Origin of the sequence: Roseobacter sp. N2S (assembly GCF_031454055.1) — a bacterium.
Classification (GTDB): domain Bacteria; phylum Pseudomonadota; class Alphaproteobacteria; order Rhodobacterales; family Rhodobacteraceae; genus Amylibacter.
Genome location: NZ_JAVDQB010000012.1, coordinates 1 through 105,554 on the forward strand (window position 1 = coordinate 1; position 105,554 = coordinate 105,554).

Below are 105,554 nucleotides of genomic sequence, written 5' to 3' on the forward strand. Positions count from 1 at the left end.
ATAATAAAGTTTATGTTAATTATGAAAGTGCTCCTTCAAAAATCCGAGAGTCCATCTTATGTTAAATCTTTAATAAAATCGGCGCTGTTTGAATAGGCAACAAATTTAGAATCAAGTATTCTTCGCACCCACGCCATGGATGATTAGTTCCAGCATTTCATCTGCAATACTCTCTGGGTTAAGCGGCCCTTTCGGATTATACCAGATCGGCATCTGGTTGAAGGCCGAAAAAAGCACATGTGCGAGGCGCTTTGAGTCGCAATCGCGGATAGAACCGTCTTTGATCCCTTCTGCGATAATACTTTCAAGAAAATTCTGACCGTGTATCAGTGTCTGACGCAAATTCTTCTGATTTTCTCCGGTCAGATTGCGCCGCGCTTCGCGCATCAAGGCAGAGCCGAATTCGCTCACAACCATGTTCGCATAGACTCTAAAGAATACGCGGATACGATCAAGCCCGTTACCCTGAACTTCCTGTGCCGATGTGAAGCATAGCTCGACCCGCTCCAGCGAGATGCGGGCGCATTGCATCAGGATATCTTCTTTGTTTTTGGCGTAATAATAAAGCGCGGGCTTGGTGACTGCGAGTGCCGCTGCGATGTCATCCATCGATGTCTGTTTGTATCCGACTGTTGAAAACGAATGCGCGGCCAGATTGAGCATGGCCCGCCGTTTCAGCTTTTGCTGGCCTTTGGCATCTTTGGTTTTTTTGTGCCAATGGATTCTAGTCAAAGCTACTCTTTCAAAACCAACGGGCGGAACCGAAGCACCGCCCGCATTTATCACTGACAGATTAGTAGTCGAGCCCGCGGGCCGCAATAGTCCATTTACCGTCTTCGACTTTTGCCAAAATCAGACTTTCGATGCCCTGATGGTCTTCCGGGCCAAAGCTGACCGACTGGCCGCCGATCGGATCAACATAGCTAGTGATCGCTTCGGTTGCGGCCAGAAATCCTTCGGTCGTCAGATCGCGACCAGCAGCTTCGAGCGCCACGGCAATCAGGTCGATGAAAACGTAACCAAGCTGCGCTTGTGGGGCCATCTTTTCACCGTAAATTTCGCTGTAACTCTCCAGGATACGTTTTGCTTCCCCTTCGGAGTCTCCTGCGTTCGCAAAAACAAAAGGCGATACCAGATATAGACCATCCATCGCGCCATCAGCGGCAGTCGCAACTGCATCCATATAGGACACCATTCCAGTCACGAAAGTCGGTTCAAAACCAAGCTTTTTAGATGTTGCAACAACTAGAATTGTATCGCGCACCCCACCCGCCAGAAACACGATATCGCAACCGGCGTTTTTCAATGTGGTTACAGACGAGAGCATATCGGATTCGGTTGCCGAATGCTCCGTTTTGGCCGCGACTTTCATGTCATACTCTGCCAATTGCTGCGTGACGCCAAGCGCCATTGATTCACCAGCTTCATTTGCGAGTTGCGCAATGCAGGGTGTTGAGAAATCACCATTTTCCTTGAAGTATGCAACGCCCGCGCGAAACTGGTCTGTATAGCTGCGAAAAAATGCGTATTTCATCGGATCCAATGGTTCATACATCTCGACCTCGGCCGACATCGGGAACATGTTGGGAATTCCCGCTTCAATTTGTTGCGGCATGATCGCTAGGTTCATCGGTGTGCCAAGCGCGCCAACCATCGCAAAAATCTGGTCGCGGCGCATCAGTTTGTTTGCAACCTGAATCGCGCGGGGCACCTGATATTGCGTGTCCTCGATTATAATCTCAAGCTGGCGACCGTGAATGCCGCCCGCCGCATTGATCTCGTCCACGCGCATGCGCAGGCCATTCGCCTCGGGCACACCCCAGACTGCCAACGGCCCGCTTAGGTCCGTATAGGTGCCAAGCGTGATCATGTCGTCGGTCACGCCCTGCAGCCCCTCGGCCATCGCGCCGGTGGCTGTCATTGCGGTAAACGCAAGTGCTGTTGCTAGTTTCTTCATTGGTCTCTCCCTTTGGTGTTTCAATACATCGTTTCGATCAGGTCTTTGTATTTGCGCTCGATCTCGTTGCGCTTAAGCTTCATCGTCGGAGTCAGCTCGTCGTCTTCGGCTGTCAAAAGTACGTCGATCAGCCGGAATTTCTTTACCTGCTCGACCGGCGCGAAACCGCTGTTCGCCTGTTCCACCTCGCCTTCGATCAAGTCCTGGATTTGGGTGTTTGCGCACAGGGATTTGTAGTTGGAAAACGGGATACGCTTTTCCTGCGCGTATTTTTCAACGTTTTCGTGGTCGATCATGATCAGCACGCTCAGGTATTTGCGCTTGTCCCCGATGATCACCGCATCAGAAATATAGGGCGAGAATTTGAGCTCGTTTTCCAACTGCGAAGGCGTAATGTTCTTGCCGCCTGCGGTGATGATGATGTCCTTCTTGCGGTCCAGAATAGTTAGGTCACCATTGGCATCCATCGTCCCAACATCACCCGTATAGACCCAGCCATCGACCACGGTTTCCGCCGTCTTTTCAGGCTGGTTCAGATAACCCGAAAAATTGCTGGATGAGCGAATGAGGATTTCACCGTCATCGGCCAGTTTCGCTTCGACATTGCGCATTGCCCGGCCGATGGAACCGATCGGTGATCTGCCCGGTATGGTTGCAGTCACAATGCCGGTTTCGGTCTGGCCATATGCCTCTTGTACTGTCACCCCAAGGGCATTGAACCAGCTGAGCAGTCGGGCTGAAATCGGTGCCGCACCCGATACGATCGTATGCGCGCGCGCCAGTCCCAGTTCGACCCTGATATTTCGAAGCACCAGAAAGTCCAGCACCTTATGCCTAAGCCTAAGCATCGTCGGCACAGATTTTCCCGCAGCAATCAATGCCTCCCTGCGTCCAGCCGTTTTCAGGGCTTGGTCATAGGCAAACCGGCCAAATGCGGTGGCATCATTCATCACAAAATTGATACGGGAATAGAATTTTTCCCACACGCGCGGCACCGCAAAGATGAATGTTGGCGCGACTTCCTGAATGTCAGCGGCAAATGTATCGCCGCTTTCCGCGATGTTGATGGTTATGCCGTGACGGATCGGCACGCAGACAGACAGGATCCGTTCGGCCGCGTGACACAGCGGCAGGAACGTCAAAACTTCATCGCCCGGTCCGAGCGGCAATTCGGGGTAATTATCCGATTGCGCTAGAAAGAAGCGGTGCGACATCGCGGCACCTTTGGGAGCACCGGTTGTGCCGGACGTATAGATCAGCGTTGCGATATCTTCGGGATCGCCCGCATCAACGCGGCGCTCAAATTCAACGCTCAGTTCTTCGATTTTAGCGTCCGACAGTGCGAGAAATTCTTCCCAGCCTATGACTTTGTCATGCTGGAAACTGCGCAACCCTTCCATATCAAATACGATAACTTTTTCGAGATGATCAAGCTGGTCCTCCACACCCAGATACTTATCTAGCTGCTCTTCATCCTCAACGAATAGCACCTTCGCTCCGCTATCGTTCAACTGATAGGCAACTTGCTTTTCCTGCAAAGTAGGATATAGCCCGTGAGTCGTGGCCCCGATGCACTGGATGCCAAGGTCGGCAAACACCCACTCCTTGTTGTCTTCACTAATGATCGCGGCCACGTCACCTTCACGGTAGCCCAACGCCATAAGTGAACACCCGACCCTGCGCGCGGATGCGTAATAGTCCAGCCAGCTGAATTCTTTCCAGATGCCGAAATCCTTTTCGCGGATTGCGATTTTGTTGCCGAACTTCTTGCAGTTCTGCCGGAACAGTTTGGAGAACGTGTCACAGCCGTCAATCTGGACCGGCGGCGGCGTCCATCCTGCGGTGGATTGGTCTTGCATTGTGTTCATCGCCACGTCTTTCTTGCTTTCCAGCGGCGGTCGCCGCGCGCACTTTCTGCTTTGATGCCAAGGTAGAATTCGCGAATGTCAGCACTTTTCATGAGAACGTCGCGTTCACCTTCCATAACGATCCGGCCGGTTTCAAGGACGTACCCGAAATCGGCGGCCGGCAGCGCAACACTGGCGTTCTGTTCAACCAGCAACATGGTCACGCCTTCTTCGACGTTGATCCGTTTGATGATCTGGAAAATCTCGGAAATCAGGAGCGGTGACAGGCCCAGCGACGGCTCGTCCAGCAACATCACGCGCGGACGCTGCATAAACGCGCGACCCAAAGCCAACATCTGTTGTTGCCCGCCAGATAGATAGATCGCCTGCTTTTCCAGAAAGGTGCGCAGCACGGGAAACCAGCCCAGCACCTTTTCCAAGTCACGCGCCACTTCATCGCGATCCTTGCGGCAATAGGCACCCATCATCAGGTTGTCCTTGACCGACAAGAGGGAAAACACTTCGCGCCCTTCGGGTGAATGGGCGATGCCGGCGCGCGCGATGACATCTGGGTCAAGCGCGGTGATATCGCGCCCTTCAAATTCCACCTGCCCCTTGAACGGATCAAGCGCGCCGGAGATGGTTTTCAAAATCGTCGTTTTGCCCGCCCCATTGGAGCCCATGACCGTAACGACCGACCCTTCCTTGACCGTCAGGCTGATGCCGCGAATGGCCATCACCCTGCCATACATCGTTTCGACGTTGCTGGCGCGCAGTACCTCGGTCATGCTGCCTGCCCTCCCAGATATGCCGCCTGAACATCGGGATCGCTTTGAACTTCGGATGCGCTGCCGCTTGCAAGAAACCGGCCTTCGTTGATGGCCAGCACCATGTCCGAAACTTTGTTCACCAGTTTCATGTCGTGTTCGATCATAACAACGGTGACACCCAGGACCTCGCGGATATCTTCAATCACAAAAGCAGTATCGTCGGTTTCCTCGCTGGTCAGTCCGCTTGACGGTTCGTCCAGCAACAGGATCTTTGGCTCCGACACCAACGCGCGGGCCATTTCGGTCTTTTTGCGCACGCCATACGGCAAATCCGCAACCCGTGCATGACGGTAGCCTTCGAGATCAAGAAACTCGATTATTTCTTCGGCTTTGCGGCGGTGGGCCAGTTCCTGACGCATCTGCGAACGGGTAAAAAACAGCTCACTCAGAGGCCCGAATTTGCCGTGACGGATGCGCCCGATCAGCAAGTTATCAAGCAATGACGCATGTTCGAACAGTTCGATATTCTGGAACGTCCGCGCAATGCCGTGGTTGATTACCTCATGGGATTTCGCTTTTCGCAGGCTTTTGCCGTTGAACCGGATGTCGCCTTGCGACGGATCGTAAATCCGGCAGATGAGGTTGAACACCGTGCTTTTGCCCGCGCCATTGGGGCCAATGATGGTGAACACCGACCCCGGTTCAACTGAAAAGCTCAAGCCATCCACCGCTTTCAAACCACCAAAGGAAAGCGATACGTTATCTATCTCCAACCCGTTCATCTTAAACGCTCCGTTTTGAGGAATGTCTTCTGACGCTGGAAACTGCGCTTCTTGTACATCGGGAACACGTTGAAATAGTGATGGATCTTGGTCCAGCGTCCATAAAGTCCGTCAGGTTCGAACAGGATGAACCCCAGCAGGATCAGACCGAATGCAAGACTATCGAAACCGCCGGACGTGGCGACTGCACTGGGCAGCACGATCTTGACCCAGCTCAACACGGTTGGCAGCAGCACGATAAAGAACGCCCCAAAAACCGCGCCGTGGATGGTTCCGATCCCGCCGACGACGATCATCAACAGCAGACGGATGGATTCCCCCATTCCGAAGGTTTCCGGCGTGATGTAGAAGAAGGCGTGCGCCAGCAGCCCGCCCGCGAGGCCCGCAAAAACTGCCGAGATGAAGAACGCATATGCCTTGAAGAAGGCCACATTGGTTCCCAACGCCCGCGCCGACACTTCGGAGTCGCGGATCGCAATCATGGCGCGACCCGACCTTGTGCGTGTCAGGTTGCGAACGATCAGGATACAACCCACGAAGATGACAAAATTCAGCAGATAAACTTTCCAGCTTTCGTCGATGGCCAGCCCGAGAATATTGATTTCCGGCACCGAAAGGCCACGATGACCGCCTGTGAAATCGCCCGCACCACCGATGAGCCGTTCGGTCACAATCGCAATCGAAAGCGTGGCAATCGCCAGATACAGCCCGTGCATCTTTCCGCAGATCCGTCCGACGGCCAACCCGACCAGCCCAGCCACCAACGCCGCTATCGGCAGCGACAAAAGCCACGGCACGCTGTAACGGGTCAGCAGGATCGTGTGAGTGTAGGCACCGATTGCGACAAACGCCGCCTGTCCGAAACTCACCTGCCCGGAAAATCCGGTCAGCACCATTAGCCCGAGACCCGCGATAGCATAGATGAATACGAATGAGAGTTCATCCAGAAAATAGCCGTCCAGAAACAGCGGCGCGGCCAGTGCGATCGCGGCAAACAGCAGATACCAGAATGCCTGTCCACGGTCGCGGAAAAGCTGGATGTCCTGAACATAGGATTTGCGAAAAATTACGCGCATGGCTTAGACCTTCTTTGCATAAATTTGGGCCAGCAGGCCTTGCGGACGGATCAACAGCACAAGGAACATGATCAAGTAGGCACCAATTCCTTTGAGGGTCGGGAACATGATATCGAAAAACGGTTCCGTCACACCGATCAGCAAGCAACCGATCACCGCACCGGGGATGGAGCCGAAACCACCGACAATTGCCCCTGCAAATGCCTTGAACCCGATAAAACCCATCTGCGTCGAAACCAACGTCATTGGCCCCAGGAGCAGTCCGGCAATCCCGCCAAAGATCGCGGACATTGCCCAGATCGAGGATGTCAGCCGTTTCACAGGAATACCCATGTAGAACGCTGCTAACTGGTTCAGGGACAACGCCTGCATGGCGACACCCTGCCGAGCGTAACGGAAAAACAGGTACAGCGCGCTGGCGACAACCGCGGTGACAACAATCGACAACACGCTGGTCCAAGAAATGATCACTGGGCCCAGTGTAAGATTGCCATCAACCGGAGCAGGCAACGAATAGTTGCCAAACCCCCAAATTATCCCTGCAACCGCCCTGAGCGCGATACCCAATGCCAGCGTCAGGATAAAGACAGTGAACACCGGCTGGCCCGTCAGGCGCCGCACCACAAGCGCTTCGACGCCGTAGCCGAATGCGCCCATGAAGACCAATGTCAACATCGCACCCAGCCAGTAGGGCATCCCCATCAGCACGATGAACTGATACCCGACAAATGCCCCCAGCATCATGAATTCGCCTTGGGCAAAATTCACCTGCTCAGTCGCCTTATACACAAGCACCAGACCAATCGCGATCAGGCTATAAAGGCACCCTTGTGACAGGCCGACCACAAAAAGCTGCATCGCATCGGCAAAAGACAAGGCAGTCATGCGTTGTTCCCCCAGTGTTCAAGGATTTCATCAAGGCTGATTTCTCCCGCATCTCCGGTCGTCGGTGTGTCGGGTTGTGTTCGCGAGAATCGCGGTGCGGGCGTCGGCATCTCGATGCCACCTACTGTGACAAAGCTGCCCCGGGCGCGATTATGCGCATGATCCGATGCGTCAGCCAGAGAAACCACAGGTGCGAAACACGCGTCGCTGCCTTCCAGAATATCGCACCATTCCTGTTGGGTCGCAGTCAGGAAAATCTCCGTAAGCGCGTCCATCATACTGGCCTGCGCGGTGGGTGCGTATTGATCGGCAAAGCGCGGATCGTCTGTGAGGCCCAGAAGTGCCAGAAGTTCGGCAAAAAATTGCGGTTCGAGACATCCAACGGACACATATTTGCCATCGCCCGTTTCGTAACAACGATACCACGCAACGCCGCCGTTGATAAAATCGCCAGACCGTTTATCAGACCAAGCGCCACATGCGACCAACCCGTGCTGCATGGTCATCAGCAGGTTAACCCCGTCCGTCATGGCCGTATCGACCACCTGCCCCTGCCCCGTGGCGCGCGCATGAGTCAGGGCTGCAAGGATACCAACGTTCAGCATCATCGCGCCGCCGCCCTGATCCGCGATCAGGTTCATCGGTGCAGGTGGCGGGCGGTCCGCATCGCCCAAACCCCAAACCGCACCGGTTATGGCGGCATAATTCATGTCGTGGCCCGCTGCATGTGCCAGCGGCCCTTCCTGTCCCCATCCGGTCAATCGGCCATAGACCAAGGCCGGATTGCGCGCCTGCACCTGTTCCGGACCAAATCCCAGCTTTTCCATTTTGCCCGGCCTGAACCCTTCGATCAGCACCTCGGCACGTTCGATCAACTGCCAGAGCCGGTCGACATCTCTGGCCTTTGTCAGGTCAAGTGTCAGGCTGCGGCGCGAGCGGTTGAACAGATTGTATTTCGCATCAATCGGCAACGGAAATTTCTGACCGGGCCGCGCGATGCGCACCACTTCAGCGCCCAGATCAGCCAGATGCATCGCAGCAAACGGCGCAGGGCCAAGACCTGCCATTTCAACAATGCGTACACCTTTGAGGGGACCTGAGCGTTGCAGCATCGCCCTATCTCGCCTGCAGGCGCGTGGCAGCATCAAGCCGCACGGTTTCGCCGTTCATATATGAATTCTCGATCAGAAAGGCACAGCAATGAGCGAATTCTTCCATCCGGCCGACACGCTTGGGCGCTTCGACAGAGGCTTCGAGGTTTGCGATCACGTTGTCGGGCAGCGACATGACCATCGGCGTGCCGAACAGGCCGGGTGCAATCGCGTTGACGCGAATGCCCTTGGCACCCAGTTCGCGCGCGGCAGGCAGGTTAAGGCCCATCACCCCCGCCTTTGACGACGAATAAGCCGGCTGGCCGATTTGCCCTTCCATCGCAGCACCAGAGGAGACGTTGACAACAACACCGCGCTCTTCGCCGTTTTCGGGTTCATTCAACAACATCCGCTGAACAGCTTTGCTCATTACGTTGAATGTGCCGACAAGATTGATATCAACCGTGCGGCGGAATGTGTCGAGCGACGCGGCCTTGCCGTCACGGTCGATCACTTTCATCGGGCTGACGACCCCGGCGCAGTTGATGCACCCATGCAGCGCACCGAATTTTGAAACCACGGCGTCAACTGCCGCGTCCACGCCTTCATCGTCGGTCACATCGACGTTGCAGAACATTGCGTTTGAAGCACCCAGTTCCTTGACCAGCGCATCGCCAGCGCCCTGCGACATATCGAAAATACCAATCTTGGCACCGCGTGCTCGCAGATATTTCGCCGTCGCCGCGCCAAGACCCGATGCCCCGCCGGTGACGATGATTGTCTTGCCTTCGATTTCCATGACCGCTCCTATTTGAATGCCTGCACGCCGGTAAGCGTCCGTGCGATCAGCAATTTTTGTATTTCTGTAGTCCCGTCCGGGATCGGCCCGATAATGGCCTCGCGCGCCAGCCGTTCGACGATAAAATCGGTGGTGACACCATTGCCACCGTGGATCTGCACTGCTTGGCGCGTTGCGTTCACTGCGATTTCCGTGCCGTACCATTTGGCCATGGCACATTCCTTGTCGCAGCGTTCGCCGCGGTCGATCATGCCAGCGGCACGGAGGGTCAAAAGCCGCGCAGCATCAATCTCTGTGGCCATTACGGCGATCTTGTCTGCGATGAGCTGGTGACCCGCTATCTGCTTGCCGTGCTGGTTGCGTTCCTGCGCATATCTGATCGACTCTTCCAACGCGCGCCGTGCCAGGGAGATTCCCCACATGGCCATGTGAACGCGCGCCCGTTCAAACACCACAAGCGTTTGCTGCAAGCCGCGGCCGACCTCGCCTATCGTGTTTGCAATCGGCACACGCACGTCATCAAGAAAGATCTGTGCCGTGGATTGTGCGTTCAGACCCATTTTTTTGATGTCGCGGGTTTCATAGCCATGCTCTTTGCGATCCACTAGAATATGGGTCAGGCCCTCATCGGTGGCGCAGGTGCATATCAGGAAATCCGAAAAGCGACCATTGGTGATCCAGGTCTTTTCGCCATTGATCACCCAGTCATCGCCGTCCCGCCGCGCTCGGGTTTTGACAGCGGCCACATCGGACCCGACATTTGGTTCCGATATGCCCATCGACGCGGTAATTTCACCGGCAAGCAACGGACCGATATATTTTTTGCGAATCTCATCAGACCCGAGCTTCAGCAGAATCTCACCTGCCACCACGTTGATCAGAATGGGCAGCGCGATATCTATTGCCGTAACACCAACCTCTTCGAACAGCATCAGGTGGGTGGTCCAATCCAGCCCCATACCGCCCGCTTCTTCGGGATGCGGGGCCGATGTCAGACCGAACTCGGCAAGTCGCGTCATGAAACCCTGAATGACTTCTTTTTCGAACGGCGCATCCTTAACCTTCAGGTATTCCGGTTCGATCTGGTCATCCAGAAACCGGCGCAAGGAATCGCAAGCCATTATCTGCTCTTCGGTTTTGAACATCTTTCGCTCCTAGCGCCCGAGAATAAGGATGGAGGCCACGGCCTCTTCGATACCGATCAAACCGCCGCCATTTTCCGCGATGGCGATCCGCGCACCTTCGACCTGTCTAGGTCCACATTCACCGCGCAGTTGCGATACCAGTTCGTAAACCTGGCCCAACCCAGTCGCGCCAATCGGGTGGCCTTTGCATTCCAGCCCGCCCGACGGGTTCACCGGCACCCGCCCGCCGATGGAGGTGTCACCGCGCTCGGATGCAGCACCCCCTTCGCCAAATGGGAACAGCCCAAGGTTTTCGATCTGGATCAACTCACCCACCGCTGTTGCGTCATGCACTTCGGCAACTGATACGTCTTGGGGACCGATACCGGCGATTTCATATGCCCGCCGTGCCGCAATCGCGGTCAGGTGGTTCTCATAATCCTCCGGCGCGCGGTTTGATCCGGTCTGGATCACGCTGGCGCGCACTTCGATGGCACGATCCCGGCTGATCCCGAACTTTTTCAATCCGGCCTCGGTCATCAGAACCGCAGCGGCACCGCCATCGCTCATCGGGGCGCACATTGGCAGGGTCAAAGGATAAGTGATCGGTGGTGCGCTTAATATTTCGTCAACGGTATAAGGCGCGCGGAATTGCGCCTTTTCATTTTCAACCGAATGCATGTGGTTCTTTGCTGCAATCGCAGCAATCTGTTTTTGGGTCGTGCCGAACGTGCGCATATGCGCCAGCCCGAACGCTCCGTAAATCGCCATAAAGACTGAAAACGGCTTGTCCGAAGTGGTGTCATTCGGCACGTCGATGCCTTTGCCCAGCGCCATCAGTTTTTCGGTATTTTCCTCAACGGTGGACACATCCCACGCGCCATCGAAAAAGCTGAACATCTTAGCTTTGTCACCTGTCCACATTTTTTCGGCCCCAACGGCCAAAGCCACGTCACCCTCGCCTGCTTTGAGAAATTGAGCCGCAAGGTTCAACGCGGTTGACCCGCTGGCACATGCATTTTCGACGTTTACCATCGGGATGCCCTCAAATCCCATCTCGCGCAGGGTGATCTGGCCCGGGATCATCAACTGCGCCTCAAGATGTCGCTGTGTTGTGTTCGCGTAGTAGGCAGCCTGAATGTCATCCTTGCCAATGCCGGCGTCCGCCATCGCGCCATCGACAGCCTCGCAGGTCAGCGACTTTACCGTTGCCCCGTCGAGGCGTCCCATTTTGGTCATCGCGACCCCGGCAATGTAAATTTTTGTCATTTCAATCTCCGCTCATGTGCCGGTGAAAACCGGCTTTCGTTTTTCACCGAATGCGGCAAGTCCTTCGGCCGCATCGTTGGATTTCAGATGTTCGCGCAGCACGGCAAGTTCCTGTTTCAGCGCCTCCACCTGCGTCATTTCGATGGATGCATTGGCTACCCGCTTCATCTGCGACAGGACCAGCGGGCTTTTGGTCGCCAGCAACTGGCTGAACTCGTGCAGCCGCGCTTCAAGCGCGTCATCACCAACCACTTCCTGCACCAGCCCCATGCGCATCAATTCGCGCGCTGGTAGACTTTGGCCCGAAAACAAGAGGTATTTCGCGTTTGCGAGTCCGATCCGGCACGGCAAGACAGCAGCGCCGCCTGCGCCAGGGAACACACCAAAATTCGAATGAGCATCGCCAATTCTGGCGCTCTCGCCCGCAATCAGCACATCGCAACACATCGCGAGTTCCAGCCCGCCCGCAACGGTAATGCCATTCAGCCCGCCGATCACCGGTTTCGGCAAATCACGCAGCGCTTGAAACGTCGCGCCGATAGCGTCAAGAAAATCACCCTTTTGCGTATCGGCATCATCCAGACCAGCGAGGACTTCCTTCAGATTGGCACCGGCGCAAAACGCACGCCCCGCAGCCGTCAGCACAATTGCGCGCACCTGTTTTGCCACAGCGATCTCTCTTATCGCGGCGCGCAGTTCCCCAATGAGGTCGACAGAAAGTGCATTAAGACTGTTGGCCCTGTTCAACGTCAGCCACGCAACCGGACCACGGTATTCGACCAGTACATTCGCTTGAGTCATGCGTGCGTCTTTCTATTTACTTACCAATAAGTAATCAAAAATATATAATCAAATCAAGAACTAATTTACGTTAGGTTACATAGGCTTGTAGGTTGTCGGTTTCTCCCGTCCGATTTGATCGGAGAATCAGCAATCCGGCGACATCAAGATAGTGCGTTCCCCGATGATGCGCGCGACATGAAAAAATGCCTCGCCGCGCGACACCTTGTGTTCAGGACGAACTTTTTGTGCCCAGATCCAGCGAGCCAGTCTGCATCATGCCGCCACAGACATATCCACCATCAACGACCAGTGTTTCACCGTTCACATATCGCGCATCAGGCGAGCCCAGATAGGCAACTGCCGCCGCGATATCCGCAGGGTCGGCCATGTAACCCGCCGGAATCATCGGCAACAGGCGCGCAACCGTTTCTTCGGTATAGGTGCTTTCGGTGAGCGGAGTTGTAATGGCGCCCGGTGCAATCGCGTTTGCCGTGACGCCATGCGCCGCAACTTCAAGCGCAATCTGGCGTGTCAGCCCCACCAAGGCCGCCTTGGACGTGCCGTAAGCCGTGCGCCCGACCCCTGCGCGGATGCCGCTGACCGACGTGATATTGATGATCCTGCCATATCGCTGACGAACCATTTCACGCGCAGCAAGTTGCGCGCACAACATGCTGCCTGTCAGGTTGATAGCCATAACGCGGTTCCAGTCTTCCAAAGGAAAATCGAGGAACGGATTAATCCCGACGATACCCGCATTGTTCACCAGCACATCCACGCATTTGTCCCAGCGTTCCGTCTCGTCAAATGCCGCATTCACCGATGCCGGATCCGACACATCAAGCTTTTGCCCAAGCGCTGTACCACCTGCCGCTTCGATCTGCTTGACCGTATCGGCTATGCCTGTTTCGGCAATATCAGTGACAACAACCCTCGCGCCCAACTCCGCCAGCCGCAAAGCAATCCCCTGTCCGATGCCAGAACCTGCACCGGTGACAAGTGCCACGCCGAAATCGTCACGATCTCTCATTGGTGGTTTTGTCATGCTGTAATCCTTTCATAAAGTGTAACAACCGCCGCACCGCCCAGCCCAACGTTATGCTGGAGGGCAAGCCGCGCATTATCGACCTGCCGGTTCTCTGCCTTTCCACGCAGTTGGTTGGTCAACTCAAAACACTGTGCCAGCCCCGTAGCACCCAGTGGATGCCCCTTTGACAGCAGACCACCAGACGGGTTCGTGACGTATTTCCCGCCAAAGGTGTTGTCGCCATCATCGACCAACTTTTCGCCATCACCTTCGGCACATAGCCCCAGGGCCTCGTAGGAAATCAATTCGTTCTGCGCGAAACAGTCATGCAATTCGATCACGTCGATATCGTCAGGACCCACGCCCGCCTTTTCATAGACCATGCGCGCGGCATCACGGCTCAGCCTGGCGCCAACCACTTCGATCATGTCGCCGGTTTCAGGGTCCAGCAGTTTATCCGTTGTCATTGCCTGCGCGCGGATTTGTACAGTTGTATCAAGGCCCATTTTTTCAGCGAACCCTTTGGACACCACAAGCGCCGCCGCAGCGCCGCAGGTGGGCGGACAAGCCATTGGCCGTGTCATTACACCGGGCCAGATCACCTGCGCACCCATTACATCCTGCGTGGTCATCTCCTTGCGGAAAACCGAGAGTGGGTTGTTCGCGGCATGGCGGCTAGCCTTGGCCCGAATTTTGGCGAATGTCTCCATCTTCGTACCAAATCGTTCCATATGCGCCTTGCCCGCACCGCCGAAATACCGAAGCGTCATCGGCAGATCGACGTCCCCTATCAGCCGGTCCGTGGCGGCATCAAATTCCGCCAGCGGTGACGGGCGATCGGGAAAGACAACACCCAACGCACCGGGGGCCATCTGTTCAAAACCCACCGCCAGCACACATTCTGCCACACCGCTTTCGACAGCCTGCCGTGCGAGGAAAAGCGCTGTTGAACCGCTCGAACAATTGTTGTTCACGTTGATAATCGGGATGCCCGTCATGCCCACGCGGTAAATCACACGCTGCCCGCTTGTGCTGTCGCCGTAAACATAGCTGGCATAGGCCTGTTGCACGTCTTCGAACGCGATACCGGCGTCATCCAGTGCAAGACGGATCGCCACCTCGCCCATCTCGTCGTAAGGTGCCGATGCGCCCGGTTTTGCAAAAGGGATCATGCCGACACCGGCAATAATGGCAGTCATTTTGGGTCTCCTTTTTTATGGTTTTTCGAATTGTGTATCGGGGTCGGTCAGCATCTGGCGCAACTCTGTCTTAAGTATTTTGCCGTAGCTGCTTTTGGGCAGTTCGAGAACAAAGCAATAGGCCTTGGGTCGCTTGAACCGCGCTATGTTATCCAGACAAAAACGGTCCAGCGCCTGTGCGGTCACGCCCGGCTCTGCCACGACAAACGCGATGACTTCCTCGCCCCATTCGGCCTCCTCGCGGCCAACAACATTAGTTTCGACCACGCCGGAATGACGCAGCAGCACCTCTTCGACCTCGCGCGGATAAATATTTGACCCGCCAGAAATGATCACGTCCTTGGACCGGTCCTTGAGCGTCAGGAAACCGTGGGCGTCCACGCTGCCAATGTCGCCGGTATGGAGCCAGCCGTCCCGCAAGGCTGACGCCGTTGCCGTTTCATTGCCCCAGTATCCCGCCATCACCACATCGCCACTGACGATCACTTCGCCCGCGACATCTGGGGGGCATTGTGTGCCTGTTTCATCCACCACACAGACCGTGACGCCGGTGCGTGGAATGCCGACGGATCCCAGCCAACTATCCGGAATTTCCCAGCTCAATATATGCGGTGGTAGATAAGTGATCGTACATGGTGCCTCGCCTTGTCCGTATCCGATCCAGATGCGGTTGCCCAACAGCGCCATCGCCCGGCGCAGGTCTGCGACATAAATCGGCGCACCGCCGCAGAACAACAGATCAAGGTTTTCGATGGCCGCCGTGTCAAGCGCAGGACAGGCCGTCAGACGCGTCAGCATCGTGGGTGCGACAAAAAAAGATGAATGGGGATATTCATGCAGCAACGTCACGATTTCATGCGGATCGAATCCACCGCTTTGCGGCACAACATTCGCCGCGCCCCGCTGCGCAAACGGTAGCATAAACAGCCCTGCCGCATGAGACAGCGGTGCCGGATGCAGCGCCGCCGACATTTCCGTAACCGGACACATATCGGCCAGAAAACTCGTGGTCATGGTCCAGAGGTTGCGGTGGGTCAGTATCGCCCCTTTCGGGCGGCCCGTCGTGCCGCTGGTATAAAAAATCCATGCCGGATCGGTTTGCGCAGCGTGTGCAGGCTGCAAATCCGCTGACGCTTGTAACGCCGCATTATATTCCGGTCCACCGACCGCAATGACTGCTGAAAACCCTTCGACGTCTTCCGGCCGGTCGGTAAAGGCAAGTGCGGCATCACAGTTAGCATGGATATAGGTCACTTCGTTAGGGTGCAGTTTGGCATTCAACGGAACGGCAACACATCCGGCAGTCCAGATGGCAAACAGGATCTCGATATATTCGGGCCGGTTGCCCATGAAGATCAGAACACGGTCACCTTTTACCAGATTGCGCTGTTTCAGCGCAGCGGCCAAGGCCGCGCTGCGGTCCTGTAATTGGGTGTAGGTGCTGAACGTCGACAACCCCAAGCAGACGGCAGGTCGATCGCAATAGGCGCGCGCGGACTGTGTCAAAATGTACGCGATGTTCATAATTCTGCTCCCTAAATTCTGCGCGCTTGCCCCTGCCAGAACGTATCCCTGATGTCCTTTTTGCGCACTTTCCCAACGGGGCTGCGCGGCAGTTCATCCCAGAAGTCAACCGTTTTGGGGGCCTTTACGCTGCCAAGGTTTTCCTTGCACAATGCAATGATTGCTTCGGGTTCCACCGTTGCATCGGGTTTGAGTTCGATCACCGCCTTGATCGCTTCACCCCATTTTTCGTCAGGCACACCGATCACCGCGCAATCCTGCACGGCAGGATGCGACCAGATCACCTGCTCGACTTCCGAGGGATAAACGTTGAAGCCGCCCGAAATGATCATGTCTTTCTTGCGGTCCACGATATAAAGGTAACCCTCGTCATCCAGATACCCGATGTCGCCGGTATGGTGCCAACCGAACTGGGAAACCTCTGCGGTTGCTTCGGGGTTTTTGTAATACCCCTTCATCACCAGATTTCCGCGCACAACAATTTCACCATGCTCACCACGCGGCATAATGTTACCGTCATCATCCATGATCGCCATCGGTGTCAAAAGTGCGGGCCTGCCGCAACTTGCAAGCCGGTGTTCGCGGGCCGGATCTCCGATAACATTGTGATCCTCTGCCGTCAGCAGCGCGCAGAACATCGGCGATTCTGCTTGTCCGAAACACTGCGCCATGACCGGCCCAAAAATCTTCAGGCATTGGCGCAGCTTGTCAATGGCCATAGGTGCGGCGGCATAAAGAAAGAACCGCAATGACGGAAAGCTACGTTGCGCAACTTCCGGTTGCGACAACAGCATGTAAACGGCGGTCGGCGGCAGGAACAGATGGGTCACTCCCTCGCTTTCAATTGTGTCTAGAACGTTGGCGGCATCAAATCCCGGCAGGATGACGCTGCGCGCACCAGCGGCCATCAACGCAATGGCAAGCACCCCTGACGCGTGGGTCATAGGCGTGATCAGCAAATGCACAGGGTCAGGTCCGGCATCAAAACTGGCATAATAGTTCGCGATTAGCGTGGTCCAGTTCAACTGCGTCAGCATGATCCCCTTGGGCCGCCCCGTTGTCCCACCAGAGGATAAAATTCCGACAAGATCATCAGGGCCAAGCGGCACATCGGGATCGGTTGAAGGGGCCGCGGCCATCCAGTCTTCCAGCCATGGTGCCGCGCCGTCTTGTTTATCCAGACAGATGAATTTTTGTATCTTTGGGCAAAGTTCACGCAATTGTTCCAGCGCCGGTGCAAGATCGCTGTGATAAAACAGAATCTCCACATCATTATGATCCAGGATATACGCGTTTTCTTCTACGCCGTTCTTGGCATTGACGGGAACCCAGATCGTGCCGGCACGAAACAAGCCCAGCATAACTTCAAGGCCGCTCACGCAGTTGGGGCTGTAAACGCCGGCCATCTTGTCGCGTCCGTACCCTTCGGCAGTGATGGCATTGGCGAAACGATATGTGCGTTCCTGAACTTCGCCGTAACTCCGGCCGATTTTAGCATCTTCCAAAGCGATCACGTTAGGGTTGATTGCGACACCCCTGTCGAAGAAATCGATCACACGCATAACGGTTTCCTATCTTGGTTTCCGGGATTTTCCCGCCTTGCCAGTCTGAACTCATACACTGATGAGCTTTTCGATCTCTTCGCGGTTGGCCAGCAAATCTGCTGTCGTGCCGCTCCACTGGACGGTCCCGTTGTCGACAACGTACTGTCGATGGGCCAATTTCATCGGCACGCGCAGGTTCTGTTCAACCAGCAAAAGCGTCATACCTTCTTCGTTGATCCGCCGCATCGAATCGACCAATTCATCAACGATCAGCGGGGCAAGGCCTTCAGTCGGTTCGTCCAGCAGCAACAGTTCCGGATTAGTCAAAAGCGCGCGCGAAATCGCCAGCATTTGCTGTTCGCCGCCCGAAAGCGTGTTTCCCGCCTGTGACGCGCGATCAAGCAGCACCGGAAACATTTCAAAAATCCGGGTTTCGGTCCATGCGCCAGTGCGTCCCATGACGGTTGCGATGCGCAGGTTTTCATGCACTGTCAGATTGTCAAAAATGCGCCTGTCTTCGGGGACATACCCAATGCCCAGACGGCCCAGTTGGTTCGGGAGTCGCGCGGTAACGTCGTCCCCTTTCCAGACTCTGCGCCCTGAAACCGGTTGCTTTAAACCGATGATCGTCTTGAGAATGGTGCTTTTGCCTGCGCCATTGCGCCCGATCAGCGAAACAACTTCGCCCTGTGCGACTTCGATCGACACGCTATGCAACGCCTGCGCCTTGCCATAAGTGACATTGCAGCTTTCCAACGCAAGCAGCTTCATTCCTCTTCTCCCAGATAAGCCGCTCGCACCTCGGCGTTTGCGCGGATTTCTTCAGGGCTGCCAGACGCCAGAATTTGCCCTTGAACCATCACGACCAAAGCACTGGAGACCCGCATTACAACGTCCATGTTGTGTTCGATCAGCAGCACGGTGCGGCCCTTGACGATCCGTTTTATCAGCTCCATCGCAGGCCCGATCTGGTCATGTCCAACACCGGCCAATGGTTCATCGAGCAACAGGACCGATGGGTTGCTCAGCAATGCCAGCCCGACTTCCAATGCGCGTTGATCGCCGTGAGACAAGGTTTCGGCGGGGCGGTGCGCCATCACCGTCAGGCCGATCTCTTCGAGAACGCTTTCGGCCCGTTCCCTGACTGCAGGAAAGCGGCCCGCCGGAAGCCAGAAGGGCTGCAACCTGTACAGATGCGCAAAAGCAGCAAGTTGAAGGTTCTCAAGCACCGACATGCCGGCGAAGATCTTGGTGATCTGGAAACTGCGGCCCAGACCGATGCGGGTCCGTTTATGCACCGACAGGCCCGTTACATCGCGCCCGTCCAGCATCACTTGACCACCGCTTAGCTTGGCATGACCCGAAAGCGCATTCATCAACGTGGTCTTGCCCGCACCGTTAGGTCCGATAATCCCGTAAAGCTGACCCGGCTGGAAGTCGAACGTCACACCGTTGACAGCTTTCAACCCGCTGAAGGAGACCTGAATATCGTTGCAACTCAATGATCCGGCAGTCATTGCATGTCTCCTTCGTCCTGATCACCTTGGAACATTCCGGCAATACCGTTGCGTAGGAAGATGGTGGCAAAAATGAACACCAGACCAAGGATGCCGTACCAATATTGGGTGATTTGGCTCAGTTCTTCTTTCAGTAATTCAAACAAGGCCACGCCAAGAATCGGACCTAGCAATGTGCCTTTGCCGCCCAGCACGGTCATGATCAAAACGTCGCCCGATGTGGACCAATGCAGCATTTGCGGAGAGATGTAGAAGATCAACGATGCCAGCAGGGCTCCTGCAACACCTGCATACGCACCCGAAACGATAAACGCCGATTGGCGCAAGCTATGGACGTTGTATCCGAGTTGCGCGGCGCGCACGTCGTTCGCCTGTACCGCGCGCAATGCCCGCCCGAATGGCGACCCACGCAGCAATGCCATCAGCGCCAGTCCGATCAGGAAAACCGCCACGATAAACCCATAATAGTTGTGGTTGTCGTAGAAATTGATCCCGAACAAGTCAGGCCGCGGCACGCCTGGAATACCGTCCAATCCGCCGGTGATTGCGCGCAGCTTGTTGGACGCAAGGATGTACATCATCTGCGCCAGGGCCAGTGTCAGCAGTGCAAAAAAAAGCCCCGAAACCCGAAGCGCAAAAAGCCCCATCAGGTAAGCCAGCACCGCTCCGACAATCGCCGCTGCAAAAAGGCCCGGTATAAAACCGACGCCATAGCTGAGGGTGAGGATTGTGAGCGCATAACCCCCTGCCCCGAACAACGCCGCATGGCCGAATGACAGCATACCTGTCACCCCGAAGACCAGATCAAAGCCGATTGCGAACAAGGCCCAGATCAGGATCAGGCTGACAAGGTTCACCCATTGCTCATCCTGCACAAAAAACGGAACGATAATCATAACTGCGATAATAATGCCCATCAGGGCCTGACCGATAATCCTGCGTGTCATGCCGAACGCCCCTTTGTGCTAAACAAGCCCGCAGGCCGGAACATCAGCGTTCCGATCAACAGGGCAAAGGTAAGTAGTTCGACCCATTCAGTTGCGTAGGTATATCCGGCCGCCCGCGTCATGCCCAACAGCAACGACGCAAGGATTGCGCCGCGAATGTTCCCAAGCCCGCCGATGATCACCACGACAAAACAGTCGATGATAACGCTGAATCCCATGCCCAGTTCGATCGGCACCAACGGTGCGCTAACCACGCCACCAAGAGCCGCAAGGTACGCACCAAGCGCAAAGACGCCGGTGCGAACCTGGTTTACATTTACACCGAGTGTCTGAGCCATTTCCGGATCGGAACTGGCGGCGCGAATAATCATGCCCCATTTGCTACGGTCCAGCAGCAAGAACAGTGCCAGAGAAACCGCTGCACCAAAACCGATTACAAAAAGCCGGTATGACGGTATTTGACTGCCAAACATGGAAATCGGTGCCATGAAGATTTCTGGTGTCGGCACTTGCTTATAGTCAAATCCCCAGATCATCTTTGTCGCGTCGTCGATGACCAGAATGAATCCGAAAGTGAGTAAAAGCTGAAAAATGTGGTCGCGGTCATAGACCTGTTTCAGCGCCAAAATTTCGATCAGCGCACCAACACAGGCGACGATCAGCGGCGCAAACAGCAGTCCCAACCAGAACGATCCGGTCATATGAACAATTTGATACCCGACAAACGCGCCAAGCATATAAAGCGCGCCATGGGCAAAGTTGATCACCCCCAACATGCCAAAAATAAGGGTCAAGCCCGCTGCCAGCAGAAACAGCAGAAAGCTGAGACTCAGCCCGATCACGATAATGGACATATTCAGGGTTCCTCAGTTTCACCCCAAAAAAGCGGGCGACGCATGTCGCGAGGGAACAGCGCCGCCCAGTTCAGGGAGGATCGATTAACAGTCGCTAAACAGGCTATTTGCCGAAAACTCTTCGGTGATTTTCATGGTGAGGTCCGGCAATGGTGCCTCGCCCTTCACAACTTCACCCCAAAGACCGACCTGTTTGGCCTGATGGTCACAAGCGCGCATTTCCTTGCGCCCTTCGACCGAATTTTCATAGACCGATGTTTCAAATGCATCGACCCAGGTTTCCACATCCCAGCTGTCAGTCGCTTCGATGACATCCATCCACCAGCGAAGACCGTCAAATGCCTCGCCCGCGAAGGCCGAAGGGTAGTCACCGTTTGCGTCACGGTAGGCCGTCACGAATTCGGCGTTTGCCGGATTGTCGAGCGAGAAGTGATAACGCACGCCGGAGTTCACGCCCAATGCGGCCTCGCCTGTCGCGGCTGCAAAGATTTCATCCTGAAGCACGGGGCCGAACAGCACTTTGTTCTGACCCATCCCAACCTGACCTGCCTGCTTGCAGAAGGTGACGCCGTCATTGCCCGTTGCCACAACCAGAATACCATCGGCGTCCGAACGCGCCATCTTGTCGATGATGACCGAAAAGTCGCGGTTGCCAAGCGGGGCAAAGTCATTCCCGACGATCTCGACACCGGCGGCTTTTGCTTTTGCGGCAAAGTCGTCAAAGGCGCTGCGCGTGGCCTGATAATCAGCCGTGACCGCGTATACTCTCTTGATCCCGCGTTTCTTTACGAATTCAACACACATGTTCATTTCCATGGCCAACGTGTTGGACGTACGGAATGAGTAACGCGCACCGTCCATCTTGGTAATGCTGTCGTCTGCGGAAATCGTGACCAGATGCGGCACCTTGCGCTGTGTGGACAGGCTTTGCAGTGCCAGAGTCGACGCTGAGCTGACCGCGCCAAACATCAATTGCGTGCCTTCCGCCAACAGCCGGCTTGCTTTTTGTACGGCGGGCTGGGGTTTGGTTTCATCGTCTTCCCAGCTGAAGCGGACTTTTTTGCCCAACAATTCGCCACCCCGCATGGCCACGGCAAGTTCCGCGCCTTTGCGCATGTCATTGCCGATCAAGCCGTATGCGCCCGAGAAAGACAGAATGCCCGCAATGTGATAATCTTCGGGCGTTGCGGCCCGCAGAACCATTGGCGCAGGCAAGGTACTGGCCAAAGTTAGCGCCCCGGCGCTGCGTAGAAAATTCCGACGTTTCATAGTTTTCCTCCCGGTTTCACGCCCCAAGAAGTTTCTCCTGCAAGGCGAATGATGCGCTGCCCGGGATAAATCGTTCCCGGAAAAGCAGAATACTATCAGCAAGTTTGGCGGGTTTTATCATACGTCGGATCAGCAATCGGGCGGTAACAAATCATGGATTTGCAAATGGCGCAAAAGTGCATCTGATCGCGACCGTGTCCCTAACCCTCCCCCATCTCTTGCATCAAGCATCGCAGGGTTAGGACTGGCAGGGAATGTCCGAAAACGCCACAAATTTGACATTTTCTGCCAAATCGATATTATTTACCCATCAGTAGAATTTTGAGGTCATCGTCATGAAGGTGGGCTTGCTCCAAAACCTGCGTCTTCCCAAACATAGCATCCAGTTCATGTGTGACGTGCTGATCGAACACGGCATTGATCCTGACCCATTGCTCAAAGAAGCAGGTTTGCAGCTCAGCCTTCTCTCGGATCCATGGGGCACGCTGGACGGTATTCAGGAACTCACATTCCTGCGTGCCTTTTGCCGGAGTACAGCGCATATTGAAGGTGTCGCTTTTGTCACCGGTCTGCGTTACAGCCTGATCTCGTATGGCCCTATCGGGCTTGCCACGCTAGTTTCAGAGAATGTGACAGCGGGGCTGAGGGTTTTCACGCAAATGCAGGGGCTGGGATACGCACTGCTGGCATATGACATCACAGAGGACGATGAAGGTTTTGCAACAGGGTTTGTTGCCGACGACCAGTATGTACCGCCCGATCTTCTGGATTTTGTTCATGAACGGCTGCTTGGGTCCGGCCCGACCTTCTTCCGGGACCTGCGTCAAGAAAACCTGCCCATCCGTCTGATCGAATGCCCGTTGGACCGCCCGAAAGGCTGGATGAACCTAGAAGCGCGCTGGCAAACCGAAATCGTGTATCGCGCACCGCGCAGTTGCATTCACTTTCATCCTGGAACAGGCGCGCTGAAACTGCCGCTGGCGAATGCCCTTCTTGCGGTAAACTATCGTGTTTTGTGCGAGAATATGCTTGAAACCGGCCCCAAGCATACCGGAACAGCAAATTCGGTTTATCAGGTGTTGATGCAGGTGCGCGGCGTTTTTCCCAATGCGCCGGAAGTGGCCGAAACGCTTCATTTGTCAGAACGCTCTTTACATCGAAAACTTGCCAGTCAGTCGATGAGCTATCGCCAGATTATCGATAGCGTGCGCTTGCGCCGCGCACGGGAGCTTCTTGATACATCCGAGTTACCGCTGGCTGAAGTTGCAGATCGCCTCGGTTTTTCGGAAACTGCCAGCCTGTCGCGATTTTTCCGGCGGGTTTCAGGGGATTCGCCGTCCGCATATCGAAAAACCAGCAAAGGGTTATTCGCCAGTTCACGTTAGGATTAGACGACGAGACGCTAACACGACCATATATCAGAACGGAGTGACGCCATGAACAAGTCCGATGACGAAACGCTCACCTTCAAAGAGATGGTCGGGAAATTCGACGTCACCCCCCGAACCCTGCGGTATTACGAATATCTCGAACTTCTCAAACCCACGCTACAAGGGCGTGAACGAAGTTATGATCGCAAACAGATCGCGCGGTTCAAGCTGATCTTGCGAGGTCGTCGGTTCGGAATGAAGCTTGAAGATATAAGAGTTTGGTTAGAAATATATAAAAACAGGGGCTCAAGAGCGCAGCTGTCGCGTTGCCCTTTAATCGGTTCTGCCTCACTTTGTGTGGCGCAACTATCCTGAAACTGGAAAATTCAGGAGGTATAGTTGTGAGTTCGAAGAAGCACTGGTCGCCCGGGAGCGATGTTGCCGTTCAAAGCGTTGAGCGAAGTGAAAGAGGCGGGTGGATTGTATCTGGCGTCTTGGCTCCCAACGGCATTTGCCCAGACTGTGGATTGCATTCACGCCGACGTCACGGCTGGCGGCGTCGGCGGCTGCAGGATTATCCCGCGCATGGAGACGAGGTAACGGTTGATCTCGCAATTTGCCGTTGGCGATGTCAGGCACCCGCTTGCCCACGCCGGACATTCTCAGACCAAATCGCCTCGATTGCGCGTCCATTTGCACGTCGTACTTCGCGTGTCGGGGAGATTGTCACCCATCTTGGGCATGCGAGCGGCGGACGGCCAGCCGAGCGGTTGTTGCATCGTTTGGGCCTTGGAGTCAGCGATGACACGGTGCTTAGGCAGCTGAAGAACCGTGCCCAAGACAGTGGCGAGTCGCCGACAGTCATCGGGATCGACGACTGGAGTTGGCGGAAATCGCAAACCTACGGCACGATCATTGTGGATCTGGAGCGTCGCGTGGTGATCGACATTCTTGAGGATCGAGATGTCGTCAGCTGCACCAACTGGCTGAAGCGACACCCCGAGGTGGAAGTGATCAGCAGAGATCGCTGCGGTCTCTACGCCCAGGCAGCACGGCAAGGGGCACCGCAGGCGAAGCAGGTCGCTGACCGGTTCCATATCGTACAAAACCTGCGGCAGGCCATCGAGGAGCAAATGAACCTTCACGGCCGTGCGACCGGCAGGGCGCTGCTGTCCGACGCCGACAACATCACCGCAGCCGGCAGCCTTCTGAAGTCACGCCTGGCGCATAGGACGTCTCGGGAAGAGATTTTCGCCACCATTCATGCGCTCCGAAATCAGGGGCTTTCATGCAGCGAGATCGGGCGGCGAACAGGGTTCCCGCGTCGCAGCATCGCGAAATGGCTGCAGTTCGAGACACCACCGGACCGCAGGCGGGCCGCTTTGAAGCCGACATCGCCGTGGTACTTTGAAGAGTTCCTGAGCCAAAGCTGGAAGGAGGGCATTCGAACTGGCAGCGCCCTGTTCCGTCTGATCCGAGAGCGCGGTTACGAGGGGAGTCAGTCGCATTTGCAGCGTCTGTTGGCGGGCTGGCGAAAAGCAGAACAGCAAGGGAGCGACTCCAAGGTAGAGCACGAAATCCTTAAGCCAGTCCGGGACCCGGAAACGGGGCACGCGATTTCCCCGGTCATCGCAGCCGCGCTGTGCATCAAACCCCGCGGAAAGCTCACCCCGGATCAAGCGCGGAAAGTCGACGCGCTCAAGGCCGGTTCTCCCGCCTTCGCAACGATGCGAAGTCTCGCCATGCGGTTCAACGGTATCCTGCGCAGCCGCCAAGCAGACCCGCTCCCAGCATGGATCGACAACGCGATCGAAACCGATCTGGCGCCCATCGTGCGCTTTGCCCGCACATTGAACCGGGACTTCGATGCAGTCAAAAACGCCATCGAGATGCCATGGAGCAACGGCCAAGCAGAAGGTCAGATCAATCGCCTGAAGACGCTCAAACGCGCCATGTACGGTCGAGCCGGTCCAGAATTGTTGCGGGCGAGAATGCTACCGTTCCGCCACACAGATTGAGGCAGAGCCTATTTAAGGGCAAAGGGTGGCCGTTGATTTCGTTGGATTTCTCATCTCACAATTAAGGGCTACGCGACACGAGGCGATGAGCCCGAACGTCGATCCCACGATTAGCCACAGGGTCGCCATGCCCAGCATGAACAGGATCACCCTGCGAGAATCGGCCGGGTGATATGCATTTCCTGCGGCGTCGGTGGGCTGCGTCGCATCGCCCACATTAACGCTTGGATCGTCCAGCCCTTCCTCGCGCTGTTCGACGCGAAAAATCGTGCACGCATCCTCCTGCGTGAAGCGCATCTGACTTTTCGAGATCGCCCAGATCAGTACGACAAGTGCGGCAAGAGAAACCGCAAAGCTGATAATAACAAGCGTGCCGATGGTGAAGGTCATTATCCGAGCCTTAGTCTGGTTTGACTGACGCCGTCAGTCAAATTTTCGTTGCCATCCGTGCGTGGCAAAGATTTCGATACCCTTGTCACTCTTCAAAAAATCTATGAACTGCGCAATCTCACTACTGTCTTTGCCTTTTTCAGTCCGCGCGATCGAGGTGTCACGATAAATGGTAAGCTCCGGCTCGGTCGCGACGAGGTCGGCGATGTCGGGATTGTCGATCTGCCAGTGATTCCAGATCAGCCAGGCATCGACACTGTCATCGCTGTTCCACTTGTTGCGTGCCGCACCGCTGTTGGGTGCCAGAATGTCGATATTAGCGCGAAAGCTTTTCATGGCGGCGACGTCTCGCAACCGGCCTACCACGTCTTCCCACATGCCGACCTGACCGGCACCATCGACGACCATCAGCCCCAAATCACGGTTCACTAAGTCGGCAATGCCTTTGATCTCTTTCGGGTTGCCCTTGCGGACCAGAATGGCAGAGGGACGCAGGAACAGCGGCTCTACTGTGTCGTCAATAATTGCGCCATGGCTCGCGATAAAATCATCCATCATATTCTGCGAGCCACTATAAATCGCGTCGGCGTCAGTCTTGGCAGCATCCATCCATGCCGATGCTGGCCCACCTGTCACGGTGACAGCAATCCCAGTCTGTCCTTCAAATGCGGTTGCAGCTTCTTTCATTGCGGGTGTCGGGCCACCCGGCCCGAAAAGAGCGATATCGGCGCTTGCGGCTGTCACAGCCATGATCGTAGCAGCCGCTGCACATGTAATGAGGGAACTTCTGGCCATATTCTATCCTAACAGTTTATGAATCTGAGAAATATTCATATTACGGAAGATGTTCCGAACCGGTGGGAACACTTATTGGGCTGGGAACACTTATGAGTATATCAAGACGATGTATTGGTGGTAAGAGTATCGCGGATGGAGCAGCGCACCGTATTTAGTTTTGGATGCGCTGCACGTCTTTAAGGTTGCCGACTTAGTTCAGTCAGCTTTCGGCTTATGTAGTTGAATCATAATTTCAGATCTGCTGAGCAAGACCGGAAAGATCCAGATTTGGAGCGAGGAAGTGGAAGGTGCCTGCGCCCCAAAACCACCATTTCCATTCAAATCAGTCTGACTTGTGTACCAACTGGGCAAAGCTGGAAAAGCTCTTCGATCTTTTCATTATAGAGACCGATGCACCCGTCGGAGGATCGCCGACCAATCTTGCGGGTATCGTGCGTACCGTGGATCAGGTAGGCGGGCCAATCGAGATACATCGCATGGGTCCCGAGTGGGTTGTCCGGACCGGGCGGCATATAGCGATACTCGGGAAACCGTTCCATCATGGAGGCTGTCGGCGTCCAGTCTGGCCCGACCTTTTTGCGGACGATCCTGGTATAGCCACGCTTGGTCAGTTCGTCGGTCCTCGGAACCGAAGTGGGGTAGAGACGGTAATCCGACCCATCAGCGTTCCAGTAGTGCAGTGCGCGCGAGCTTGTATCCGCAACAATCGTGGCAACGCCCAGCTCGTCAAAGTGATCTCGCCAGTCTTGCGTGATGAAACTTGAAACGTTGCGTCGTGTTGCCTCCTGGGCACGCAAGGTGACAGGCATCGCGAGGCTGCTTGCTGCGGCAAGACCGGAAACCAGCGCTCTGCGGCGTGATAGGGAGATGGCCATCGATATTTCCTTTAATTTACTGCCTTTTGAGTGAGCGAACATGCCGAAGCTTAAGCGAACCTTAAATGCCCTACCTCGACGGCATTTTTCCGAGACCTGGACTGCTCGCTTTCCGGATCATGCGGCCTCGCGATCCGTTTTGATCGGCTTGGCCGAAGGCAACACGATCACAGAAGACCCATGCACTGCACGCTTGTGCAGGTCGATAACATCATGGTTGAGCATCCGGATGCAGCCGGACGAAACTGCCTTGCCCAACTCCTGCGGGGATGCGCTGCCGTGGACACGATACAGCGTGTCCTTGCCGTTCTGAAACAGATATAGCGCCCGCGCGCCCATCGGGTTGTCCGGTCCAGGATCCATGCCACCGTTGGCTACGGAATAGGGCTCAAGCTTCGGTTGCCGCGCGATCATCGTCGCGGGCACTTTCCATCGTGGCCATTCCCGGCAGAATTGCAGGCGCGCCGCGCCCTCCCACGCAAAACCCGCCGCCCCCACGCTGACGCCGTAGCGCATTGCGGTATCCGGCCCCTGTACGAAATGCAAAAGCGCCGCGTCGGGATCGATCACGATAGTGCCCCGAGCGCGCTCGGGGAAAGGATTGATCACCTCCTGCCGCCAAAGGCGGGGCGCGATAATACCATCGGGCAAGCCAGGTATCGGCCAAGGCTCCGTCGTGATCGGGCCGTAAAAGGCGGGCAGCGGCGGATATACCGGCGCAGGGGGCGGCGCAGCCCGTGTCGGAGGTGCAGACGGTTTGCGAGCGCAGGCCGCAAGACCGCCCGCTCCGGCGAGCGCGATGAACGAGCGTCGGGTCAAAAGAGATACTGTCGTCTTAGGGATGGGCGGGGTAGTGATATTCATGTGCGGCTTGCCTCAATAGCCTCGCGCAGGGCCTCACGGTCCATCGAACCCGGATAGATCGAGGCACCGATGATAAACGCCGGCGTACCGCGCAGGCCCAGCTGCGTGGCCTGAAAGCTGTTGCGTGAGAGTAGCCCATCCCATTTACCCCGATTGGCACGATAGGCCGCATCCAGTTCAGTCGGATCGAGGCCCGCCTCCTCAAGCGCCTCCTCTATGGCCGCGTCCGAAAGCCGCCCTTCCGTTGCCATTAGGGTTTCCAAGGCCAGCTCATACCCGCCCACGTCCACGGCGCCCAAAGCGAGCTGGGTTGCACGGACGGAGGGTGCGCCAAAAATCGGCCAGTCCTTGAGCACAAGGCGCACATCGCCGTCTTCTTCCACAACCTCGGTCAACACGGGATGGTTTGCCTTGCAATAGGGGCATTGGTAATCGAAGAATTCCACGATGGTGACGCTGCCCTGTGGATTTCCGAGCACTGGATTATCGGGGTCGAACAGAACATCCTCGACCGTGAGCTCCTGCGCCTCGAGCTGCCGCGCGGGAGGTATCAACGTCATACCCAGCAGCGCCGCCGTTCCGCCGACACCGCCCGCAAGCAGCATGTTTCTACGGTTCAAATAAGTCATCTTGGTTCTCCTTTCTGATGATTCGATTTCATTGCGAGGCCTTCCGGCGCAGGTCGTCGATGGCCGCTAGCAAGGCCGCGCGCGAAATTTCTCCGGTGTGGACGGCCTGGAGGCTGCCGTCAGCCGCAAAAAACAGGGTACTGGGCAGCCCGAGCATGCCGAACTTTTGCATGAGGGCGGAGTCCGGGTCGCGGATCATTCCGTCGGCAGGCAGATCGTTCAGGACGAGATACTCGCCGATGACGCTATCCCGCTCGCCCTGATTGGCGAAAATGATATCGACGTCGCCCTGGGATTGCGCCACATCAGTCATCATCGGCATCTCGCGGCGGCACGGCGGGCACCACGTCGCCCAAAGGTTCAGAACAACAGGCACGTCGCGGTTTGCCAGCGAGATCGGCGCACCGGATAGATCCTCGAATGCAGTGATGGGAAGCCGTCCCCGCGTCTCATCCGGTAACAACAAAGTCGCGACGGTAAAGACAAGAAACGCCATGCCGACACTGCCGAGGACGGGACCACCGGCGCGGGATTGACTGAGGAAGGCCGCGAACAGCGTTGCACCGAGGCCGAACGTTCCAGCCCGGATGTCGAAGCCACCTTGCCAGATCGCAAAGACGCTTAGCGGCGCGGACGCAAAAACGTCCCAATGTGCGACCACGTAGCCAAGTCGCGCGGTGATGACCCAGATTACGAAAACGGCACCGGTCCAACGGTGGATCGCATCGCGGCGGCCACGGTTCCGCCATGCGAGGAGCTCGGCGACGCCAAGAAACGCAATGACCGTCAAAACCGCGATAAAACGGTCATTGGAAAATACGAACGGACCGATGGAGATCGCGTTCATCGGACTGCCTCCACCGCGGCCTGCACGGCGCGAGGACCGGTATCGCCAACGATGCGTGTGCCCGAGCGCTCAACCCTGTTACGGTCCAGAAAGACCATGGTCGGTGGTCCGACCGCTGCCAACCGATCCAGCATACGCTGCCCGTCCTCACCGAAATCCGTCACGTCCACCGCGATCAGGTTCACATCAGCCAGTGCCGCCTGCACGCTCGCATCTGACCAGACGTCGCGTTCGATGACCCGGCAAGTTACGCACCAGTCCGCAGTGACATAGACCAATGCGGGCGCATCGGGTTCGCCGGCAAGTGCCGCGTCCAGTGCATCGGGCGTCGTCACCGTATGGAAGGCAATCTGTTCGTTGGTTGGCCCTGCAATGCCGTTCTGCAACACTGCCAACGGGCGCAGCGGATCGTTGCCTCCCAAGGCCGCGCCGACGGCCATGATCGCACCGGTAAGCATCGACAGGACTGCGAGAGTTTTTACACCCCGGCGTCCCATGTCGGCCTCTTTGGGCAGCAGGTCCATTGCACCTGCGAACACCCCTGCCCCAATCAGCAATGTCGCCCAAAGTGCGAGGATCACCGGCCCTGGCATAAGTCGTCCGATCAGCCAGATCGCCATGCCGAGAAAGATGAGACCGAACAGACGCTTCACCCCGTCCATCCATCCGCCCGCCCGCGGCAGCACCTGTGTGCCAAGCGTACCGGCAATCATCAGCGGGATGCCTTGCCCCAGCCCCAGTGCGAACAGCGCACCGGCCCCAAGGGTGACATCTCCCGTGCCGGCGATGTACAAGAGCGCGCCCGCCAACGGTGCGGTCACGCAAGGCCCCACGATCAGCGCCGAGGTAAAGCCGAGCGTCGCCGCCCCACCAAAAGTCCCACCCCGGCTCGCTCCGGCAGAGGACAGGCGCCGTGTCCATGCGGCGGGCAGTTGCACTTCGAACAGTCCGAACATCGACAAGGCCAGAACCACAAAAATCGCGGCAACACCGTAGACGGCCGCAGGCGATTGCAGCACGATCTGCAGGTTCTGTCCCGACCAGGCTGCCGCAACGCCGAGCAGACCGAAGGCGGACGCCATGGCCAGAACATAAACCCCGGAAAGGGCGGCACCGCGCCGGACTGTCAGGTCACGGCCCTGTCCCGTCAATATCCCCGCGAGGATCGGGAACATGGGGAACACGCATGGTGTGAACGCCAGCAGCAGCCCGAACCCCAAGAACCCGGCTAATACCATCAAGGTGCCGCCGCGTGCATGCAGTCCCTCGATCATACCGTTGTCTTGCGCCAGTGCCACGCCGTCGCTCACAGGGGCCGTTGAGGTGCCTTCGACAGCGGCCAAGGTTTCAGAAACCGGAGGATAGCAGATGCCGCCGTTCTGACAGCCCTGCCATGTCACGGTCACGGGGCCATCCACCGGTCCCATGACCGCTTGTGCGCTACTCGAGTAAATCTCGACCGACCCGAATGTCGGATCGTCCATCGAGGCTCCCGCTGGCGTCTGCAGTGGAATCGGCGTTCCACTCTCACTTTGTGCGCCTAGTTTATCGCGGTAGAGGTAGTATCCCTCGGCAATTTCCCAAGACAGAATGCGCGTTCCGTCGGGTTGCTCGGAAACGCTGAGTGCAAATGCTTCTTGCGCAGGGAGCGGTCGATCAGACGAGAAGATTGAAGATTGAGCCGCCATCGGCGATGCGGACATGAGGGCAATCACCACTGCAAGCAGGGCGATCAGCGCGCTCTGGGTGGCGCGGAACAGTATCAGGGTCATTTTCATGTCGCTCAAATTGCCCTCCAGCCTTAAGCAGGGCTTAAGGCTGACAGTACATTTGCCTAATTCGCCGGAAAGGAGATCAGAACGTGCGGATACTGATTGTCGAAGACGACGCGACGCTGGCCAATGGCCTGACGGTTGGCCTGCGCCTGTCGGGCTTCACGCCGGAACTGGTCGAAACCTGCGCAGATGCAAAGGCAGCACTTTCGCAGGGCGGGTTTGCCGCCGTGGTCCTCGATATTTTGCTCCCGGATGGCTCCGGCCTCGATATCCTCTCCGGCATGCGCGAAGAGCACGACGCCACTCCTACTTTGTTGTTGACAGCCCTGGATCAAATTCGGGACCGGATTGCGGGCCTCGATCTTGGTGCGGACGACTATCTCGGCAAACCCTTCGATCTGGACGAGGTGGCTGCGCGCCTGCGCTCCATAGTGCGACGGTCGGAAGGACGTGCGCAGGCAAGGCTTGAATGGAACGGTCTGAGCGTCGATCCCGCGAGGATGTCCGGCAGCCTCGGTGGTCAAGACATCAGTTTTTCCCCGCGCGAGTTTGTGATCTTGCGCGCCTTGCTCGAACGGCCGGGTGCGATCCTGTCGAAATCCACCCTCGAAGAGCGCCTCTACGGCTGGCAGGAGGGTGTAGAGAGCAACGCGGTCGAAGTGCATGTCCACAATCTGCGCGCTAAATTGGGCGCGTCCTTTATCGAGACCGTACGTGGTGCCGGATACAAGGTGCGAAAGGAGGTCGTATGAATTCGATCCGCGTCCGGCTCTTTGCAATTTTGATGATGGCAACGGGGGCAATCTGGTGTTCGGCGTTCTTCTGGATCCAGCAATCCACCCGCGCGGACGTGGGACGTGTTCTTGACGCGCGGCTGGCCGAAGCGGGACAGATGGTTTCTTCCCTTATCTCGGACCAGCGCATTGACGTCGCACGTGCGGCCACCATCGTGACGGACATTCCCGCCGCGGACGACCGCCTCGGCGCTGAATATTCTCACAGGCTGTCCTGTCAGATCTGGTCACTGGACGGTACACTCGTGGGCCGTTCCGGCAGCGCTCCCGAGGGGCAGCTTTCCTCTTTGGATACTGGCTTTGCCGACAATACAGTCGATGGCGAGAAGTGGCGCGTCTATTCGGTGGTTAACGAGGTCCTCGGTGTGCGCGTCATGGTTGGCGATAGCCACACCGTGCGCGACCGGTTGGTGCGTGACGTGACGAGAGGGCTCATTCTGCCGGCGTTAGTAATCCTGCCGTTGCTTGCAGGCCTGATCTGGCTCAGTGTGCAGCGGGGACTCCTGCCGCTTGAGCGATTGGCCACTGGTCTTTCGCAACGCACAGCAGACAATCTTTCGCCTGTCGCCGCAGAAACCCTGCCGCGGGAAATCCGGCCAGTCGGCGCGGCATTAAACGGTCTCTTCGGCCGCGTCAGCGCCGCGCGAGACAGAGAGAAGGCGTTCACCGCTTTCGCCGCTCATGAGCTGAAGACGCCCCTCGCTGGGATCAAGACACAGGCACAGGTCGCGCTGAAGGCTCCCGATCAGGAAACGCGCACCGGTGCGCTTGAGCGCATCCAGTATGGCGTCGATCGGACTGATCGAATGGTGCGTCAACTCCTTGCGCTGGCACTCGTAGACAGTACGGACGTTAGCAAACTTGAGCCCGTCGATGTGTCGGCGGTTCTGCACGATGTCGTGGATGATCTGTCCCGCCGCGCCGCGAAAAAACGCGTCGCAGTAAGTTTGCCTGATGCGCGCCCCGTGATAAAAGAAAGTGATCCCATCCTTTTGACAGCGGCGCTTCGCAACGTGATCGAGAATGCCATTGCCGTAGCACCTGCGGATAGTACTGTCGAGATAACGATGGAGGCTCTGAATGAGTACCTCCGCATTGTCGTGATGGACCGGGGTCCCGGCATTGCGAACGATGATCGGGAGAAAATAACTGACAGGTTCTTCCGTGGGGTAGGTGCGACCGAAAACGGTAGCGGACTGGGCCTTGCAATCGTGGAGACCGCCGTGAAGCGCCTCGGCGGCCGACTGACGTTCGCGGCGCGCGAAGGGGGCGGCGAAACGGTCAGCCTGCATTTCGACCGACGGTAATGATCATTCCGCTTCCGCCGACGGGCTGCCAGAAGACCGGGAGAGTGATGGAAACACGAGCTATTTTCATCTTTGTCAGGCAAACGGAGAGTTAAATGTACAGACGCACTTTCGTCTCAGGCGTTTCAGCCGGTGTGCTGGCAATGCCCGCCCTGGGCCAAACGGCCTTGCCGTTACCGATCGGCATTCCCGACCCCAAAGGCGAAAGCACTTTGCTCCCCGCCGTTGGCTCCGGTCCCCGGCCGCTGATTTATCTGTCTCATAGGTTGGGTGGCGTCCCCGAAATGGGACGGCAGAACGACGCGCCATGGATCATGTTCGGTGCTATGCAGCGAGCGGGCTGGACGATCCTGCGCAGTGCGGATGCCGGGCCCGAGACCTACGGCAACGATCAGGCGCTTGCCTATTGCGCCCGCATGTGCGGCAAGGCAATCGAACGCATGGACTGGGACGGGCGGCTATTCTCGCTGGGAATTTCGATGGGCGCGATTCCCGCTTTGCTGATGACATGGCGGGGTCTCTTCCCGCATCCGGTGCGTGCAGTTGCCACGGTCGCCGGCGTAATGAACCTTACTAAAATCCATGCAAGTCCGTCTGACCGCCGCGCCCGGATCGACGCGGCTTACAACGTCACACAGCACTTCCCGTTCGAGCAGGCGAGCAAGGGTCACGATCCGCTGAACGACTTCCACAGCTTTTCCGAAAACCGCATTCCGCTTCTGGCTGTCGCTAGTTCGGACGACGCGTTACTGCCGATAGACGTCCATGCCGGTCCAATGATCGAGACTAGTCGCGCGATCGGAAGCCCGTCCGAGTTGATGCAGATTTCGGGATCCCATATCGGAGACGAGCATTTTACCGAGCAGATGGCGGGGCGAGTACTCGATTTCTTCACGGTGCATGGTCGTTGACATTGAGCAGCCCGTATGCCTCTTCCAATCGGGATTTCAAGCAAGTCGTATAGGGCTACCGACAGCATTTGCGTTTAACTGGCTCAAGTCATTCAGGACTCGACATCGTCTAATAAAGTCCAGCCAACTCTGCTGGCTTCATCGAATGCAGGACGATCACAGAAGTGCTGTGGATGGCGCGATCATGGAGGTCGATGGCATCCTGATTGAACCTACGAATGCAGCCCGACGAGGCAGCCTTTCCAAGCTCCCGCCCCGAGGCACATCCGTGGATACGGTAAAGCGGATCGACGTCGTTCTCGAAAAGATGAAGCGCCCGCGCGTCTAACGGATATCCGGGCACCGGATCCATACCTCCGTTTGCTACCGAGCAAGGCGCAAGCTCCGGTGACCATTTAATCCTCGCCACTCTGGCGCATACGCCGTGGCCACCTCCTGTTGCCAGAGGTCGAGTGACAAAAATGCCGTCTGGAGCGGCGGGAAATCGGATAGGGTCCGTCAGTGGTCGCTCCGTAAAAGCCGGGGAGTGGTGGAATGTGCAACAGTGTAATTGCGCGGCTGGCCGGTTCGATCGGTGGGGGACTGGCACAATCGGCAAATCCGGCCATCGCGCCAAGGGTCATGAGACTTTCCTTTTTCATTCTGAATGGGGCGGCATCCTGTAGACTCACACCGCCTCGAATACCGAGTACTGAAAGCTTTGGGTTACGCCTCCGGGTGTCCGGTGGCCCACCTTTCGCGTTTCCAGCGGTTGAAACGATGGCCCAACGCGCGCAGAAAGGGCCTCGGAGGAATAACGCTGCACCGGCAGACCGCTGCACCGCTCGGGGCCGTCTTCGGCGAATGTGGCCATGATCACAATCGAGCCAGGCGTGGTTGCCAATTTCAGAGCCGATAAATAGGCATCCTGAGATGCGCGGTTGGTCAAGAAATGAAACGCCGCCCGGTCATGCCAGACGCCTGATGTACGCGCGGGCCGCCAGTCCGTGACGTCCTGCACAACAAAGGTCGGCTGCACGTCCCGCCCGATCAGACGATCCCGGACCACATCGAAACTTCTGTCCGACAGGTCCAGCAACGTCACATCTTCGACGCCGTTGTCCAGCAACCGGTCCACCAGCCGCGACGCCCCTGCGCCGATATCGACAATACCCCGCGCCGCAGCATCCCGATGGGTCAGGATCAGATCGAGGCTCGGCTGAGCGTCATTCTGAAACCACGACACCGTCTCCTCGGACTTTGTGGCGTAGACGCTGTTCCAATGATCGCGCTTTTCCATTGCTTCGACCCTTCCTATCCGACCGTGAACTGTCCCATCATGCCCGCATCCTCATGTTCGAGAATGTGGCAGTGGTACATGAATGGGGTTTCTTTCTCGGCCCGTTTGTCGAAGCGGACGAGGATTTCGGTGGGGCCGTCGACCAACACCACGTCCTTCATGCCGATCCGCGCCGGATCGACCGCCCGACCGCCCATCGTCACGACCTGAAACGACGTGCCGTGCACGTGGAACGGATGCACCATCATATCAGCGTTTATGCGCCACAACTCGGTCTCGCCCATGGGAACGGCCAGGTCGATGCTCCCCATGTCGTAGGACTCCCCGTTGATGCCCATGATCTGACCGTCGCGGCCGATCAGATTGTTGAACATGCCGCCCATCATCGACCCTGTATGGACGTTCAGTGTGAAATCGCGGGTGCGGACCGGAGCGCCGAGATCGGGCAAATCAGACGGCAAAGACGCAGGTAGTGTCGCGGGCCCGGTCTCTGCGGCATCGCCCACGTCAAACGACATGATCTCAAACGGGGCGTCATCGCTTCCGCTGCCCATCATGCCGCCGCCATTCATCATGCCACCGCCGCCCATCATGCCGCCGCTGCTGACATTGCGTGAAACCAACCGGACAGCTGACCGGTCCGTGAAATTAACGACGATCTCGGCCCGCTCCGCCGGGGCCAGGCGCAGGCCATTCATGGCGATCGGCGCGGGCAGGAGCCCGCCATCGCTGGCGACCTGGTGGAACTGACGCCCGTCGTTGAAGCTGAAATCATACATCCGGGCGTTCGAGGCATTGAGCAGACGCAGGCGCACCAGCCCGGCGGGCACCGTCAGTGTAGGTCGGATCGCGCCGTTGACCAGCATCTCAGTGCCGCGGAACCCCTGCATCCTGTCCATCATGCCAGGATCGTAAGACATGCGGCCGGACCGGTCGAAATTGCGGTCTTGCACGATCAGCGGGAAATCGTTCGTGCCGTAATCGCGGGGCAGCGGATCGACCGCATCGGGATCGTCGATGATGATCATGCCTGCAAGGCCGCGATAGACCTGATCGGCGGTGCGCCCGTGGACATGGCTGTGATACCAGAGCGTCGCGGCGGGATGATCCACCGGCAACTCGGGCGACCAGGTCCTGCCCGGATCAAAGGCCAGTTGCGGCCCGCCGTCGAGATGTCCGGGCACGTGCATGCCATGCCAGTGCGCGGTGATGGGATCATCGGTGCGATTGACCACGTCGATATTTGCCGTGCGTCCACGCTGAAACCTCAGCAGCGGACCCAGATAATCCTGCTCATAGCCTAGCGTATCGGATGCGGCGCCCGACATGAATTCGCGCGTGCCTTTCATCGCGGTCAGGGTATTGCCCGCGCCGGGCCCGACCTCCATCACTTGGGGGATCGGCAAAGGCGCACCGGGTTCTGCGGCGACCGCGCGGCGGGTCAGCAAGGCTGGCGTGGCGAGAGTGGCAGCGGTGAGGGTGAGGAACCGGCGGCGTTTCATAGGGACACTCCATCATTGGATGGTGAGAATTGATTGGTGGAACCATTGCACAGGGCCTGCACCGCGCGGTGCTGCGTCAGGAAAACCCGGCCCGTGAGATCGGACAGAAAGTGGGTTTTCTTCAGGCCGTCCATCACTGGCCCCTTCACTTCGCTGAGGTGGAACTTAATATCTCGCGTGCCCAGCCGTGTGTTGATCGCCTCAAGGCTTTCGAGTGCACTCATGTCGATCTCGTTCACCGCGGAGCACATCAGGATCACGTGGTGCAGGTCGTCGCGGTCGGCGATCATGTCATAGATGCGGTCTTCGAGGTTGCGGGCATTGGCAAAATACAGGCTTTCGTCCACGCGCACCGACAGGATGCCGTCATGCAGCGTCACGTTATGTCGGTCGACGTTGCGATAGTGTTCAGTGCCTGGCACCTGACCCACCACCGCCATATGCGGACGCGAGGATTTGTAGAGGTGGATGAGGATCGAGATCAGCACCCCCGCCGACACGCCGACTTCAACCCCGAGGGTGAGCGTCAACAGGATCGTCGCCGACACGGCGGCGAAATCGGCCTTGGAATAGACCCAGCTGCGTTTCAGGATCGAGAAATCGACAAGGCTGAGGACCGCGACGATGATCGTCGCCGCCAGCGTCGCCTTGGGCAGGAAATAGATCAGCGGTGTCAGCATCAGCGCGGCAATGGCCAATCCTACGGCAGTGTAGGCCCCCGCAGCGGGTGTGCGTGCCCCTGCGTCGAAGTTCACCACGGACCGCGAGAACCCGCCGGTGACCGGAAAGCCGCCCGTGAACGCTGCACCAAGGTTGGCCGCGCCCAGACCAATCAGCTCCTGGTCCGGATCGATGCGCTGACGACGCTTGGCGGCAAGCGTCTGCGCGACCGAGATCGATTCAACGAAGCCGATGATCGAGATCAGGATGGCGGGCCCGATCATCGCGACCAGAACGTCCGGCTGGAATGACGGCAGCGTCAGGGGCGGCAGCGCCTGGGGTACTGCACCGACGATGTCGACGCCGCGGTCCGCAAGGCCAAAGGCCCAGACCGCCAGCGTCGTGGCCAGAACGGCAAAGACCGGCCCGGCCTTGGCCCCCATTTCAGCCAACGTCTTGCTAAGACCGATCCGCTGCAGCAGCGGCTTGAGGCCTTTGCGCACCCAGAACAGGAATGCCGTCGCGGTTACGCCCAGCAGAACCGTGATCCAGTTGATCGTGCCGAGAACCGACCATAACCCGTGCAGCATCTCGATCAGCGTGTCGCCGGAGGCTTTGACGCCGAGGATGTGCTTCAGCTGGCTGGTGGCAATCAGGATACCGCTGGCGGTGATGAACCCGGCGATCACCGGATGCGACAGGAAGTTTGCCAGAAACCCCAGCCGGAACAGTCCGAGGATCAGCAGGAAGGCACCGGACAGAAACGCCAGTGTCAGGGCTGCGGTGACATAGTCGATGCCCTGATCGCTGAGCTTGCCGATGGCCGCGGCCGTCATCAAAGACACCACGGCCACCGGCCCGACTGCCAGCGTGCGCGAGGTGCCGAAGATGGCATAAAGCACGATGGGCAGGATCGAGGCATAGATCCCCGCCTCAGGGGGCAGTCCCGCCAGCAATGCATAAGCCAGCGATTGCGGAATCAGCATGATCGTGACGATCACCGCCGCGACCAGATCGCCGCTCAGCTTGTCACGGTCGTAGCTGCGGCCCCAGTCCAGCACCGGCAGGTATCGGGTCAGGTTGGGCACGTTTCTCAAGACTTGATGGGCAGCCCGGCCTCTTTCCAGCCGCCCAGACCGCCGTCGATGACCTTGGCACTATAGCCCATTGTCGTGAGCGTATCGGCCGCCAGCGCGGCGCGGGCACCCGACGCACACAGGACATGCACGCATCCTTCCGAATGGCGCAACGCCACCAGAGCGTCATGCCCCTTGCCGGTGTCCGGATCGGCCTGGGACTCCAGAAGCCCACGGGGGATGTGGATCGCTCCGTCAACCGCGCCATCGCTGTCCAGCTCGGACGGTTCGCGGACGTCGAGGATCAGATCGCCGCGCGCCTGTGCGGCTTGCGCATCGCCGGGGCGGATGGTTTCGACACGGGTCTTGGCGTCCGCCACCAGGTCTTTCATGGATTTGGTCATGGATATCTCCTTTAGAATTTATCGACGGGCAATTTCAGATAATGCGCCCCGTCGCTTTCGGCGTCCGGCAGCCGCCCGCCGCGCAGGTTGATCTGCAAAACGGCCAGCATCCGGTCAGGCAGGGCTAGGGTCGCGTCGCGGCTGTCGCGCGTTTCGACATACGTCGCCTTGTCGGTATCACCGCCCACGTGGATGTTATGCGCCTTGTGATCGTCGACACGCGCTTCCCATTCCGGCTCATCCCGGCCTTCGGCACCGTAGTCATGGCCGATGAACAGGCGCGTGTTGCCGGGCAACGCCAAGATGGCCTGCAATGAGTCCCACAATTCTTCGCTGCTTCCACCGGGAAAATCGGCGCGAGAGGTGCCGCTGTCGGGCTGCATGAACGTATCGTGCACGAAAGCCGCATTGCCGCAGATATAGGTGATCGACCCCAGCGTATGGCCCGGCGACAACATCACGCGAACCTCCAGATCGCCGATCTTGAACGTATCGCCGTCTGCAAACAGTCGGTCGAAATCGCGGGTGGGATCGAATGCGTCCGGCGCGTTGTATATGCCGCGCCATAGGTCGGCGATTTCTTTTACTTTCTGGCCGATGGCATTGGGCGCGCCGGTACGGTCTTTCAGCCGCGCCGATGCCATCGCGTGATCGGCATGGGGATGCGTATCCAGCACCCACTCCACCGTCAGACCATGCTCATCAATCAGAGAAAGGACCTGATCCATGCTACGGGTATCGGTGGCGAAGCTGGCCGGATCGAAGTTCAGCACGACGTCGATCAACGCGGCCTTCTTCGTTGCGGGGTCCGCACAGATATACTGGATTGAACCGGTATCGGGTTCATAGATGCCCCAGACATCGGGGTTGCCCGCACCGGTCGAGGGCGAATGACGCACGATCGGTTGGTCAAGTTTTGAGGTGTCTGTCATGGTCAGGCTCCTTTGACTTTGAAGATGGAAAGTGATTTCGCGGCTCCACCCAGCACGATGCCGATCAGCATGGCAGGCAGGAACATGAGGATTCCGGCCGATCCCATCGCCAAAGCGGTCCAGGCCGGACCGGGACAGAAGCCGCCAAGCCCCCAGCCGATGCCGAATATGGCGGCCCCGGTCAGCAGGGGGGTGTCGATTTCGGCGTCTTTTGGAAGGTCGAATCGAGTTCCGACAATGGGGGTCTTCTGTCGCCAGACCAAACGGTATCCGACAAAGGCGGTTATCGATGCACCGCCCATGACGAAGGCGAGACTGGGATCCCAGACCCCAAAGATGTCGAGAAAGTTCAGAACTTTCGCAGGATCGGCCATGCCTGACAGGATCAGCCCGAGGCCGAAGGTCAAACCGGCGATCAAACCCAGTATGGGACGCATGACAGGCTCCTTAAAATACGTGACGGATCAGGGTGGTCGTCACGATGGCGGCGGCGACAAACACGCTCACCGCGACCAGCGACCGGGGTGACAATCTTGCAATGCCGCACACACCGTGCCCCGACGTGCAGCCCGATCCCAACGCTGTGCCAACCCCGACCAGCAGTCCGGCGATGGCCATACCGGGCAGGTTCTCGGGCACGGTCTGCTGCGGGAACGATCCGGTCGCCAGCAGCACGACAACAGGGGACGCGATCAGACCCAGCAGGAACGACAGCCGCCAGCCCCGGTCGTCGGGTCCACCGGCACCGGGCAACAATCCGGTCAACCCCTTGGTGATCCCTGTGATGCCCGCGATCTTGCCGAACAAGCCCATGACCATCACGGCGCTGAGCCCGATCAGCGCGCCGCCGAACAGCGACAGCCACGGCGTGAATTCGGTTGTGACGACGGGTCCCATACGGGCCTCCTTTCGTCTATTTCTATTGTTGTTCACTGTATCGTCTGCTATATGTAAGACATGACTAAATTAGTCAACACTAATATAAATGAAAACCGGCCGTCGCTGCCGGTTCTGCAGGCGCGTGCGGCAGAAGTCGCCGTGCACCTCGGACTGTTGTCGAATTCCAACAGACTGATGGTGCTCTGCCACCTACTGGAAGGCGAGCAATCGGTCGGAGCCTTGCAGGCGCAGCTGGAACTGAGTCAATCGGCGCTTAGCCAGCATCTCGCCCGATTGCGCGAGGCCGGGATGGTGTCCACGCGCCGCGATCGGCAGACGATCTTCTATCGTATCGCCGATCCGCGGGTGCATCAGATGATCGAGGCGCTGTATCTAATCTATTGTGACCCGGACTGAGAAACCGTTGGCGATTGTATCTTCGCGGAGGCAGCCCGTAACCTGGCCCGATTTCCACGCAAATGGGAAATCGAACCCGGCACTGTGCCAAGATGAGTGGTTTCTGCCCCGGCCACAAACCTGTGGCAAAACAGGGCGTTCGGTTTTCCCAAGAAGTATCCTGTAACACTGGCGTTACATTGCTCCTCGGGTGCTCACTGATCGGCCAACGGATGCCGGAGGTTAGTTTCAGAGGAAAATTCGAGTCGAGATTTACATACTCATCCAAGGCCTGCTTCGGAGCCAGGCAGCCACCCGTATCCTTTCATGCCGATGGCTGCCCTTGTGTCAACTTGCGTCTTTGAATTCGGTGTATTCGCCGCGGACCTGGACAGTCACGGTTGCGGGCTGGCTGTCGCGATTTCGCCAGAACCAGCCGTGCTCGCCGTCGAATGCCGCAATGATCTCGCCCTCATCGCCCGTCGAGCCGCGGCCCTTTTCATAGGTCACCGAATTGCCGCCGCCGTGGCCGTGCAAGTCGAAATTCACCCGACCGCCTTCGACGAGCATCCGGTATTCCACCGTCTGGCCCTCTTCCATGACCAGCTTCCACTCGGCACTGTCACCGGGTGCCAGCGTAAAGGTGGTTTCGTCGCGCCAGACTTCGGCCTCCTGCGCGTGGGCGGCACCGACAAAAAGTCCGAAGATATCGTTGATAAGGCTCGATTGCTCTTGCCCTTCAAGCTGCATCACCTTGTCGGCCTCGGCCTCCTCCGCGAGCTGGGTCTTGATCTCGCCCATCTCGCTCAGCCCGAGAACGCCGCCGATCCCTGTCGGATCGATGTTATATTCGGCGGGAAGCACCACGGTCACAAGGATCGCAACGGCGCTGGCTGCAGCGATGGCGGTGGAACGGATAAGTTGCGCGGAAGTCGGCAGCTCATCGAGGCTTGGTTTTTCTGCGTTGAACATTTGGATCTCCTAAACTCTCAGGTGGCTACGAAGTAGCCGGTGATTTGCAGGCCCATGAGGATGAACCCCATGGACATCATGATTACGTTGGCGGTGTAGGCCTGGCGGAAGAAGTTCGGGGATTTCCTCCAGTAGCCCATGACGATGAGGATCACGGCAAGCGCCAGAAGCTGGCCCAGTTCGACGCCCACGTTGAACGCCAGAAGGTTGGCCAGCAGCCCGTCCGAGGCGATCTCGTAGTCGAGGATCTTGGTGGCCAGGCCCGTGCCGTGGAAGAAGCCGAAGATCAGCGTTGCGGCCTTGGTGTTGGGCTGGACGCCAAACCAGCGTTGGTAGGCTCCCAGATTGTCGAGCGCCTTGTAGACCACCGAGAGGCCGATGATCGCATCGATGATGTAGGCGTTGATGCCCCATCCGAACCAGACGCCCGCGAGCATCGTGGTCGAGTGCCCGATGGCGAAAAGGCTGACATAGATGCCGACATCTTTCATCTTGTAGAGGAAGAAGACGACGCCGAGCAGGAACAGGATGTGGTCGTAGCCGGTCACCATGTGCTTGGCGCCGAGATACATGAAGGGGATGATGTTTACCCCCCAGATTTCCTGGATATAGCCCGCGTCGCCTTCGGTGACGTTATGGGCAAGCGCGTGACCGGCACTCAGAACGAGTGCCGACAGCGCAATGAAGGACAGGATCACGATCCGGCGCATGCCGGAATCGGTCCAGCCCCGATGGACTGTATTCATGGATTGAACTCCGCGTAGTTGTTTGATGATTGCTTGCAACGCGCCAATGGCGCGCGGTCGATCAGACGCGCGGAGGTCGTTCGATCAGGTCTATCCGTAACGTGTTCGCCGTGGCCGCACCCAGCCGCCACGCAGCCCTGTAGATTTCCATGGGATGCGCCGACAGATCGGGGCCAGGGACGACCGCCTGGCTATGATCGTGATCGACGCTGTCGTGGCTGTGTCCATGCGAGGCCCAAGCCAGGTCTTCTTCCAGACCGTGCGAATGCCCGTGCTCGGCAATTATTTCCGCGTGCTCCTGAAGCACGTCGAGGATCGCAGGCGTATGCGAGGTTGCGGGCATCACCGACCAGACAAGCACGGCCGCGCAGAGAAGCGTCGCGAACGCGGCCTTTCCGATTGTCCGTAAGGTTGTCATCAGCTTTGCCTGCCCGCTCGTCGCTCGCGTGGTGCGTCGTGGCACCATCTTGTTGTATCCCCCAGGGGAGGATAAGCCTTATCTATGACAAATCCCCCGGTCCATGCAACCCATCCCGCCCTGATTGCCCGGCTGAAACGTGCTGACGGCCACCTGCGCGCCGTGATCGAGATGATCGAGGCGGGCAAGCCATGCCTTGAGATCGCCCAGCAGATGCAGGCGGTCGAAAAGGCCGTCACGAACGCCAAGCGGGCGCTGATCCATGACCACATGGACCATTGGTCTGGACGCCGAAGGCTCCGAAACCGATCGCGCCGAGCTGCGGACGATCGCCCGATATCTCTGAGGTCCGCCATGTTCGACATCCTCTCCGACCGCACCTACCGCCATCTGTTTCTGGCGCAGGTCGTGGCGCTTCTGGGAACCGGACTCGCGACGGTGGCGCTCGGGCTTCTTGCTTTCGATCTTGCAGGGGACGGCGCGGCGCTGGTGCTCGGCACGGTTTTCACCATCAAGATGGTGGCCTATGTCGGTATCGCCCCCATTGCCGGGGCCTTCGCGGACCGGGTGCCGCGCCGCGCGTTATTGGTGACGCTCGATCTGGTGCGGGCGGGTGTGGCGCTGGCCCTGCCTTTCGTGACCGAGGTGTGGCAGGTCTATGTGCTGATCTTCCTGCTGCAATCGGCCTCCGCCGCCTTCACGCCGACCTTCCAAGCGACGATCCCCGACGTTCTGCCCGAGGAGGCGCGCTATACCCGCGCACTGTCACTGTCGCGGCTGGCCTACGATCTGGAAAACATCGTCAGCCCGACGCTGGCGGCCCTTCTGCTCGCGGTGATGTCCTACAATTCGCTTTTCCTCGGCACGGTCCTCAGTTTCGCCGCATCGGCCCTTATGGTTGTTTCGGTCGTGCTGCCCAGTCCCCGCCCATCCGAGCCGCGCGGTGTCTATGACCGCACTACGCGCGGCATCCGCATCTATCTGGCCACGCCCCGCTTGCGCGGGCTCTTGGCATTGAACCTCGCGGCGGCGGCGGCAGGTGCGATGGTGCTGGTCAACACCGTCGTTCTTGTGCGCGGCTCGCTCGGCCTTTCGGAAAGTGCTCTGGCCTGGACGATGTTCGCCTTCGGCGCAGGGTCGATGATCGCAGCGCTGGTCCTGCCGCGTGTTCTCGATGCGTTGCCGGACCGGCCCGTGATGTTCGGCGGAGCCGCGCTGATGGTGGCTACTCTGGTCGGTCTGGCGTTGACGGTCCTTGGAGCAGGCCTTGGCTGGTCCATCCTTCTAACAGCCTGGTTGCTGGTGGGGCTCGGATATTCCGCTGTCCTCACCCCTTCTGGCCGACTGCTGCGCCGTTCCGCACACGCCGGGGACCGCCCGGCACTCTTCGCGGCGCAATTCGCGCTGTCCCACGCCTGCTGGCTTGTGACCTATCCGCTGTCGGGATGGCTGCTGACGGTCTATGGTGTCGTTCCCGCACTGATCGGACTGGCCCTCATCGCCACCTTCGGAATGCTCGCAGCGCTGAAACTCTGGCCGTCCGGCGATCCCGTTGAGCTTGAGCACACCCACGATAATTTGCCACTCGACCATCCCCACCTAAGGGGACATCGCAGGCACAGCCATGCCTTGATCATTGACGAGAGCCATCCTCGCTGGGCCACGCATTTATAAGCCGCAGCAAGAGACGAAGACTGGACACGGGCGGTTCGTTTTCATCCATGCGGACATTCGTGCTTCGAGCAAAATTCATCAAAGTGGGCTCGATGCGCGAATTCTCTGCAAGTTTGGCGGACAGAAGCGTTGACTCTAACATAAACTGTCGGCCCCCCGACAAAGAGCACGGCTTAAGTTGCGACCCTCCACATCCGATACCGCCCCTGCCCCGTCATCTCGTGGATCAGACCACGCGCTTCCATCCAAGCAAGGTTGCGCTGGACGGCAGCCCGGCTGGCGCCGATCAGGGCCTCGGCCATCGGAGCGGACACGAGCGGCCATTCGGTAAGTACCGCGCACAAGGCCGGGGGCGTGCGGCCGGAAAGCGGGCTCATCTCGGCTTCCGCCCTCGCCGACCATGCCTCGATATCATCGAGGTGACGCATTGCGGTCAGGCATGCGGTCTCCATCCCGTCAAGCCAACGAGACAGACGGTCAGCGGGTGGGCCACCGGAGCGCAATCCTCCTGCCCCGCCCATGGCCAAAGGCGCGAAAAGCGCCCCCTTGCCCTCACTGGCCACGATCCGTGCGGCTGTGACCGCCGCTTCCATCCGGTCGCCGTGCTGCCCGAGGCCCGCGAGACTCCAGAGATGGAAGCCCATGCAAGCGCGCGTGATTGGGTGAAGATCGGCGGCTTGCGCCATGAGATCGAGCCAACCGCCCGCGCGATCCGCGAACGGTTCGGCTTCAACGCCGAGGTTCTCGGGGTCGCGGCGGTCGAGGAAGGCGGACAGGTCCACTTCCGGTCCAGGGCCGCCTGTAAGACGCCGCACTGCCCATCCGACACGCGCGAGCGCCGCGGTGTCGTCCTGCACGCCGGACAAGCGCATGGATTTCCAGAGCGCCAGCCGATCCGGGCCAATTCGGTCGCCTACAAACCAGCTGAGGTCTGCCGCCTCCATCAGCGCGAGCCTGTGCCGCCAACCTTTCGGGCCACGGCGCAGCCGGTCGTCCAGCGCGCCGATCCGGCCAGCCACACGGGCGAGACGCGCGGCATTGCCCGCTTCTGCCTTCCGCCAATCGTCGAGGACTGCGGTTTCACGAAGCTCTGCCCTAGGTCCGGGCGGCAGATAATCCGGCTCCTCTTCCATCGGACCGGGCAGGAACCACAGGTCGTCCTCAGACGTCTCTTCAAGCCCCTCCGCATCCACAAGAGGATCGTAAAAAATATCATACTGCATAGATACTTGAGTCTTCATGTATGCAAAATACGGCACTTTTGCATTTTACCAAAGTGTTTTGTCAGAGTCCGCCTGCACACCTTATATAGCACGGGCGCGCGATGGTCTGCGAGAGCTCGCTGATCGCGCTCAGCGTATGGAAACCAAGGGTTCTCTGCTGAGCAGCGCCACAGTGCACGCCCTTGCATTCGCTTTTAAACGGTCGTTTATTAGCCGTATCCCAAACTGCAAAAGGCAGGATTTGATGCCGTTGATAGGCTATGCGCGAGTATCGACCGAGGATCAGACCCCCCTGCCCCAGTCGCAGGCGCTGAAATCAGCGGGCTGTGTCGAAATCCATGAGGAACAGGCTTCTGGCGGTGATCGTGCGCGGCCTGTGCTGGCGCGGGTGCTGGAACGGATCGGCAAGGGCGATACGCTGGTGGTGGTGCGCATCGACCGGCTGGCGCGGTCGCTGTCGCATTTGCTGGAGGTGATCGAACGGCTGGAAGCAAAGGGCGCCTTCTTCCGCTCGATTCAGGATCCGATCGACACCGGATCCCCGCAGGGCAAGTTCACGCTGCAGGTACTGGGTGCAGCAGCCGAGTTCGAGCGCGCCCTGATCCGTGAACGGACCAAGGCTGGGCTTGCCAGCGCACGAACAAAGGGGCGGGTCGGCGGAAACCCTGGCCTGCGCGCCCGGGATCCGGCTGCGCTACGCAAGGTCCGACTGGCGCGACAGGACGGATATATGGAACGCCTGAATGAAACTGCGCAGGACTGGGTGCCCCATGTGCGTCGGCTGCGCCCCGATCTGGCTTGGGAAGATGTGGTGCGCATCATCAACGGCCCCCTACCCGAGGCCCGGCGCTGGACGCAAAGCCGTCTGCTGCGCGCTGTGAACGCCTACGTCCGCGATGGGTTCCTCCCCGCGACCGTGCTTGATCGCGCGGGCCCGCGTGCGCGAGATGATCGCCTGCCCGCCATCGTCGCGGGTATCAAGGGCGCCGATCCCGACATTACGCTTCAGGCCATCTGCGCCCGCTTGGAGAACATGCGTGAGCGCACACCCCGCGGCCGGACAAGCTGGCAGCCATCATCAGTGAAGATGTTGCTGGAGCGGGCGAAGCGGCTTGGGATACTATGAGTGAGTTTTGACGCTAAGCCTGTTCGTCACATCAGGCGACATCTCCAATTGAGTGGCAACTTTACCCGCTAAGCAGTTTATCCTTGCAAATCTTCCATCGTGTGGAGTAATTGCAAGGTATGTATAAGCGCCAAACTCATCACTTTGTGCAATCCGCGCTCGAGAGCCAAGCTGCTGTTGTCCTCCTCGGCCCCCGGCAGGTTGGGAAAACCACGCTCGCTCTAGACATCGCTTCGGAGCAACCATCGGTATACCTTGATCTAGAACGAGATGCGGACAGGCAGATCCTGACCGAACCGGATCTATATCTGGATGAACAGGCGGGAAAACTCGTCATCCTCGATGAGGTGCAGCAGATGCCTGGCCTGTTCAAGAGCCTGCGTGGACAGATCGACCAGCGCAGGCGGGCCGGTTTTCGAGCGGGCCAGTTTCTGCTCTTGGGATCAGCCTCCAACGTCCTACTCCAACAGTCGGCAGAATCCCTTGCTGGACGTGTCAGGTATATCGAAATGCCCCCTCTACAGCTTACCGAGGTGGGGGCTGATCAGTTGAATGCGCTCTGGCTGCGTGGTGGCTTTCCTGACAGCTTCATGGCTTCAAGCGATCAAGCCAGCATGGATTGGCGTCTGGATTTTCTGCGTACATATCTGGAACGTGACATCCCTGCCCTCGGACCGCGTATTCCAGCCGCAACCTTGCGGCGCTTCTGGACAATGCTTGCGCATGTGCAAGGTGGTCTATTGAACGCTGCAGCCCTCGCCGAGGGGCTGGGCGTCTCCGGCCAAACGATTGGACGCTACCTCGATCTGCTCGTTGATCTCATGCTGGTGCGGCGACTGCAGCCCTGGCATGAGAATGTCGGCAAGCGTTTGGTGAAATCGCCAAAGGTTTATGTCCGCGACAGCGGGGTCGTGCATGCCCTGTTAAGCATTGGGACAATCGAGGGCTTGCTCGGGCACCCCGTCGTTGGCGGCAGTTGGGAGGGGTTCTGTATCGAGGCCCTTCTTGCCGCTGCACCAACCGGCACCGAACCCTTCTTCTATCGCACTTCTGCCGGAGCTGAACTTGACTTGGTCCTTCGCCTGCCTGGGGGCGACATCTGGGCCGTTGAGATCAAGCGCACGACTGCGCCAAAGGTCTCGCGCGGGTTCTATGTGGGCGCGGAAGACATCAAGGCCAGCCGGAAGCTGTTGATCTACGCCGGAGAGCATGACGTCCCCGTGGCCGAAGGCGTTCGTGCAATGCCTCTTGAGCAAGGGATCGGGCTGTTGAGAGCACTATAGCGCAACGCTTGTTGCGCGCGTGCACGAGAGTAAGGGGTCTACTTGTTTTGTTCAGTTTTAAGTACGCCGCGCATTTCCCTGTGGCATTTTTTCCGGTCCCCGCAGGTCTCCCGGTGCGTACCGGTTGCATGGAATGCACATCGCAGCGGCCGCCCCGTCTACAACGGCTGTGGCCCATCTTCCTCCCCTACCCTTCTATGCGGCGCTTCGCATCCAGCGTGGTCAGGCCTTGGTCAACCGCGCAGCTACCCTTCGGGCTGCATCAGTTTCACAAGCGCCGACAATGAAACCGCCAAAAGCTTCGGCTCAATCTCCATCTTGACCTCCGACCTGGAAATTACCATCGAACCCGTCGCGAGGTCGAACAGGACGGCCTTCGCGCAACGCGTCGCCGGACGCTCCCCGTGAGGCAAGCTGACCGAGTGCGGCGGCATCTAGAAGATTCAGAAAGGGGAGACCGGCGCTGGCTACTTCACGGTGAGCATCTGTGATCACGGCTTCAACGCAAACATGGGCAAAGCCACCAACTAGGACGGTCATCTCCTGGGGTCCGAAAGACGCGGCGTGAAACATGCATGGTTGATCGGCTTCGCTCTCGTCAGCCGACTTAAACTCCAATCTTGAACGCGTTCAAGATTGGAGTTTCTGGAGCCACTGAGCCTCAAAATAAGCGCCTGAAACCTATAGGCGCGTGGTATCTTTATCTTTTACTCAGAACCGTGCTACCATTGAAGCAGAATCGAGTCGAACTCGGACCCAACCGAAGTCAGGGCTTATAAATGAGCGGTAGTTTAGAACAGTTTTTGACGGATCTGTCACGTGGGCTTGAGCGCACGATGGTGGCAGTGAACAAGGAACTCACCTTGCGTCAGCGCATCAAGCGAACCTGGTCCATGCGCCAGTGCGCTAGGTTTCTCAATGTGAGTATTCAGTATCTGACCAAGTTCGCCAATTCGAGCGATGACTTTCCCGCAGGAGAATATGTTGGAAGAGAGCGTGTTTTCACGCTTTCAGAATTGATGCACATGCGGGCCCTTCTGGCAGCCTCGGCAAAGCGGCCGTACGACTACCTGGCCTGGCGGAAGCCTGACGCACCTTTGCCCGTCATCTCGTTTGCAAGCCAGAAAGGCGGGACCGCCAAAAGTCTGAGCGCCGCGCATTTTGCCCAGTATCTCAGCTTGCACTACGGCATGCGTGTCGGTGTTATGGATGCTGACCCGCAAAGTACAATAACGCTCTACTTCGTCGGGGGAGAGGGCCTTCCCCAAATGCCCGACGAAAACACCGCCTCCATGGTGGACTTTGCTGGACTCTTTCAGTCGGAAGACGCGCCATATACCGACCACGATGCGCAAACGCTCGATAGCTTCCTTCTCAAGACCTCCTGGCCAGGCCTGCGTCTGCTTCCAGCTCACGGCGAAACATCCGAGGGCGAGATCCAGATTGCGCGGCTTGTCCGCGAAGCCCCCGCCGGAAAGAGCTTTTACCGCTACCTACGCGATGCCATCGACCGCTGGAAAGCGGGCCACCCACCGAAAACGCTACCCAACGAATTGGTAGTCGACGGCAAGGTCGACCAGGAGCGGCTCGACACCGCACTAGCGGAGACGCTGGATGTCATCATCATCGACTATCAACCCGCGCTCACACTGTTCCAGTTGAATAACGTGATTGCGTCTACTTCGCTGGTCATACCGCAAACCATGAAGGGGTTCGACATTGCGACGTTGTCGACCTTTGTGACTGGCCTGCTTGGGATGCTTCAGCACATCCTGGCCCATGAAAGGATCGAGATCGGAACCGGTGCGAACATGCTGTTGCCAACGATCGTTCAACGGTCCAATGCGCAGGATCTTAACCACATCGGAAACCTGCTAGAACATTGCCCCACGGAGATTCTGCCCGTGTTTTATTTGCGTTCCGACGCGATCTCGAACGCTTCGGACGTCTATCAGTCCGTATACGAATACGAGCCAGACACGCCGGGAAAGCGCAAGGGGATCAACCGGTTCATCACGAATGCCGACGCCGTGAACGACGCCATAATATCGCGACTCTGGCCAGGACTCGAACGTGGCTACGCCAATACTTGGATGGACGAATTCTATGAAGATGACGGCGAGGGTGAAGCATGAAACGCAGTATTCCAAGGTCGCTGGTCAGCAAGGCTACCAATCTCGATACAAACAAGGAACGTGCGAGCGGCTCCGAAGGCAGGACAGAATCGAGTGATGCTGTTTCGACTCCTTTCAAGGGGGCCGGCAGTGCCTGGAAATCAGGAGCGCTTGCGCAGTCGCAAGCTGCAGTAGAGCGAAGCAGAGCCGAGCTTTGTTTGGATATCCTCAACGGTCGCCATGAGATAAGCCTGTCGCCAGATCAAATCTCCGATCCAATGGGAACCGACCGCCGACAAGACTGGATGTCCCAGGAAGCCTTCAGGTCTTTGGTAAACAGCATCGCTTCGAACGGGCAGGACACGCCCATTCTAGTGTGGCCGGAGGATCCGGATTGGCAGCCGGATCCGTTGGACCCGTCGAATATCGCGGGGGTTCCATTCGTGATGCTGACAGGACGCCGCCGACTGGCTGCCGCGTCAGAGCTCGGTGTACCCCTTCGTGCAATACTTGCTCCGCCTGACGCGCGAAACGCTGAGAACAGCAAGTTTGAAATGTTGTTTCTGCGGTTTCGCGAGAATGAGGAGCGCGAGAATCTCAGCCCTTTTGAGCGATTGGTTTCGATTGGTGAAATGTATGAGACGCTGGCTTCTGGCGAAGAGAAACTGACAGCTGTGGCCTTCGCCAAGAAAATTTGTGTGCATGAGAGCCTAGTCTCGCGAGCACGGTCCGTTTTCGCTGCGCAGGATCAAATCTTGAACACGTTCAAGAACGTCTACGACATGAGCTTTCGCGATTTACAGGGTGCCTTAGCGAGCTTGGAGAGAACGAACAAAGCCAAGCCAAAACCAAAGACAAAGCCCCAAAAACTCACCGTAAAGCGCAAGGTGGGCAACCGAAATCTTTCGGTCACTTCCGTCGATGGAAACCTATCAATCAAGGTTGCAGGAGTGCCGATTGACCAAGAGCGTCTCGAAAAGCTTGGAGACTTAGTCGCAAGCTATTTGAACGTCGAAGACGCGGAGAAGGATACCGACTGAAGACAGCGTTGGTGAGATGTTCTTCGGAACGATGAGGCAAGGAGCAAAAAAGGAACGACAAGTGAATTAACGGCAAAAGAAAAGCCCCCAAGCGGTGTGGCCTGAGAGCTGATCTTAATGGTTTGGTCACCTTCAAGATAAGTCTCACAGGATTCACTGTCAACGACGAACGCTTCTGAGCGAACGGCTTTCTTTTGCCTCCACACAACCGGAGGTGAGATACAGGCATGAAACATACAGGTTGGCGCAAGCCGACACCGGGTCTTGGGGTTGCTGAGCAGCTTGCCCAAGCCGGTGAACGGGTAGCAGTACCCAAGACGCGGGCATTTGTCGCGCTCAAGCGCGTTGGAGCGCATATCGGTCTGAAGGCCGGCGACATGATGCTCCTCGATACACTGGGGGCCTTCACGCAGGCCCAGGACTGGGAGGAGGGGCAGCGCCCGATCGTCTGGGCCTCTAACGCCTATCTGATGGAACAGACCGGCTTCTCTCTGTCGGCACTGAAGCGTCATGCGCGGCGTCTGGCAGAGAACGGTGTGATCTCTTTCCAGGATAGCCCGAATGGCAAACGGTGGGGCCGCAGAGACGCTGAGGGGCGTATCGTCGAGGCCTACGGCTTCGATCTGTCGCCGCTTTCGGCTCGAGTCGAGGAGTTTGAAGAGCTGCAGGCCGAGTTGCAGGCCGAGCGCGAGCTCTGCCAGCGCTTGAAGCGTCAGATCACGGTTGCGCGCCGGATGATCCGCGCGCGGATCGAGGCGGCGGTAAGCGGCGCGTTGCGCGGGCCCTGGACGCAATTCACGGGTCTCTTCGAGGAGCTTCTGGACCGACTTCCGCGCCGCCATCAAGCCTCTGAACAACTGGAGCGACTACTGGCGTGGTTCAAGGAACTTCAGGAACGAGTCGAGGCGGCCTATCTCAAGGCGACTGGTGCGATAAACCCTGTGGAAAACACCGACAAAAATGACGCCCAAGTTATGAAGAAGACTCAAGAAATGAACCCCAGGGAAGTCATTTCTGAACCTCATATACTAATTACAAATCAACTTATTCCTGTAATAAGTAATTCCTCTGAAAAAGAGGAAGCGGCGGATGTCGTGCCCAATGCACGACCCGAGGAGCGGGTTGATGGGGAACTGGAAGACTGGGTTGCAGAGGTGCGCAAGAAGCGAACCGCGCTTGACCTGCCAACAATCATGCAGGCCTGTCCAGAGTTCGCGTCCTGGGCGCGTAATATGGGCGGATTCCTGAAGGATTGGGGCGATCTGCATCGGGTTGCCGGGCAACTCAGGCCGATGATCGGGATTTCGGAACATGCTTGGAACGTGGCTCAGGACCGAATGGGCACTCAGGTGGCCACGGCTGCGTTTGCACTTGTGTTCGAGAAGCACAGCGCGGGCGAGGTTGCCTCACCAGGCGGATATCTGCGCGGCATGGTCGAGAAAGCCGGGGCAGGGGAGCTGCATCTTGAGCGTAGCTTTTATGGCAGGCTCAGCGGGCAAGCGGCGTAAGAGGGTAAGATTAAAAGATGTTACGCATCCGCAGATGTAGGCAGGGCTGTAGAAAAATATCTTGCCGATCTGATGAATCTGCTAACTATCTGCCAAATAACGATAATTTAGCAACTTGTGCAAGATTTTGCCAATTCCCGTTGCCGATTTTGCGTCCCCAAATGCCTCTGCTGTTCCAAATCAATGGCTTCGACAAAAACGCAGGCATGGCGCGGTGTGGTGAGGATCCGCTGAAATTGGCCAGGACAGGGTCAATGCCCGAAAAAAGTGAAAGTGTCCTTCGGGTTTTGTGACTGACGGATGAGGGCCTTTGGGGTCCCCCAGATGGGTCCGGGCCGGATTCCGGTCTGTCTTTCCTGATGAAGGGCATTCCCATGCAAACAGGTGTCTTGCGCGTGTTGCGCGCGACCGCTGCCTCGTGGTGGCGACACAAGGAACTACGCTGAACTGGCCAGACGGGGCAGGCACAACGGCGCGAGCGCGAGACCGTCCTGCGTGATCTCGGCTATCTCAGGCAAGCCGCAGCTTTGCCACACGCGCATGTGATTTGCGGAGAGGGCGGGACATTCATCCATCTCGGTTGGACCACCGTTTCGACCTTCGTGCCGATCGAGCGCTTTCCCTTGGCCACTCTTGCGGTCGCACGAGGGACCCCGTTCATCGATATCCGACCCGTCACCGATGTCATCGCCTTCGCGAATCTGCCGCGGGTGGCGCGGGACGGATCGGACGACTCTGAACACTGGGGCCCTGGCAGGTCCGTCTCGCTGACCGACTACATCGACATGGTCGAAGGGCTCGGCGCGAGGATCATCAACGATCCGCGGCCCCGTCAGTCAGCCTGATCACCACTTACTCTCACCAAAACTCGAAAGGAGGCCAGCCATGGCCCGATCCCGCACGCCCAAATTTGATGCCTCCGAGGCCATCACAAACGAAATCATCCGTATCATCGAGCGCGGCGTCCTGCCGTGGCGCAAGCCCTGGACCGCAGGTGGCAGTTCTCGCCCCCTGCGCGTGGGCGGCGAACCCTACCAGGGAGTGAACAACTTTCTGCTGACGATGCGGACCGTGATGGCGGGCCACAGCTCTCCCTTCTGGATGACGTTGCCGCAAGCCAATGCGTTGGATGCAAAGGTCCGCAAGGGCGAGAAGTCCTCTGTCGTTGTTTATTACGGTCAAAGCCGGAAGGACGCGGGCGGCGAGGACGACCGCAGCGATGGCGATGATCGCTCCGAGGAAGCCCGCATCTTCCGCTTTCAGAAATCCTATCGCGTGTTCAACGCCTGCCAGATCGAGGGCTTGCCCGACAGTTATTGCCCTGACCCGGAGCCCGTGCCCGAGCATCCGCCGTCCGAGCCCATCCCGCACATGCAGGCGTTTTTCGATGCCATCGACATCACAACCGTCTTCACGGGCACGGAGGCGTACTATTTGCCCCCCGTGGACAAGGTTTACATGCCATCCATCACGCGGTTCCAGGACCCGCGCAATTTCTACGGGGTCTGGGCCCATGAGCTGGCCCATGCCACGAAAGCCCCGCATCGACTGAACCGTGATTTCGGGTTCTCAAAGTTTGGCAACACGTCCTATGCGCGCGAGGAGATCGTCGCAGAATTGACCTCGGTGTTCCTGGGTCAGACGCTCGGGTTCACGGCGCATACGCTCGAGATGAATGCCGCCTACCTCCACAACTGGTTGCGGGTCCTTCGGTCGGACAAGGGTGCGATCTTCCGGCACGCCGCGGACGCGCAGCGCGCCTGTGACTACCTGATCGCCAGATCGGAGGCGTGCAGGGCAGGGCGCAGCGCCAAGGCGGCCTGACCACACGGAGAACGGAGACTCCCATGTCACGTAAGGAACCCAAAACGCTGCGGGTGGCCTGCTTCAACGACGGCCGCCGCAAGATCATCACCTTCAAGCGCGGTGCCTATTGGTGGAGCCAGTCCGAGGGCGCTTATCCGTTCTCGGCAGCGCTCGAGAGCATCAAAGAACAAGGCGGCTGGATCGAAACCATCCCCAACCCATATTGCAGACCCAAGGGGCTGTTCGGGTAGGGCACCTTCTGCTTCGGTCATTCCACCAATCGGAAAAGAAAAAGCGGGCTTTGGGAAGGGTGTTTCAACTTCTCAAAGGAAATCCCCATGTCCATGACCGTTCAACCCAAGCAAGACCGGCCGGATCCGAGTGTGATCGCGGCGCAGAACGACGCGTTTCGCAAGCTCGCGTGCCTCGGGGTGCCGCCCGCGCAGCCCATCCAGGGCCGCATGCATGTCACCCGCTCGCTTATGGAGGCCAGCGACGGCTTCATGGCCGAGGCGGTGAAGGCCACCGGTGAGTTTGCCACATTCGAGCCTGAAAATGATCCCGAGGGATGGCACGATTTCGGGGCAGTCGAGATCCGAGGCGAAACCGTGTTCTGGAAAATCGATCTCTATGAAGCGGATTCCGATTTCCGCTACGGGGCCGAAGCCCCGGACAATCCTGCCACGACCATGCGTGTGCTGACCATCATGCTTGCGCGCGACTGGTAGAAGGGAAGGGGACTCCTCCCCCTGACATCTCAGACGATGAAGGCCCGCTGCCCCCAAAAAGGCAAAGCGGGCCTTCTGTCGTTGTGATCCCTGAAGCCGGGGATTGGTCACGCGCGTGAAGGTGCGGGCCACACCTCACCCACCTGGAAGGATATCCCATGACCACAAGCTTTGCCCCTCTCACCGTCGCCATCGGCGATCTGGTCCCGCATCCCGCCAATGTGCGCAGCAACGCGCCGGAAACCTATGACCCCGAGAACATCGCCCATCTAAAGGCCAGCATCGCGGTTCTGGGCCTCCTGCAGCCGCTCCTCGTCCAGAAAACGGGCGGCAAATACGCTGTCCTCGCCGGTGGCCGACGCCATGCTGCGCTGAAGGAGCTGGTCGCCAACAAGGCCAGCAAGGGGTTCACGGCGAAAACCAAGGTCGACTGTCGCCTTGTGCCGGAGGAGTGCGACGTCACCACGGCGCTGTCGCTCGCCGAGAACATCACTCAGGCACCGATGAATGCCATCGACGAGTTCGAGGCCTTCGCCCGGATGATGGAGGTCGACGGCCAGACGCCCGAGACGATCGCAAAGACCTTCGGCACCACAGTGGCGGCCGTGAAAGGCCGGTTGCGCTACGGGCTGATCCACCCCGATATCCGCGCCGCAGCCCGGGAGAAGACGATCACGCTCGACACGATGAAGGCCTTTGCCGAGCACCCGAGCCAGGAGGCGCAGCGCGAGGTCTTCGAGGCGCTCACGAAGGACGGCGGCTATCTGCAGGCCTATACCGTCCGTCAGGCCCTCAAATCCCGCGGCGTGCAGGTCAGCGACGACATCGGGGCTTTCGTGCGCGCGGACTACGAGGCCCGCGGCGGCGCTGTCGCGGCCGATCTGCTGGAGGAACATTCGGTGCTCGAGAATGCGGCGCTGGTCGAGACCATCCTGCTCGAGAAGCTCGGTGCCGCTGCCGAAGAGGCCCGTATGAGGTTGGGCTTTGCCTGGGCCGATGCGATGGTGCGCTATGATTACGCGACCATGGCCGACTACGGCCGTGTCTATCCCGGCCCAATCGAGCCCGATGAGGCCGCCCAGACGCGCGTGGATGAGATCACCGCCGAGCTTGAGCAACTACAGCTCGAGATGGAGGATGAGGGGCTCGAAGACGATGCCTACAATGCGCTTTACGACCGCGTGGACACTCTGGAAGAGGAAGCCCGCGATCTGCAGGAGGCCTACAGCGCTGAGGACCTCGCGCGGTCCGGGGTGATCGCGTCATGGCAGGGTGGGCAGATCACGCTCCATGTTGGCCTCGTCCGCCCGGAAGACACCGTCAAAGAGGAGGGCGCGCGCGGCTCCTCGGCCAACCCGACCGGGGAGGAGGCCCCGGACGCCGGCGAAATCACCTATCCAGCCTCACTTGCTGAGGACCTTAAGACCGAGCGGGCCATGGCGCTTGGGGCCGCGATGGCGCTGCATCCTGAGGCCACGCTCGATTTGACGCTCTTCAAGCTGGTGAGCGACGTTCTGGCCAGCGGCATTGCCGTGACTCAGGCGATCAAGGTCGATGCCCGCAAGGAATACCGCAGCCACGCTAAGATGGACGAGATCGACGAGACCTCGCTCGAGCAAGTGGCGGCGGCGCATGATGCGCTTGATCTGTCCTGGCTCGATGACAGCCGCGCGCCCGCCGATCAGTTTGCGGCGTTTCGCGCGTTGAAGGCCGGCGAGAAGGCCAAGCTCGTCGCCTATGCCACCGCCAGCACCACGCAGTCCTGCTTCGCGCGGGACCGATCGCGCGACAGCCTGATGCATGCGTTCGAGAGCGAGATCATGCCCGATATCCGCGCCCACTGGACGCCGAACGCGGCGCTCTTCAATCGCTTTAAAAAGGCCTGGCTCCTGAAGATCCTCGGTGAGGATCTGGGTCTCGCCCAGGAGGCGGTGACGCTGGCCTCGTCGAGCAAGAAGGAGATTGTCGCCTTCTGCGACAAGCTCTTCGCCGAGCCTTTCGCCACGCTCACGGACGCGCAGCGCGCTGCCGTGGCCGCCTGGTGCCCGTCAATGATGCAGACCGCCGGTGTCGCCTGTGATGAGGCGGAGCCCACTGCGGACACCACGGAGCCTGACAGCGAGGTCGCGCAAGCGGCCTGACGCATCAAGTGACCCGCGCGGAGCATCCCGAGCGCGCGGGTCGACCCTTCCAAACCGAACAGAAAGACATCCCCATGGCTATTCTCAAGTTCTCTGCCTCCGCAGTTGCGGCGCAGATCGCCCATGCGCGCGCCTGCAAAACCTTCCTGCCCAACTGGAACGGGCCCGTGGACAGGCCCGCCCTGATCCTCATCGTCGGCAATGGTGTGCATCTGCGCTCGAACGGCATCGATGGCACGACCACCCGCATCGTCTCCACCGAACAGGCCGATCCCTCCTTCGCCTTCGCCGACGGCATGAACCCGTTTCGGGACACCGACTGGATGGCGCAGCGCCGCATGGCGTTTCGCGATCTGATCGGCCAGTTCTATACCGACATCCTGGATGACGTGCAGGTGCTCATCGACCGGGGGCAGGGGACGATCCGGCTCGCCACCGATGGCCACAGCATCCGCGTCTTCGTGCGCCGGGCCTCGGATTATCTCATAGGCGGGACCTACGACGTGCCCTCGGGCCTCGGCGGCATCTTCCGGGTCATCCTCAAGGATGCCTGCGACACCTTCGCGATCGTGCAGAACTGCGGCAATTCGGCGTTTTGGGAATTCGAAGAGGATGAAGCAGCACCAATGTCCCGAGAGCGCGAAGCGCGGCAGGGTATTGGTGCATCAGCTTATTCCCATAAACGTTGCGAGGATTTCGACGCCATGCAGCCCTACCGCGTGCCGCTCGATGCGCTGATGGAAATCGATGACCGGAGGGCGGCGTAACGCGCCCTTTCTCAAACAAGCATCGCCAATACCCTGCCGGGCCTGCGGCCCTCTCGGGACATTGGCGACAACAATTTCCCCAATGAGAGAAAGGACTCTGAGATGGGATGGCTCTTCTACACCGACGGCCACGTCCAGACCTACGCGGATGAGAAAGCGGAAATCGCCCGGCTCTGCACCTCTCATGGCGACACGCGCAAGACGGAACTGGTCAAGGCCTGCAAGGTCGGCTCAACCTGGTATGCGGCGGCAAAGGTCACCAATCTCGACGGCACCCCTGTCGAAGACACGACCTATGTCACCGATGCGGATGGCTCCATCACTTTCAGGGCTGTCTTCCTCACCCGATACGATGACGGGTGCTGGGGCTACAAGGACATGGAGGAAAGTGCTGGCCCGAACGAGTCGCGTGCTCCCCTTGGGCTGATCGAGCTCCTCTCCGACCTGAAAGACCCGGACAGCTACGCCCAGGACTGGCGACAGCGCTGCCGGGATTGGGCTGCGATCCCGGACTACGAGGAAGGCGACAAGATCAGGCTCGCAACGCCCGTGACGCTCACCGATGGCAGTACATGCCAGATCGTCACCGCGACGCACTACAGGCGGGGCCGGCAGAAACGCCGCTGCTACCGCATCGAGGAAACCGGCGGCCTCGTGCGCCTGTCGAAAGCGACGCTCGCGGGCTCGGAGCTGCTCAGCTCCGCGAAAGGCGCGGCCAGTCCCGTGCTGGCGGAGTTCCTAGCGAGGCGAAATTAGGTGCTGCGCCGGACGGTTCATCGGCCTGCCCGGCGACAGCAGATCCTGCGGCTTGTCTTGACAAGGCAATGCAAATGCATTACCTATCGCAGGCAGAAAAGACCCCCCATTCTTTCAGGAGACTGCCATGACAGCGCTCGCACAAGATGTCTCGAAACTCACGGATCGGTATCAGACGACCGTGCCGGCGGGTGTGCGCAAGCAGCTCAAGCTAGGCAAGGGCGACCAGATTCGCTACTGTACCGAGCCGAGTGGCAGGGTCTATATCGAGCCCGTGCGCAGCGACGAGGAAGATCCCGTGGTCGGAGCCTTTCTCGATTTTGTCGAGGCCGATATCAAGGCGCATCCGGACCGCATTCGGGCGTTCGATGGGGCTTTGCATGACCGTCTTGCAGCACTGGTCGGAGACGTTGACGTCGATCTCGATGCGCCGCTATCGCTCGAGGATGAATGAGCGGCGATAGCGTGCCCGCCCAAGCGCCCCTTGTCGTAAACGGATGGTCGATTTATGCGCATCCGCTCTTTCTGGACCAGCTCGAAGGGCTGACCCTGGAGGTCGAGGCGCGTAAGGCACGCGATCCCAAGACCTGGCGCAAGAAAAATTCCACGAAACGGCTGGCCGCCATCTTCAAGCTGGTGACCGAGGCCATACCGGCAGATCCGGGTGCCGCAGCCTTCCGGCAAGGCGGCACACTCGGCGACCACCGCAAGCACTGGTTCCGGGCGAAATTCTTCCAGCAGTATCGGTTGTTCTACCGCTTCAACAGCGATGCGAAGGTCATCGTGGTGGCATGGGTGAATGACGACAAGACCCTGCGCGCCTACGGCAGCAAGACGGATGCCTATGCGACGTTCAAAGGGATGCTGGAAGATGGCAATCCACCTGACAATTTCGACGCGCTCTTGAAAGAAGCAGTGGCGGCGGACAAGCGGTTCGAGACGTCCCTTGAAGCGGCGCCTGATCGGTAAGTGGGGTCGAATTCCGGAGGGGGCAGAATCCCCCGCTAAGGCTGCCAGTAAGGGGCTCGTTCTGCGATATTATCTCCCGTCACCCTTGAGCCGAGTGAAAGAGGCGACATTGGTGTGTCATATGGCTGGTACGATGAAATTCTCAGAAGTCCCTCCCTATCCGTACACCTGCCGTTCGCTGCATCGTGTACGAACTGGTAAGATGCGGACTTTCCAGCCATTCGACCTCGAATTTCGAATTTCGAATGTCCGCTTGTCTCGGTGGGTTATAGGCCAGCGTGACGTTTCACGTCGTCACAGTCCGTTCGTGCTGCCGCCACACCTCAGGAGCGCGATCAGATCGCTTTTTGGTTCACCCGCTTCGACACCTCCGCCGCGCTTTCCCGGCGCTCGCTGTAACGGTCGAGCAGGTAATCCTTGTTGTCGCGGGTAAGCAGCGTGAACTTCATCAGCTCTTCCATCACATCGACCATCCGGTCGTAGAACGGCGAGGGCTTCATGCGGCCCGCATCATCGAACTCAAGGAAGGCTTTCGGGGTGGAGGATTGGTTCGGGATGGTCAGCAGGCGCATCCAGCGGCCGAGGATGCGGAGCTGGTTCACGGCGTTGAAGCTCTGCGAGCCGCCGTTGACCTGCATGACCGCGAGCGTTTTGCCCTGCGTCGGGCGCACGCCGCCGAGCGACAGCGGGATCCAGTCGATCTGTGTCTTCATGATGCCGGTCATGGCACCATGCCGTTCGGGCGAGCACCAGACCATGCCCTCGGACCAGGTGACGAGATCGCGCAATTCCTGCACCTTTGGGTGATCGGCCTCCGCGTCGTCCGGCAGGGGCAGGCCGGACGGGCAATAGGACCGTGTTTCAGCCCCCAGGCGCGTCAGGACACGGGCCGCTTCCTCCGTCATCAGGCGGCTGAACGAGCGGTCCCGGAGCGAGCCGTAGAGCAGCGCGATGCGCGGGGCGTGCGTCGCCCGCGCGGGCGCGAGCAGGCGATCCGCGTCTATGGCGTGGAAATGTGCCTCTTCGAGGTTCGGAGTATCAGCCAACGCGGTTTCCTTCTGTGTCGATCAACGGCGTGCCGTCCTCTTTCACCATGGGGCCAGAGGGCAGGCGGTCGAGAAGATCCAGAACGGTCTCGCTCGGGCGGCAAAGCCGGACCCCCTTTGGCGAGCAGACAATGGGGCGATTGACCAAAACAGGGTGTTCCAGCATCGCCGTGAGCATCGTTTCGTCGTCCACGGAAGGATCGAGCAGCCCCAGCTCCTCCGCCGGGGATTTCGTCGTTCGCAGGGCGGTGCGGGGCGTCAGGTTGGCTGCGGCGAACAGCGCCAGAAGCTGCGGGCGGGTCCAGCCGGTCTTGAGGTAGTCGATGACGACTGGCACGTCGCCCGACGCCTCGATGATCGCCAGCACGTTGCGCGAGGTGCCGCAGTCGGGATTGTGGTGAACGACGACGGTCACGACGCATCCCCTTCCGCCGGAAACCAGTGCTGCGTCCTGTTGGCGAAGGCGACGAGCGAGAGCATCACCGGCACTTCCACGAGGACACCGACGACCGTTGCAAGGGCAGCTCCCGACCCCAGCCCGAACAGGCTGATCGCGACGGCGACGGCCAGTTCGAAGAAGTTGGACGTGCCGATCATGGCGCAGGGTGCCGCCACGTTGAACGGGATACCCCAGGCGCGCGCCGCGCCATAGGCCACGAAGAAGATGCCGTAGGACTGGATCAGCAGCGGCACGGCGATAAGCACGATGACGAGCGGCCGGTCGAGGATAACCTCGCCCTGAAACCCGAACAGCAGCACCACCGTCACCAGCAGCCCGATGATCGAGAACGGCTGCACGCGGGACTTGAACGCATCGACCGACCGTTCGCCGCCTTTCGCGACAAGGTTCCGGCGCGTCAGATACCCTGCCAGCAGAGGCAGAAGAACGTAGAGGCCGACCGACAGCAGCAGCGTATCCCACGGCACGACGATGTCCGTCACGCCCAGCAGGAAGGCCACGATGGGTGCGAAGGCGAAGACCATGATCACGTCGTTTACACTGACCTGCACCAGCGTGTAGGTCGCATCGCCGCGCGTGAGGTTTGACCAGACGAACACCATCGCGGTGCAGGGCGCGGCCCCCAGCAGGATCACGCCCGCGAGATAGGCCTGCGCGTCGTCGGGCGGGATCAGACCCGCGAAGACATACTCGAAGAACAGCACGCCGAGCGCGGCCATGGTGAAGGGTTTGATCAGCCAGTTCACCACCAGCGTCACGACCAGCCCTTTCGGCTTGTCGCCGACCTGCCGCAACGCGCCGAAATCCACGCCAACCATCATCGGATAGACCATCGCCCAGATAAGGACAGCGACGGGCAGGTTGACCGAGGCCACCTCCAGCGAGGCCAGAAAGGAAAAATGACCCGGAAAGAGATTGCCCAGCAGCAGCCCCGCGCCGATGGCGAGCGCCACCCAGACGGAAAGCCAGCGTTCAAAGGTTCCCAGACCCGCCGCAGCGGGAAGCGATGTATCGGTCATGTCGGACTTTCGGTCTTTGGAGATCAGTCGGCCTTGGCGGGGGTCTTGCCGATGTCATCAAGGTTGCGTTGCAGTGCCATCCGGTCGAGCGAGCCGATCGGCAGACTGACGAAAATCGAGATACGGCTGCGTAGCATCCGGTAGGTGTCCGAGAAGGCGAACCGCCGGGCGGCCTCTGGGCCTTCGGCTTTTACCGGATCGGGAACGCCCCAATGTGCCGTCATTGGCTGGCCCGGCCAAAACGGACATTCTTCGGCGGCGGCGTTGTCGCAGACGGTGAACACGAAATCCATCTTCGGCGCGTCGGGACCGGCAAATTCGTCCCAGCTCTTGGACCGCGCAAAGCCCGTGTCGTGGTTCAGGCCCCGGAGCAGGTCGAGCGTGTAGGGATGGGGTGCTGCCCCCGGCTTCGATCCGGCGGAGAAGGCCTTGAACTTGCCCGCCCCTTCCCGGTTCATGATCGCTTCCGCGATGATCGACCGGGCGGAATTGCCGGTGCAGAGGAACAGGACGTTGTAAGGTTCGGTGGTCATGACGGCTTCCTCAGCAGGCACAGGCGAGTTCATTGATGACGGGCTGGCACAGCTCGGGACGACCGCCGCAGCAGTCTTCCATCAGGAACGCCAGCAGGCCTCGCATCCCGTCCATGTCGGCGAAGTAGCGGATGCTGCGGCCTTCCCGCTCATTGCGGATCAGACCGGAGCGGGCCAGAACGCCCAGGTTGGCCGACATCGTGTTCTGGCGAACCCCGAGGGTGTCGCCGATGTCGCCCGCCGACATGCCCGCATCCCCGGCCTTGATGAGCAGGCGGAATACATCGAGCCGGGTGGACTGGCTGAGGGCGGCGAAGGCGTCGAGAGCGTGATTCTTATCCATATATCGTGAAGTATTGATATAATGAGCGTTGGTCAAGCAACTTCTGAGGTGGAAGATCAATCAACCGTTGGCCGCATGACGCTGTCAGGGAATCAACACCAATGCGCTATCGGTGGCATCCCCTACCTTTTTGGCGACCGAGCCCATGACCAGTGACCGCACCGCCCCATGAGAGCTGCGTCCGAGGACGATGCAGTCGGCTTCGTGCGTGCGCGAGACGAGAGCGATCGTCTGCGCCACATCCCCGGTCTGAATGAGGCGTTCCGGACACGTCAGTCCCAACTCACGCGCAGATATCACCGCCGCAGCGAGACAGAATTCGGCTTCCTTTCGTAGCAGCGGCAGGCTTGGCGTGTCGATGCCCTCCAGCTTTGCGTAGTCCTCGATCTCCTTGGAGGCCCGGACCTCGCGCGCGACGGCAAGAAAGGTCAGCTTCGCATTGAGCGTCAGTGCCAGGCGCGCAGCTGCAACCGCCGCCCGGCAGGCCGGGCCGGACCCATCGACGCCGACGAGGATGTGCCGGAACGATCCGGTGGGCGACACGGCAACCATCACGTGAGCCAGAGCTGGAACAGCAGCCCCGCCGCCATGGACCCGGTGAGCGCGAAGGTGATGTAGAGCGCAAAGACTGCGCGGCGGGCCAGCGCCCATACGGCGATGGCCGCCGGAAGCGATGTCACCCCGCCCGCGACGAGGAACGCGAGTCCCGCACCGGGAGCCATACCCTGATCGACCAGGCCGGAGACGAGCGGCAATGCAGCGTAGCCGTTGAGATAGGCCGGAACGCCGACCAGCGTGGCGATCAGGATCGAGACGAAGCCCTCGCCGCCAACGGCCTGCGCCACCCATTCGGCGGGGACAAAGGCGATCATCAGGCTTTCGAGAACGAAGGCGAGGGAGAGCCACTTGAACAGGAACAGCGAGGTTTTCAACGCTTCGCGTCCGAACTTTGTGCGCCGGGCCTCATCCCGCCAGAACGCCCAGACAGGCGGTTTGGGATTGCGGATACCCGACGCGTCGCAGCCGCCGTTACCCACGCCCTCGCGCAGCGGATTGGCGAAAGCCCCCGACCGGGTGAGGATGAGCGTCACGTAGCCACCAAACAGGCCCAGCCCGATAGCCGCAAGCGTTTTGGCGATGGCAAACTCCAGGCCGAGAACCCCTGCGGTCAGCGCAAACATCGACGGGTCGATGACCGGCGAGGCCAGCCAGAATGCCATGACAGCGGAGAGCGGCACACCCATAGCGAGAAGCGCGGCGATCAGCGGAATCACCCCGCAGGAGCAGAAAGGCGAGAGCCCGCCGAAGGCCGCGGCGACGAGGATCATGACGACTGGAGCACCGGTGAAGGCGCGGGCGATGAGATTGTCGGCACCCGTCGCCCCTGCGTAGGCGGCGAGGCCAATGGAGAGCAACAGGTAGGGGGCCGTCTGAAGCAGGTTCGAAGCGACAAAGGACAGGCTTTCCTGGCCCTGGGAGGGGTCGAGGCCCCAGACGAGGACCAGGATCGCGGCGGTGGCGAGCCAGCCACGCTGACCCGACCAAAGACGACGGGCGATAACGGTGCCTTGTTCGGTAAGTCGTATAGTGGCATCTGTCATGTTATATATCCGGTTATATAGTTATTTATAGGCAAAAGAATGTTTGTCGCACGTCAGGCGGCGTCCTCCCGCACAAGAGCCACGCCTTGGCAGCACTCGTCGGTCAGGAAGGCGAGCGCCGCGTTCATGACAGCAAAGTCAGCCCGGTTGACGACCTCGCGTCCGCGCCGCTCCTGCACGACGAGGCGCGCCCCGACGAGGGTGCGCAAGTGATGGGCGAGCGTCGAGAGCGGCAACTTCGTATAGCTCGCGATGTCCCCGACGACCAGACCTTCCTTGCCCGAACGGACGAGCAGGCGATAGACGTCGAGCCGGGCTTCATGGCCAAGGGCGGCGAGGGCGCGGGCCGTGGTGGCGGATTGAGATGCAACAGTCATACATGGCTTATAAAACTACAAAACTAGTTTTGTCAATATGGGATCAGCAATGGCGAAAAATTTACTAGAGTGCACCATCGTGACACGTCGCCGCGGAACACATGGCCCGTTCCAACAGGGTTGTTCCTGCGTTTTGGAACGGAACCGATGGCGGGCCTAGACCCATATTGAACGCTTGAAGCGGTCGTTCATGCGCCTCGCAGCATTGGTGATTATGGGCTCCTAGCGGCCGGTCGCCGCGCGCCGCCTCAATGTCGGCTTTATTGATCAACAAGTTCGGCGGTTTTGCTGCGTGGCTTTCTCTTTGTTGCTGAGGAGGGCGGATTGCGTTGACGGCCCGCCCTTCTTAATAGCTTTTGGGCCGGATCCCCTGAAAAGCGAAAGCGGGCTTTTTGTCCTTTGGAACTCAGACCCTGATCCAAAGGAAAATCCCCATGTCCAAACCCAGAACGGCCAACCCGGCTCTCGCAATCTCCGAAGCCGATCTCGCCTCTGCGCTAGCGCTTATCGGCACGGAGATCGACCACCAAGCCCTGCGCAGCTCAGCGCTCGCACGCATCATGCGCGAGACGTTTCATGGCAGTGATACCGGGGGCGCCTGGGACTGGCGGAAGGCCTATGACCTGATGCAGGCGGCGGCTGTGCAGGCGCTGCTACGTGGCGACAACAGTGAGGATGATTACTCTGCCGCAAAACTCCTTGCGTCACGTCTCCTGACGGAAACGCGCCGGTCGGAGCAGCAAATCCGGCTGCAGCAGTTTTCCACGCCGCTGACTTTCGCGGTGTTGGTCGTGCGGGCGGCGGCGATCCGCAAGGGCGAGACTGTTCTGGAGCCCTCGGCTGGCACTGGTGCCCTTGCTGCTTTCGCTGGCCGGGCCGGTGCCACGCTTTTGCTCAATGAAATCGACCCCTTTCGCCAGAGCCTCTTGCGCTCGGTCTTTGGCGGCGAGGTGACGGGCCATGACGGCGAGCATATCGACGATCTGCTTCAGTCGCCGGTTCTACCCGACGTCGTGGTGATGAACCCGCCCTTCGCCTCCTCGGTCGACCGCTCCCGGGACAAACACATCGCCGCCAAACATCTCATTGCGGCTGCAAAGCGCCTGGCACCCGGCGGGCGGCTGGTGGCGATCATGCCGCCGGGATTCGCGCCCGAACGCGATGCCGCGCATTGGTCACGCGCCTGCGGTCTCCTGACGCCGCGCTTGGCGTTGACGATGCCGGGGCAGGTCTACCGCAAGCTTGGCACCTCTGTCGAAACACAGCTCATGGTCTTCGACAAGGTGCAGGAGGACGGCGAGATGATCCGCGCCATTGTGTGCGATCTGGACGAAGCCCTTCCTTTTGTCGACGCCGTGGCCGCAACCCGGCCCGAGATGCGCCCAGTCCAACGGGCGGCAGCGATCCCTCATACTCGGTCGAGCGTTCCATCATCTGCCCCGCGCAAGACCGCCGCTGCGCCTGTCGCCCCCTCCAAACCCCGGGCCAAGGCCGTTGTCCCGCTTACTTTCAAGAGCCTTGAGACCCCGCGCGACAACACGCCCATCTCGGACATCTATGCGCGCTACCGTCCGCAGCGGATCGAGATCGCGGGTGCGCAAGAACATCCCACGCCGCTCGTCGAGAGCATCGCCATGGCCTCGGTTGCCCCGCCCATGCCCTCAAACACGGGCAGTGATGACTTGCGCTTGCCCGCCCGGTTGATCGAGGAGGGACATCTCTCCGAGGCGCAGCTCGAGACCATCATCATGGCGCATGATGCCCATGGGCGCGACCTGCCCGGTAGGTTCACCATTGATGACGACCAGACCAAGCTGACGCGCGCCGATGATAACGCGGACGCACGTGCCTATCGTCTCGGGTATTTCCTCGGCGACGGCACCGGTTGCGGCAAGGGGCGCGAATGCGCGGGGTTGATCCTCGTGAACTGGCTTGCCGGGCGCAGAAAGGCGATTTGGGTCTCCAAATCCGCCACGCTTATCGAGGACGCGATCCGCGACTGGACTGATCTTGGTGGCTCGCCCGCCGACATCCAGCCGCTCTCCAAATGGAAACCGGACCAGCCCATCCCGATGGGCGACGGTATCCTTTTTGTCACCTACGCCACGCTGCGGTCCGCGGGCAAATGCGGCACCACGCGGCTGAGCCAGATCCTCGCCTGGATGGGTGAAGACTTTGACGGGGTTCTTGCCTTCGATGAGGCCCATGCCATGCAGAACGCGGCAGGGTCTGAGCAGGGCAGGGGGGTCAAACCCTCCCAGCAGGGCCTTGCTGGCCTGCGGCTGCAGCTGGCCGCGCCGCGCGGCCGCGTCTTCTACATCTCGGCCACGGGCGCGACGAGTGTGCATAATCTGGCCTATGCCGCGCGTCTCGGTCTCTGGGGGCAGGGTCCCGAATACCCCTTCCCGAGCCGCGAGAGCTTCGTTTCTGCGATGGAGGCGGGCGGTGTTGCCGCCATGGAGGTGGTCGCCCGTGATCTCAAGACGCTCGGGCTCTACACGGCCCGCGCCCTTAGCTTTGATGGCGTGGAATATGACGTGCTCGAACACGCGCTCACCCCGGCCCAGATCGAGATCTACGACGCCTATGCGGGTGCGTTTCGGACGATCCACCACAATCTCGAGGCGGCACTGACCGCGACCGGCGTCAACGACGCCTCGGGCGATACCAATGCCTCGGCCGCACGCGCCTCGGCCAAGTCCCGCTTCGAGAGCACGAAGCAGCGCTTCTTCAACCATCTCCTGATGGGCATGAAAGCCCCGACCATCATCCGCGCAATCGAGGATGATCTGGCGGCGGGCTATGCTTGCGTCATTCAGGTGGTCTCGACGGGTGAGAGCCTGCTGAAACGCCGGCTTGAGACGATGGACCCGGAGGACGAGCTGGTCGAAGGCGCGCTGACGCCGCGCGACTACGTCTTGGGATACCTCGAACAGGCCTTCCCGATTCATGCGCAAAAGCTGGTCGAGATCGACGGCAATATGGTGGCCGAGCCGCTCCGCGATGAAACTGGCGCGCTGGTCGTCTCGCGCGAGGCGCTCGCTCTGCGTGACGCGGCCATGATGGAGTTGATGACGCTGGCTCCGATCCCCTCGGCGCTCGATCAGATCCTTTGGGCTTTTGGCGACGAGGCCGTCGCAGAGGTCACGGGGCGGTCCATCCGGCCCCTCAAGGCCGAGGATGGTCATCTCTTCATCGAAAAGCGCGCCGCCAGCAGCAATTCGTCGGAGACCCAAGCCTTTATGGACGGCGAAAAGGATATCCTGATCTTTTCCGATGCGGGCGGGACGGGCCGGTCCTATCATGCGGCCCAAACGGCGAAGAACCAGAAGCGGCGGCGGCACTACCTGCTGGAGCCCGGCTGGCGCGCCGATGCGGCCATCCAGGGACTCGGCCGCACGCATCGCTCTGCCCAGGTCAGCGCGCCCTTCTTCCGGGTCTGCACCTCCGATGTGCATGGCGAGAAGCGCTTCACTTCGACGATTGCCAAACGCCTCGACCAGCTTGGGGCCCTGACCAAGGGCCAGCGCGAGACCGGCTCGCAGGGCATGTTCCGCGAGGAGGACAATCTCGAAAGCCCGATCGCGCGAGCGGCGCTGCGCGGGTATTTCGCCGATCTTGCCGCCGGGCGCGCCGAGGCGATGAGCTACCAGAGCTTCACCGACTGGACTGCGCTGCGGCTGATCGACAAGGACGGGGTGCTCCTTGAGGAGCTTCCCCCGATCCAGCGGTTTCTCAACCGGGTGCTTGCCCTTCCCATCCACATGCAGAACGCGCTCTTTGCCGAGTTCATGCGCCGGATTGCCGATCAGACTGAACGGGCGCGCGCGGCGGGCACGCTCGATCTCGGCGTGGAAACCCTGCGTGGCGAAAAGATCGAACAGGTCTCCACAGAGGATCTCTGGACCTGCCCGAAATCTGGCGCCGTGACGCGGATCATCGGGCTCGAGGTGACGGACCCGGTCCATGTCCTGGACGCCGAAGAGGCCATGTCGCGCAATCCCGACAAGCTACCCATGGTAAATCGCGCCTCCAGCCGCGCGGCGCTCATCTCGGCGCGCCCCATGCAGATGTATGACGAGGACATTGTCACGCTGATGCGCAAGGTGGTGAGGCCAAACGGGTCCAGCTATCTGGAGGAGGCGCGGTTCGAGTCCTCGGCCTGGGAAGACATCGGAAGGCCTGAGTTCGCAAGGCTTTGGGATACCGAGGCTGCGTCCCTGCCAAAAACCACCACGACCAAGCTCTACCTGCTGACCGGGCTGCTGCTGCCGATCTGGAAGGACATTCCGACCACCAATGAGCGCATCTACCGCGTCACGCCCGACGGGGCGACCGCCATGATCGGGCGCACGCTGAGCGAGGAAGGGGCGGCTGCGTTGCGCGCCCGCTTCCTCGTCTCCAACCCGCAAACGCCGCAAGAGATGTTGACCGCCGCCCTCGGCACCACCGCACCTGTCGATCTGGGCCGGGGTCTGACCCTGACCCGTCGCCGGGTCGCAGGCGAGATGCGCCTCGAGCTCTCTGGTGCGGATCGGGGAATGATCGACGGCCTCAAGGCCGCCGGTTGTTTCACTGAGATCATCGCATTTCAGTTGCGGGTGTTTCTGCCGCACGGGGACGGGATCGACACGGGAAGCATTCTGGCCCGGATCGTGGGGCAGCGAGCCGCTAGAGCTGCAGAACAAGCCGCCTGAAAAGTCAAAGCGGGCTTTGGGCCGGGCGTCGCGGATCGGGGTTTGCCCGGGCTGCGCTTTCTGGGCACGCGCTGACCAATGCCACACCCGGCCCCCCAAATTCAGACAAGAGGACAGACCCATGACCAATCCCCAGATCGACTACGCCGCAATGGCGGCTCAGTGGCGTGCAGAGCGCGAAACCACCTTGAAGGCGACCCGAGCGGAGCTGCTCGCGCAACTACGTGCGCTTGGCATCAGCGAGGTCACTGCCGAATACGAAGGCTATGGCGACTCCGGCAATGTCGAGGATGTGACGGTGCAGCCTGCAGAGGTCCAGCTGCCGGAGGCGCTTGCCGCAGAGGTTGGCGACTTCGCCTGGTCGCTCGCCTATCACCATCACCCGGGGTTCGAAAACAACGAGGGCGGCTACGGCACGCTGACCTGGGACATCACCGCCGACAGTGTCACCTTGGATCATGCCGACCGCTATGTCGAATGCTCGCACAGCTATGACGAGGGGCTGTGAGATGGCACATCCGCTTCATCATGCCGAAAGCTCTGCCCGGAAATTTGGCGGGGTGCCGTCTGACTATCAGGCTGTGCACGACTGGTTCGATGCCTCGAAAGAGCACCTCGCGTTCTTTACGCACCGAGCCATGCGCCACCACGCTCAAGGCCTGTTCGAGGCGGAACGGGTTTTCGGCCTGACCCTGACCAATAGCGCGGGTCGGGACATACCCGTGCGCTGGATCGGCGAGCAGCATGTGCGTGAAGACTGCCAGGGCCGCATCCCGAGCATGGCGGACTGGCTGCGACGGATACAGCCCGAGCCATGGATGGCCAATGGCCACATCGACCGGCATGCCGGCGATGAGCCCTGCGGCGACCCAAGGGTTGTCTGGGCCTCCGAGGTCGCCGCCGGAAGAACGGTTCTTGGCCTGAAGGATTGGATGGCGGCGCGCGCGACGCAAGCCACGCAAAGCGCCTGACAGCTCTCGGCCGTTTGCCAAACGAATACTGCATGAAAGCCCGGTTGGAAGATCGGGCTTCTTGCGTCGTTTCCCCACCATTCTTCGTAAGGAGGATCGCATGACACTCGATGAAATCAAGGCGGCCGTCGATGCCGGGCAGACCGTGCATTGGGCCAATACCGGCTACGTTGTGCATAAAGACCGGCTCGGTCAGTACCTCATCACCTATCTGCCGAATGGTAGCTGCATCGGTCTGACCGACTGGGAAGGGCACCGGTTGAACGGAAAAGAGGCGGAGTTCTTCATCGCGTGATCGAAGGACGGCGCAGAAAATCCGGGCAGCCAATCAAGACCAGACGGGCAGGGGAGGGGCGTGGCACCCGGAGGCGCGGGGGCATTCCCACTCGGACGGCAGCTCTGACCCTTGGGCGGGGCTGAAAGGAAAGCAGGCTTTCTGATTTGTGATCCCTCAAGGGGTCGAGAAAGCAATCCCGGATGCGCTGGCAAGAACGTCAGGCACCGGCCAATCCAAAAGGAACCATCCCATGTTCGCAGGAACCCTCACCCGCAATGTCGAGACCGCAGCCGCTCAGTACACCGGCATGATCCACGGGACGCGCTTTGACATCGCCATCCAGCTTGAAACCCGCCCGAAAATGTCCGCGCGCAGCCCGGATTTTGACGTGACGGCAGTCAATAAATCAGGTCGCAAGGTGCGCATCGGCACGGCCTGGAACGAAACCGGCAATACCAGCGGAAACCCCTACATCTCGATGCAGATCGATGTCGGCCTCGGCCCGTTCCGGGTCAACGCGGTGCAGACGAAAGAGGCGCGCGCGGCCCAGAGCGGCGCGTTCGAGATCATCCCACTGGTCTCGAACGGCCTGATGAAATCCGGCTCGATCTCGGGCGAGCTCACCGCCATGGACGCCGACAACGCCTTCACCGGCTACATCGCCAACATGATGTTCGATCTGGAGTTCATGCTTATTGAGAACAGCTACAAGACAGAGGAGACCCATCCCGATTACCGCATCGAGGTCAGCTCGCCCCGGGGCACGCCGATCCGCGTCGGCTCGGCCTGGATGGCGAAAAGCAACCGCACGGGCAACGACTACCTGTCGCTGCTGATCAACACGCCTGATGGCGACCTGCGCGTCAACGCAGTGCAGAACGAAGAACAGCGCAGCGGGCAGACCTTCTCGATCATCCCGTTCATCGACAGCGGTGAGCAGCCGCAGGATGCAGGCGCGGGGCTCTCCTTGGTCGCCTAATCGGCGCGCGAGGGGGAGATGATCTGAACCCAAAGGGGAGCCGTGGGAACACGGTTCCCCTTTTGCCGTGTTTGTTTGGGTCTAAGATCGCTCTACTCTATGAGCAGGGTCTTTCGACGTTGGACGGCATAGCAATACGAAAACGAACTTTGCGGCTACTATTTGGTCAGCCAATCTCCGTAAGCGTCAATATCAATCATTGGTACCGTGCCGCTGAACTGGAGGCGTGAGATCAGCGCAAACAAGAAGGCCGTTGCCGGTTTCGATCCCTCAACAAGGTCATACCCGCCTTCCTCGTCGAACAGAAAATGCCCATGAGAAGCGACACAGCCGATGTCCAGCCTTCTATCATTTTCACCTTCGTCGAGGACCTTTTCGAACGATGCCCCCAAGGGAGGTTTCCACTCGCTCTCGAAAGTCAAAAGCCCGCCGATGATGGGAATGAGTTGTTTTGGTGGGTAGACGCCGCCAGCATGCGGGATTGGTAGGCTGGTCCGATGCAGTCTTCGCACTGATGCGACCTTGTCTTGTGCGTATTTGACAAGATTGGCGTCTGCCGTCTGCTTCGCCTCGAAGACAGCATAAACGCTCTCAGCCGGGACAATGAGTTGGTTTTCGTACGTGAAAATGAAAGGCGAGTATTGGCGGTCAAAAACGACAGCATCAATCTGATCGCTGAAATTCCCTGTACTATCGACCACGTGCGCGCTTGCAACCTGGTATCTCTCAGGAAGATACTGGGCGAACATATCGATCCAAATGGCTTCGCTCGCATCGCCTTTTGTCCCTGGATGCTTGAAAGACTTCCTCGCAGTTGACAACCGGTGCTGAATATCCTCATGCAACGACGATAAAAGTTGTGATAGCGACCATTCAGCCAATGATTTTTTCCTTCTAAGACAGCGGGAATTTTGGTCCGAAGAAAGCGCGCCACGCTTTCAGGGCGTCTCCGTTCTTGCCCTGGCGCGCCAAGTGGATTGCGGCAGCGATTTCGCGGTTTGCCTGATCCAGAATTGTCTGGGCGCGTTTTACCATCGCCGCGTCCATTCGATCGCTAACAGGAGATCCGAGCCCGGCTGGATCTGGCCAATCCTCATGAATTCGGTCGCGCAGCGTAGCGAAGAACGCTTGGATTTCGCGATCGTGTGAGCCGCCCCATCCACCATGTAGACACTCCATCGCCATGACCTCGATCAGAAAGGAGGGCTTGATTGGTTTTTCTCCATGGCGGCTGTTTTGGTTCCAGTACTTCACCATGCGCACTAGGCCCTTCCACTCATTGCCATAGGCTTGATGGGCCGCAACAGCCTTCTGTGCATGGATTTCGGGATTTGTTCCCATCCACTTCCCGGTTGTGTTGTTTGGGATCTCGTAATCGTCTCCCTTTGCGAATGCGGGCACGGCATCCACGCTTACAACCCGGTAATCTGTGTTGTCGTCTGAATCGACGACGACACCAAAGTCCACGCCCACGGAGCGTGCCTGTTTTTTGACGGCGCTGCTTCCATAGACGTCAACCAACGTGTCGTAGAACGCGGTCAGTATCTTGTCAGGGTGTTTGTCTCGATAGTGGTCCTCGTCCTTTCCAAGAACGAAAAAGATATCGACATCCTTGAGTGGTTTCGACTTAGTCCAGCGGGCGTAGCTTCCTGTCAAAAAGCTACGGTCGATCTGAAGGGCTTTGTCCAAGTGCTCGCGAACTTCCTTCTGCCGCTTGGATGCGTTCTGCCGCTCACTTTCGTTCAACTCCATTCGGCTTTTGAACTTCTTGAATGCGTCCGGGAGTGAAATCATGATGCCTGCCTCCAATACGATGCCGTCGCTCCCAGACCATTGTGTTCGATGGTGGAGCCAAGGCTTTGGCGAACCATGCCGTCTGTAGAACGGGCGGTCGTCCGGTACCAACCCGGGACATCAGGTCGTCCAGACTTTGTACGTAGAAGGAGGTCATACTTGGCGCTTGATGGTGCAACGCCAGCTTTGCGAATTGCCCAACGAAGTTGATCGGTGTCCGTCCAGAAGTTTCCATCTCCAGCAGACCAACTGTAGTTCACGTCGATGTCCCAACGCAGGATCAGTTCGTTGGTTGCCGGATCGTATATCTCGAGCGTAATCTTCTCGAGGTCTTCGCTCTCCAACCATGCCTTGATTCCGCGCATGTTGATTTCCGTGTTGTTCACGAAATTCGTCGGGTCCATGCCACTCAGACGAATAATGTCTTTGAGGCTCTTGAGGATGTTATCAGCCACATAGGTGACAGACTGGGTGCGGGAATATGTGATGACCGTTGTCATGGTTTCAACAACCCCTCGAGATCAATTTCGAGCGTAGCACCTTGCGAATTGTTCGCGGTATCTTGCTTCTTGGCTTCGGTTTTGTCGCGGGCCGTGATGCGGTTGCTTTTTTGTTGCAGGGCAGATTGGACCCAACCGAGATCATCGGGTTCACACGGCAGTGAAATCGACCAATCACCTTTCAGCGGGTCAAACGCGAGCACGTCTTCGTTAGCGTCCGACCCATCGATCGCATCGTCATCGTATAAACAGTAGATGCGCGTTTGCGGTCCCGCACAGCTGACAATGATTGGTGAGTTTTCGCAGGCTTTGTCCGCGATTATGCTGCTTGCAATGCCGGCGACACTGCCGAGTTCTTGTTGCGCACCGGTATTTGTCCGGGTGAGCAAGTCGCTGATGGCGGCCCATGTAGCTAAGGCGTCGCGATGCGGAGAGCTTCGGAATGTTCTGCGGGTTACAGTTGCCATCACTTCCCCCGATTTGCTTTTTTGTTGGTTTGGGCGGATTTCGCGGCTGCTGCCAACTGGGACAGTGTTACCGAGCCGGGGTTCAGTGCCACCTGAGTGTTTGAGGCGAGCGCGTTTGCAACGGTTTTTCGGATAGTCCTTCCGTCAAGACCGACGAATTCGCCAGCACAGGTATCGAAGCCACGGTCCCTAGTCAGCCCTTCAATCTCAGGATAGGTGCTGCTTAGCCCCAACAGGCACTCCCGCAATATGGTCTTGCAGGCTTCCTTTCCGGGAAGGGGTACTTCAAGCACCAGATCGCATCGGGAAACGAAGGCATCGTCCACCGCTTCTGGGTAGTTACTGGTCGCCACAAACAGCAGGTTCTTGTGAGATTCTGCCAGCAGGTCGAGCTGAACCAGAACAGCGTCCGTGGCTCGATGAATGTCGACAGGGTTGGCATCGAGGCTGAGTCTGGATCGGTCGACCGCAAGTGTTTCCACTTCATCTAGCAGCACAATCGTCGGGCCTGCATTGGCAAGTTCTGAAAGTGTCTGCGCGAAGAGGTCAGTAACCGCCCGCTGCGTTTTCCCCATGGCGGAACTCGTCAAGCTATGCGCTTCAACCTCGACCAGTTGGAAGTTTCCCCCCTTGAAAGCCGCCGCTGTTCGGTTGGCCAACCCTCGCGCGAGCGACGTTTTGCCCGTCCCGGGTGCGCCAACCAACAGGAGGACGCCATGGAGCGGCAACACGGTTCGGCTCATCTTTGGTCGCATTGTGAAATTCAGCACCGCCTGAGAAAGCAGGCGCTCCTTCATCTCGGCTTCGACGATGATTGAGTCCCAGAGTTCTGCCAGACTCGGGTCCGGCAGTGCCGTGATCTTCTGAATTCCTTTTGGCAGGTCGCCAGCAAACGTTGCGTTCATGGCTGCTTCCTCGGTTCTTTGCCTGTTCAGCGCGTCTTCAGGCGGCTTGGCGGTTTACAAATTTGCCTTCGCTTTGGCTTCGTGTTACAGTTTAGGGACAATCTGCCGCGCTTTCAAGCGTTGAAGTTTACAAAATATTAATAATATGGGTGAAATGTAAACCACCCACTGGGAGGACGTTATGATTGGCAAGCGACTCAAAGGAGCCCGGGCGGCATCTGGCCTCTCGCTTCGTGCACTTTCCGATGCCATGGAGAACAAGGTGTCCGCTCAAGCCGTAGGCAAGTACGAGCGCAATGAAGACATGCCCGGATCGGGCGTGCTGCTAAGTCTTGCCCGAGCACTCGACGTCTCTGTGGATTTCTTGCTCAGCGATGACGAGCTTGAGTTGGAGGGCGTGGAGTTTCGCAAGTCAGCCAGCTCGTCAGCCAAGGAGATCGCGACGATCGAAGCCAAAACGCTCAATATGGTTGAAAAGTACCTAGCTATCGAAAGCTTGCTGAATCTTTCGAGCCAGGAATGGGATGCCCCGCACGAAGCGCCCTACTGGGTGGCCGATGTTCGTGATGCCGAGGACGCGGCTCGCAACATGCGTGCTTCCTGGCAGCTGGGTCACGACCCGATTCCAATGCTTGCCGAACTCTTAGAGGAGCACGGTATCAAGGTGTTGTCTTTGGACGTTGATCGAGTTGATGGGCTTGCGGCGAAAGTCCGTCGAAAAGAGCATCACTCCGCGCGGGTGATCATGATCAAGAAGAAGACCTGGTCTGAGCGGAAGCGCTTCAGTTTAGCTCACGAATTGGGCCACATGGTTCTCAAAGTGGCCGAAAGATGCGATTCAGAACGCGCCGCAAATCGATTTGCTGGTGCGTTCCTCGTTCCGGCAGAAGTGCTACGGCAGGAGATTGGTGCCCGCAGAACGGACATAAGCATTGGTGAGCTCATTAGTCTGAAGGATCGGTTTGGCGTTAGCATTCAAGCGCTGACGTATCGATGCAAGGATTTGGAGATTATCAACCAGGCAACCTTTGCGCGCCTGTTCAAGGTCTATAAGCAACGTGGTTGGAGGGATGAGCCGTTCGAGGAGCCAAATTCCATTCCGTGGGAACGAGAAGAACCTGACCGCTTTCAGAGGTTGTGTTTTCGTGCCCTGTCCGAGGGGTTGATTGGGTTGTCTCGCGCAGCTGAGCTTCTCGAAATACGAGTAAAAGAACTGGAAGAACGGTTGGACCACATGGCATAGTGCCTATGTGCAAGTTCTTGTTTCTGATACCTCCGTCCTGATCGACATTGAAAGAGCCTCGTTGACGGCGAGGCTCTTTGATCTCCCCTATGATTTTGTTGTCCCAGATATTCTTTATGAAGCGGAACTCCTCGACTGGATGGGTCCTGATCTGATCGATCTGGGACTGAGAGTAGAAGAGCTCACGCCAGAAGAAACAGCACGCGCGACAGAGCTGAAGCGGGCGAAAGCTATGTTATCGACGCCAGATGTCTTTGCATTTTGCCTGGCGGCTGGAAGAGATTGGGTTCTCCTTACCGGAGACGGTGCGCTCAGGGCTGAGGCAGAGCGCCAAGAAATCGCGATGCACGGCGTCTTGTGGGTGTTCGATGAGATGGAACGTCACGAGGTTTGTTCGACCGCCCTCCTCAAGTCAGGTCTCGAGGCGGTTCGTGATCATCCGAGATGCAGACTTCCCATTAGGGAAATCAATAGGCGCCTTGCGAGATACTAATTTGTTTATTCGATTCGATGGAAGAAAATTGCTGCGAAGTTCTTCTTCGCTTTAGCCTTCCAGCCTGCTCGGCTTCGCGTGTCGCAGGGGAGAACGGCCCTTTGGTCCGTCGCGCATTCGGCCATGCGGCCTCACCGCGGCGTCGCACCCAGGCCCCCGGTTTGCCCGCCTCGCGAGCACGACCCTCCCCGGCCGCTCCGCCGGATTGCGCTCTGGTCTGTTTTGCGTGGCAAAACGATCCCGGCGCTCCATCCGTCTCCCGCGTCCGGTCGGGCCGTTTGCCTGCTCAGGTCGGGCAAACCTACCGTCAAAACACACACACATGAGCGCGGAAGCATATCCTCCGGATGGCCCCCAAATCAGCCCGCGTCAAGGATCGCAAAACTTTTCGGCGAGGGCGGGGCCTGTGGCGGGTGGCGGTCCTGTGGGTGAGACCGCGCATGTGTCGGGTGCAGCGCTCGGAAAACTTTTGCGCCCGGCAAGCCGGCGGCTGCGCCGTCCCTGACCCGGGCAGATTCGGAAACCAGGCATTCGGCCATGCCCCCACACTCACGTGGTGGCCTTGCAACCGAACACTGGAGACCAGACATGGCTTACGACACCGCAAACACCTACGAGACCATCGAGCTTTTCGGACTGACCGAGAAGGACGCGCAGCTGCCGATCCCGGAAGATCACATCCTGAGCGACCACATCATCCGCGAAAGCTTCGAGTCATTGCTCGGGCAGCTGCGCGGGACCGGGCTTGAAGCCGAAATCGAACCGCTGGCCCATGGGCTCGCGACGATCCTGCAGCGCCGCAAGGTGGCGCTTGGCAAGGAGGTCGACCGCACCGCTGACAAGATCGGCGCGCTGGCAAAATCCCACGACGGATCGGAGATCGCCGAGACCGCGCTCGAAGAGGCGCAGGCGCGCTTTCTGCAGCTGCGCGAGATCGTCAGCGCCATCGAGGTGATGAGCGAGGCGGCGGCGGAATGCTACGAGATCGAGACGGGCCACGCCTTCATCCCGGCAGCCGGGTCGCGCGCAAGCGTCCGGGCGCAAGAGACCGGGGCGGTCTTCGAGGCGCGGCAGCTCCTCGAGCAGCACGACCGTGAAACCGCCGAGAAGTCGAAAGTCGAGGGGGTGCCCCTGATCGTCTCAGGCGCCACCGACTGGACCGATGTCGATGTGATCTTCAACACGCTCGATAAGGTTCGCGAACGGATCAAGCAGAACCGCAATCAGGAGATCTTCCTCTGCCATAAGGGTGGCAAGCACGGGGCGGAGATGATTGCGGCTCGGTGGGCCCGGGCACGCGGGGTCGCGCAGGCGCGCTTCGATCCGCGCTGGTCCGCGCACGGGCGGGCGGCACCGTTCAAGTGCAACGACGAGATGCTGGACGACAAGTTCGCGGCGACGGGGGTTGTGCTCTTCGGCGGCAACGGGGTCGCGCTGAACCTCGGGCAGAAGGCGGAAGCGAAAGGCCTGACGGTCATGCGGGTTGCGGACCCGGCGAAGAAGGCGTCGCAGGAGTGAAGAGAGGGGGTCGCGCTTGGCGCGGCCCTTTCGTCATGTCTCATGGCGCGTGCGGCCGGTTACGCAAGATCGACAGGCTGCGCCGTCCAGTACCGTCATCCCTCTACCCGGTCCGTCAGAGTACGGCCCATCCGCATCGGTACGGGCTGGGGATGGTGCGCACCTCACGCGCGTCGCCAGCAGCGCAAGACGCGAGGGCTGAAGACGTTTCGCTTGAGGCTGAAGACCTGCACGTCCCTTGGGTGGTGTTGCGGAACATCGCACCCACGCTTGCGGGCTCCGTCAGCACCCCGGCCAGGCTTGGCGGGACGAGGACGCGGATGGTGGCGGCTGCGTGATGGCAAGGGTCATCCGGATCACTCCTTTTTGCTCATAGATGTGGATCGCACGGGGTCGGCCCGTCCGTGCCCTCAGCTCACGCTTCGGCAAGCACAAATACGGCTTCCACGGCTGGCCGCGGACCCTCCGCATTTGCGCATGCGGCCGGGCCTCTTGCCCCCGTGCCGGGTGATCCCCATCGCAACAAGGAGTAACCCAAATGACCAACCACTACGTCGCCACCGTCCCCGTCAAGTTCACCGATACCGATGGCCAGGAGCGCACCCGTTTTCAACGCGTGGGTGCGATGTTCCGCAACACCCGCAACGGGGATGGCTCGGAGTTCTTCAGCCTCAAGCTCGACTTTCCCGTCGCGGTCTCGGAGCTGGTGATGTTCCCACCGAGCGCGAAGGATCCCCAGGACTGAATCCTCTGACGAGGATGGGCCGCCCCAGGACGATCCGGGGGCGGCCCGATCCCTGTTCCAGGGATGCCAGTTCCGGCGCGGGTGATCGCCGGTAGCGACCTCTCCTTGGTGCCGGTCGCTGCGCGATCAAGGGACCGACTCCCCCCGGAATGATCAGGCCGCGACAGACCGGCCAGTCAGCCTCAAGGGGGCCATCCACAAAAACCTATCGGCCAGGGCCTCCCGGTTTTTGCGGCAGAGATTTGGGCCCCCAAATCTGGCCCTCCTTGACCCTGCCTGTCCGCCCTGTCGGAAGAGTTTGCGCCCGCCCGCGTTTCCGTCCGAACACATGCGTGTTCGGTCAGACCCTCGGGCGGTGTTGGGGAAGGGGACCCCTAGGACAGGTGTCGCCCGGTGGTGAGGGCGGCAGAGCCGCGCCCCTGCGGGTCGCGGGGGAAGCGGACACCAAGGCTGCCTGAGACTGAATGCGACGTAAGTATATAATTGACAGCGTGGTATATTATCGTAAGGTAGGGGCAGCCTTGGTGGAAGGTGGCAGGAAATAGGGGGTCTTTCTTCCGCATGTCCCGAACAAAACGCCTGACAGAGATCGAGAAGATGCAGATCGTCCGCGAGGCCGCGGAGGGTGTGTCGACGTCCGAGCTGGCCGAGCGTTTCGAGGTCACATCGCGGGCCGTGCGCTACGTCTTGAAAGCCGATGCCGAGCGCCAGACGGATGCTGCAATTCCGGTCTCAGCGGTCAGTGTGAAGGTCACGGCTGCGGAGCTTGCGGCGCTCGACGCGGTGTTGGCGAAGGCGGGGATCGAGAGCCGGGCCGAGGGGCTGCGGCGGCTGATCCAGGCGGCGGGTGGGGTGTTCGTTCCGGACGCGCAGATGGCAGCAGAGATGGCGCGCTACCGCGCCTCTCTGCACGAGGTTGGCAATGGGGTCGCGCAGATCGCCAAGCAGATGACGCGGGCCAATCGGATGGGGCAGGGGGCTGATGGTGGCACGAGTGCAGAGTTCACCGAATTGCGCCTTGCGCAGATGCGCGGGCTGGCGCGGTTCATCCTGGATTCCGCTGACGAGATCGACCTGCTCCTGCGCCGCCGTCGGGACGCAATGCAGCTGCAGGCCACGGCGGCGCTGAGGGAGTTTGCGCATGCGGCTGAATGATGCCGTCCATGCCGTCACGGGCGAGGTCTTCCGGGATGGCTGGAGCCGCGTCCGGGGCTCGATGCAGGGGCTGCACGTGGCCAAGCAGACCCAGCTTACGCGCGCGGCAGCAGGGCATCGGCCGGCGGTCTTCAAGGCAATCCGGGGCGGGGGTACGCATACTAAATCGCAGTTCGCAAACCAGCTCGATTACCTCACCACCAAGTCCACCCATATCGTCGACAGTAGCGGGTTTCTGGATGGCAAGGCGAAGCTCGAGGGCAAGGACATCAAGGATCTGACCGAGCGCTTTGCGAAGCGGTGGGATGCGGGCTTCAAGCCCAAGCTGGGCCAGACGACCCATATGCTCATGTCCTTCCCCATCGGCACGCGCGGCGAGGATGTGCGCGACATCGCGACGGATGTGGCCGAGCGGTTCTTCCAGACCGACGCGGGGCATTTCGACTACATCATCGCGGTGCATGAGGACCGCGATCACCCGCATGCGCATCTGGTGCTGAACCGCCGCTCGCAAGAAGGCGAGTTCTTCTTCCTCGGCCGCAATCACCGCTTCAACTATGACGACTTCCGCCTGGCCATGGTCGAGGAGGCGGAGAAGTATGGCGTGCGGCTGGAGGCCACGCGCCGCGTTGATCGCGGTGTCGTGCATTACCCGGCCCGCACCAGCGAGGTCTATGCCGCGAAAGACGAGGGCCGCGCGCCCCGCGAGCGGGAACGCGTTGGGACCGACCTAACCCGGACGCTGGCCGAGATCGCCAACACCAGAACAATCTACCATTCGCTTGCCGCAGAGGCCTCCCGGGAGGCCCGGGAAGACATCGCCGCAGCACTCTTCCGCGCGGGCGAGGTGCTCGCGCATGGCGGACAGGTGGACCGAACAGGAGATGTGTATATGGCCGAGGATCAAAGCTTCGAGGATCTCAGAAGCCTCTATGCGGAAAAGCTCGCGCGAGTGCAGGGCATGATCGCCGAGAAGTCTGACGCGGAACGTCCCGTGCTGGAAAGACGCCTCATCGAGATCCAGACGCAGGTCCAGCACATGCAGCCTCTCGGTTTGCGATCATCCACGCTGTCAGAGACCCCCTCGGAGGGCGGGATCTATTCCGAGGCCAATATTGACGCCAGCCAGCGCGAGCGACTGGCCGAGCCCGACTTGAGATCGCGCATTGACGTAGCACTACGGGGCACGGGCATCAGCACATCGGAAGTGGTGGCCCGGATCGAGACGGGCGCCTCAAATGCAGCGCTCGAGCATCAATGGATCGCCAATGATCTCTCCAAAGTGGCTGAGGCGCGGGATCTGAACCTCGAACGCCGCGCCGATCTGGAACAGGCGCGAGACATTCTCAACGATGTGCATGTCGCGCTTGGCACGCTCTTGGAACGGGAGAACGTGCTGCGCCGGGATGGTGTCGTGGAAGCGGAACCGATCAGCGAGCGGTTCCATTATCACCGGGACGCGGTCCGGGCGATGGAAGGGACAATCCGTCAGGAGATGCGCGCAGACGGCCTGACCCCGCAGCAGATCGAGGATCGGGATTGGGAGGTTGTCTCGCGGGCGGAGCGCCGGATCGAGACCGAGCAGCGCGCGTATCTCGCAGCACACCCGGATCTGCTCGCACGACCAGGCGATGTGATCGACCGGTCTGAACCCTACAAGGAGACCATCACCAATGCTGCCCGCGCCAGCGAGATCACCAGCGAGGTCGACCGGATCATGGAGGCGCGCGACCTCCGCACGCCCGTTGCAGATGCTGTCACGAATGAATTCAGGGAGCGCTATCCGGACATGCCGTCCCACCTCGCCCGCGGGCTTGGCGCGACCTATGCGGCCGTCGTCGAGATCCGTGACACGGAGGCCATCAATCAGGTCCGCCGCGAAAACGAGATGCGCGAGGGGCTTGGGTCTGGCACGCGCGACGCACTCCTCGCAGCCCGCGGTGAAACTGCTTCGCAGTCTGGCCGTACCGACCGCCTCGCAGACGAGTTTGCGCGTGTCCTGGACCATGAGCGGGCGGGGGAGTTGTCCGCGCCCTTCGAGACCGAAGCGGAGCGGGACGCCTTCCGTGGCGAGATCGCGCGGGTGCTGGACGTTCGCCAACGCGATCGGCTCACATCCGGCGATGCCGATGCGCTGGAAAAGGTTCTCGAGGACCGTCTCGACCGGCTCTATGTCGCCAAGGTCTATCTGCAATCTGATGCCGCGACGGCCAACACGGAGGCCTTGCGCCAGGTGGTCGATGATCTTGCAGACACCGAATACGAAAAACACCGCGCGACAGACGTGGATGGCGAGACCGAGCGGGGTCAGGTCCATTGAGCGCCTCCATGGGAAAAGCGCGGATCGCCACGGGCGTCCTGCTGGTGACGCTTGTGACCGGGGCCATGGGCTATACCATCGCCTCGGCGGTGCTGACCTACCAGGATCTCGGCTTCGGGGCCGAGATCGACTTTGCCTATATCGCGCAGAACTATCTGGCGATCCTGGACCGCCGCCCGGAGGACGCCCAACTTATTCACTTGATCGTCGGCAGCTTCGCCGCCGCCGGCCTGATGCTGAGCCTCGCCCTGTCGGGGTCCGCCCTGACACGCTTTGGCCAGACCCATTGGCAAACCGCGCGCGAGATGAAGGCCAACGAATTCTTCGGGGCGCCCGGGACCGGGTTCATCCTCGGCAAGCTGGGGCCGCCGGGCTCCCGGGCCAACTACATCTGCTCGAAGGTCTTCCCCCACGCGCTGATCGTGGCCCCCACGGGCCGCGGCAAGACCACGGGCTTCGTCATTCCGAACCTGTTGACCTGGCAAGGCTCCGCCGTGACGCTCGATGTGAAGGGCGAGTGTTTCGAGGCAACGGCCCGGCACCGCGCAGCCCAGGGCGACAAGGTGTATCGCTTTGCCCCCACCGATTGGGAGGGCAAGCGCACGCATCGCTACAACCCGCTCTTGCGCATCTATCAACTGAAAGATTCCGCGCGCCAGCAGATGGAACTGCAGCTCCTGGCGACGCTGTTCCTGCAGAGCGACAATGACCGGGTGCAGGGCCTCCTCAAGGGCGGGATCGATCTCTTCGTGGCGGCAGGCTTGTTGGCCTTCCAGCGCAAGCGCCCCACCTTGGGCGAGATCTACCGCATCGCGGCCTCGGGTGGGAACAAGCAGAAGGAATACTTCGCGCGGGGGCACGAGGTCGACAACAGGGCAGCCAAACTGATCTTCACGCGGCTCGCTTCGACCAATAACGATACGCTGACCTCTTACGTCTCGCTCCTGATGACATCGGGGCTCGATCAATGGCAGAACCCGGCCATCGATGAGGCGACGGCGGTGTCGGACTTTGACTTCCGGACGATCCGCAAGAAGCCCTTTTCGGTCTATCTCGTCGTACAGCCGCTGATGGTGAAGCCGCTGGCGCCACTGATCCGCCTCTTCTTCTCTGATCTCCTCTCCGCCATGCAGGAAAAGGATCCCGGGCCTGACGAGCCTTGGCCCGTGATGATCATGCTCGACGAGTTCAATCGCCTCGGCAAAATGCCCATCGTGGTCGAGAGCATCGAGACCCTGCGTACCTATCGCGGTCACCTGGCCGTTGTCACGCAAACGATCCCCGCCCTCGATGAAATCTATGGCGAGAACACCCGCCGTGCGCTGCAGGGCAACGCGGGCGTGAAGCTCTACCTGACGCCTTCGGATGAAAAAACCGTCGAAGAGCTGAGCAAGGCGGTTGGCAAGACCACGAAGACCGTCATCACGCGCTCCCAGTCCATCGGCAAGAACCCCTTTGAAGGGCGCAGCCAATCCACACGGACTGAAGAAAGCTCGCTGTTGCCCGAAGATGAGGCCCGCCGCCTGCCGCTCGACGAGATCGTCATGGTGATCGATGCCCAGATGCCGGTCCGGGCGAAGCGGATCCAGTATTTTGATGATCGGCTGTTCAAGGCGATCCATGCGGCGCAGACGGGGGAGTTGCCGTTTCCGAAGCCGGGGGGAGGGGGATCGCAAGGCACGCTGCCGCTGAGTGTGCGCGCGATGCCGATGACACCGCCGTCGAACGGGTCAGGTGGGTCTGACGCCGTTGTGGAGACCACAGGCCAAGAAGCGGGCAGTCAAACGTCAGGGCAAACTGACGCCTCCCCAAAAAAAACCGCGCCTGTCGTTCAAGCCGTTATCGCCGAAGAACAGCGACAGATGGAGATGGATTTTGAGGGTCAGGTCGCCGATGCGGAGGCCGAGAGCGTCATTAATGAGGCGCAGATGCGCTCCGCCGTCGATGGATTGGATGAAATGGAAGCGATGCTGCGAGAGGACGGTGGTGAAAAGTTGATAGCTCGATAGGGTGGCGGGCATGGCGACCTGCGCGTAGCTTCCGTAACGCTGAATGTCACAAACGATGGATATCGGTGAAAAACTCCGCCTATTGCTTTGGGGTCTACGAAAACGGAAACATCGTTCCCGCATCGCTTCGCAATCGTCTGATTTTCGGAGTTTTTTCGGCTGAGCTGGAACAGTTTCCTACGAAGTTGCTTCCAAGGATAGGCGGGTCGAGTTTTTCACCGATATCGATGCTTTTTGACGCCGAAAAAAGGGGCTGGTTTGCATGACCGTTCGATCTTTCGCTCGGAACGTCGTGGGCAGGGTCCAGCCATCTCCACCTTGTTCAGATTATGCCCCGAGACGGCGCAGCCGCTTGTCGATCTCGGCGGGGGGTAGGAAGACCGCCTCATCCGCCCGCCAGATTTGCAGGGCGGAGACAAGAAGCCCGACATCGCAGGCTTCGGCGGCGTGCAGCTCGTCGATGATCCAGAGGACGCCATGAACGCGCACCGCGCGAGCGGTGGCGACCTTGCGTAGAAGGTTGTCGCCGGTCAGGAGGATGCCGTTTTCCTGGCAGGTTGTCGTCACGAGGGCGAAGCAATCATTGGCCGACAGGCGGCTATGTTCCCGCTTTAGAGCGAAAACCCGCGCGACTTCTTCCCCCGGCAGATCGTAGGTGGCGAGGCCACCGTCTTCGAGCATCCGCCATTCCTGCGCCGTGAAATCGAGCAGCTCCTCCTCACGGATGGGCAGGGGCACGATGAAGCGATAGGGCAGCCGCAGCAGGACGTGCAGCAACTCTCCCTTCTTCAAGTCGATCAGACAGGACGCATCATTGACGACAACACAGGTCACTGGTCACGAGGCCCCCTGATGTCGCGTTCGACAACGCTCAAGGGGAGCCCGAGCATCTGCGCCGCCCGCACGGGGGAAATCATCTCCTCGCCGAGCGCGCGCCAGACGAGGCGCTCGAAGCGCTGCGGCTTCTCGAAGGCCGCAAAGCCCTCGCCTGGACCGATAGGCTCCGGCTCCTCGCGCCGCCAGCTTCGCGCATAGGTCTTGAACGCATATTCCACAGCGCTCTTCGACAGGATGCCCACCTGGCCGAGCCGCACGAGCATCGCGGCGGCGGAGACGCCATAGGTGCGCTTGAGCCGCATGATCTCTATCCAGGTCATGCCGTGACGGTTTCGGCCAGCTTCCTCTTCCAGATGCTCACGCGGAATGAGGAACGCCCCCGCGAAGCGGTGCATCGAGGGCTCCTTTTTCAGTGCGGCATTGCCGGTTTCGGTGATGATCCGGTGCGCGAGTTCGTGGGCGAGGTTGAAGCGCTTGCGTTCGACATTGGTGTGCCGCGAGACGACGATCACCTCAGTCGGTGCGCCCTCCGCCCGTTCGACATGACAGGCCAGCCCGTTGATGCGTTCCGGGAGATCGGCCTCGATGACCTTGAGTCCCTTGTCTTCGAGCAGGGCGGTCATACTCGGGATCGGGTCGATCCCAAGCTGCCACTCGCGCCGCACGTCCCGCGCCTTGGCGTCGATGGCTTCTTCATCGGCCACCATGTCCACGCGCAGCGCGGCGAAGGGGTCTTCAGCGGGGTGCATATCGAGGATGTCCTCGATGGCGAGATAGTCTTCGAGCTTCTCGATGACGATGGATTCCGCCATCGCGCGATCCTGCGCCGAGGCGGTCGAGTTCTTTCGCCACTCGACGCTTTCCAGAGCTTCGACCTGACCGCCGAGCAGGAAGTCCAGTGACACGCCGAGCGCCTTGCCGAGGCCGACCAGCACAGACGAGGACGGCATCATCTTGTCCGCCTCGTATTTGCTGATGGCCTGCGCTGACACGCTTGGGGTTACGCGCTCCGCGAGCGCTTGCATGGATAGACCCGCCCGCTTGCGGGCAAGCCTGAGTCTTTGTCCGAACATGATCCTCTCCCGGCGGTTATTGTTGTGGTTGATAAACGCCATTTCTTCCTGTATATTTAAACACAAGGTTGTCGCATCGTCAACCGAAATCGACACGTGAGGCTTGAAATGTCTAAGAAAAATCAGCATGTTGTGCCGCATGAAAGCGGTTGGGCAGTGAAGGGGGCGGGTAACTCCCGCGCGTCTTCCGTCCACGGCACGCAGCGCGAGGCCATCACGGCCGCGCGGGAATCCGCCATTCGTCAGGGCAGCGAGATGCTGATCCACGGCGAGAACGGTCGCATCCGCGAGCGCAACACCTATGGCAAGGACCCGTATCCGCCGAAAGGCTGAAGGGCATAAGCGGAATGGATGTCAGGATGAGCAACGGTGGGAACAACAGGCAGATACGTCGCATCCTCTCCATCGACGGGGGCGGGATTAAGGGCACGATGCCCGCTGCATTCCTCGCGGGGCTCGAGGAAGATCTGGGCCAGCCCATTGGGCGCTATTTCGATCTCATCGCGGGCACATCGACGGGTGGCATCATCGCACTCGCCCTTGGCCTCGGCCGCACGGCAAAGGAACTGCTCGAGCTTTACGAGCGTCGCGGGCCTGTCATCTTCGGTCAGGACAATGCGGATGATGAACCGCTGGGGAGGATACGGCAGGCATGGCGCACCCTCACCGCCACAGGTCGGCACGTAGTCGGTCCAAAGCACGATGCGGCAATTCTTGCCCGTGAACTCAAGGCCGTTCTCAACAACGATCTGATCGGGCAATCACAGACCCGGTTGGTGATCCCGGCGTGGGATGCCGATCTCCGCAGCCCTTATATCTACAAGACCGCGCATCACACACGCCTGCAAACCGATTATCGCAAGACTGCGCTTGATGCCGCCCTGGCTACGGCAGCGGCACCTACGTATTTCAAGCGACATCGCACTGCTGATGATATTGGCCTGACCGATGGCGGGACATGGGCCAACAATCCCACAGCCATTGCTGTCGTCGAAGCCATCACTCTTCTGGGGTGGCATCCGTCAGACCTGCGCATTCTGAGCCTGGGGTGTCTGGACGAAGTCTACATGCTGCCCGAAAGTCCAGGGTTTGCCGGACTCGGCCTCAAAGTCCTCAACCTTTACGCGGATGGGCAATCACATGGCGCCCTCGGCATGGCAAAACTTCTGACGGGACACCCTTACGATGGGGATCGCATCTACCGCATTTCGCCGTCTGTCCCGAGCGGGTTTTTTACCTTGGATGACACCACGAAGATCGGCCGCCTCAAGGGCCTCGGTATGTCAGAAGCCCGAAAAGCAAAGCCCCACCTGACCCCGATCTTTTTCACCCAGCCTGCCGATACCTTCGTGCCGGTCTATCAACTCAAGGAGAAAGCGGCATGAATCAGATGTTGCGACAGCCGCTGACCGACAGTGATATTCGGCGGCGCACGCAGATATTCACCATCCTGGACGAGATAGGCGAGGATCTGGACCTCACCGAAACCCAGTTTGATCGTGCGCGCCAGAGCTATGGTGCCGTCGGAGACTGGCTGTCCGGTTCAACTGATCCCCTACTCGTCAGTGTTCTGGTCTATCTCCAAGGGTCCAGTGCGCTTGGAACGGCCGTGAAGCCAATCGGGCGGCGGGAATTCGATGTCGATCTGATCTGCTTTTGTGCAGGTATCGCGTCCGGCATCTCACCAGCGACCCTGAAGGCGGCGGTTGGAAACCGGCTCAAGGAACACGCCACCTATGTGCGCCTTCTCGAAGAAAAAAAGCGTTGTTGGCGTCTGAACTATGCGGGGGACTTCCACCTCGACCTATCCCCGACGATAGCAAACCCGGTCTGCGGCAACCGGGGCGAATTGGTGCCCGACCGGGCTCTGAAGGAATGGCATCCGACAAACCCGCGGGCCTACAAGACCCTGTTCGATGAGCGCGCCGCACTCCGGCCTACCTTTGTGGGCAAGTTTATCGCCATGCAGCGGGACGAGGCGACGGTGGAGCCGTTCCCCGTCCGAGAAGCAGTGAAAGGCATCCTGCGCCGCATCGTGCAATTGCTCAAACGGCACCGCGACGTTTTTTATCAGAACAACACGCAAGACGTGGCCCCGATTTCCGTTATCATTACCACCCTTGCGATGCAGTCCTATGCCTATTGCGTGCGCAACCACGTCTTCCATGACGAAATGGATCTGTTGGTCGAAACGATCCGGATGATGCCGCACTTCATCGACCGCCCCATTCTGGACGGACGGCGGGGCTATGCCATCCTGAACGAGACAACCAACGGGGAAAACTTCGCCGACAATTGGAACAAGGATGAACGCCGGGCACCAGCATTCTATGCGTGGCACGCACAAGCTCTGTCCGACTTTGAAGTCCTTCGCGATGCTGTTGGTCAGGACCGTGTGTCATTGAACATGGAGCGTTCGTTCGGTTCCGGTGTCACCGGACGGGTTCTCGGCAACCGCGTCAATGCGGTGTCGGATGGTCGCAAATCGGGTCTGCTTTCTGTCGCACCTGTGGTCGGGCTGACGACATCGAAGGTCGCAGCATCAACGACCGTGCCCACAAATACGTTCTTCGGTGATTGATGATAGGACGAGGCGGGCAATACGACCTGACCCTGTCGCAGCAGCTGCTGTTCCTGAAGGCAAGCCCGGCTATCAGTGGTGTGGGGCAGGTCCGCGCAAACAAATTGACATGGCAAGAGCCTATACAACCGACCGCCTTGGCGCGCTCCTACCTTGCCACTATCACGCTTCAGCCGGGTCAAACGCCCGGTGTTCAGATAGACGACCCGGATCTGGAGTTGCTGGCGGCAGGGCGTCCTTTGCCTCACGTCTACAGAGATCCGCTGCGCCTTTGTCTTTATCTTCCAGGTGCCAGGGAATGGGACGCGCGGAAGCGGATCGACCAAACCATCATTCCGTGGACTTACCTTTGGCTCTATTATTTCGAAGATTGGCTTTGGTCAGACGACTGGAAAGGTGAAGGGCAACACCCCGGCGAAGAGCCTGAGCCAGTTGGCAATCGGGCGATGCGCAGGGCCGTGGCACGGTGCTAAAATTGTCGATTCCGCCTGTGGCAGAAACGGTCGTGTTTGGCCACGTGCCTTGTGTCGCGAGGGATCAACCGTTTAGCAATGACAAAAACCCGCGGCGAAACCTTTGCAGTTTTGGCAAGTTTTTGGCACCTGGCTGTCACCGCCTGCCCAACCTACCAAGTCTCGAAAGCTGTGCCAGCATTCGGGCGCCTGTTCCGGTTGCGTCACCCGGACGAGCCGCAGTTGGCCCTCCAGCAGTATTTGGCCGGCTCGGCAAGGCTTGCACGCCGAAGAATTGTCGCGCTCGAAGGGCTGCGTATTCAGCCCCAGTTGCGCCACCGATGGCATAGCGATTGTAAACTTGTTGGCTACCTGCAAGCCCTCTGGCGAAGGCATAGCTTCCCCCGAACCCGGCTGAGAGTGCTGGCATCATGATGTTTCCGGAAATCGCCCGAACCAAGAAAGGCGTTGCTATGATGAAACCCTTTGCCATCAGCACCATCATGAAAAATGGGATAAGGGCCCCTATGTTCGAGGCTCCCTCCGGGTCGCCAAGCTCGGCAAGAAGCGCCCGAGAGACCCCCGTGATCGTCGCGAACACTCCGGCGACGACGATCGGATACATCGCGAATGAAATGAGCGCGGATAGCCAGCGCGCGAAATAATCCTTGGTCACCTCGAACAGGGTCAAGAAGATCATCACTGGCGCAATGCCAATTAGCAGAGCGATCATGAGCCGGGACGCCACAACAATGAACGCCGCCAACCCGCCAAGAATCGAGAGCAGCAGAACCCCAAGTGTATCAAGCAAGGCACCCGCCATCCAGTTCAGCTCAGATCCCGCAGCATTCAGATAGTCCCCGAGCGCTGCAATCAGTTCGTCAAATTCCTCTGCAAAGGTACCGGACGGACCAGGTGATCCGCCGCCGACAGAAGCCACAAGGGCCCCGGCAATGCTGTCGATTCCGTTAAGTATTGCTGAGGCAAGCGCATTGAACTGGACCCAGTTGGACGCGAAGATCCCTATCAGTCCGACCTTCACGGCCAGCCAAAAGGCAGTTCGGCCGTCCATGGCGCGATACTGGTAGATCATGTTGATGAAGACCAAAATGACAACCAGTGTCGTTCCCAGAACCAGTAGCGTGCCAACCGTTGCAGCGACCGCGCCAAACTGGGTCTCGGCAGCGGTTTCCAGATAGCCTTCAGCCGTTTCCACGAAGTAGGTGACGACGCTCATGGATTGCTACCAGTTGCCAGCTGCTTCGCAGATAGGCATTGCGGCGCTGCGCAGTTCATTTGCCTGCCGCCGGTATTTGGACGTCGCTTCGACAACGTCCCAGTATTCAGATGAGGCGTAGCGCTCGGTGTAGACGCGTACGGTGGCCTCCCAAGTCGGATACCGTATGGGACAGTCACAGCTTTGCGCGTCAACGATGCGTTTCATGCTTTCAGCTCGGTAGATCTGTTGGATCAAGAGGCGCTTGTAGGACTCGCGTACATCAATGTTCTGGATCCACGCCGGCTCGGGTGGCTGGTCTGGGCAAACATCTGGGTGGTTGTCAAGCGTCGGGATCAGGTTCCGCTCTGCTACGCCAGCAGTTGTGCCAAAGATCAGGAGCAGGCCAGCGACTGCAATAGTCCGAGTCATTCCGATGCCGCCTTCATTGTACCAGTCTCACGCTTCAAGAAAGTGGTGTAGCCGTAGTCGCCGGCTTCGGCGGTGATGACCTCCCACCCTTCCGCGCCGCGCTCATTCAAGGCACGTCGCATCTCGGCGTAGTCCTTTTGCTTCTTCACCGGAAAGGACAAGATATCGTATTCAAAGGTCTTCATTGGGAAGTTCCAATCTCAGTTGCGCCGGGGAGGTAGAATTCGGTGATGCCGCGTTTGCCGTCATGCCGACCGGCCTGGATGATCACATCGATGGAGTTCTCGATGTACTGGATCATGTCGGCATAAGTCATCGGGATCTCGGTCTTCAGTGCTGCGATCGCAAGCCGCTGCACGGCCAATTGCGGGGTTTCGGCATGCAGTGTGGTCATTGACCCGCCATGGCCAGTGTTGATGGCTTCCAGAAAGGTCATGGCCTCCTTGCCGCGCACCTCGCCGAGAATGATCCGGTCGGGCCGCATGCGGAGCGTCGCAGTGAGAAGCACATCGGCGGTTTGGAACTCTGCGTCGCGATTGGCGATGAGGGTCACGGCATTTGGCTGGGTCGGCAGAAGCTCGGCCGCTTCTTCGATGGTCACGATGCGTTCCTCGGCCGGTACGTGAGAGAGGATCTTGCGCGCGGCCACGGTCTTGCCGGTGGAGGTGCCACCTGAGACGATCATGTTGAGTTTGTTCTCGACGCAGAAGGTAAGCGCATCATCGATCAAACCCGCGGCCACCACGGCGCGTAAGGCGCGCTTCTTTTCCACGCGCAGGTCTTCGAGCTTGCGTTCTTTGCCATAGAGAAAATCGAGCGCAATGCCTTCAAGTGGCAGGCTTGAGAAGAACCGCAGGCTGATCGACATGGCCGAGAGCACGGCGGGCGGGGTGATGACCTGTGCGCGGATCGGGCGACCCTTATAGGTGATCGAGACCGAGACGATGGGGCGGTCCTTGCTCATCGTGGTATTGGCTGAGGAGGCGATCTGGTTGCCGAGGTCCCTGACCTGAACGCCCGTCAGCCTTTGATCCAGCGCGCGCATGAAATGATCGCCCTGGAATTCTCCCCAGCAGGTCCCGTCGGGGTTGATGCAGATCTCGATCACATCGTCGCGGGCGGCGGCGTCGATCCGGTCGAGCGAGGTTTCGAGATAGCTCAGCGACATGGGCTCAGAATATCTCCAGATCGCGGTCGACCATGACCGTGACGCGTGCGCCTTGGTCGACATAGATGACGGGGCCGATGGAGAGGTAATCGCCAATGACGCTGTCCGTGGCATCTGCCAGATCATCGCCAACGTCTTCGAGAACGTCGGCGGCAGTCTCATCCTGGACCTCGGAGGCGGCGGCACTTGGCGCGGAGGAAATCAGCGAGATCAGGGCGGCCGACCCGAAACGCTCGGCAAAGCGCGTGTCCACAAAACCGGTAACACCGGAGCGACCCAGTTCATCGCCCCCGAAAGAGCTGATCTGGACGGTTTGGCCCGCGGGCAGGATGATCCGGTCCCAAGCGATCGTCACGCGGCGCTGCGCGATATCCACGCCGGCGCGGTAGCGCCCGATGAGGCGGGAGCCGCGTGGGATCAAAAGGCGCGTGCCGTCGACGCTGTAGACATCCTCGGAGACCACGGCACGGGTCTGGCCGGGCAGGGAGCTGTCGAGGGCGGTTTCCATGACGGCCTGGATCATGGTGCCCTGGATGATGGTGTTGGAGGGATTGGCGATCACCTCGGCCTGCGTCACCGTCGAGGGCAGCGCCCCGTTCAGCACGAAATCCGTCACCTCGCCGAAGGTGCGTTCGGTCAGAGCTGTTTCATTCGCTCCGGAGGCACCGCCAAAAGCGATGGTGGGCGAGGCGATGCGCCGCTCCTGGAAGGCGCGTTCCTCCGCGGCGCGGCGCTCCAGCTCGGCCATGCGCCGGGCTTCTTCCTCCCGGCGCAGTCGCTCTTGCTCGCGTGCGCGCAGCTCATCTTCCGTGGGGCCCGCTGGGGCGGGTTGGGGTCGGCTGGCCTCGAGTTGGGCCAGTTCCAGATCCATGCGGAGTTGCTCAAGGCTGCGATCCCGCGCCGTCAGTTCGTCCTGGAACCGTTGCTGTGCGGCTTCCGAGGCGGCTTGCAGCGCAGCGATCTGAGCGGTCAGCGCGTCAATTGCCTCTGCGGCGGCGGTGTCTTCCTCGACGACTGGTTCAGGGGCGTTGCGCAACTCCTCGATCTGGGCCTGCAGGGCGGTGATCTGCGCCAGAAGCTCGGCATTGGGCTCAACGGGGTCTGGTCCGACGAACACAACCTCGGGCTCGGGCGGGGGCAAGGTCTCGATGGCGCCAAAGCCGTCCCCCTCGTTTTGGAAGACGTCCGGGGTGGCCGTCGGCAAGGCTTCCTCTGCGTCGGGCTGTGAGAGGAGATAAAGCAGGGCACCACCCGCGCCGATGACGAGGATCACGATCAGCGCGAGAAGGGGCGACCGGCGCTGCGCCGCTATGGGGGCGCGGGCACTGCCTTTCTCAAGGGCGGCGAGGCGTTTTTCCAGCTCGGTGTTCCCGGTATCGCTCATGAGGTGGCCTCCGCGGGCGGTGTTGCCTCGATGCAGACCACCTCTTCGCCAAGTCGCAGGACCCATTGGCGGTTCACGCCGCTGACACGGATCACGCCGTCTTCAGCAGTTTGCGTGTTGACCGTGCGCTCGCGGCCGCCCGCGTAGCGGAAGATCGCGGGCACAGGGGCGTTTCTTGGAAAGGCGAAATACGTGAACGTCCCGTCATCCCAAATGCGGGTTGGTGTGAACTCGGTCCGCGCGCTGGCGCCGTAGTTGTAGTTCGGCGCTTGGGCGGCGATGGCCCGGGTCGGGCGCGCATCGTCCTCCGGATAGCGGAACTGCACCACGTAGAAGGTTGGGCTGCGGACCTCCTGGACGTTGAAGTAGTAGCTCCGGCGGTTCGTATAGACTGTCACATTGGTATGCACCCCGCGCGCCACAGGCTTGATCGCGAAGGCCTGACCGCCCGGGACGCCGTCGATCTCGAAGCCCTCGGTGTCGCCCGCGATTATCGAGCGGATGCTTTCGCCCTCGCCGAACTCGATGGTGGTCACATGGGTGAGCGACACGCTGAGACGGTAGACCTGACCCTCCTGGTAGGTGGCCAAGCGCACTCGGCTGTCGTTGGGACCGCCACGCGGGATGGCTTCGGCAGAGGCGAGGCCGGGCAACAGGGCAATGACAAAAATAAGCGATCTTATAAACAACAACGTCAGTTCTCCAATCTGTCGGAGCGGATGGAATATTCGAGGACGGTGAAGCCGAATGGATTGGTCCAGACCTCATCGATGGAGCGGCGGGTCTCCGGGCGGAACTCGAAGAGAAGCGTCGCGGTGAAGAGCCCGGTTTGGGTGCCGTTGATGGAGGTCAGACGCTTGCGCAGGCGCACCGTGGCGCGGTTGGTGCCGATCCGGTTGATGCTGAGGATTTCCACGTCGAGCCGTGCATTGGGGCCATAAACCGTCGGCGGGTAGTTCTCGTTGGCGCTGTTCCAAATCTGTCGCAACCCGCCCTCGGCGGCCCCATCCGAGCGGCGCAGGACGCTGCGGATGCGCAGATCGTTATCGAGCTGATTGTAGACCTCGCGATCGGTCACATAGCGGAAGACCTCCGCCTCGATGATCGCTTGGTTGGCGGTGACGGATGTGGCCCCAACGGACGCCTCGGGCAGGGCAAAACCAGTGGCGGGATCATAGGGGACAACGACGGGGGGTGGGTCGACATCGAGGATCGAGACTGCCGCTGCGCTCAGACAGCCGATGATGCCGAAGACAAGACCTGTCAGACCAAGACGCTGCCAAAGCCGTTCGCGGCGCAAGGCACCGTAGACCAGTTCTTCCTCGATGATTTCTTGTTCAGTCGCCACCCGTCATGCCCCCGCGATCACTCGGCCCGGAGGTCCGGCAAGGTGAAATCCATGAAGCGCTGCTCTTCGGCGATGGTGGCGGCATCGATCACGCCGCCGGTGCCATCGGCGACGGTTTGCACCGCTTCGAGCTGCCACATGGCGACAAGCGCGATGGCAAGTTCGGCCGTCACGCGCGTGTTGAGATCGACGCTTTCCTTCAGCTCATCCATGTCGTCGATGAGCCCGACCAGTCGGTCGACGCGTTCAAGGGATTGCCCGGCATCCTCATAGCTGTTCTGCGCCGCTGCCGAGACGAGCGCGCCGGTTGTCGCTTGCGTGGCAACACGGTTCGCGCCGGGATTGCCGCTGGTCGCCATTTCCGAGAGCGTGTCTTCATCGAAGCCGAGATCGGCCAGAACGCGGTCCATCTGGGTTTCGATTTCGCCTGCGCCAGAGCCCGCGAGGCCCGAGAAATCCCCAGTCTTGATCGCCTCAATCGTGGCGAGGATGTCGCCGAATTCCTGGTCAAGGAGGCCATTCAACTCGTCCTCCATTTCCGTTCGAATGATTTCCGGAAGCTCGGCGAGGCGGGTGAGCGCTTCATAGGTTCTTTGCAGCTCCGCGAGTTGATCCGTGAGCGTGGCAAGCTGTTCGCGGAGCTGCGTCAGCTGCTCGTTTTGCAGGATCTCGTCTTCGATCATCTGCCGCAGCTGCTGGATGTTTTGCGCGATGTTCTGGGTGTCGACGACCGGTACACCTTGTGCTGCGGCAGGGGGTAGGGCGCTGAACTGCAAGCCAACGCCAAGTGTTGTGGCCAAAGCTGTCCTCAAGAGCAGATGTCCCATCATTCAATCTCCCTGATCGTAAAAGTAAAATCCATGAACGCGCTTTCGGCCATGCGGGCGCTGGCCTGGGCCAGCTCTTCGGCGGAGAGCACGCGGGTGCGGGCGGCCTGAAGCCGGATGCGGGCAGCCACGAGACGCACGAGTTCGGCGCGGGCATAGGTGTTGAGCGCGACGCTCTCCTGCACGTCCTCGGTTTCGGAAATCCGCGTGACGATGTCGGAGATGCGCAGGGCGGCTTGGCGGATCGCGGCGGGGGAATTGGAGCCGTAGAACGCTGCCCCATGACCCGTAATCGAGAGGTTGGCATTGGCGAGAAGCGCCGGATCGATCGTGCCAAGCGCTTCGATCCCGCCGATACGGCTCAGATAGAGATTGTAGCGTTCAGGGATGACCGACACGTAGTGCTGGGTCTCGCGGAAGGGTGGCACACCGCCATACTCGAAAACCCGGCCGGGTCCGGCGTTATAGGCCGCGAGGGCGTTGATGATGTTGCCATCGAATGTGTTGAGCTGGGTCGCGAGATAGCGCGCGCCGCCATGCACCTGAAGATAGGGGCTGTCGTAATATTCCGGGTTTATGCCCAGATCGCTGGCGGTGCCAGGCATGATCTGGGTGAGGCCATAGGCGCCGACGGGAGAGCGTGCACCGATGGTGAAACGGCTTTCCTGCCAGATGAGCGCTTGCAGCAACGCGCGCCACTGGACGGGTGAGAGCCCTGCGCGGCCTACACCCGCAAAGCCGCTGGTTTCCTGGGCGACGCGGATGATGAGCTGCTCGATGTTCTCGGCGGCGTCGCCGAACATCTGCGCACCGCCGGGGTTGGGGTCGATCTCGCCCGTGCCATAGACGGCTTCTACGGCGCGTTCGGGATCGCCACTGACGCCCTCAAGCCCCGAGACCATGGCCGGCAGGCCCTGACCGCCGAAGCTGGTCTGGGCATCGAGGATGCGTCGCAGGGTTTCCAGCTGCTCCCGTTCGATCTCGGCGATGAGTTCACGCACTGCAAGCTTGTCGGCCTGGATCGCCAGATCGGCCTCGCGATCGCCAGTTTCGACGATGTCGCGCGCGGTCAACCCACTGTCATTGGTGGGTACGCCTTGTGCGGCGACCAGACTGGGCAGCAGGCAAAACGCCAGGATATGAGGCAGGCTAGACTTCAATGTCGCCCTCCGGCGCATCTAGAGGCGTGAAGGTGCAATCAGGCGCGACAGGGGCTGTCGAGGCCAGGAAGGTGAAGCAGTTTGCCTGCGGTTCGCGATACTGCGCACAGGAAGCGAGCAGGCCGAGTGCTGTCAGGGACAAGAGAATACGGATCATGAAAACCTCCAGAAGTCAGCGCGGTCGCGGTAATCGGGGCCGACGAGCGCCTCGCCTTTCTCCATGCCGCCGAGGATGGTGAGATTGGGCCCAAGGGCGCTCAGATCGGCATCGACGACGATCGAGCCCTGATCGTCACGGATGAGCGCCAAGCGGCTGTTGCTGCCGGTGTTGAGAAGGACGTCGAGCTCCTTCTCCGAGAGGTTCAGCATGGCGTAATCCGCTGCATTGGCGCGGATATTGGGCAGCAGGATCTGCGTTGGAACGGCCTCGACGATGGTCTTGCCGGTCCGGGTGCGTTCGAGCTGGCTTGCGTATTGCGTCATCATCACGGCAACCGTGTTTTGCTTGCGCGCCGTCACCAGCCAGTTCGACAGCCGCTCGGCGAAATACGCGTTGTCGAGCGCCTTCCAGGCCTCGTCGATCACGATGATGGTGGGGCGGCGGTCCTCGATCTCGCGCTCGACCCTGCGGAAAAGATAGGAGAGGACCGCCATCCGCTCCTTGTCGGCCTCGCTGTCGAGAATGCCGGTCAGATCAAAGCCCACCACATCGCCTTTGAGCGAGAACGTGTCCTCAAGGCTCTGCCCGAAGATCCAGCCATAGCGGCCCTCTTCGGTCCATTCGAGCAAGCGCTGGTGCAGATCGCCGCCATCATCGGTGGACACGAAGAGCGATGCGAAATCCCGCCAGTTCCGCAGGGCCGGATTGGTGGCCTGGGCGTTCTGGCGCACCACTTCTTGGATGCGATTGGTCTGTGCCGGTGTGAGCGGCTTGTCGGCGCGGTAAAGAAGCGTGGCAAGCCAGTCCGAGAGCCACGCGGTGCCCCGCGCATCGGTCTCGGTCCAAAGCGGATTGAGACCCGTGGGCTGACCGGCGTTCAGGGACGCGTAGCGTCCGCCATTGGCGCGGACCGCCATCTCCATACCGAGACGGTAGTCGAAGACGAAGACCCGCGCCCCTGCGCGACGGGCTTGCGTCATCAGAAAGGCCGAAAGCACCGATTTGCCCGACCCGGGCCGTCCCATGATCAGGGTATGGCCGCTTGTCGGTTCTTTGTCCGGGCTGCCCTGCTCGTGATAGGAGAAGCGGTAGGCGCTCTGCTCCGGTGTGGGCAGATAGGTGATGACCCGGCCCCAGGGGGTTTTCGCAGGCGGCTTGCCGAGCTGCGTCCGGTGAAAGGCCGCGAAATCCGCGAAGTTGCGATTGGTGACGGCGCTGGCCCGCACGCGCTTGGGCTGGTTGCCGGGATGCTGGCTGAGGTAATGCGCCTTGGCCGCGACCCGCTCGCCAATCATCTTCACGCCCTCGGTCGCGGCGGCGTTCACGATCTCGGCGCTGAGGGTTTGCAGTTCTTCGAGCGTGTCGCAGAAGAGCGTAACGACCATATGGTGCTCGCCGAAGCTCTGGCGCTTGGCCTCGAGATCATCGGCGGCGATGTCGAGCGCTTCCAGGAGGGAGAGGGCCGCATCCTGGCTGGCCTGCATCTGGCGCTTTTGCCGCTTGATGCGGCCCGCCATGAGGTTCGAATTGATCGGCGTGAAGGAATGGGTGACGATCATGTCGACCGGCAGGTTCAGCATGTCGAACATGGTGCAGGAGGTGTCTTCCGAGTATTCTCCGATGGTGAAGCTCTTGCCGTAGCGGTGGCCCACGACGCCCTCGGAAAGCTCGAAATGGTCGCCGTGAAACGTAACGCGGGTATTGGCGACGTTGAAGGACAGAAAGCCGTAGGTGTTGGCCGGGTAGAGCGGCAGCTCGGTGCCCGTGTTGAGCGCGCCCAAAAATCCCACCAACTCTCCCGATCCGGCTGACAGCAGGCGCGGCTTGAGCTCGGTAAGCCCCGAGAGGAAGACGTTCACGGCCTCACCGAGGCGCTGCAGGCGTTTGCGGGTCTCCTCCTTCAGTCGGTCCGGCGCGCTGCGGCCGAGGTGCGGCAGGAGGCTTTTCGGAGGCGGGCGGTGAATGACGGTGAGCGTCAGTGTTTTGTCGCGGAGCCCGCTGGTCTCAAGTTTCGCGCGCCAGCGCCGGTCCACCTCGCCCGCGAAGCTGTCCTCAAGGGTGGGGTCGAGATCAGGTTTGATGGCCTTGGAGACCTTGTGGACGTAATAGCTGAATTCCGGCCCGAGTTGCGCGACGATGCGGGCAAAAAGCGCCGTAACCTTGTCGAGATAGGCATCGTCCGTCGTGTAGCTGTTGATCCCCTCGAGCCGGATGCAGCGGAAGAGTTCGTTCACCCGGGTCCGCACGGTCTGGTCGTCAACGAGGCTCACATAGGGCAGCATATGCGCGAGGCGGGTCTCGCGCGCATACCAGTCCGGCGTCATTGTGCGTGGGTCGAGCGCAGCATCACGGGCGTCATCACGGGGCATAGCTGTCCCCGCCATGGATGCTGCGGTTTCGCGTGGGCGGCGTCTCCTGCAGCGCTGTCATCATCACGTCGATGAAACGCGGGTCCCAATCGGCCGCTTTCCAAAGGGCGGGATAGAGCACAATCGCAACCCCAAGGATCACGATGTGCTGGACCCATACGAACAGCAGCACCGAGCCAAAGAGCCAGACCATCGCATACATGATGGGCAGGCCTAGAAGCTTGGGCGGGCGCACGAGGCCGAGAAAGAGGGGCGAGCGCTCAGCCACCGGCAAAGACCGCGGCAACGATCGTCGGGGCGGCCGCGACACCGGCGATGCCGACGAGGACCCAGAGCGCCTGGCGCAGATCGATGATGTTGAAGAACCAGCTGAGAAAGACCCCGAGAACGGCAAGCGTCGCGATGACAACGCCAAGTGGGCCGGTCAGCGCATCGACGATGCCCTGCAACAGGCTCTGGATCGGGGAGAGATCAATGCTCTGGGCGAGGGCGGGTTCGGCAATCAGCAGGAATAGCGCCAGCGAGGCGACAAAGAGGTGTGAAATCTGTTTCATGAATTTGATCCTTCCAATCGGGCCACGACAGCCATGACGCGGGCCACGTGGTTCTGGGTTTCTCGGTAGGGGGGAACGCTGCCATACTGGCGGACCGCATCGGGTCCGGCGTTGTAGGCAGCCAGCGCCAGGTGCGGATCGCCGAACGTCTCCAGCATCATCGCGAGGTAGCGGGCGGAGCCGTCAAGGTTCTGCAGCGGATCACGCGGGTCGACGCCCAGATCACGCGCCGTCGCTGGCATCAATTGACCAAGGCCAATGGCACCTGCACTTGAAATCGCATCCTGCCGGTAGGCGCTCTCAACCTCGATATTGGCTCGATAGAGGGTCAGCCAATCCGTGACGGACAGACCCGCGCGGCGAAGACCGGGATGGCCGGCATAGCGCAGGGCGGTGGTCTGAATCCCGGAGAGGACATCGGCGCGGGGCAGGGGAGTCGGGCGGGCAAGGGCCGCGACTTGGACGCCCTCTTGCTCGGCCTCTACCTCGCCGAAGATCGCGATCCCATCGGAGGCCGAACCCTGACCAATCCCGTCATTGTAGTTTCGGGCAAAGCTGCTTTGGGAGCGGGACGGCGTCAGGGAGCCGTCGCTCTCCATGACCAGCACCATTTGCGCTGAGGCTGGCGCGGCGACCAGCCAGAGGCAGACGAGGTTACTTGCCAGCGCCCTTGTCTGATGGGGCTTTGTCTGGCGGGGCGAGTTTATGCGTACGGCTTGTACCCGCCTCAAGCGGCAGGTCGACATGCGCAAAGCCAAGGCCAATGAAGAAAGACACCACGCCGGAGATCGTCTTGAACTCGCGGATCTTGATGTCGCTATAGGTCGTGCGGGTACGGGCAGTGACCAGCAGCTTTTCCACCCCGTCATCAGAGACAACGCGCATGATCCAGACCCCGTAATAGCTGGGGCCTTTCTTATGTGCCGACTCCTGGCACAGGATTTCTGCGCTATGGCCGCTTTCCACGAGCTCGCGGAACCTGGCTTCCGTAACCACATTTGGTGCTTCGATGTCCCAGTTCATGGCCCGGCTCACGCTTTCTCCAATGGCGCGACCCTGGGCATTCCTACTTGAAGCCCAGAGTTACGATAGTATACTATCAACCGCAAGATGTAATATCGTGCTTTAGCTGTAGTTTGGTTACGCGAACACTAGTCACGGCCAGTGTCCGCGATCAAGGAGATAACAGGTTTGAGAAACCCAAGGTTGACATGCCTGCTCCCATTGCAAGCTGTGGTCCTTCTGATCTGCGTTCCCGGGCCGGTTTTGGCGGAATCCTGCTTCGCCCCGGCCCGTCCTTTCCTACCAAGCGATTCGCAGGCAGCGCGGGACTATGCGGACATCATCCGTGGCGATTTCGAAGATTACATCCAGGATATCCAGAGCTACTTCCGTTGCCTCGACGGCGAACGCGCCCGCGCCTTCGAGGAAGCGCGCGAAGTCAGTGAGGACTATGGCCGATTTCTGCAATTGGTAGGGGATTGATGGGCAACCTCGGGAGCATCAGACTTGCAGCCCATGGAAACCAGACGCCGATAACACCCTCAAATATCTACTTTTTAGATAACAGATTTCATCCGCTAGCGACGTCACAAAAGGTATGTGACGCGTGGCAAAGACAATCAGAAGCACGGGACAGGTGGCACTCTGCCAAGCATTGGTCGACGCCCGTGTCAAAGCGGGCCTTGGTCAGAAAGACTTGGCGGACAGGCTCAGATGCCACCAATCCCTTATTGCCCGTCTTGAAAGCGGCCAGCGCCGGGTTGACGTCGTCGAACTGGTCGTTTTGGCCCGCGCCATCGGCTTTGACCCGTTCGAAGTTCTGGCGATCGTTGAAGCCGCCACGGAGCCCGACCACAGGATTTGAAGCCAATGAATTGTTGAGAACACGGGAACCCATTTTCCCGGTCTGATGAGCACTCCCTCATCTAGAACCAGTTAGCCAAAATCAACGAAGTCCGGCGCGCGGTCGTAGTGAACGCTCTGCAACCCCACGCCGCAATTCGCAGCGCCACAGTGCAGGAAGTCAGTAAACAGTGAACGATGATAAGGGTGAGGGCGTCGCGATCGCCAATCTGATCGGGACCGATGGGTGCAGTGTTGTTGGTTGGGTTTATCGCTGGAGTACAGGCTCACATGCGGTGATGTGGGACGTCCAAGGGCCCCAGCCGGTATCGGAAACCCGGCCGGATATAAGTGACGAACAGAAGCAAGAAATCGACTTCGATGCGCTGACGAGGATCGGAAGAAGCGACGACAGGTGAACAGAGCGAACCCGCAGTGTTTGCCGAAACGCCAAACAGCATGTGGACCGCGACGCGTATGCGGTGCGGTCGTACACGTCAAAGAAGCCGTCTTCCGAGACAAATCTACGTGGCGGCAGGTCAGTAGTTCACCTGCTCGAACCCGTAGTTGCCCTCATAGTCACGCCAATCGACGAAAACGGATCGGTGATAAATGCCAGGGCAATGCTCGCCCCAGTGTTCAAGACCTACGTGAGCCGAAGGAAGGGCAGTGACGGAAGACCTTTGCCAGGCGAAGTCACCTTGGGTCCCATATGTGCCGAGGACCACGGTCGCACTTCGGTTGCAATCCCCATCGCGCCCGGACTCGTGTTGTCGTGCATACCTTACATCGAAGACGCGGATGGACCGTACGAAATTGAATTCAGGTCCGCTGATATCGATGTCCGCGCGGTCCTGAATGAGCCGGAGGGTCCAGTCGGAGGGAACAAGGTACTCACGGGCATCTGAAGCGCGCCAATCAACCTCAATTGGGTCAACGGCATCGCGCTCTGGAAAGGACTGTCGCGGTCCAGCGCTGTTATTTTGGAAGAACGCATCAAAGATGCGGTTTGTACTGTTTGATGATGGAGCGGCCTCAAAGGACGCGCCCATGGGACAGCGCCAGATTTGCAGCGGCGGTTCCACCGGCCAAGGGGTAATCCGCCGGATGAATTCGGCGCGAGCCCGAGCGCAAGGGACGGAAGCGGGCCAGCCGCCAGACAAGCAGAGTAGGATCGCGCAATCGATAGGGTATGTCTGCGCGCGGGCGGGTATCGGTAGCGAAGAACCTGTCACGGTCAAAGCGACTGCGAGCGAGGGGAGGATCTTCGTGAGTATATGGCGCATGCTGAGGAGCCTCCGTGACAGGAGTTCAGCATACATACGATAATATACTATCGCAACGCTAAATATTAAAACGCATAATAAAGTTTATGTTAATTATGAAAGTGCTCCTTCAAAAATCCGAGAGTCCATCTTATGTTAAATCTTTAATAAAATCGGCGCTGTTTGAATA

Annotated in this window: 110 protein-coding genes and 2 pseudogenes; 41 read left to right on the forward strand and 71 right to left on the reverse strand. The window is 59.5% G+C overall.

The genetic code is table 11. The features are described 5' to 3' along the window. Window positions 1-111: 111 nt before the first annotated feature. The 21 genes from GGE09_RS19860 to GGE09_RS19960 all read right to left on the reverse strand — a co-directional run bounded on the left by GGE09_RS19860 (window position 112) and on the right by GGE09_RS19960 (window position 22,264). Entirely contained in the window at window positions 112-786 is a 675-nt protein-coding gene (locus GGE09_RS19860; RefSeq protein WP_309747939.1) for a TetR/AcrR family transcriptional regulator, read from the reverse strand. A gap of 7 nt (window positions 787-793) precedes the next feature. Beyond that, window positions 794-1,957 (reverse strand): ABC transporter substrate-binding protein, encoded by a 1,164-nt coding sequence (locus GGE09_RS19865; RefSeq protein WP_309747940.1) that lies wholly within the window; start codon window positions 1,955-1,957, stop codon window positions 794-796. A gap of 20 nt (window positions 1,958-1,977) precedes the next feature. Next, the gene (locus GGE09_RS19870) at window positions 1,978-3,825 is read right to left on the reverse strand and encodes a long-chain fatty acid--CoA ligase (RefSeq protein ID WP_009808039.1); all 1,848 of its coding nucleotides are present in this window, start codon (window positions 3,823-3,825) and stop codon (window positions 1,978-1,980) included. Beyond that, window positions 3,822-4,592, reverse strand: a complete 771-nt coding sequence (locus GGE09_RS19875) for an ABC transporter ATP-binding protein (protein ID WP_064223630.1) — start codon at window positions 4,590-4,592, stop codon at window positions 3,822-3,824. The genes GGE09_RS19870 and GGE09_RS19875 overlap by 4 nt, the downstream gene beginning before the upstream one ends. Next, on the reverse strand, window positions 4,589-5,356 hold the full coding sequence (locus GGE09_RS19880; RefSeq protein WP_009808037.1) for an ABC transporter ATP-binding protein: 768 nt from the start codon (window positions 5,354-5,356) through the stop codon (window positions 4,589-4,591). Before GGE09_RS19880 ends, GGE09_RS19875 begins: the two co-directional genes overlap by 4 nt. Beyond that, window positions 5,353-6,432, reverse strand: coding sequence for a branched-chain amino acid ABC transporter permease (locus GGE09_RS19885; RefSeq protein ID WP_009808036.1), 1,080 nt, complete (start codon window positions 6,430-6,432; stop codon window positions 5,353-5,355). Before GGE09_RS19885 ends, GGE09_RS19880 begins: the two co-directional genes overlap by 4 nt. Before the next feature lie 3 nt (window positions 6,433-6,435). Then, window positions 6,436-7,317 carry a branched-chain amino acid ABC transporter permease gene (locus GGE09_RS19890; RefSeq protein ID WP_120352508.1) on the reverse strand — a complete coding sequence of 294 codons (882 nt, stop codon included), beginning with the start codon at window positions 7,315-7,317 and terminating at the stop codon, window positions 6,436-6,438. Further along, entirely contained in the window at window positions 7,314-8,429 is a 1,116-nt protein-coding gene (locus tag GGE09_RS19895; protein WP_009808034.1) for a CaiB/BaiF CoA-transferase family protein, read from the reverse strand. The genes GGE09_RS19890 and GGE09_RS19895 overlap by 4 nt, the downstream gene beginning before the upstream one ends. 4 nt (window positions 8,430-8,433) lie before the next feature. Further along, window positions 8,434-9,207 (reverse strand): SDR family NAD(P)-dependent oxidoreductase, encoded by a 774-nt coding sequence (locus GGE09_RS19900; protein WP_009808033.1) that lies wholly within the window; start codon window positions 9,205-9,207, stop codon window positions 8,434-8,436. A gap of 8 nt (window positions 9,208-9,215) precedes the next feature. Then, on the reverse strand, window positions 9,216-10,352 hold the full coding sequence (locus tag GGE09_RS19905; RefSeq protein WP_009808032.1) for an acyl-CoA dehydrogenase family protein: 1,137 nt from the start codon (window positions 10,350-10,352) through the stop codon (window positions 9,216-9,218). A gap of 9 nt (window positions 10,353-10,361) precedes the next feature. Next, a complete protein-coding gene (locus GGE09_RS19910; protein WP_009808031.1) occupies window positions 10,362-11,600 on the reverse strand; it encodes a thiolase family protein in 1,239 nt (412 codons plus the stop codon). A 12-nt stretch (window positions 11,601-11,612) separates the two neighbouring features. After that, window positions 11,613-12,401 carry an enoyl-CoA hydratase/isomerase family protein gene (locus GGE09_RS19915; RefSeq protein ID WP_009808030.1) on the reverse strand — a complete coding sequence of 263 codons (789 nt, stop codon included), beginning with the start codon at window positions 12,399-12,401 and terminating at the stop codon, window positions 11,613-11,615. 211 nt (window positions 12,402-12,612) lie between these two features. Next, window positions 12,613-13,428: an SDR family NAD(P)-dependent oxidoreductase gene (locus GGE09_RS19920; RefSeq protein ID WP_229678646.1), complete on the reverse strand. Its 816-nt coding sequence runs from the start codon at window positions 13,426-13,428 to the stop codon at window positions 12,613-12,615. Next, a complete protein-coding gene (locus GGE09_RS19925; RefSeq protein WP_009808028.1) occupies window positions 13,425-14,609 on the reverse strand; it encodes a lipid-transfer protein in 1,185 nt (394 codons plus the stop codon). Before GGE09_RS19925 ends, GGE09_RS19920 begins: the two co-directional genes overlap by 4 nt. 15 nt (window positions 14,610-14,624) lie before the next feature. Next, the gene (locus GGE09_RS19930; RefSeq protein ID WP_074647007.1) at window positions 14,625-16,133 is read right to left on the reverse strand and encodes a class I adenylate-forming enzyme family protein; all 1,509 of its coding nucleotides are present in this window, start codon (window positions 16,131-16,133) and stop codon (window positions 14,625-14,627) included. Between the two features lie 11 nt (window positions 16,134-16,144). Then, entirely contained in the window at window positions 16,145-17,695 is a 1,551-nt protein-coding gene (locus GGE09_RS19935; protein ID WP_067296559.1) for an AMP-binding protein, read from the reverse strand. Between the two features lie 51 nt (window positions 17,696-17,746). Further along, entirely contained in the window at window positions 17,747-18,448 is a 702-nt protein-coding gene (locus GGE09_RS19940; RefSeq protein ID WP_176832926.1) for an ABC transporter ATP-binding protein, read from the reverse strand. Continuing rightward, window positions 18,445-19,194, reverse strand: coding sequence for an ABC transporter ATP-binding protein (locus GGE09_RS19945; protein WP_064223626.1), 750 nt, complete (start codon window positions 19,192-19,194; stop codon window positions 18,445-18,447). The genes GGE09_RS19940 and GGE09_RS19945 overlap by 4 nt, the downstream gene beginning before the upstream one ends. Further along, on the reverse strand, window positions 19,191-20,141 hold the full coding sequence (locus GGE09_RS19950; RefSeq protein ID WP_082894733.1) for a branched-chain amino acid ABC transporter permease: 951 nt from the start codon (window positions 20,139-20,141) through the stop codon (window positions 19,191-19,193). The genes GGE09_RS19945 and GGE09_RS19950 overlap by 4 nt, the downstream gene beginning before the upstream one ends. Continuing rightward, complete coding sequence (locus GGE09_RS19955) at window positions 20,138-20,995, reverse strand: branched-chain amino acid ABC transporter permease (protein WP_120352510.1); 858 nt, start codon at window positions 20,993-20,995, stop codon at window positions 20,138-20,140. The genes GGE09_RS19950 and GGE09_RS19955 overlap by 4 nt, the downstream gene beginning before the upstream one ends. Window positions 20,996-21,079: 84 nt before the next feature. Beyond that, the gene (locus GGE09_RS19960; protein WP_067296557.1) at window positions 21,080-22,264 is read right to left on the reverse strand and encodes an ABC transporter substrate-binding protein; all 1,185 of its coding nucleotides are present in this window, start codon (window positions 22,262-22,264) and stop codon (window positions 21,080-21,082) included. A gap of 335 nt (window positions 22,265-22,599) precedes the next feature. On the opposite strand from GGE09_RS19960, the gene GGE09_RS19965 reads away from it, so the two are divergent. From GGE09_RS19965 to GGE09_RS19975, 3 genes are all read left to right on the forward strand, one after another. Continuing rightward, window positions 22,600-23,649: an AraC family transcriptional regulator gene (locus GGE09_RS19965; protein ID WP_064223623.1), complete on the forward strand. Its 1,050-nt coding sequence runs from the start codon at window positions 22,600-22,602 to the stop codon at window positions 23,647-23,649. Between the two features lie 51 nt (window positions 23,650-23,700). Further along, window positions 23,701-24,009 carry a MerR family transcriptional regulator gene (locus GGE09_RS19970; protein ID WP_120352511.1) on the forward strand — a complete coding sequence of 103 codons (309 nt, stop codon included), beginning with the start codon at window positions 23,701-23,703 and terminating at the stop codon, window positions 24,007-24,009. Window positions 24,010-24,113: 104 nt separating this feature from the next. Further along, window positions 24,114-25,652, forward strand: a complete 1,539-nt coding sequence (locus GGE09_RS19975) for an ISL3 family transposase (RefSeq protein WP_132446062.1) — start codon at window positions 24,114-24,116, stop codon at window positions 25,650-25,652. Between the two features lie 12 nt (window positions 25,653-25,664). Here GGE09_RS19975 and GGE09_RS19980 read toward each other — a convergent pair whose 3' ends face one another. The 7 genes from GGE09_RS19980 to dsbD all read right to left on the reverse strand — a co-directional run bounded on the left by GGE09_RS19980 (window position 25,665) and on the right by dsbD (window position 31,833). After that, window positions 25,665-26,042, reverse strand: a complete 378-nt coding sequence (locus tag GGE09_RS19980) for a hypothetical protein (protein ID WP_309747941.1) — start codon at window positions 26,040-26,042, stop codon at window positions 25,665-25,667. A gap of 33 nt (window positions 26,043-26,075) precedes the next feature. Next, on the reverse strand, window positions 26,076-26,792 hold the full coding sequence (locus GGE09_RS19985) for a substrate-binding domain-containing protein (protein WP_309747942.1): 717 nt from the start codon (window positions 26,790-26,792) through the stop codon (window positions 26,076-26,078). Between the two features lie 365 nt (window positions 26,793-27,157). Beyond that, a complete protein-coding gene (locus tag GGE09_RS19990) occupies window positions 27,158-27,715 on the reverse strand; it encodes a L,D-transpeptidase (protein ID WP_309747943.1) in 558 nt (185 codons plus the stop codon). Window positions 27,716-27,832: 117 nt separating this feature from the next. After that, on the reverse strand, window positions 27,833-28,285 hold the full coding sequence (locus GGE09_RS19995) for a L,D-transpeptidase (protein ID WP_229944745.1): 453 nt from the start codon (window positions 28,283-28,285) through the stop codon (window positions 27,833-27,835). A 290-nt stretch (window positions 28,286-28,575) separates the two neighbouring features. Next, complete coding sequence (locus GGE09_RS20000) at window positions 28,576-29,208, reverse strand: DsbA family protein (protein WP_037931861.1); 633 nt, start codon at window positions 29,206-29,208, stop codon at window positions 28,576-28,578. Window positions 29,209-29,236: 28 nt separating this feature from the next. Then, on the reverse strand, window positions 29,237-30,055 hold the full coding sequence (locus GGE09_RS20005; protein ID WP_037931858.1) for a TlpA disulfide reductase family protein: 819 nt from the start codon (window positions 30,053-30,055) through the stop codon (window positions 29,237-29,239). Continuing rightward, window positions 30,052-31,833 carry a protein-disulfide reductase DsbD gene (gene dsbD, locus GGE09_RS20010; RefSeq protein WP_037931855.1) on the reverse strand — a complete coding sequence of 594 codons (1,782 nt, stop codon included), beginning with the start codon at window positions 31,831-31,833 and terminating at the stop codon, window positions 30,052-30,054. The genes GGE09_RS20005 and dsbD overlap by 4 nt, the downstream gene beginning before the upstream one ends. An 83-nt stretch (window positions 31,834-31,916) precedes the next feature. Between dsbD and GGE09_RS20015 the strand changes: the two genes are divergently transcribed. From GGE09_RS20015 to GGE09_RS20025, 3 genes are all read left to right on the forward strand, one after another. Beyond that, window positions 31,917-32,582 (forward strand): response regulator transcription factor, encoded by a 666-nt coding sequence (locus GGE09_RS20015; RefSeq protein WP_037239933.1) that lies wholly within the window; start codon window positions 31,917-31,919, stop codon window positions 32,580-32,582. After that, on the forward strand, window positions 32,579-33,931 hold the full coding sequence (locus GGE09_RS20020; protein WP_037931853.1) for an ATP-binding protein: 1,353 nt from the start codon (window positions 32,579-32,581) through the stop codon (window positions 33,929-33,931). The genes GGE09_RS20015 and GGE09_RS20020 overlap by 4 nt, the downstream gene beginning before the upstream one ends. A gap of 95 nt (window positions 33,932-34,026) precedes the next feature. Continuing rightward, a complete protein-coding gene (locus tag GGE09_RS20025; RefSeq protein ID WP_037931851.1) occupies window positions 34,027-34,842 on the forward strand; it encodes a hypothetical protein in 816 nt (271 codons plus the stop codon). Window positions 34,843-34,951: 109 nt separating this feature from the next. Here the strand turns inward: GGE09_RS20025 and GGE09_RS23460 are convergent, their stop codons facing one another. From GGE09_RS23460 to GGE09_RS20060, 8 genes are all read right to left on the reverse strand, one after another. Then, entirely contained in the window at window positions 34,952-35,194 is a 243-nt protein-coding gene (locus tag GGE09_RS23460) for a L,D-transpeptidase (protein WP_051694715.1), read from the reverse strand. A 315-nt stretch (window positions 35,195-35,509) separates the two neighbouring features. Then, on the reverse strand, window positions 35,510-36,121 hold the full coding sequence (locus GGE09_RS20030; RefSeq protein WP_309747944.1) for a class I SAM-dependent methyltransferase: 612 nt from the start codon (window positions 36,119-36,121) through the stop codon (window positions 35,510-35,512). A gap of 14 nt (window positions 36,122-36,135) precedes the next feature. Beyond that, a complete protein-coding gene (locus GGE09_RS20035) occupies window positions 36,136-37,623 on the reverse strand; it encodes a multicopper oxidase domain-containing protein (protein ID WP_309747945.1) in 1,488 nt (495 codons plus the stop codon). After that, window positions 37,620-39,371, reverse strand: coding sequence for a SulP family inorganic anion transporter (locus GGE09_RS20040; RefSeq protein ID WP_037931845.1), 1,752 nt, complete (start codon window positions 39,369-39,371; stop codon window positions 37,620-37,622). Before GGE09_RS20040 ends, GGE09_RS20035 begins: the two co-directional genes overlap by 4 nt. Before the next feature lie 5 nt (window positions 39,372-39,376). After that, window positions 39,377-39,763 (reverse strand): rhodanese-like domain-containing protein, encoded by a 387-nt coding sequence (locus GGE09_RS20045; RefSeq protein ID WP_037931842.1) that lies wholly within the window; start codon window positions 39,761-39,763, stop codon window positions 39,377-39,379. A gap of 11 nt (window positions 39,764-39,774) precedes the next feature. Further along, complete coding sequence (locus GGE09_RS20050) at window positions 39,775-40,695, reverse strand: MBL fold metallo-hydrolase (RefSeq protein ID WP_037931840.1); 921 nt, start codon at window positions 40,693-40,695, stop codon at window positions 39,775-39,777. A 2-nt stretch (window positions 40,696-40,697) separates the two neighbouring features. Next, a complete protein-coding gene (locus GGE09_RS20055) occupies window positions 40,698-41,132 on the reverse strand; it encodes a DUF6691 family protein (RefSeq protein WP_037931837.1) in 435 nt (144 codons plus the stop codon). A 10-nt stretch (window positions 41,133-41,142) separates the two neighbouring features. Continuing rightward, window positions 41,143-41,592 (reverse strand): YeeE/YedE family protein, encoded by a 450-nt coding sequence (locus GGE09_RS20060; protein ID WP_037931834.1) that lies wholly within the window; start codon window positions 41,590-41,592, stop codon window positions 41,143-41,145. A 60-nt stretch (window positions 41,593-41,652) separates the two neighbouring features. Here GGE09_RS20060 and GGE09_RS20065 point away from each other — a divergent pair, with 60 nt between their 5' ends. Beyond that, a complete protein-coding gene (locus GGE09_RS20065; RefSeq protein WP_051694714.1) occupies window positions 41,653-41,991 on the forward strand; it encodes a metalloregulator ArsR/SmtB family transcription factor in 339 nt (112 codons plus the stop codon). Window positions 41,992-42,318: 327 nt separating this feature from the next. Here GGE09_RS20065 and GGE09_RS20070 read toward each other — a convergent pair whose 3' ends face one another. The 3 genes from GGE09_RS20070 to GGE09_RS20080 form a co-directional block, all read right to left on the reverse strand. Beyond that, window positions 42,319-42,942 carry a hypothetical protein gene (locus GGE09_RS20070; protein WP_037931831.1) on the reverse strand — a complete coding sequence of 208 codons (624 nt, stop codon included), beginning with the start codon at window positions 42,940-42,942 and terminating at the stop codon, window positions 42,319-42,321. Window positions 42,943-42,959: 17 nt separating this feature from the next. Continuing rightward, entirely contained in the window at window positions 42,960-43,688 is a 729-nt protein-coding gene (locus tag GGE09_RS20075) for a HupE/UreJ family protein (RefSeq protein WP_037932139.1), read from the reverse strand. 61 nt (window positions 43,689-43,749) lie between these two features. Beyond that, the gene (locus GGE09_RS20080) at window positions 43,750-44,106 is read right to left on the reverse strand and encodes a hypothetical protein (RefSeq protein ID WP_037932146.1); all 357 of its coding nucleotides are present in this window, start codon (window positions 44,104-44,106) and stop codon (window positions 43,750-43,752) included. Window positions 44,107-44,190: 84 nt separating this feature from the next. On the opposite strand from GGE09_RS20080, the gene GGE09_RS20085 reads away from it, so the two are divergent. Further along, complete coding sequence (locus GGE09_RS20085) at window positions 44,191-45,780, forward strand: MFS transporter (RefSeq protein WP_309747946.1); 1,590 nt, start codon at window positions 44,191-44,193, stop codon at window positions 45,778-45,780. A gap of 173 nt (window positions 45,781-45,953) precedes the next feature. Here the strand turns inward: GGE09_RS20085 and GGE09_RS20090 are convergent, their stop codons facing one another. Next, window positions 45,954-47,003, reverse strand: coding sequence for a hypothetical protein (locus GGE09_RS20090; protein WP_114276329.1), 1,050 nt, complete (start codon window positions 47,001-47,003; stop codon window positions 45,954-45,956). 244 nt (window positions 47,004-47,247) lie between these two features. On the opposite strand from GGE09_RS20090, the gene GGE09_RS20095 reads away from it, so the two are divergent. The 14 genes and pseudogenes from GGE09_RS20095 to GGE09_RS20160 all read left to right on the forward strand — a co-directional run bounded on the left by GGE09_RS20095 (window position 47,248) and on the right by GGE09_RS20160 (window position 61,241). Then, window positions 47,248-48,129, forward strand: coding sequence for a recombinase family protein (locus tag GGE09_RS20095; RefSeq protein ID WP_012187060.1), 882 nt, complete (start codon window positions 47,248-47,250; stop codon window positions 48,127-48,129). A gap of 119 nt (window positions 48,130-48,248) precedes the next feature. Continuing rightward, window positions 48,249-49,412 (forward strand): ATP-binding protein, encoded by a 1,164-nt coding sequence (locus GGE09_RS20100; RefSeq protein WP_012187061.1) that lies wholly within the window; start codon window positions 48,249-48,251, stop codon window positions 49,410-49,412. A 779-nt stretch (window positions 49,413-50,191) separates the two neighbouring features. Next, complete coding sequence (locus GGE09_RS20105; protein WP_012187063.1) at window positions 50,192-51,547, forward strand: ParA family protein; 1,356 nt, start codon at window positions 50,192-50,194, stop codon at window positions 51,545-51,547. Continuing rightward, window positions 51,544-52,566, forward strand: coding sequence for a ParB N-terminal domain-containing protein (locus GGE09_RS20110; protein WP_309747947.1), 1,023 nt, complete (start codon window positions 51,544-51,546; stop codon window positions 52,564-52,566). Before GGE09_RS20105 ends, GGE09_RS20110 begins: the two co-directional genes overlap by 4 nt. Window positions 52,567-52,793: 227 nt before the next feature. Continuing rightward, window positions 52,794-54,074, forward strand: a complete 1,281-nt coding sequence (gene repC / locus GGE09_RS20115) for a plasmid replication protein RepC (RefSeq protein WP_230798154.1) — start codon at window positions 52,794-52,796, stop codon at window positions 54,072-54,074. 359 nt (window positions 54,075-54,433) lie between these two features. Beyond that, window positions 54,434-54,919 (forward strand): annotated as a pseudogene (locus GGE09_RS20120) (hypothetical protein). Between the two features lie 40 nt (window positions 54,920-54,959). Beyond that, the gene (locus tag GGE09_RS20125) at window positions 54,960-55,898 is read left to right on the forward strand and encodes a zincin-like metallopeptidase domain-containing protein (RefSeq protein ID WP_309747948.1); all 939 of its coding nucleotides are present in this window, start codon (window positions 54,960-54,962) and stop codon (window positions 55,896-55,898) included. 23 nt (window positions 55,899-55,921) lie between these two features. After that, window positions 55,922-56,131 (forward strand): DUF6330 family protein, encoded by a 210-nt coding sequence (locus GGE09_RS20130; protein ID WP_309747949.1) that lies wholly within the window; start codon window positions 55,922-55,924, stop codon window positions 56,129-56,131. Between the two features lie 87 nt (window positions 56,132-56,218). Continuing rightward, the gene (locus GGE09_RS20135) at window positions 56,219-56,608 is read left to right on the forward strand and encodes a DUF3768 domain-containing protein (RefSeq protein WP_309747950.1); all 390 of its coding nucleotides are present in this window, start codon (window positions 56,219-56,221) and stop codon (window positions 56,606-56,608) included. A 158-nt stretch (window positions 56,609-56,766) separates the two neighbouring features. Beyond that, the gene (locus GGE09_RS20140) at window positions 56,767-58,749 is read left to right on the forward strand and encodes a ParB/RepB/Spo0J family partition protein (RefSeq protein WP_309747951.1); all 1,983 of its coding nucleotides are present in this window, start codon (window positions 56,767-56,769) and stop codon (window positions 58,747-58,749) included. 74 nt (window positions 58,750-58,823) lie between these two features. Continuing rightward, window positions 58,824-59,516, forward strand: coding sequence for a regulator (locus tag GGE09_RS20145; protein ID WP_309747952.1), 693 nt, complete (start codon window positions 58,824-58,826; stop codon window positions 59,514-59,516). Between the two features lie 102 nt (window positions 59,517-59,618). After that, window positions 59,619-60,272 carry a DUF6927 domain-containing protein gene (locus tag GGE09_RS20150; protein WP_309747953.1) on the forward strand — a complete coding sequence of 218 codons (654 nt, stop codon included), beginning with the start codon at window positions 59,619-59,621 and terminating at the stop codon, window positions 60,270-60,272. 127 nt (window positions 60,273-60,399) lie between these two features. Continuing rightward, window positions 60,400-60,726: a type II toxin-antitoxin system PrlF family antitoxin gene (locus tag GGE09_RS20155; RefSeq protein WP_044352810.1), complete on the forward strand. Its 327-nt coding sequence runs from the start codon at window positions 60,400-60,402 to the stop codon at window positions 60,724-60,726. Continuing rightward, a complete protein-coding gene (locus GGE09_RS20160) occupies window positions 60,723-61,241 on the forward strand; it encodes a type II toxin-antitoxin system YhaV family toxin (protein WP_045685393.1) in 519 nt (172 codons plus the stop codon). Before GGE09_RS20155 ends, GGE09_RS20160 begins: the two co-directional genes overlap by 4 nt. 335 nt (window positions 61,242-61,576) lie before the next feature. Here GGE09_RS20160 and arsH read toward each other — a convergent pair whose 3' ends face one another. The 8 genes from arsH to GGE09_RS20200 all read right to left on the reverse strand — a co-directional run bounded on the left by arsH (window position 61,577) and on the right by GGE09_RS20200 (window position 66,620). Further along, window positions 61,577-62,287 (reverse strand): arsenical resistance protein ArsH, encoded by a 711-nt coding sequence (gene arsH / locus GGE09_RS20165; RefSeq protein WP_309747954.1) that lies wholly within the window; start codon window positions 62,285-62,287, stop codon window positions 61,577-61,579. Next, on the reverse strand, window positions 62,280-62,702 hold the full coding sequence (arsC, locus tag GGE09_RS20170; RefSeq protein WP_309747955.1) for an arsenate reductase (glutaredoxin): 423 nt from the start codon (window positions 62,700-62,702) through the stop codon (window positions 62,280-62,282). Before arsC ends, arsH begins: the two co-directional genes overlap by 8 nt. Further along, window positions 62,699-63,766, reverse strand: coding sequence for an ACR3 family arsenite efflux transporter (gene arsB, locus GGE09_RS20175; protein ID WP_309747956.1), 1,068 nt, complete (start codon window positions 63,764-63,766; stop codon window positions 62,699-62,701). Before arsB ends, arsC begins: the two co-directional genes overlap by 4 nt. A gap of 23 nt (window positions 63,767-63,789) precedes the next feature. Beyond that, a complete protein-coding gene (locus GGE09_RS20180; RefSeq protein ID WP_309747957.1) occupies window positions 63,790-64,299 on the reverse strand; it encodes an arsenate reductase ArsC in 510 nt (169 codons plus the stop codon). 10 nt (window positions 64,300-64,309) lie between these two features. Then, window positions 64,310-64,642, reverse strand: coding sequence for a helix-turn-helix domain-containing protein (locus tag GGE09_RS20185; protein WP_309747958.1), 333 nt, complete (start codon window positions 64,640-64,642; stop codon window positions 64,310-64,312). 84 nt (window positions 64,643-64,726) lie between these two features. Further along, on the reverse strand, window positions 64,727-65,194 hold the full coding sequence (locus GGE09_RS20190; RefSeq protein WP_309747959.1) for a universal stress protein: 468 nt from the start codon (window positions 65,192-65,194) through the stop codon (window positions 64,727-64,729). Continuing rightward, window positions 65,194-66,243, reverse strand: a complete 1,050-nt coding sequence (locus GGE09_RS20195) for a permease (RefSeq protein ID WP_309747960.1) — start codon at window positions 66,241-66,243, stop codon at window positions 65,194-65,196. The genes GGE09_RS20190 and GGE09_RS20195 overlap by 1 nt, the downstream gene beginning before the upstream one ends. Window positions 66,244-66,296: 53 nt before the next feature. Continuing rightward, window positions 66,297-66,620, reverse strand: coding sequence for a helix-turn-helix domain-containing protein (locus GGE09_RS20200; RefSeq protein WP_309747961.1), 324 nt, complete (start codon window positions 66,618-66,620; stop codon window positions 66,297-66,299). Window positions 66,621-67,054: 434 nt separating this feature from the next. Between GGE09_RS20200 and GGE09_RS20205 the strand changes: the two genes are divergently transcribed. From GGE09_RS20205 to GGE09_RS20225, 5 genes and pseudogenes are all read left to right on the forward strand, one after another. Next, a complete protein-coding gene (locus GGE09_RS20205; protein WP_309747962.1) occupies window positions 67,055-71,317 on the forward strand; it encodes a strawberry notch-like NTP hydrolase domain-containing protein in 4,263 nt (1,420 codons plus the stop codon). A gap of 121 nt (window positions 71,318-71,438) precedes the next feature. After that, complete coding sequence (locus GGE09_RS20210) at window positions 71,439-71,825, forward strand: DUF6878 family protein (protein WP_309747963.1); 387 nt, start codon at window positions 71,439-71,441, stop codon at window positions 71,823-71,825. Window position 71,826: 1 nt separating this feature from the next. Beyond that, window positions 71,827-72,288 (forward strand): DUF6915 family protein, encoded by a 462-nt coding sequence (locus tag GGE09_RS20215; protein ID WP_309747964.1) that lies wholly within the window; start codon window positions 71,827-71,829, stop codon window positions 72,286-72,288. Between the two features lie 100 nt (window positions 72,289-72,388). After that, window positions 72,389-72,691, forward strand: a pseudogene (locus GGE09_RS20220) (hypothetical protein). 124 nt (window positions 72,692-72,815) lie between these two features. Further along, window positions 72,816-73,544: a DUF736 family protein gene (locus GGE09_RS20225; RefSeq protein WP_309747965.1), complete on the forward strand. Its 729-nt coding sequence runs from the start codon at window positions 72,816-72,818 to the stop codon at window positions 73,542-73,544. Between the two features lie 158 nt (window positions 73,545-73,702). Here the strand turns inward: GGE09_RS20225 and GGE09_RS20230 are convergent, their stop codons facing one another. From GGE09_RS20230 to GGE09_RS20250, 5 genes are read right to left on the reverse strand one after another with little or no spacing between them, the layout of a single operon-like run. Beyond that, the gene (locus tag GGE09_RS20230; RefSeq protein WP_309747966.1) at window positions 73,703-74,425 is read right to left on the reverse strand and encodes a DUF6602 domain-containing protein; all 723 of its coding nucleotides are present in this window, start codon (window positions 74,423-74,425) and stop codon (window positions 73,703-73,705) included. A 13-nt stretch (window positions 74,426-74,438) separates the two neighbouring features. Next, window positions 74,439-75,338: a CBASS oligonucleotide cyclase gene (locus GGE09_RS20235; RefSeq protein WP_037275568.1), complete on the reverse strand. Its 900-nt coding sequence runs from the start codon at window positions 75,336-75,338 to the stop codon at window positions 74,439-74,441. Next, window positions 75,335-75,838, reverse strand: coding sequence for an HORMA domain containing protein (locus GGE09_RS20240; RefSeq protein ID WP_309747967.1), 504 nt, complete (start codon window positions 75,836-75,838; stop codon window positions 75,335-75,337). Before GGE09_RS20240 ends, GGE09_RS20235 begins: the two co-directional genes overlap by 4 nt. Further along, window positions 75,835-76,305 (reverse strand): hypothetical protein, encoded by a 471-nt coding sequence (locus tag GGE09_RS20245; RefSeq protein ID WP_309747968.1) that lies wholly within the window; start codon window positions 76,303-76,305, stop codon window positions 75,835-75,837. Before GGE09_RS20245 ends, GGE09_RS20240 begins: the two co-directional genes overlap by 4 nt. Continuing rightward, window positions 76,305-77,210 (reverse strand): AAA family ATPase, encoded by a 906-nt coding sequence (locus tag GGE09_RS20250; RefSeq protein WP_309747969.1) that lies wholly within the window; start codon window positions 77,208-77,210, stop codon window positions 76,305-76,307. Before GGE09_RS20250 ends, GGE09_RS20245 begins: the two co-directional genes overlap by 1 nt. Before the next feature lie 181 nt (window positions 77,211-77,391). Here GGE09_RS20250 and GGE09_RS20255 point away from each other — a divergent pair, with 181 nt between their 5' ends. The 7 genes from GGE09_RS20255 to GGE09_RS20285 all read left to right on the forward strand — a co-directional run bounded on the left by GGE09_RS20255 (window position 77,392) and on the right by GGE09_RS20285 (window position 86,693). After that, entirely contained in the window at window positions 77,392-78,453 is a 1,062-nt protein-coding gene (locus tag GGE09_RS20255; protein WP_309747970.1) for an XRE family transcriptional regulator, read from the forward strand. A 7-nt stretch (window positions 78,454-78,460) separates the two neighbouring features. Beyond that, window positions 78,461-78,946: a hypothetical protein gene (locus GGE09_RS20260; protein WP_309747971.1), complete on the forward strand. Its 486-nt coding sequence runs from the start codon at window positions 78,461-78,463 to the stop codon at window positions 78,944-78,946. A gap of 588 nt (window positions 78,947-79,534) precedes the next feature. Beyond that, complete coding sequence (locus GGE09_RS20265; protein ID WP_309747972.1) at window positions 79,535-80,464, forward strand: DUF2493 domain-containing protein; 930 nt, start codon at window positions 79,535-79,537, stop codon at window positions 80,462-80,464. Between the two features lie 538 nt (window positions 80,465-81,002). After that, window positions 81,003-81,209, forward strand: a complete 207-nt coding sequence (locus GGE09_RS20270) for a hypothetical protein (RefSeq protein ID WP_007120662.1) — start codon at window positions 81,003-81,005, stop codon at window positions 81,207-81,209. A 561-nt stretch (window positions 81,210-81,770) separates the two neighbouring features. Next, window positions 81,771-82,364 (forward strand): transposase, encoded by a 594-nt coding sequence (locus tag GGE09_RS20275; RefSeq protein WP_309747980.1) that lies wholly within the window; start codon window positions 81,771-81,773, stop codon window positions 82,362-82,364. After that, window positions 82,351-84,684, forward strand: a complete 2,334-nt coding sequence (locus GGE09_RS20280) for a relaxase/mobilization nuclease domain-containing protein (RefSeq protein ID WP_309747981.1) — start codon at window positions 82,351-82,353, stop codon at window positions 84,682-84,684. Before GGE09_RS20275 ends, GGE09_RS20280 begins: the two co-directional genes overlap by 14 nt. Window positions 84,685-84,692: 8 nt before the next feature. Next, the gene (locus tag GGE09_RS20285) at window positions 84,693-86,693 is read left to right on the forward strand and encodes a type IV secretory system conjugative DNA transfer family protein (protein WP_309747982.1); all 2,001 of its coding nucleotides are present in this window, start codon (window positions 84,693-84,695) and stop codon (window positions 86,691-86,693) included. A 327-nt stretch (window positions 86,694-87,020) separates the two neighbouring features. Here the strand turns inward: GGE09_RS20285 and GGE09_RS20290 are convergent, their stop codons facing one another. Together GGE09_RS20290 and GGE09_RS20295 are read right to left on the reverse strand one after the other, a co-directional pair. Then, complete coding sequence (locus tag GGE09_RS20290; protein ID WP_009815557.1) at window positions 87,021-87,527, reverse strand: hypothetical protein; 507 nt, start codon at window positions 87,525-87,527, stop codon at window positions 87,021-87,023. After that, a complete protein-coding gene (locus GGE09_RS20295; RefSeq protein WP_058123664.1) occupies window positions 87,524-88,645 on the reverse strand; it encodes an XRE family transcriptional regulator in 1,122 nt (373 codons plus the stop codon). Before GGE09_RS20295 ends, GGE09_RS20290 begins: the two co-directional genes overlap by 4 nt. Window positions 88,646-88,711: 66 nt before the next feature. Between GGE09_RS20295 and GGE09_RS20300 the strand changes: the two genes are divergently transcribed. Genes GGE09_RS20300 through GGE09_RS20315 form a run of 4 tightly spaced genes read left to right on the forward strand, consistent with a single transcriptional unit; the run spans window position 88,712 to window position 91,657 of the window. Then, window positions 88,712-88,936: a DUF2188 domain-containing protein gene (locus tag GGE09_RS20300; RefSeq protein ID WP_009815559.1), complete on the forward strand. Its 225-nt coding sequence runs from the start codon at window positions 88,712-88,714 to the stop codon at window positions 88,934-88,936. A gap of 26 nt (window positions 88,937-88,962) precedes the next feature. Next, complete coding sequence (locus GGE09_RS20305; protein WP_309747983.1) at window positions 88,963-89,988, forward strand: CBASS cGAMP-activated phospholipase; 1,026 nt, start codon at window positions 88,963-88,965, stop codon at window positions 89,986-89,988. Next, complete coding sequence (locus GGE09_RS20310; RefSeq protein ID WP_009815561.1) at window positions 89,985-91,184, forward strand: nucleotidyltransferase; 1,200 nt, start codon at window positions 89,985-89,987, stop codon at window positions 91,182-91,184. Before GGE09_RS20305 ends, GGE09_RS20310 begins: the two co-directional genes overlap by 4 nt. Then, window positions 91,184-91,657, forward strand: coding sequence for a hypothetical protein (locus GGE09_RS20315; protein WP_009820225.1), 474 nt, complete (start codon window positions 91,184-91,186; stop codon window positions 91,655-91,657). The genes GGE09_RS20310 and GGE09_RS20315 overlap by 1 nt, the downstream gene beginning before the upstream one ends. Window positions 91,658-91,793: 136 nt before the next feature. Here the strand turns inward: GGE09_RS20315 and GGE09_RS20320 are convergent, their stop codons facing one another. From GGE09_RS20320 to GGE09_RS20390, 15 genes are read right to left on the reverse strand one after another with little or no spacing between them, the layout of a single operon-like run. Continuing rightward, complete coding sequence (locus GGE09_RS20320; protein ID WP_309747984.1) at window positions 91,794-92,873, reverse strand: type IV secretion system protein; 1,080 nt, start codon at window positions 92,871-92,873, stop codon at window positions 91,794-91,796. Window positions 92,874-92,879: 6 nt separating this feature from the next. Beyond that, window positions 92,880-93,284, reverse strand: coding sequence for a hypothetical protein (locus GGE09_RS20325; protein ID WP_309747985.1), 405 nt, complete (start codon window positions 93,282-93,284; stop codon window positions 92,880-92,882). Further along, window positions 93,281-93,469, reverse strand: a complete 189-nt coding sequence (locus tag GGE09_RS20330) for a hypothetical protein (protein ID WP_309747986.1) — start codon at window positions 93,467-93,469, stop codon at window positions 93,281-93,283. Before GGE09_RS20330 ends, GGE09_RS20325 begins: the two co-directional genes overlap by 4 nt. Further along, window positions 93,466-94,452, reverse strand: a complete 987-nt coding sequence (locus GGE09_RS20335) for an ATPase, T2SS/T4P/T4SS family (RefSeq protein WP_309747987.1) — start codon at window positions 94,450-94,452, stop codon at window positions 93,466-93,468. Before GGE09_RS20335 ends, GGE09_RS20330 begins: the two co-directional genes overlap by 4 nt. A gap of 4 nt (window positions 94,453-94,456) precedes the next feature. Further along, on the reverse strand, window positions 94,457-95,836 hold the full coding sequence (locus GGE09_RS20340; protein WP_309747988.1) for a TrbI/VirB10 family protein: 1,380 nt from the start codon (window positions 95,834-95,836) through the stop codon (window positions 94,457-94,459). Then, the gene (locus tag GGE09_RS20345) at window positions 95,833-96,528 is read right to left on the reverse strand and encodes a TrbG/VirB9 family P-type conjugative transfer protein (protein WP_309747989.1); all 696 of its coding nucleotides are present in this window, start codon (window positions 96,526-96,528) and stop codon (window positions 95,833-95,835) included. The genes GGE09_RS20340 and GGE09_RS20345 overlap by 4 nt, the downstream gene beginning before the upstream one ends. A gap of 2 nt (window positions 96,529-96,530) precedes the next feature. Next, the gene (locus GGE09_RS20350) at window positions 96,531-97,184 is read right to left on the reverse strand and encodes a type IV secretion system protein (protein ID WP_309747990.1); all 654 of its coding nucleotides are present in this window, start codon (window positions 97,182-97,184) and stop codon (window positions 96,531-96,533) included. Between the two features lie 17 nt (window positions 97,185-97,201). Continuing rightward, a complete protein-coding gene (locus GGE09_RS20355; RefSeq protein WP_309747996.1) occupies window positions 97,202-98,011 on the reverse strand; it encodes a type IV secretion system protein in 810 nt (269 codons plus the stop codon). Next, window positions 98,011-99,171 (reverse strand): lytic transglycosylase domain-containing protein, encoded by a 1,161-nt coding sequence (locus GGE09_RS20360; RefSeq protein ID WP_309747991.1) that lies wholly within the window; start codon window positions 99,169-99,171, stop codon window positions 98,011-98,013. The genes GGE09_RS20355 and GGE09_RS20360 overlap by 1 nt, the downstream gene beginning before the upstream one ends. Beyond that, on the reverse strand, window positions 99,161-99,328 hold the full coding sequence (locus GGE09_RS20365) for a hypothetical protein (protein WP_024099338.1): 168 nt from the start codon (window positions 99,326-99,328) through the stop codon (window positions 99,161-99,163). Before GGE09_RS20365 ends, GGE09_RS20360 begins: the two co-directional genes overlap by 11 nt. After that, entirely contained in the window at window positions 99,325-101,700 is a 2,376-nt protein-coding gene (locus GGE09_RS20370; protein ID WP_309747992.1) for a type IV secretion system DNA-binding domain-containing protein, read from the reverse strand. Before GGE09_RS20370 ends, GGE09_RS20365 begins: the two co-directional genes overlap by 4 nt. Beyond that, window positions 101,690-101,968: a VirB3 family type IV secretion system protein gene (locus GGE09_RS20375; RefSeq protein WP_309747993.1), complete on the reverse strand. Its 279-nt coding sequence runs from the start codon at window positions 101,966-101,968 to the stop codon at window positions 101,690-101,692. The genes GGE09_RS20370 and GGE09_RS20375 overlap by 11 nt, the downstream gene beginning before the upstream one ends. Further along, entirely contained in the window at window positions 101,961-102,254 is a 294-nt protein-coding gene (locus GGE09_RS20380; RefSeq protein ID WP_009808058.1) for a TrbC/VirB2 family protein, read from the reverse strand. The genes GGE09_RS20375 and GGE09_RS20380 overlap by 8 nt, the downstream gene beginning before the upstream one ends. Next, the gene (locus GGE09_RS20385; RefSeq protein WP_309747994.1) at window positions 102,251-102,865 is read right to left on the reverse strand and encodes a lytic transglycosylase domain-containing protein; all 615 of its coding nucleotides are present in this window, start codon (window positions 102,863-102,865) and stop codon (window positions 102,251-102,253) included. Before GGE09_RS20385 ends, GGE09_RS20380 begins: the two co-directional genes overlap by 4 nt. A 43-nt stretch (window positions 102,866-102,908) precedes the next feature. Next, the gene (locus GGE09_RS20390; RefSeq protein ID WP_309747995.1) at window positions 102,909-103,277 is read right to left on the reverse strand and encodes a hypothetical protein; all 369 of its coding nucleotides are present in this window, start codon (window positions 103,275-103,277) and stop codon (window positions 102,909-102,911) included. Between the two features lie 201 nt (window positions 103,278-103,478). On the opposite strand from GGE09_RS20390, the gene GGE09_RS20395 reads away from it, so the two are divergent. The 3 genes from GGE09_RS20395 to GGE09_RS20405 all read left to right on the forward strand — a co-directional run bounded on the left by GGE09_RS20395 (window position 103,479) and on the right by GGE09_RS20405 (window position 104,518). Continuing rightward, window positions 103,479-103,739 (forward strand): hypothetical protein, encoded by a 261-nt coding sequence (locus GGE09_RS20395; RefSeq protein ID WP_309747997.1) that lies wholly within the window; start codon window positions 103,479-103,481, stop codon window positions 103,737-103,739. Window positions 103,740-103,863: 124 nt separating this feature from the next. Then, window positions 103,864-104,121 carry a helix-turn-helix transcriptional regulator gene (locus tag GGE09_RS20400; protein WP_047997961.1) on the forward strand — a complete coding sequence of 86 codons (258 nt, stop codon included), beginning with the start codon at window positions 103,864-103,866 and terminating at the stop codon, window positions 104,119-104,121. Window positions 104,122-104,290: 169 nt separating this feature from the next. Beyond that, window positions 104,291-104,518 carry a hypothetical protein gene (locus GGE09_RS20405; protein WP_007120687.1) on the forward strand — a complete coding sequence of 76 codons (228 nt, stop codon included), beginning with the start codon at window positions 104,291-104,293 and terminating at the stop codon, window positions 104,516-104,518. A 120-nt stretch (window positions 104,519-104,638) separates the two neighbouring features. Here GGE09_RS20405 and GGE09_RS23465 read toward each other — a convergent pair whose 3' ends face one another. Further along, window positions 104,639-105,385 (reverse strand): hypothetical protein, encoded by a 747-nt coding sequence (locus GGE09_RS23465; RefSeq protein ID WP_348429799.1) that lies wholly within the window; start codon window positions 105,383-105,385, stop codon window positions 104,639-104,641. Window positions 105,386-105,554: the final 169 nt, after the last annotated feature.

Excerpts from the sequence above, each read along its gene's own strand:
- GGE09_RS19865 (WP_309747940.1), bottom strand. The coding sequence starts at position 1,957 with ATGAAGAAACTAGCAACAGCACTTGCGTTTACCGCAATGACAGCCACC.
- GGE09_RS19870 (WP_009808039.1), bottom strand. The coding sequence starts at position 3,825 with ATGAACACAATGCAAGACCAATCCACCGCAGGATGGACGCCGCCGCCG.
- GGE09_RS19875 (WP_064223630.1), bottom strand. The coding sequence starts at position 4,592 with ATGACCGAGGTACTGCGCGCCAGCAACGTCGAAACGATGTATGGCAGG.
- GGE09_RS19880 (WP_009808037.1), bottom strand. The coding sequence starts at position 5,356 with ATGAACGGGTTGGAGATAGATAACGTATCGCTTTCCTTTGGTGGTTTG.
- GGE09_RS19885 (WP_009808036.1), bottom strand. The coding sequence starts at position 6,432 with ATGCGCGTAATTTTTCGCAAATCCTATGTTCAGGACATCCAGCTTTTC.
- GGE09_RS19890 (WP_120352508.1), bottom strand. The coding sequence starts at position 7,317 with ATGACTGCCTTGTCTTTTGCCGATGCGATGCAGCTTTTTGTGGTCGGC.
- GGE09_RS19895 (WP_009808034.1), bottom strand. The coding sequence starts at position 8,429 with ATGCTGCAACGCTCAGGTCCCCTCAAAGGTGTACGCATTGTTGAAATG.
- GGE09_RS19900 (WP_009808033.1), bottom strand. The coding sequence starts at position 9,207 with ATGGAAATCGAAGGCAAGACAATCATCGTCACCGGCGGGGCATCGGGT.
- GGE09_RS19905 (WP_009808032.1), bottom strand. The coding sequence starts at position 10,352 with ATGTTCAAAACCGAAGAGCAGATAATGGCTTGCGATTCCTTGCGCCGG.
- GGE09_RS19910 (WP_009808031.1), bottom strand. The coding sequence starts at position 11,600 with ATGACAAAAATTTACATTGCCGGGGTCGCGATGACCAAAATGGGACGC.
- GGE09_RS19915 (WP_009808030.1), bottom strand. The coding sequence starts at position 12,401 with ATGACTCAAGCGAATGTACTGGTCGAATACCGTGGTCCGGTTGCGTGG.
- GGE09_RS19920 (WP_229678646.1), bottom strand. The coding sequence starts at position 13,428 with ATGACAAAACCACCAATGAGAGATCGTGACGATTTCGGCGTGGCACTT.
- GGE09_RS19925 (WP_009808028.1), bottom strand. The coding sequence starts at position 14,609 with ATGACTGCCATTATTGCCGGTGTCGGCATGATCCCTTTTGCAAAACCG.
- GGE09_RS19930 (WP_074647007.1), bottom strand. The coding sequence starts at position 16,133 with ATGAACATCGCGTACATTTTGACACAGTCCGCGCGCGCCTATTGCGAT.
- GGE09_RS19935 (WP_067296559.1), bottom strand. The coding sequence starts at position 17,695 with ATGCGTGTGATCGATTTCTTCGACAGGGGTGTCGCAATCAACCCTAAC.
- GGE09_RS19940 (WP_176832926.1), bottom strand. The coding sequence starts at position 18,448 with ATGAAGCTGCTTGCGTTGGAAAGCTGCAATGTCACTTATGGCAAGGCG.
- GGE09_RS19945 (WP_064223626.1), bottom strand. The coding sequence starts at position 19,194 with ATGACTGCCGGATCATTGAGTTGCAACGATATTCAGGTCTCCTTCAGC.
- GGE09_RS19950 (WP_082894733.1), bottom strand. The coding sequence starts at position 20,141 with ATGACACGCAGGATTATCGGTCAGGCCCTGATGGGCATTATTATCGCA.
- GGE09_RS19955 (WP_120352510.1), bottom strand. The coding sequence starts at position 20,995 with ATGTCCATTATCGTGATCGGGCTGAGTCTCAGCTTTCTGCTGTTTCTG.
- GGE09_RS19960 (WP_067296557.1), bottom strand. The coding sequence starts at position 22,264 with ATGAAACGTCGGAATTTTCTACGCAGCGCCGGGGCGCTAACTTTGGCC.
- GGE09_RS19965 (WP_064223623.1), top strand. The coding sequence starts at position 22,600 with ATGAAGGTGGGCTTGCTCCAAAACCTGCGTCTTCCCAAACATAGCATC.
- GGE09_RS19970 (WP_120352511.1), top strand. The coding sequence starts at position 23,701 with ATGAACAAGTCCGATGACGAAACGCTCACCTTCAAAGAGATGGTCGGG.
- GGE09_RS19980 (WP_309747941.1), bottom strand. The coding sequence starts at position 26,042 with ATGACCTTCACCATCGGCACGCTTGTTATTATCAGCTTTGCGGTTTCT.
- GGE09_RS19985 (WP_309747942.1), bottom strand. The coding sequence starts at position 26,792 with ATGGCTGTGACAGCCGCAAGCGCCGATATCGCTCTTTTCGGGCCGGGT.
- GGE09_RS19990 (WP_309747943.1), bottom strand. The coding sequence starts at position 27,715 with ATGGCCATCTCCCTATCACGCCGCAGAGCGCTGGTTTCCGGTCTTGCC.
- GGE09_RS20000 (WP_037931861.1), bottom strand. The coding sequence starts at position 29,208 with ATGACTTATTTGAACCGTAGAAACATGCTGCTTGCGGGCGGTGTCGGC.
- GGE09_RS20005 (WP_037931858.1), bottom strand. The coding sequence starts at position 30,055 with ATGAACGCGATCTCCATCGGTCCGTTCGTATTTTCCAATGACCGTTTT.
- dsbD (WP_037931855.1), bottom strand. The coding sequence starts at position 31,833 with ATGAAAATGACCCTGATACTGTTCCGCGCCACCCAGAGCGCGCTGATC.
- GGE09_RS20020 (WP_037931853.1), top strand. The coding sequence starts at position 32,579 with ATGAATTCGATCCGCGTCCGGCTCTTTGCAATTTTGATGATGGCAACG.
- GGE09_RS20025 (WP_037931851.1), top strand. The coding sequence starts at position 34,027 with ATGTACAGACGCACTTTCGTCTCAGGCGTTTCAGCCGGTGTGCTGGCA.
- GGE09_RS23460 (WP_051694715.1), bottom strand. The coding sequence starts at position 35,194 with ATGGATCCGGTGCCCGGATATCCGTTAGACGCGCGGGCGCTTCATCTT.
- GGE09_RS20030 (WP_309747944.1), bottom strand. The coding sequence starts at position 36,121 with ATGGAAAAGCGCGATCATTGGAACAGCGTCTACGCCACAAAGTCCGAG.
- GGE09_RS20035 (WP_309747945.1), bottom strand. The coding sequence starts at position 37,623 with ATGAAACGCCGCCGGTTCCTCACCCTCACCGCTGCCACTCTCGCCACG.
- GGE09_RS20045 (WP_037931842.1), bottom strand. The coding sequence starts at position 39,763 with ATGACCAAATCCATGAAAGACCTGGTGGCGGACGCCAAGACCCGTGTC.
- GGE09_RS20050 (WP_037931840.1), bottom strand. The coding sequence starts at position 40,695 with ATGACAGACACCTCAAAACTTGACCAACCGATCGTGCGTCATTCGCCC.
- GGE09_RS20055 (WP_037931837.1), bottom strand. The coding sequence starts at position 41,132 with ATGCGTCCCATACTGGGTTTGATCGCCGGTTTGACCTTCGGCCTCGGG.
- GGE09_RS20060 (WP_037931834.1), bottom strand. The coding sequence starts at position 41,592 with ATGGGACCCGTCGTCACAACCGAATTCACGCCGTGGCTGTCGCTGTTC.
- GGE09_RS20065 (WP_051694714.1), top strand. The coding sequence starts at position 41,653 with ATGACTAAATTAGTCAACACTAATATAAATGAAAACCGGCCGTCGCTG.
- GGE09_RS20070 (WP_037931831.1), bottom strand. The coding sequence starts at position 42,942 with ATGTTCAACGCAGAAAAACCAAGCCTCGATGAGCTGCCGACTTCCGCG.
- GGE09_RS20075 (WP_037932139.1), bottom strand. The coding sequence starts at position 43,688 with ATGAATACAGTCCATCGGGGCTGGACCGATTCCGGCATGCGCCGGATC.
- GGE09_RS20080 (WP_037932146.1), bottom strand. The coding sequence starts at position 44,106 with ATGACAACCTTACGGACAATCGGAAAGGCCGCGTTCGCGACGCTTCTC.
- GGE09_RS20085 (WP_309747946.1), top strand. The coding sequence starts at position 44,191 with ATGACAAATCCCCCGGTCCATGCAACCCATCCCGCCCTGATTGCCCGG.
- GGE09_RS20090 (WP_114276329.1), bottom strand. The coding sequence starts at position 47,003 with ATGCAGTATGATATTTTTTACGATCCTCTTGTGGATGCGGAGGGGCTT.
- GGE09_RS20095 (WP_012187060.1), top strand. The coding sequence starts at position 47,248 with ATGCCGTTGATAGGCTATGCGCGAGTATCGACCGAGGATCAGACCCCC.
- GGE09_RS20100 (WP_012187061.1), top strand. The coding sequence starts at position 48,249 with ATGTATAAGCGCCAAACTCATCACTTTGTGCAATCCGCGCTCGAGAGC.
- GGE09_RS20105 (WP_012187063.1), top strand. The coding sequence starts at position 50,192 with ATGAGCGGTAGTTTAGAACAGTTTTTGACGGATCTGTCACGTGGGCTT.
- GGE09_RS20110 (WP_309747947.1), top strand. The coding sequence starts at position 51,544 with ATGAAACGCAGTATTCCAAGGTCGCTGGTCAGCAAGGCTACCAATCTC.
- repC (WP_230798154.1), top strand. The coding sequence starts at position 52,794 with ATGAAACATACAGGTTGGCGCAAGCCGACACCGGGTCTTGGGGTTGCT.
- GGE09_RS20125 (WP_309747948.1), top strand. The coding sequence starts at position 54,960 with ATGGCCCGATCCCGCACGCCCAAATTTGATGCCTCCGAGGCCATCACA.
- GGE09_RS20130 (WP_309747949.1), top strand. The coding sequence starts at position 55,922 with ATGTCACGTAAGGAACCCAAAACGCTGCGGGTGGCCTGCTTCAACGAC.
- GGE09_RS20135 (WP_309747950.1), top strand. The coding sequence starts at position 56,219 with ATGTCCATGACCGTTCAACCCAAGCAAGACCGGCCGGATCCGAGTGTG.
- GGE09_RS20140 (WP_309747951.1), top strand. The coding sequence starts at position 56,767 with ATGACCACAAGCTTTGCCCCTCTCACCGTCGCCATCGGCGATCTGGTC.
- GGE09_RS20145 (WP_309747952.1), top strand. The coding sequence starts at position 58,824 with ATGGCTATTCTCAAGTTCTCTGCCTCCGCAGTTGCGGCGCAGATCGCC.
- GGE09_RS20150 (WP_309747953.1), top strand. The coding sequence starts at position 59,619 with ATGGGATGGCTCTTCTACACCGACGGCCACGTCCAGACCTACGCGGAT.
- GGE09_RS20155 (WP_044352810.1), top strand. The coding sequence starts at position 60,400 with ATGACAGCGCTCGCACAAGATGTCTCGAAACTCACGGATCGGTATCAG.
- GGE09_RS20160 (WP_045685393.1), top strand. The coding sequence starts at position 60,723 with ATGAGCGGCGATAGCGTGCCCGCCCAAGCGCCCCTTGTCGTAAACGGA.
- arsB (WP_309747956.1), bottom strand. The coding sequence starts at position 63,766 with ATGACCGATACATCGCTTCCCGCTGCGGCGGGTCTGGGAACCTTTGAA.
- GGE09_RS20180 (WP_309747957.1), bottom strand. The coding sequence starts at position 64,299 with ATGACCACCGAACCTTACAACGTCCTGTTCCTCTGCACCGGCAATTCC.
- GGE09_RS20185 (WP_309747958.1), bottom strand. The coding sequence starts at position 64,642 with ATGGATAAGAATCACGCTCTCGACGCCTTCGCCGCCCTCAGCCAGTCC.
- GGE09_RS20190 (WP_309747959.1), bottom strand. The coding sequence starts at position 65,194 with ATGGTTGCCGTGTCGCCCACCGGATCGTTCCGGCACATCCTCGTCGGC.
- GGE09_RS20195 (WP_309747960.1), bottom strand. The coding sequence starts at position 66,243 with ATGACAGATGCCACTATACGACTTACCGAACAAGGCACCGTTATCGCC.
- GGE09_RS20200 (WP_309747961.1), bottom strand. The coding sequence starts at position 66,620 with ATGACTGTTGCATCTCAATCCGCCACCACGGCCCGCGCCCTCGCCGCC.
- GGE09_RS20205 (WP_309747962.1), top strand. The coding sequence starts at position 67,055 with ATGTCCAAACCCAGAACGGCCAACCCGGCTCTCGCAATCTCCGAAGCC.
- GGE09_RS20210 (WP_309747963.1), top strand. The coding sequence starts at position 71,439 with ATGACCAATCCCCAGATCGACTACGCCGCAATGGCGGCTCAGTGGCGT.
- GGE09_RS20215 (WP_309747964.1), top strand. The coding sequence starts at position 71,827 with ATGGCACATCCGCTTCATCATGCCGAAAGCTCTGCCCGGAAATTTGGC.
- GGE09_RS20225 (WP_309747965.1), top strand. The coding sequence starts at position 72,816 with ATGTTCGCAGGAACCCTCACCCGCAATGTCGAGACCGCAGCCGCTCAG.
- GGE09_RS20235 (WP_037275568.1), bottom strand. The coding sequence starts at position 75,338 with ATGATTTCACTCCCGGACGCATTCAAGAAGTTCAAAAGCCGAATGGAG.
- GGE09_RS20240 (WP_309747967.1), bottom strand. The coding sequence starts at position 75,838 with ATGACAACGGTCATCACATATTCCCGCACCCAGTCTGTCACCTATGTG.
- GGE09_RS20245 (WP_309747968.1), bottom strand. The coding sequence starts at position 76,305 with ATGGCAACTGTAACCCGCAGAACATTCCGAAGCTCTCCGCATCGCGAC.
- GGE09_RS20250 (WP_309747969.1), bottom strand. The coding sequence starts at position 77,210 with ATGAACGCAACGTTTGCTGGCGACCTGCCAAAAGGAATTCAGAAGATC.
- GGE09_RS20255 (WP_309747970.1), top strand. The coding sequence starts at position 77,392 with ATGATTGGCAAGCGACTCAAAGGAGCCCGGGCGGCATCTGGCCTCTCG.
- GGE09_RS20265 (WP_309747972.1), top strand. The coding sequence starts at position 79,535 with ATGGCTTACGACACCGCAAACACCTACGAGACCATCGAGCTTTTCGGA.
- GGE09_RS20270 (WP_007120662.1), top strand. The coding sequence starts at position 81,003 with ATGACCAACCACTACGTCGCCACCGTCCCCGTCAAGTTCACCGATACC.
- GGE09_RS20275 (WP_309747980.1), top strand. The coding sequence starts at position 81,771 with ATGTCCCGAACAAAACGCCTGACAGAGATCGAGAAGATGCAGATCGTC.
- GGE09_RS20280 (WP_309747981.1), top strand. The coding sequence starts at position 82,351 with ATGCGGCTGAATGATGCCGTCCATGCCGTCACGGGCGAGGTCTTCCGG.
- GGE09_RS20285 (WP_309747982.1), top strand. The coding sequence starts at position 84,693 with ATGGGAAAAGCGCGGATCGCCACGGGCGTCCTGCTGGTGACGCTTGTG.
- GGE09_RS20295 (WP_058123664.1), bottom strand. The coding sequence starts at position 88,645 with ATGGCGTTTATCAACCACAACAATAACCGCCGGGAGAGGATCATGTTC.
- GGE09_RS20300 (WP_009815559.1), top strand. The coding sequence starts at position 88,712 with ATGTCTAAGAAAAATCAGCATGTTGTGCCGCATGAAAGCGGTTGGGCA.
- GGE09_RS20305 (WP_309747983.1), top strand. The coding sequence starts at position 88,963 with ATGAGCAACGGTGGGAACAACAGGCAGATACGTCGCATCCTCTCCATC.
- GGE09_RS20310 (WP_009815561.1), top strand. The coding sequence starts at position 89,985 with ATGAATCAGATGTTGCGACAGCCGCTGACCGACAGTGATATTCGGCGG.
- GGE09_RS20315 (WP_009820225.1), top strand. The coding sequence starts at position 91,184 with ATGATAGGACGAGGCGGGCAATACGACCTGACCCTGTCGCAGCAGCTG.
- GGE09_RS20320 (WP_309747984.1), bottom strand. The coding sequence starts at position 92,873 with ATGAGCGTCGTCACCTACTTCGTGGAAACGGCTGAAGGCTATCTGGAA.
- GGE09_RS20325 (WP_309747985.1), bottom strand. The coding sequence starts at position 93,284 with ATGACTCGGACTATTGCAGTCGCTGGCCTGCTCCTGATCTTTGGCACA.
- GGE09_RS20330 (WP_309747986.1), bottom strand. The coding sequence starts at position 93,469 with ATGAAGACCTTTGAATACGATATCTTGTCCTTTCCGGTGAAGAAGCAA.
- GGE09_RS20335 (WP_309747987.1), bottom strand. The coding sequence starts at position 94,452 with ATGTCGCTGAGCTATCTCGAAACCTCGCTCGACCGGATCGACGCCGCC.
- GGE09_RS20340 (WP_309747988.1), bottom strand. The coding sequence starts at position 95,836 with ATGAGCGATACCGGGAACACCGAGCTGGAAAAACGCCTCGCCGCCCTT.
- GGE09_RS20355 (WP_309747996.1), bottom strand. The coding sequence starts at position 98,011 with ATGGGACATCTGCTCTTGAGGACAGCTTTGGCCACAACACTTGGCGTT.
- GGE09_RS20365 (WP_024099338.1), bottom strand. The coding sequence starts at position 99,328 with ATGATCCGTATTCTCTTGTCCCTGACAGCACTCGGCCTGCTCGCTTCC.
- GGE09_RS20370 (WP_309747992.1), bottom strand. The coding sequence starts at position 101,700 with ATGCCCCGTGATGACGCCCGTGATGCTGCGCTCGACCCACGCACAATG.
- GGE09_RS20380 (WP_009808058.1), bottom strand. The coding sequence starts at position 102,254 with ATGAAACAGATTTCACACCTCTTTGTCGCCTCGCTGGCGCTATTCCTG.
- GGE09_RS20385 (WP_309747994.1), bottom strand. The coding sequence starts at position 102,865 with ATGGTGCTGGTCATGGAGAGCGACGGCTCCCTGACGCCGTCCCGCTCC.
- GGE09_RS20390 (WP_309747995.1), bottom strand. The coding sequence starts at position 103,277 with ATGAACTGGGACATCGAAGCACCAAATGTGGTTACGGAAGCCAGGTTC.
- GGE09_RS23465 (WP_348429799.1), bottom strand. The coding sequence starts at position 105,385 with ATGCGCCATATACTCACGAAGATCCTCCCCTCGCTCGCAGTCGCTTTG.